73 protein-coding genes and 5 pseudogenes (1 of these 78 running past the window's edge) are annotated in these 82,810 nt (G+C 59.6%); 43 read left to right on the forward strand and 35 right to left on the reverse strand.

The annotated features are described in order from the left end of the window. The 5 genes from LCM4573_RS15165 to LCM4573_RS15185 form a co-directional block, all read left to right on the forward strand. A protein-coding gene (locus LCM4573_RS15165; RefSeq protein WP_071007228.1) for a sugar ABC transporter ATP-binding protein crosses the window boundary here: on the forward strand, positions 1-359 show its final stretch. 1,156 nt of this gene lie to the left of the window's left edge; the window shows 359 of its 1,515 coding nt (coding positions 1,157-1,515); its start codon lies off the left edge, out of view; the stop codon is at positions 357-359. Beyond that, on the forward strand, positions 356-1,318 hold the full coding sequence (locus LCM4573_RS15170) for an ABC transporter permease (protein ID WP_071007229.1): 963 nt from the start codon (positions 356-358) through the stop codon (positions 1,316-1,318). Before LCM4573_RS15165 ends, LCM4573_RS15170 begins: the two co-directional genes overlap by 4 nt. A gap of 10 nt (positions 1,319-1,328) precedes the next feature. Beyond that, positions 1,329-2,264 carry a sugar kinase gene (locus LCM4573_RS15175; RefSeq protein ID WP_071007230.1) on the forward strand — a complete coding sequence of 312 codons (936 nt, stop codon included), beginning with the start codon at positions 1,329-1,331 and terminating at the stop codon, positions 2,262-2,264. A gap of 15 nt (positions 2,265-2,279) precedes the next feature. Beyond that, a complete protein-coding gene (locus LCM4573_RS15180) occupies positions 2,280-3,563 on the forward strand; it encodes a D-tagatose-bisphosphate aldolase, class II, non-catalytic subunit (RefSeq protein WP_071007231.1) in 1,284 nt (427 codons plus the stop codon). A 107-nt stretch (positions 3,564-3,670) separates the two neighbouring features. Then, positions 3,671-4,687 carry a LacI family DNA-binding transcriptional regulator gene (locus tag LCM4573_RS15185; RefSeq protein WP_071007232.1) on the forward strand — a complete coding sequence of 339 codons (1,017 nt, stop codon included), beginning with the start codon at positions 3,671-3,673 and terminating at the stop codon, positions 4,685-4,687. A 119-nt stretch (positions 4,688-4,806) separates the two neighbouring features. Here LCM4573_RS15185 and LCM4573_RS15190 read toward each other — a convergent pair whose 3' ends face one another. The 3 genes from LCM4573_RS15190 to LCM4573_RS15200 are packed head-to-tail and all read right to left on the reverse strand — an operon-like array spanning position 4,807 to position 6,950. Then, on the reverse strand, positions 4,807-5,682 hold the full coding sequence (locus LCM4573_RS15190) for an amidohydrolase family protein (protein ID WP_071007233.1): 876 nt from the start codon (positions 5,680-5,682) through the stop codon (positions 4,807-4,809). Continuing rightward, positions 5,679-6,146 (reverse strand): MarR family winged helix-turn-helix transcriptional regulator, encoded by a 468-nt coding sequence (locus tag LCM4573_RS15195; protein WP_071007234.1) that lies wholly within the window; start codon positions 6,144-6,146, stop codon positions 5,679-5,681. Before LCM4573_RS15195 ends, LCM4573_RS15190 begins: the two co-directional genes overlap by 4 nt. Before the next feature lie 9 nt (positions 6,147-6,155). Then, the gene (locus LCM4573_RS15200; protein ID WP_071007235.1) at positions 6,156-6,950 is read right to left on the reverse strand and encodes a crotonase/enoyl-CoA hydratase family protein; all 795 of its coding nucleotides are present in this window, start codon (positions 6,948-6,950) and stop codon (positions 6,156-6,158) included. Between the two features lie 146 nt (positions 6,951-7,096). Here LCM4573_RS15200 and LCM4573_RS15205 point away from each other — a divergent pair, with 146 nt between their 5' ends. The 6 genes from LCM4573_RS15205 to LCM4573_RS15230 all read left to right on the forward strand — a co-directional run bounded on the left by LCM4573_RS15205 (position 7,097) and on the right by LCM4573_RS15230 (position 14,527). Further along, entirely contained in the window at positions 7,097-8,953 is a 1,857-nt protein-coding gene (locus tag LCM4573_RS15205) for a feruloyl-CoA synthase (RefSeq protein WP_071007236.1), read from the forward strand. Beyond that, the gene (locus LCM4573_RS15210) at positions 8,950-9,711 is read left to right on the forward strand and encodes an SDR family NAD(P)-dependent oxidoreductase (RefSeq protein WP_071007237.1); all 762 of its coding nucleotides are present in this window, start codon (positions 8,950-8,952) and stop codon (positions 9,709-9,711) included. Before LCM4573_RS15205 ends, LCM4573_RS15210 begins: the two co-directional genes overlap by 4 nt. Before the next feature lie 62 nt (positions 9,712-9,773). Then, on the forward strand, positions 9,774-10,916 hold the full coding sequence (locus LCM4573_RS15215; protein ID WP_071007238.1) for an ABC transporter substrate-binding protein: 1,143 nt from the start codon (positions 9,774-9,776) through the stop codon (positions 10,914-10,916). Between the two features lie 81 nt (positions 10,917-10,997). Further along, on the forward strand, positions 10,998-12,032 hold the full coding sequence (locus tag LCM4573_RS15220) for a branched-chain amino acid ABC transporter permease (protein WP_071007239.1): 1,035 nt from the start codon (positions 10,998-11,000) through the stop codon (positions 12,030-12,032). Between the two features lie 3 nt (positions 12,033-12,035). Next, positions 12,036-13,814 carry an ABC transporter permease subunit gene (locus LCM4573_RS15225; RefSeq protein ID WP_071007240.1) on the forward strand — a complete coding sequence of 593 codons (1,779 nt, stop codon included), beginning with the start codon at positions 12,036-12,038 and terminating at the stop codon, positions 13,812-13,814. Next, complete coding sequence (locus LCM4573_RS15230; protein WP_071007241.1) at positions 13,811-14,527, forward strand: ABC transporter ATP-binding protein; 717 nt, start codon at positions 13,811-13,813, stop codon at positions 14,525-14,527. Before LCM4573_RS15225 ends, LCM4573_RS15230 begins: the two co-directional genes overlap by 4 nt. Positions 14,528-14,629: 102 nt before the next feature. On the opposite strand, the pseudogene LCM4573_RS28930 reads toward LCM4573_RS15230, so the two are convergent. Beyond that, positions 14,630-16,971, reverse strand: a pseudogene (locus tag LCM4573_RS28930) (EAL domain-containing protein). A 156-nt stretch (positions 16,972-17,127) separates the two neighbouring features. Continuing rightward, positions 17,128-17,745 (reverse strand): TetR/AcrR family transcriptional regulator, encoded by a 618-nt coding sequence (locus LCM4573_RS15240; protein ID WP_071007242.1) that lies wholly within the window; start codon positions 17,743-17,745, stop codon positions 17,128-17,130. Positions 17,746-17,842: 97 nt separating this feature from the next. On the opposite strand from LCM4573_RS15240, the gene LCM4573_RS15245 reads away from it, so the two are divergent. From LCM4573_RS15245 to LCM4573_RS15260, 4 genes are all read left to right on the forward strand, one after another. Then, complete coding sequence (locus LCM4573_RS15245; protein ID WP_071007243.1) at positions 17,843-18,919, forward strand: efflux RND transporter periplasmic adaptor subunit; 1,077 nt, start codon at positions 17,843-17,845, stop codon at positions 18,917-18,919. Between the two features lie 14 nt (positions 18,920-18,933). Further along, positions 18,934-20,001 carry an efflux RND transporter periplasmic adaptor subunit gene (locus LCM4573_RS15250; RefSeq protein WP_407071738.1) on the forward strand — a complete coding sequence of 356 codons (1,068 nt, stop codon included), beginning with the start codon at positions 18,934-18,936 and terminating at the stop codon, positions 19,999-20,001. Beyond that, complete coding sequence (locus LCM4573_RS15255) at positions 19,998-23,069, forward strand: efflux RND transporter permease subunit (protein ID WP_071007245.1); 3,072 nt, start codon at positions 19,998-20,000, stop codon at positions 23,067-23,069. Before LCM4573_RS15250 ends, LCM4573_RS15255 begins: the two co-directional genes overlap by 4 nt. A 159-nt stretch (positions 23,070-23,228) precedes the next feature. Then, on the forward strand, positions 23,229-24,308 hold the full coding sequence (locus LCM4573_RS15260) for an alpha/beta hydrolase (RefSeq protein ID WP_407071739.1): 1,080 nt from the start codon (positions 23,229-23,231) through the stop codon (positions 24,306-24,308). On the opposite strand, the gene LCM4573_RS15265 is transcribed toward LCM4573_RS15260, so the two are convergent. Genes LCM4573_RS15265 through LCM4573_RS15300 form a run of 8 tightly spaced genes read right to left on the reverse strand, consistent with a single transcriptional unit; the run spans position 24,305 to position 33,356 of the window. After that, entirely contained in the window at positions 24,305-25,192 is an 888-nt protein-coding gene (locus LCM4573_RS15265) for a ribokinase (RefSeq protein WP_244505325.1), read from the reverse strand. The genes LCM4573_RS15260 and LCM4573_RS15265 overlap by 4 nt on opposite strands. Before the next feature lie 11 nt (positions 25,193-25,203). Continuing rightward, a complete protein-coding gene (locus tag LCM4573_RS15270; protein ID WP_071007247.1) occupies positions 25,204-27,009 on the reverse strand; it encodes an ABC transporter ATP-binding protein in 1,806 nt (601 codons plus the stop codon). A 4-nt stretch (positions 27,010-27,013) separates the two neighbouring features. After that, positions 27,014-27,952: an ABC transporter permease gene (locus tag LCM4573_RS15275; protein WP_071007248.1), complete on the reverse strand. Its 939-nt coding sequence runs from the start codon at positions 27,950-27,952 to the stop codon at positions 27,014-27,016. Beyond that, positions 27,952-28,926, reverse strand: coding sequence for an ABC transporter permease (locus LCM4573_RS15280; protein ID WP_071007249.1), 975 nt, complete (start codon positions 28,924-28,926; stop codon positions 27,952-27,954). The genes LCM4573_RS15275 and LCM4573_RS15280 overlap by 1 nt, the downstream gene beginning before the upstream one ends. A gap of 5 nt (positions 28,927-28,931) precedes the next feature. Then, positions 28,932-29,909 carry a nucleoside hydrolase gene (locus tag LCM4573_RS15285; RefSeq protein WP_071007250.1) on the reverse strand — a complete coding sequence of 326 codons (978 nt, stop codon included), beginning with the start codon at positions 29,907-29,909 and terminating at the stop codon, positions 28,932-28,934. Further along, the gene (locus LCM4573_RS15290) at positions 29,906-30,865 is read right to left on the reverse strand and encodes a nucleoside hydrolase (RefSeq protein ID WP_071007251.1); all 960 of its coding nucleotides are present in this window, start codon (positions 30,863-30,865) and stop codon (positions 29,906-29,908) included. The genes LCM4573_RS15285 and LCM4573_RS15290 overlap by 4 nt, the downstream gene beginning before the upstream one ends. A 39-nt stretch (positions 30,866-30,904) precedes the next feature. Beyond that, on the reverse strand, positions 30,905-31,786 hold the full coding sequence (locus LCM4573_RS15295) for a dihydrodipicolinate synthase family protein (protein WP_071007252.1): 882 nt from the start codon (positions 31,784-31,786) through the stop codon (positions 30,905-30,907). 19 nt (positions 31,787-31,805) lie between these two features. Further along, positions 31,806-33,356 (reverse strand): ABC transporter substrate-binding protein, encoded by a 1,551-nt coding sequence (locus tag LCM4573_RS15300; protein WP_071007253.1) that lies wholly within the window; start codon positions 33,354-33,356, stop codon positions 31,806-31,808. Positions 33,357-33,487: 131 nt separating this feature from the next. Between LCM4573_RS15300 and LCM4573_RS15305 the strand changes: the two genes are divergently transcribed. Further along, positions 33,488-34,375 carry a LysR substrate-binding domain-containing protein gene (locus tag LCM4573_RS15305; RefSeq protein ID WP_083347458.1) on the forward strand — a complete coding sequence of 296 codons (888 nt, stop codon included), beginning with the start codon at positions 33,488-33,490 and terminating at the stop codon, positions 34,373-34,375. 18 nt (positions 34,376-34,393) lie between these two features. Here the strand turns inward: LCM4573_RS15305 and LCM4573_RS15310 are convergent, their stop codons facing one another. Then, positions 34,394-34,573, reverse strand: a complete 180-nt coding sequence (locus LCM4573_RS15310) for a hypothetical protein (RefSeq protein WP_071007255.1) — start codon at positions 34,571-34,573, stop codon at positions 34,394-34,396. A gap of 204 nt (positions 34,574-34,777) precedes the next feature. Here LCM4573_RS15310 and LCM4573_RS15315 point away from each other — a divergent pair, with 204 nt between their 5' ends. Next, a complete protein-coding gene (locus LCM4573_RS15315; RefSeq protein WP_244505326.1) occupies positions 34,778-35,278 on the forward strand; it encodes a thermonuclease family protein in 501 nt (166 codons plus the stop codon). A gap of 118 nt (positions 35,279-35,396) precedes the next feature. On the opposite strand, the gene LCM4573_RS27305 is transcribed toward LCM4573_RS15315, so the two are convergent. Further along, positions 35,397-35,705: a DUF982 domain-containing protein gene (locus LCM4573_RS27305; RefSeq protein ID WP_083347459.1), complete on the reverse strand. Its 309-nt coding sequence runs from the start codon at positions 35,703-35,705 to the stop codon at positions 35,397-35,399. A gap of 511 nt (positions 35,706-36,216) precedes the next feature. Between LCM4573_RS27305 and LCM4573_RS15325 the strand changes: the two genes are divergently transcribed. Together LCM4573_RS15325 and LCM4573_RS28610 are read left to right on the forward strand one after the other, a co-directional pair. Continuing rightward, complete coding sequence (locus tag LCM4573_RS15325; protein ID WP_071007257.1) at positions 36,217-36,456, forward strand: hypothetical protein; 240 nt, start codon at positions 36,217-36,219, stop codon at positions 36,454-36,456. Positions 36,457-37,040: 584 nt separating this feature from the next. Further along, the gene (locus tag LCM4573_RS28610; protein ID WP_083347461.1) at positions 37,041-37,340 is read left to right on the forward strand and encodes a GCG_CRPN prefix-to-repeats domain-containing protein; all 300 of its coding nucleotides are present in this window, start codon (positions 37,041-37,043) and stop codon (positions 37,338-37,340) included. A 343-nt stretch (positions 37,341-37,683) separates the two neighbouring features. Here LCM4573_RS28610 and LCM4573_RS15330 read toward each other — a convergent pair whose 3' ends face one another. From LCM4573_RS15330 to LCM4573_RS15375, 10 genes are all read right to left on the reverse strand, one after another. After that, positions 37,684-38,994 carry an HlyD family type I secretion periplasmic adaptor subunit gene (locus LCM4573_RS15330; protein WP_071007300.1) on the reverse strand — a complete coding sequence of 437 codons (1,311 nt, stop codon included), beginning with the start codon at positions 38,992-38,994 and terminating at the stop codon, positions 37,684-37,686. Continuing rightward, complete coding sequence (locus LCM4573_RS15335) at positions 38,981-40,819, reverse strand: type I secretion system permease/ATPase (protein ID WP_071007258.1); 1,839 nt, start codon at positions 40,817-40,819, stop codon at positions 38,981-38,983. The genes LCM4573_RS15330 and LCM4573_RS15335 overlap by 14 nt, the downstream gene beginning before the upstream one ends. Before the next feature lie 13 nt (positions 40,820-40,832). Next, positions 40,833-41,615: a hemolysin gene (locus tag LCM4573_RS15340; RefSeq protein ID WP_071007259.1), complete on the reverse strand. Its 783-nt coding sequence runs from the start codon at positions 41,613-41,615 to the stop codon at positions 40,833-40,835. Positions 41,616-41,705: 90 nt separating this feature from the next. Then, on the reverse strand, positions 41,706-44,435 hold the full coding sequence (locus LCM4573_RS15345) for a TonB-dependent hemoglobin/transferrin/lactoferrin family receptor (RefSeq protein ID WP_157895511.1): 2,730 nt from the start codon (positions 44,433-44,435) through the stop codon (positions 41,706-41,708). Positions 44,436-44,559: 124 nt separating this feature from the next. Further along, positions 44,560-45,576, reverse strand: a complete 1,017-nt coding sequence (locus LCM4573_RS15350; protein ID WP_071007301.1) for a FecR family protein — start codon at positions 45,574-45,576, stop codon at positions 44,560-44,562. Positions 45,577-45,654: 78 nt separating this feature from the next. Beyond that, positions 45,655-46,167 carry an RNA polymerase sigma factor gene (locus tag LCM4573_RS15355; protein WP_071007261.1) on the reverse strand — a complete coding sequence of 171 codons (513 nt, stop codon included), beginning with the start codon at positions 46,165-46,167 and terminating at the stop codon, positions 45,655-45,657. A gap of 148 nt (positions 46,168-46,315) precedes the next feature. Next, positions 46,316-47,794 carry a glycerol kinase gene (locus tag LCM4573_RS15360; protein ID WP_244505327.1) on the reverse strand — a complete coding sequence of 493 codons (1,479 nt, stop codon included), beginning with the start codon at positions 47,792-47,794 and terminating at the stop codon, positions 46,316-46,318. Then, positions 47,791-48,753 carry a transketolase family protein gene (locus tag LCM4573_RS15365; RefSeq protein WP_071007262.1) on the reverse strand — a complete coding sequence of 321 codons (963 nt, stop codon included), beginning with the start codon at positions 48,751-48,753 and terminating at the stop codon, positions 47,791-47,793. Before LCM4573_RS15365 ends, LCM4573_RS15360 begins: the two co-directional genes overlap by 4 nt. Beyond that, complete coding sequence (locus LCM4573_RS15370) at positions 48,753-49,574, reverse strand: transketolase (RefSeq protein WP_071007263.1); 822 nt, start codon at positions 49,572-49,574, stop codon at positions 48,753-48,755. Before LCM4573_RS15370 ends, LCM4573_RS15365 begins: the two co-directional genes overlap by 1 nt. 47 nt (positions 49,575-49,621) lie before the next feature. Further along, on the reverse strand, positions 49,622-50,602 hold the full coding sequence (locus tag LCM4573_RS15375; protein ID WP_071007264.1) for a sugar phosphate isomerase/epimerase: 981 nt from the start codon (positions 50,600-50,602) through the stop codon (positions 49,622-49,624). A 431-nt stretch (positions 50,603-51,033) separates the two neighbouring features. Between LCM4573_RS15375 and LCM4573_RS15380 the strand changes: the two genes are divergently transcribed. The 10 genes from LCM4573_RS15380 to LCM4573_RS15425 all read left to right on the forward strand — a co-directional run bounded on the left by LCM4573_RS15380 (position 51,034) and on the right by LCM4573_RS15425 (position 62,347). Then, positions 51,034-51,975 (forward strand): D-ribose ABC transporter substrate-binding protein, encoded by a 942-nt coding sequence (locus LCM4573_RS15380; protein ID WP_071007265.1) that lies wholly within the window; start codon positions 51,034-51,036, stop codon positions 51,973-51,975. A gap of 67 nt (positions 51,976-52,042) precedes the next feature. Further along, positions 52,043-52,666: a DUF2291 family protein gene (locus LCM4573_RS15385; protein ID WP_083347464.1), complete on the forward strand. Its 624-nt coding sequence runs from the start codon at positions 52,043-52,045 to the stop codon at positions 52,664-52,666. Then, positions 52,663-54,192, forward strand: coding sequence for a sugar ABC transporter ATP-binding protein (locus LCM4573_RS15390; protein ID WP_071007266.1), 1,530 nt, complete (start codon positions 52,663-52,665; stop codon positions 54,190-54,192). The genes LCM4573_RS15385 and LCM4573_RS15390 overlap by 4 nt, the downstream gene beginning before the upstream one ends. Positions 54,193-54,197: 5 nt before the next feature. Further along, entirely contained in the window at positions 54,198-55,265 is a 1,068-nt protein-coding gene (locus LCM4573_RS15395; protein WP_407071740.1) for an ABC transporter permease, read from the forward strand. Positions 55,266-55,361: 96 nt separating this feature from the next. Beyond that, positions 55,362-56,171 (forward strand): DeoR/GlpR family DNA-binding transcription regulator, encoded by an 810-nt coding sequence (locus LCM4573_RS15400; protein ID WP_083347465.1) that lies wholly within the window; start codon positions 55,362-55,364, stop codon positions 56,169-56,171. Between the two features lie 434 nt (positions 56,172-56,605). Beyond that, positions 56,606-57,844 (forward strand): ABC transporter substrate-binding protein, encoded by a 1,239-nt coding sequence (locus tag LCM4573_RS15405; protein WP_071007268.1) that lies wholly within the window; start codon positions 56,606-56,608, stop codon positions 57,842-57,844. Positions 57,845-57,933: 89 nt separating this feature from the next. Then, positions 57,934-58,833, forward strand: a complete 900-nt coding sequence (locus tag LCM4573_RS15410) for a carbohydrate ABC transporter permease (protein ID WP_071007269.1) — start codon at positions 57,934-57,936, stop codon at positions 58,831-58,833. After that, complete coding sequence (locus LCM4573_RS15415; protein WP_071007270.1) at positions 58,830-59,705, forward strand: carbohydrate ABC transporter permease; 876 nt, start codon at positions 58,830-58,832, stop codon at positions 59,703-59,705. The genes LCM4573_RS15410 and LCM4573_RS15415 overlap by 4 nt, the downstream gene beginning before the upstream one ends. A gap of 27 nt (positions 59,706-59,732) precedes the next feature. Beyond that, positions 59,733-61,250, forward strand: coding sequence for a DUF5060 domain-containing protein (locus LCM4573_RS15420; RefSeq protein ID WP_071007271.1), 1,518 nt, complete (start codon positions 59,733-59,735; stop codon positions 61,248-61,250). A gap of 11 nt (positions 61,251-61,261) precedes the next feature. Next, a complete protein-coding gene (locus LCM4573_RS15425; protein WP_071007272.1) occupies positions 61,262-62,347 on the forward strand; it encodes an ABC transporter ATP-binding protein in 1,086 nt (361 codons plus the stop codon). 24 nt (positions 62,348-62,371) lie between these two features. On the opposite strand, the gene LCM4573_RS15430 is transcribed toward LCM4573_RS15425, so the two are convergent. Further along, positions 62,372-63,394 carry a substrate-binding domain-containing protein gene (locus tag LCM4573_RS15430; RefSeq protein WP_071007273.1) on the reverse strand — a complete coding sequence of 341 codons (1,023 nt, stop codon included), beginning with the start codon at positions 63,392-63,394 and terminating at the stop codon, positions 62,372-62,374. Between the two features lie 375 nt (positions 63,395-63,769). On the opposite strand from LCM4573_RS15430, the gene LCM4573_RS15435 reads away from it, so the two are divergent. From LCM4573_RS15435 to LCM4573_RS15465, 7 genes and pseudogenes are all read left to right on the forward strand, one after another. After that, a complete protein-coding gene (locus LCM4573_RS15435) occupies positions 63,770-65,035 on the forward strand; it encodes an ABC transporter substrate-binding protein (protein WP_071007274.1) in 1,266 nt (421 codons plus the stop codon). 96 nt (positions 65,036-65,131) lie between these two features. Continuing rightward, positions 65,132-66,118 (forward strand): carbohydrate ABC transporter permease, encoded by a 987-nt coding sequence (locus LCM4573_RS15440; protein WP_071007275.1) that lies wholly within the window; start codon positions 65,132-65,134, stop codon positions 66,116-66,118. Then, on the forward strand, positions 66,118-66,948 hold the full coding sequence (locus tag LCM4573_RS15445; protein WP_071007276.1) for a carbohydrate ABC transporter permease: 831 nt from the start codon (positions 66,118-66,120) through the stop codon (positions 66,946-66,948). Before LCM4573_RS15440 ends, LCM4573_RS15445 begins: the two co-directional genes overlap by 1 nt. A gap of 10 nt (positions 66,949-66,958) precedes the next feature. Continuing rightward, positions 66,959-67,987, forward strand: a complete 1,029-nt coding sequence (locus LCM4573_RS15450; protein ID WP_071007277.1) for an ABC transporter ATP-binding protein — start codon at positions 66,959-66,961, stop codon at positions 67,985-67,987. 128 nt (positions 67,988-68,115) lie between these two features. Next, positions 68,116-68,901 (forward strand): ThuA domain-containing protein, encoded by a 786-nt coding sequence (locus LCM4573_RS15455; protein ID WP_071007278.1) that lies wholly within the window; start codon positions 68,116-68,118, stop codon positions 68,899-68,901. Between the two features lie 9 nt (positions 68,902-68,910). Continuing rightward, a pseudogene (locus LCM4573_RS15460) lies at positions 68,911-69,951 on the forward strand (Gfo/Idh/MocA family protein); the annotation flags it as partial. A 262-nt stretch (positions 69,952-70,213) separates the two neighbouring features. Then, the gene (locus LCM4573_RS15465) at positions 70,214-70,681 is read left to right on the forward strand and encodes a group III truncated hemoglobin (RefSeq protein ID WP_071007279.1); all 468 of its coding nucleotides are present in this window, start codon (positions 70,214-70,216) and stop codon (positions 70,679-70,681) included. Here LCM4573_RS15465 and recX read toward each other — a convergent pair. Then, on the reverse strand, positions 70,668-71,222 hold the full coding sequence (gene recX / locus LCM4573_RS15470) for a recombination regulator RecX (protein WP_071007280.1): 555 nt from the start codon (positions 71,220-71,222) through the stop codon (positions 70,668-70,670). The genes LCM4573_RS15465 and recX overlap by 14 nt on opposite strands. 171 nt (positions 71,223-71,393) lie before the next feature. Between recX and LCM4573_RS15475 the strand changes: the two genes are divergently transcribed. Continuing rightward, on the forward strand, positions 71,394-71,840 hold the full coding sequence (locus LCM4573_RS15475) for a cyclopropane-fatty-acyl-phospholipid synthase family protein (RefSeq protein WP_071007281.1): 447 nt from the start codon (positions 71,394-71,396) through the stop codon (positions 71,838-71,840). Between the two features lie 86 nt (positions 71,841-71,926). On the opposite strand, the gene LCM4573_RS15480 is transcribed toward LCM4573_RS15475, so the two are convergent. After that, positions 71,927-72,421: a heme-binding protein gene (locus LCM4573_RS15480; RefSeq protein WP_071007282.1), complete on the reverse strand. Its 495-nt coding sequence runs from the start codon at positions 72,419-72,421 to the stop codon at positions 71,927-71,929. A gap of 187 nt (positions 72,422-72,608) precedes the next feature. Between LCM4573_RS15480 and LCM4573_RS15485 the strand changes: the two genes are divergently transcribed. From LCM4573_RS15485 to LCM4573_RS15500, 4 genes and pseudogenes are all read left to right on the forward strand, one after another. Continuing rightward, positions 72,609-73,466 carry a LysR family transcriptional regulator gene (locus LCM4573_RS15485; protein WP_071007283.1) on the forward strand — a complete coding sequence of 286 codons (858 nt, stop codon included), beginning with the start codon at positions 72,609-72,611 and terminating at the stop codon, positions 73,464-73,466. A 235-nt stretch (positions 73,467-73,701) separates the two neighbouring features. After that, positions 73,702-74,296: pseudogene (locus tag LCM4573_RS15490) on the forward strand (ankyrin repeat domain-containing protein). Positions 74,297-74,306: 10 nt separating this feature from the next. Further along, on the forward strand, positions 74,307-74,780 hold the full coding sequence (locus LCM4573_RS15495) for a nucleoside deaminase (protein ID WP_071007284.1): 474 nt from the start codon (positions 74,307-74,309) through the stop codon (positions 74,778-74,780). A 4-nt stretch (positions 74,781-74,784) separates the two neighbouring features. After that, a complete protein-coding gene (locus LCM4573_RS15500; protein WP_071007285.1) occupies positions 74,785-76,014 on the forward strand; it encodes a cyanate transporter in 1,230 nt (409 codons plus the stop codon). A 96-nt stretch (positions 76,015-76,110) separates the two neighbouring features. Here the strand turns inward: LCM4573_RS15500 and LCM4573_RS15505 are convergent, their stop codons facing one another. Both LCM4573_RS15505 and LCM4573_RS15510 read right to left on the reverse strand, forming a co-directional pair. Continuing rightward, positions 76,111-76,806 carry an RES family NAD+ phosphorylase gene (locus tag LCM4573_RS15505; RefSeq protein ID WP_071007286.1) on the reverse strand — a complete coding sequence of 232 codons (696 nt, stop codon included), beginning with the start codon at positions 76,804-76,806 and terminating at the stop codon, positions 76,111-76,113. After that, on the reverse strand, positions 76,800-77,288 hold the full coding sequence (locus tag LCM4573_RS15510; protein ID WP_407071736.1) for an antitoxin Xre/MbcA/ParS toxin-binding domain-containing protein: 489 nt from the start codon (positions 77,286-77,288) through the stop codon (positions 76,800-76,802). The genes LCM4573_RS15505 and LCM4573_RS15510 overlap by 7 nt, the downstream gene beginning before the upstream one ends. Before the next feature lie 263 nt (positions 77,289-77,551). Here LCM4573_RS15510 and LCM4573_RS15515 point away from each other — a divergent pair, with 263 nt between their 5' ends. Both LCM4573_RS15515 and LCM4573_RS15520 read left to right on the forward strand, forming a co-directional pair. Beyond that, positions 77,552-77,818: a type II toxin-antitoxin system Phd/YefM family antitoxin gene (locus LCM4573_RS15515; protein WP_071007287.1), complete on the forward strand. Its 267-nt coding sequence runs from the start codon at positions 77,552-77,554 to the stop codon at positions 77,816-77,818. Further along, positions 77,815-78,237, forward strand: a complete 423-nt coding sequence (locus LCM4573_RS15520; RefSeq protein ID WP_071007288.1) for a type II toxin-antitoxin system VapC family toxin — start codon at positions 77,815-77,817, stop codon at positions 78,235-78,237. The genes LCM4573_RS15515 and LCM4573_RS15520 overlap by 4 nt, the downstream gene beginning before the upstream one ends. Before the next feature lie 591 nt (positions 78,238-78,828). Here LCM4573_RS15520 and LCM4573_RS15525 read toward each other — a convergent pair. From LCM4573_RS15525 to LCM4573_RS28100, 5 genes and pseudogenes are all read right to left on the reverse strand, one after another. Then, complete coding sequence (locus tag LCM4573_RS15525) at positions 78,829-79,686, reverse strand: AraC family transcriptional regulator (RefSeq protein WP_071007289.1); 858 nt, start codon at positions 79,684-79,686, stop codon at positions 78,829-78,831. 319 nt (positions 79,687-80,005) lie between these two features. Next, positions 80,006-81,007 carry a GGDEF domain-containing protein gene (locus LCM4573_RS15530; RefSeq protein WP_244505328.1) on the reverse strand — a complete coding sequence of 334 codons (1,002 nt, stop codon included), beginning with the start codon at positions 81,005-81,007 and terminating at the stop codon, positions 80,006-80,008. Between the two features lie 486 nt (positions 81,008-81,493). Next, positions 81,494-81,794: pseudogene (locus LCM4573_RS15535) on the reverse strand (type II toxin-antitoxin system RelE/ParE family toxin). Further along, a pseudogene (locus LCM4573_RS15540) lies at positions 81,791-82,059 on the reverse strand (CopG family ribbon-helix-helix protein). Before LCM4573_RS15540 ends, LCM4573_RS15535 begins: the two co-directional pseudogenes overlap by 4 nt. A gap of 571 nt (positions 82,060-82,630) precedes the next feature. Next, positions 82,631-82,810: hypothetical protein (locus LCM4573_RS28100; protein ID WP_157895512.1), on the reverse strand; the 180-nt coding region annotated here is incomplete at its 5' end.

Genomic DNA, 82,810 nt, shown 5'->3' on the forward strand with positions numbered 1-82,810 from the left:
AAGTTTCCAGGCTCGCCATCAAGACTGGCTCGCTCGACACGCCGGCCGGCGCGCTTTCCGGCGGCAACCAGCAGAAGATCGTGCTCGCCAAGTGGCTGCTCACCCGGCCCAAGGTGCTGATTCTCGACGAGCCCACACGCGGCGTCGACGTCGGCGCCAAGTTCGAAATCTACAAGATCATCCGCCAGCTGGCAGCGGAGGGAACGGCCATCCTCCTCGTCTCGTCGGAACTGCCCGAAGTGCTCGGAATGAGCGACCGCGTCGCGGTCATGCACGAAGGCAGGCTTTCCGGCATCGCCGCTGGCGGCGACCTTAATCCCGAAAAGATCATGGCCCTCGCGACAGGTTTGACAGCATGAACCCGAACACGGCATCCAACGCAATGCTGCTGAAGATCTTCAAGCAGTATGGCGGCATCTTCCTTTCCCTCATCATCCTCTGCGTGATCTTCTCGGTCATGAACCCGCGCTTCATGTCGCTCGCGAACTTCATGAACGTGCTGCAGCAGGTCGCCGTCATCGCGATCGCGGCCTTCGGCATGACATGGGTGATCCTGCTCGGCGAGATCGACCTGTCGATCGGCTCGATCATCGCTGTTGCCGGCATGGTCGGGGCGCAATGCTTCGCCTTCGGCATGGGTTTCGCGCCGGCGCTTGTCCTGACACTCTTTGCCGGCGCCGTCATGGGTCTCATCAATGGGGTGCTGACTGCCAAACTGCTTTTGCCTTCGTTCATCGTCACGGTCGCGACCATGGGGATCTATCGCGGCCTGGTCAGCCTGCCGACGAACGGCGCGCCGGCAATGATCATGGACGAGACCTGGACGGCGATCGGCACCGAAAGCTTTCTCGGCCTGCCGATCATCATCTGGATCGTCCTCGTCCTCTTCGTCGCGAACCAGATCCTGCTCGGCAAGACGACCTTCGGACGGCGCGCCTATCTCACCGGCGGCAACCGGGAAGCAGCACTTTATTCCGGCATCAAGGTGGACCGGTTGAAGATCACCATCTTCATGATTTCCGGCCTGATGGCGGCCGTCAGTGGAGTCCTGCTCTCCTCCCGCCTCTACTCGGCGCAAACCAATGCCGGCATGAGCTACGAGCTCGATGCGATCGCCGCTGCCGTGCTCGGAGGCACCAGCCTTGCCGGCGGCGTCGGCACCATGGTGGGCACGCTCATCGGCGCACTGATCATCGGCGTGATGAACAACGGCATGAACATGCTGTCGGTCCCCTATTTCTACCAGTTGATCGTCAAGGGCCTCGTGATCCTCGTCGCCGTCTGGCTGGACGTTCGCGCGAAACGCGCAAAGCAGTAGGCGACAGGCAATGAGCAAGAAGATACTGACCATCGGCGAAATCCTCGTCGAGATCATCGCCACCGAGCGCGGCAACGGCTTCCGTTCCCCCGTACCCCTGATCGGTCCCTTCCCTTCCGGCGCCCCGGCCATCTTCATCGACCAGGTCGGCAAGCTCGGGCATCCTTGCGCGATCATCTCGGCGGTCGGAAATGACGATTTCGGGCACGTCAACGTCGACCGATTGAAGGCCGACGGCGTGGACATTTCCGGCATCGCCGTCGATCCGGACGGCACGACCGGCAGCGCCTTCGTCCGCTACCGGGATGATGGTAGCCGCGCCTTCGTCTTCAACATCCGCCACAGCGCCTGTGGCAGGATAGAAGTCACCGATGCTGCAGCACGGCTGATCGATGAAGCCGGCCACCTGCACGTGATGGGCACTGCCCTTTATGCACCGAGTGTCATCGAGACCGTGCTCTCGGCGCTCCGCTCCATCAAGAAGAAGGGAGGGACGGTTTCCTTCGATCCCAATCTCCGCCCCGAGATCCTCAACAGCCCCGGCATGCGTGAGGCACTGCAGACGGTGATCGCCGAAACGGACGTCTTCCTGCCGAGCGGTGAGGAACTCTTTCTCTTCACCGAGGCGAAGACCGAGGATGCCGCGATCAAGGAGCTCCTCGGCAGGGGCATCAAGGCGATCGTGCTGAAGCAGGGTGCTGCGGGTGCGACCTATCACGATGTGGAAACGACCCTGCGGCTTGCGAGCATTCCAGTCGAAGAGGTGGACCCCACCGGGGCGGGCGACTGCTTCGGTGCCACCTTCGTCACCTTCTGGCTCGAGGGTGCGGGGCCGGAAGAGGCGCTTCGCCATGCGAACGCCGCCGGCGCGCTCGCCGTCACCAAAACCGGACCGATGGAGGGCGCATCCACGCGCGCCGAACTCAAGGCATTCCTTCAAGCTTAAGAGAACCAAACCATTATGCAGCAGAACCATCTCCTCGACATCGCGACCTGGCGCAACCGCTCCGCCGGTTTCAGGGGCATACCGTCCATATGCTCGGCGCATCCCTTCGTCATCGAGGCCGCAATGGTGCGTGCGGCAAAGTCAGGTTCACCGCTTCTCATCGAGGCGACCTGCAATCAGGTGAACCAGGACGGCGGCTATACCGGAATGACGCCAGCGGATTTCCATCGTTTCGTAAGCGAGACCGCGGCAAGGGCCGGGTTCGCCATGGACAAGGTGATCCTCGGCGGAGATCATCTGGGTCCCAACCCCTGGAAGTCTCTGCCTGCTGCCGAGGCCATGGACAAGGCGGAGGTCATGATCCGCGCCTATGCAAAGGCGGGCTTCACCAAACTGCACCTAGATACCAGCATGGGCTGCGCGGGCGAGCCGGTGGCGCTTCCCGATGAGATCACCGCCGAACGCGCTGCCCGGCTTGCCGCCGCGGCCGAAGACGAGATCAGGAATACGAATGCCACGAGGCCAGTCTACATCGTCGGAACCGAGGTGCCGATCCCCGGCGGCGCGATGGAGGAACTGGACATCCTGGAAGTGACCAAGCCCGAGGCCGCCATCAAGACAGTCGAGGTTCATGCCGAAGCCTTCGAAAAAGCCGGGGCAGGATCGGCCTTCGATCGCGTCGTCGGCGCCGTCGTCCAGCCCGGGGTCGAGTTCGGCAATCACAATGTCATCGCCTATGATCCTGAAAAGTCGAAGTCGCTCAGTGCCAGCCTGGAAAGCCTGCCGAACCTTGTCTTCGAAGCCCATTCCACCGATTACCAGACCCGAGCGGCCCTGAAGGCGCTCGTGGCCGACGGCTTCGCCATCCTCAAGGTCGGACCGGGCCTGACCTTCGCCCTCCGCGAGGCGCTCTACGGCCTCGACCAGATCGCCGCCTTCCTGATGCCGGAAAGCCGCCGAGCCACGCTGTTGGCGGTCACAGAAGCGGTCATGGTCGAGAACCCCGGCAACTGGAACAAATACTATCATGGAAGTCCCGCCGAACAGCACTTGCAGCGGCATTACTCCTATAGCGACCGTATCCGCTATTATTGGCCGGAGGCTCGGATCTCCGAAGCCGTCTCGGCCTTGCTGTCGGTCCTTGGCGAAATTCCCATCCCGGAAACGATGATCAGCCAGCATCTCGGCGCCCTTTATCCCGGCGTTCGCGCCGGAAACATCGTGCCGACGGCCAAGGGACTCATCCTCGGCGCGATCGACCTCGTCCTCGAGGATTATTTCGAGGCGTGCCGAGCCTGATCGACCCGATCCGCCGGCTCGCGTTGCGTCTTGACAGGTGCGGGCTTTCCAACGGAATTGAGGTTCAAGTTTTGGGGGAACGCGATTTGGAAAAGCCAATCAGGACGATGGAAGACTTCGCCGAATTCGTCGGTCTGTCTCGACCGACAATCTCGAAGTATTTCAACGACCCGAAATCGGTCCGTGGCAAGACGCGCGACCTGATCGAAGCCGCCGTCAAGCAATCCGGCTTTCGACCCAATATCTTCGCCGTCAATCTCAACCGCCGGCGCACCAACATCCTCGGCATCATCATTCCGAATTCCACCGACCCTTTCTACATGGCGCTCACGCGCCGCATAGAATTGATCGCCAATGAGGCCGGCTTCCTGGCCTTCGTTTTGTCTTCGGATGGCAAGCCCGAGATGGAGGACCGCGCCATCGAGACGTTCAAATCCATGAACGTCGCCGGCGCGATCATCGCTCCGCTCGGCATCGATTCCCACAAGGAGCGACTGGCCGCGCTCGGAGAAAGCATCCCGCTCGTCTATGTGGACTCGCCGCTGGACGAAACCTCCTATTTCGTCGGCACGGATAACAGGCAGAGCTTCCGTTTGATTGTCGATTACCTGTGTCGTTCAGGCGAGCGGCCCTGTTATTTCGGGATGCCGGCGGTCAACATGAACGCCCGTACGCGCGAGCAGGCCTATCTGGACTCCATGTCGCTGCTCAAGCTGGAACCGGTCGTCATCGGCGTCGAGGAGCAGAGGTCGTGGGATTTCGAACGATTCGGCTTTGAACAGACGCAACGGGTCCTGAAAAACGGCGGTTTCCCGACCCGAACCGTGCTTTGCGCCAATGATCGTGTCGCCTTCGGCGTCATCTCGGCCGCTTATCAGGCCGGCCTCAAGGTGGGACACGGAAACGACTGCGACCTTCGTGTCGCCGGCCACGACGACCATCCCCTTGCCCGCTATGCCTGTCCGCCGATCACCACCGTGGGTCAGAACTACAACGAAATCGGACGGCTGGCCATCGAGCTGCTGCTCCATAAGCTCGGCGAGATCGACGATCTTCCCCAGAAGGAGCCCGTCACGGGACGGATTCTCCTCAAGGCGGAACTTCAGCTCAGGCAGTCGGCCTGAAAGAAAACGCATCGCGCGGAATGGTGTGGCTATGTGCTTGCACCCACCGCCAGCGGGTTATGGGCACAAGGCCGACTGTCATCGGTCTTGCCAGGGAACACCTTTGCTGCGACGCTTGTCTAAAGCTTCAGCAGCGCGCGCGCATTCTCTTTGAGAATCAGCGGGCGGACCTCGTCGCGGATATCGATCTTCTCGAAATCCGCGAGCCAACGATCCGGGGTGATGGCCGGCCAGTCCGAGCCAAACAGCATCTTCGTCCTCAGAATCGTGTTGGCATACTGGACAAGGATCGGCGGAAAGTATTTCGGCGACCAGCCGGACATATCGATATAGACATTGGGCTTGTGAGTGGCGACGGAGAGCGCCTCCTCCTGCCACGGGAAGGACGGATGAGCCAGGATGATGGGCATGTCGGGAAAATCGACCGCCACATCATCTAGGTGGAGGGGATTGGAAAACTTGAGCCGCATGCCCATGCCGCCCCGCAGCCCTGCGCCCACCCCCGTCTGCCCGGTATGGAAGAGCGAGATCGCGCCTTCCTCCGCAATGGCTTCATAAAGCGGATAGGCCATTCGGTCATTCGGATAAAATCCCTGCATGGTGGGGTGGAATTTGAAGCCCTTGACGCCGAACTCTCTCATTAGGCGCCGAGCCTCGCGCGCACCTACCCTGCCCTTGGCGGGATCGATCGAGGCGAAAGGGATCATGATGTCGCTGTTTTCGGCTGCGATCCTCGCCACCTCCTCGTTCTCGTAGCGACGAAACCCGGTTTCCCGTTCGGCATCCACGGGGAAGATGACGCAGCCGATCTTGCGTTCGCGGTAATAGAATGCCGTCTCCTCGACCGTCGGCAGCATGCCTTTGTGGCCCGCTGGATTCTTGAAATATTTCGCCATGCCGGCCTGGAATTCGTCATAGCCGTCATCGCGTGGCCCGCAGCAGGGCTCCTCGGCATGGGTATGGATGTCGATCGCCACCAGTTCGTCGAGTTTCATAGGCCGCTCGCCTTCATGCCGATGAATTTCTTCAAGAGCGCGATGAGCCGCTCGCGCTCACCTGCCGAAAGATTTGCACCAAGCGATTGCTCATAGGCGAAGAACCACTGCGAGGCCGTTTCGACCGCCACCCGTCCCTTCGTCGTCAAGGACAGTTCCACGGCACGGCGATCCTCGTCAGGAATCCGCCGGGACACCAGCCCCTGCTCCTCCAGCGCGCGGATGAGCTTGGTCATGTGCGCGCGCTTGATCAACAGCCGCTGGCCAAGCAGACTCTGCCGAATGCCTGGATTGCAGGAGATGACCCAGAGGACGGAAAACTCCCCAGGCTTGATGCGATGATCCCCGACCTGATCGAAAAACTGTTCGTAGACTTTGAGCTGTGCCATGCGAAGCAGGAAACCCGGAGCATCCTCCAGCCCGCCGAGAGCCACTTCGTCCTTGGTGCGGACAATCATATCCATGGATAGTCCTCAAACTGAGCCCGGCGCCCTGACCCGCGCCACGCGCTTTTCAAGGAAAGCCCGCAAACGCTCCTCCGCCTCCGGGCTGGTCGCCGTGAAGGCGGCGATGAAGGATTCGACGAACAGGCCATCCTCCTTGGCCATGTCCTGGATGCGCGGCAGCGCATTGATGACCGCGTAGTTAGAAATCTCGGCATTGCTTGCCGCCGCTTCCGCAAGGCTATGTGCCTTTTTCCGCGCCTCACCTGGTTCCACGATATATTGCGCGAGGTTCCATCGCTCCGCCTCATCGGCGGACACAACCCTCCCCGTCAACATCATGTCTGTCATGCGGGCGACGCCGGTCAGGCGCGCCACGCGAACCGACCCGCCGCCACCGATGAAAATGCCGCGCTGGCCTTCCGGAAGTGCAAAGAAAGCAGATCGATCGGCAACCCGGATATGAACCGACGCGGCAAGTTCCAGCCCGCCGCCGATGACCGCGCCGTGCAATGCCGATATCCAAGGAATGGCGCCATGTTCAATAGCGGAAAAAACCGCATGCCAGCGGCGGGAGCCGCGTACGCCCTCCATTGGCGACTTTTTCACATGCTCGGCAAGGTCGAGCCCGGCACAGAAGTGATCGCCATGACCGAAGATCACGGCGGCCTTCGCCTCGCGTTCCGCCCGCGCGGCGGCTTCAGCGATCATTTCCACGAAACGGTCGTTGATCGCATTGCGCTTTCCCGGGCGGTTGAGGCCGATATGCGCGATGTCGCCCCTCAATTCATAGGTGACGAAGCTTTCCGCGCCGTCTGCCGTCATGCCCGATGATCTCCCGTTGCGCCAGGCGCTGTTCTTCGCCTGTAACTTGATTGTTTACAGGGAGATTGTTTCCTTGTAAACAAATTTCGGGAGGAGCTGTCGCGGCTCAAAGTTCGGATTCTCGCGATTGACGTCTGGGAGGAGTCATGACGGGGAAGGCTGTACGAGACGTCGAATTGTGGGCGCCGGTTCTCGAATGGGAGACCCGCCGGGACGGCACCGTACTCGTATGGCGCAAGGATTTGCTCAGACCTTATCCTGCCAAGCTCAACGAGCGTCTTGTCCATTGGGCCTCCGTGGCTCCCGATCGACCCTGGATGGCGGAGCGCGTTGAGGGGGGAGAATGGCGCAAAGTCACCTATGGCGAGGCCCTGGATCGGATACGACGGATCGGACAATCCCTTCTCGACTTCGGCCTTTCGCTTGAAAGCCCTCTGGCCATCCTTTCCGACAATTCCATCGAACACGCATTGATGGCACTCGCTGCCCAGCATGTCGGTATTCCTTCGGCAGCGCTTTCGCCCGCCTACTGCACGCTCTCCACAAGCTTCGAAAAGCTCAAGGATGTCGCCCGGCAAATTACCCCCGGCCTCGTCTTCGCCGATGATGGACTGGCTTTCGCCGAAGCGGTTGATGCGGCCTTCGGCCCTGACATTCCGTTCGTGTCGGTACGCAATCCCGTTCCTCACCGTCGCAACACCGTGCGGTTCGAGAGCCTCCTCGAGGCGGGTGCAGGTCCGTCTGTCGATGCGGCTTTCGACGCCGTTGGTCCCGATACGATCGCAAAATTCCTCTTCACCTCCGGTACAACCGGGTCGCCGAAGGCAGTGATCCAGACCCAGCGGATGCTTTGCTCCAATCAAGAGATGGTCGCCGACTGCTATTCGTACCTGCGCAAAGAACCGCCGGTGATCGTCGATTGGGCACCCTGGAACCATACCGCGAGCGGCAATAAGGTTTTCAATCTCGTCATCTACAACGGCGGTACATTCTATATCGACAAGGGCAAGCCAACACCGGCAATGATCGGTGAAACCCTCGCCAATCTCAAGGAGGTCTCGCCGACCTGGTATTTCAACGTGCCAGCCGGCTACGAGATGCTCGTGCGGGCGATGCGGGGCGATGAAGCGCTCCGCCGCAGCTTCTTCCGTGACCTGAAGATGCTGATGTATGCCGGTGCCGGCATGGCACAGCATACCTGGGACGCGCTGAGTGCACTCGCCGAGTCGACACTCGGCCATCGCGTGCCGCTTGGGACGGGCCTCGGTTCGACGGAAACCTCCCCCTTTGCGATCTTCTGCACCGATCCGCAACAGAGCCCTGGCAATGTGGGGGTCCCAGCCCAGGGTGTCACGATGAAGCTCGTGCCTATTGACGACAAGTATGAGCTGCGGCTGAAAGGCCCCAATGTAACGCCCGGCTACTGGCGCAATCCAAAGCTGACCGCCGAGGCATTCGACGAGGAGGGCTTCTATCGGATCGGCGATGCCGTGAAGTTCGCAACGCCGGGCGATCCGCGCAAAGGGTTCTATTTTGACGGCCGGACGGCAGAGAACTTTAAGCTGAACACCGGCACATGGGTCGCCGTCGGAGTTGTGCGGGCGCAGCTCGTCAACCAATTCGGCGGGCTAATCCGCGATGTGGTCATCACGGGCGAGAACCGAGCGGAACTGGGCGCCCTGGCAGTCCCCTTCATGCCGGCCCTGCGCGAACTCGTTCCGCCGGACGCCGATCTGAACGACGATGCGGTGCTTGCCCATCCAAGCGTACGAGCAGAGCTTGCAGCAAGACTTGCAGACCATCAACAAAAGGCGAGCGGTTCGGCGACCCGCGTGATGCGCTTGCTGCTGATGACGGAGCCGCCCCGCTTCGAAAAAGGCGAGATCACCGACAAGGGCTCTCTGAACCAGCGTCAAGTGCTCGCCCATCGAAGCGGATTGGTCGAGGCGCTCTATTCGGATACGCCCGAGGTCATTCACGCCAGCAAGGAGCTCGCAGCATGAGGATCGAAGGATCAAGTGCATTGGTGACCGGCGGTGGGTCCGGCCTTGGTGAGGCGACCGCACGCATGCTCGCAAAGTGCGGGGCAATCGTGCATGTCTTCGACCGTAATGGCGAGGCGGCCGAAAAAGTAGCGCGTGCCATCGGCGGCGTGGCGCTTGCCGGAGACGTCACCAGTGAGGCGGATGCTGAAGAAGCGCTCGATCGGGCGGCTTCCGCCGGCGACGGACTGCGCATACTCGTCAACTGCGCAGGCGTGGCAACCGCAGGTCGCGTGCTCGGTCGTGGAGGACCGCTGCCGCTTGCCGATTTCGAAAAGGTGATCCGGATCAATCTCATCGGCACGTTCAACATGATGCGGCTTGCCGTTGCCCGCATGTCCGATGCGCCAGAACGGGAGGACAAGGCACGCGGCGCAATCGTCAATACCGCATCGATCGCCGCCTTCGAAGGTCAGGTCGGTCAGGCGGCTTACGCAGCTTCGAAGGGCGGCATCGTTTCACTGGCCCTGCCTGTCGCCCGGGAGACTGCGCGCTTCGGGATTCGGGTGAACACCGTAGCACCCGGCATTTTCATGACGCCACTGCTCCACACATTGCCGCAGGAAACGCAGGAGAGCCTTGCCGCCTCCGTTCCCTATCCCGCACGGCTCGGTGATCCCGCCGAATTCGCAGATGCGGTGCGCTTCCTCGTCGAGAATCAGTACGCGAATGGCGAGGTCATCCGGCTCGATGGCGCCATTCGCATGCAGCCACGGTGAACGACACATGAAATTGGATCGGTAATGGGAGGTTGGCCTTTGAGGCCTAAGGGAGGAAGAACATGACGAACCACATCGTTAACTGGACGGCGGCAACGCTTGCCTTCACGCTTTTTACGAACCCGGCGTCGGCCGATATGACCATCGGGGTCACGGTGTCGTCAACCGGCCCGGGTGCGGCGCTCGGCATTCCTCTGAAGAATTCGGTCGAGCTCTGGCCCGCGGAGATAGCGGGCGAGAAGTTGAAGGTGATTGTGCTTGACGACGCCGGAGACCCCTCGACCGCCACCACCAATGCCCGGCGGTTCGTCAGCGACGACAAGGTGGATGTGATTGTTGGATCGGCGCTTACACCTGCATCCATCGCAGTCGCGGGTGTCGCGRCAGAGACCAGCACCCCGCATTTTTCGGCCTCACCCGTTCCACCGAACATTTCCAAGGGAAAATGGACCTTCATACTGCCGCAGGATGCAAGCCTTGTCGCCAGGACGCTTTTCGCGAAAATGAAGGCTGATGGAGCGAAGACTTTCGGCTATATYGGCTTTTCCGACTCCTATGGCGATCTCTGGGTCAACCAGTACAAGGCGATCGGCGCTGAATACGGTCTCGAAATGGTCGCCGACGAGCGCTACGCGCGCCCCGATACTTCCGTCTCCGGACAGGTACTCAAGATCGTGGCCGCGCAGCCCGACGCCGTTCTTATCGGCGCTTCCGGAACGGGCGCCGCGCTGCCGCAACTCGGGCTTCGCGAGCGGGGCTTCACGGGCACCATCTACCAGACCCACGGCGCGGTGACCTTCGATTTCCTCAGGATCGCCGGCGCATCCGCCGACAACACCGTATTCGCTTCCGGACCAGTTATGGTCGCCGAGGCGCAGGCCGATACCGCCGAGACCAAGAAGGACGGCATGGACTATGTGACGGCATACGAAGCCAAGTTTGGGGCGGGCACCCGCACGCAGTTCGGGGCTCACATTCATGACGCCATGGCGATCCTGAAGAGGGCAGTGCCGGTGGCACTGGAAAAAGCCAAACCCGGCACATCGGAATTCCGCGATGCGCTTCGCGAGGCGATCGAAACCGGCGGCCCCTTCCCCGCCAGCCAGGGTGTCTTCGAGTACACGGCGGAAGACCATCTCGGCCTTGACGAGCGCGCCGTGGTGCTGCTGACGGCAAAAGACGGGAAGTTCGAGCTAATCGAGTAGGGCCACCAAAGCAAAGCGCCTGCGAACCGGATCTTCTAGACCGGGAACTGATTGAAGCTCCAGCCAGCCGGGGGACTACCATTGGACGCAACGATCGCGACCTTCCTAATCCAGGACGGCCTTACCAGTGGTGCAATCTATGCGCTTCTCGGGCTCGCACTGGTCCTCGTCTTTTCGGTGACCCGCGTCATCTTCATTCCCCAGGGCGAATTCGTGGCCTATGGGGCCTTAACCCTGGCGGTCCTCGACGGCGGACGCATGCCGGCAACGGCCTCGCTTCTCGTCTGTTTCGGCCTATTCAGCTTTCTTGTCGATCTCTGGGCGATGCGGCGCGAAATGACCGGTGCAAGGGCGCTGCGTAGCGCCATGATCGATCTCGTCCTGCCGGCGGCAATCTATATCGCGGCACTGTTGCTCATCCCTCTCGGGCTACCCTCCCTCGCCAAGGCCTTGTTGACCATCGTCATCATCGCCCCGATGGGACTTTACGTCTATCGCGTGGCCTATCGGCCGCTTGCGGATGCTTCCGTACTGGTATTGCTGATCGCCTCTGTCGGCGTTCATCTTGCCATGATGGGGCTCGGCCTAGCGTTCTTCGGTGCCGAGGGACTTCGCGCCCGTCCGCTCTCCACCGGCAATTATGCGCTTGGCCCCCTACTCGTGACGGCCCAGAGCCTATGGATCTACGCTGCCACAATAGCCATCATCGTCGGGCTCTATCTCTTCTTCGAGAAGACATTGCCGGGCAAGGCTCTTCGGGCAACGGCCGTCAACCGGTTAGGCGCTCGGCTTATCGGGGTGCCGACACAGTTCACCGGCGTGACGGCTTTCGTCCTGGCAGCGACCATCGGCGCGGTTTCGGGCGTACTGATCGGGCCGATCACCACGATCTACTACGACACCGGTTTTCTGATCGGACTGAAAGGGTTCGTCGCCGCGATCATAGGCGGCCTTTCAAGCTTCCCCATAACCGCAATCGCAGCGATCGGTGTCGGAATCATCGAATCCTTCACTTCCTTTTTTTTCAGCAGCTACAAGGAGATCATCGTGTTTGGGCTCATCATCCCCGTATTGATCTGGCTGTCGCTCGGCGTAGGCCAGCACGAGGAAGAGTAAGCGATGACGGATAATCTGAGAAAGGCGTTTCCCGGTTTACTTGCAATCCTCTTCCTCGCAGTGGTGCCTCTGCTGTCGGTGCCACCCTTCTGGATCACACTCCTCAACAATATCGGGCTTGCTTCGCTGGTGGCAATCGGGCTGGTACTGCTGACGGGTGTGGGTGGTCTGACATCGTTCGGGCAGGCTGCCTTTTGCGGCTTCGGAGCCTATACAACAGCAGTGCTGACCACGGCCTACGGATTTTCGCCATGGATAACCCTGCCGCTGTCGCTCCTCATCGGCGCCCTTCTCGCCCTGCCGCTCGGCCTAATCACGGTTCGACTCTCCGGCCACTTCCTGCCCCTCGGCACGATCGCCTGGGGGCTCGCCCTTTATTATCTCTTCGGCCAGATCGAACTGATCGGCCGTTTTGACGGGATATCAGGAATTCCTCCGCTTGAATTCGCCGGCTACCGCTTCCTCAGCGGCAAGTCGATCTATTACGTTATCTGGTTCTTCGTCATCGCGACTGCGCTCGGCGCTCGCAACCTGCTCGATTCACGCATCGGCCGCGGCATCCGAGCGCTACGTGGCGGTGGGCAGGCAGCAGAAGCTTTTGGCGTCGACATTGTGCGCGCTAAGCTCACCGTCTTCGTCCTGGCGGGCATCGTTGCTGCGCTCTCCGGCTGGCTTTACGCCCATATGCAGCGCTCGGTGAATCCGACCCCTTTCGGCCTCAACATGGGCATCGAGTACCTGTTGATGGCAGTTGTGGGCGGGGCAGGACAGATTTGGGGCGCGATCTTCGGTGCGGGCATCGTCCTGCTTCTCAAGGAAATTCTCCAGCGCTATCTGCCTGAACTGATCGGCTCAGCAGCGAATTTCGAGATGATTGTCTTCGGTGTTCTACTCGTCGCCATCCTGCAAATTTCTCGGGACGGACTTTGGCCACTTGTCCGGAAACTCTCACCAGAGCGGCCTGACCGGCAGATTGCCGCCCCCGCCGGATCGCTGCCGCGCCGCGCCATGCCCGCCGACGGCACCTCGCTGCTGAGGATTGACCAGGCCCGCAAGGAATTCGGGGGGCTCGTCGCCGTCAGCAACGTCAGTTTTGAGGTCAAGTCAGGCCAGATTGTCGGGCTGATCGGGCCGAACGGCGCTGGCAAGAGCACGACCTTCAACCTGATCACCGGAATGCTGCCGCTGACGAGCGGCAGCATCTTTTACGCCGGTGAAAAGCTTTCCGGCATGAGCCCTCGCCGCATCGCAAGGCACGGCATCGCCCGTACGTTCCAACATGCGAAGATTCTGCCCACCATGTCGGTTCTGGAGAACGTGGCGCTCGGCGCCCATCTGCGAGGCAACGCTGGCGTCTTCAGGAGCTTCCTCCACCTCGAAAGGCAGGAGGAGGCAACCCTTCTCCGCGAAGCGGCACATCAACTCGAGCGCGTCGGGCTCGCAGCCCATCTGCATCGCCCGGCGGGCGATTTGGCGCTCGGCCAGATCCGCATCCTCGAGATTGCCCGTGCGCTCTGCCTTGATCCAACCGTCCTCCTGCTCGATGAGCCGGCCGCAGGCCTTCGCCATGCTGAAAAGCAAGAGCTTTGCCTCCTTCTGAAGAAGTTGAAGCAGGAAGGCGTCAGCGTGCTTCTCGTGGAGCACGACATGGGCTTTGTAATGGGCTTGGTAGACCATCTGGTTGTGCTCGACTTCGGTACTCTTATCGCGGAAGGCAGGCCCGCGGAGGTGAGGCAGAACCCGGCCGTTATCGCTGCCTATCTGGGTGGGGTGGCTGCATGAGCGCCGATCTTCTCGAATTGAGAAATATCCGTGTTGCTTATGGCAGAGCACAGGTTCTTCGTGGCATCTCGCTCACCATGGCCGCGGGCAGCATAGTGACCGTAATCGGTGCCAACGGCGCGGGCAAGACGACACTTCTCAACGCCATCATGGGCGTAATCCCGGTCAGCGGAACCATTCTCTACGACGGTATGCCCATGCCAGCCTCGATCGAGGCACGTGTGGCGGCCGGCCTCAGCCTCGTTCCCGAAAGACGCGAACTGTTTGCGACGATGTCGGTCGAGGACAATATCGAGCTCGGCGGCTTTCTACGCCCTGCAGCGGAACGCCTGGTCACTCGCCAGATGCTCTACGAACGCTTTCCCAGACTTGCCGAGAGGCGCAAGCAGCTCGCCGGCACGCTCTCAGGCGGTGAACGTCAGATGCTGGCCCTTGCCCGCGCCTTGATGAGCCGGCCGCGGCTGCTGCTACTCGACGAGCCGAGCCTGGGCCTTGCGCCGCGGATCGTTATCGATATTCTCGAAATCGTCTCCGAGCTTCGGAAAACAGGTGTCTCGATTCTATTGGTCGAGCAGAACGCACGCGCCGCTCTTGAGATCGCCGATCACGGCTATCTGGTCGAGCTGGGAGAAATTCGCCGCTCCGGGCCTGCTTCCCAGCTTTCGCATGACCCCGCGCTGATGGAGAGCTACCTCGGTCTGATGCCCCAATGATGCACAACGAAGACATGCTCTCCTGTTGATTCTCTTCAATCCGCAGCCCGTCCGACAGGCGCCAACACGCCTGCCGGAGCCTGCTTGGGCTGAGTCCAAAACTCACGCTGCCTGCTCTGGTGGAGACTCTCTGCCGGCATCGGCGGCCGGCCCCAGGCCGGGACGGCCGAAGAAGAAACCCTGTGCATGGCGGCAGCCTTCCTCGACGACCATGCGGCGCTGCATGTCAGTCTCGACGCCTTCCGCGACGACGGGCAGAGACAGGCTGCGCCCGATACCGACTATGGCGCGGATAATGGAGCGCGCCGCTTCGTCATCTTCCATCGATTGAATAAAGCTGCGATCGATCTTGATCTTGTCGAAGGGAAAACTCTGCAGATTGCTAAGCGAGGAATAACCGGTGCCGAAGTCGTCCATGACGACCCGCACACCCCTGCGCTTCAACGCATGAAGGATCCGAATTGTCTCCTTCCGGTCCCTCATCAAGGCGGTTTCGGTGATTTCGAGCTCGAGCCGCTCGGCTTTGAATCCAGATTCTGAGAGCGCAGAAATAACGATATCCTCCAGTGTCGCCACCTGGAACTGCACCGCCGATATGTTGACCGCGAGGCTCAAGGGTTCGGGCCATGTCACCGCTTCGCGACAGGCCTGGCGAAGGACCCATTCGCCGATCGACAGGATTGCGCCCGTCTCCTCGGCGACTGGGATGAACTCGTCCGGGGGGACCTCCCCGCGTTCAGGATGATGCCAGCGCAGCAGCGCCTCATAGCCAGATGGCCGTCCGTCCAAGGTCGAAACAAGGGGTTGATAGACGAGGCTCAGTTGGCCCCGAGTGATTGCGTGACGAAGATCGTATTCCAACTGCCGGCGCTGCCTCGCTTCCATATCCATCTGCGCATCGAAGAAGGTGGCAACGCCACGGCCTGCCGTCTTCGCTCGATAAAGCGCGATATCGGCTGCGTTGCGCAGACTGTCCCCATCCGTCCCGTCTTGCGGAAACATGGCCACGCCGATGCTCACCCCGACGGCTGCCGGATCAAGCGCCGGGTTCATTTCTTCGCGAAAGGTTTCCAGGATGCGGTGCGCCAGGGCCTGYGCCGCAGCGGGTTGAGGTGAGCCAACCTGCAATATCACGAATTCGTCACCGCCGATCCGGCCCACCGTATCGATCCCGCGGACACAACGGTTGAGGATCTGCGCCACGGACTTGAGTACGCGATCCCCTTCCGCATGGCCGAAGATATCGTTGACCGCCTTGAAGCGATCCAAATCCAGGGCCAGCAAGGCCACCGGTTCTGCGGTTCGCTTCGCCAGCCTCAAGGCATGATCCAGGCGTTCCTGCAGCAAAGTGCGATGGGCAGGCCTGTCAGACCATCATATCGCGCGAGATGCTCGATCTGGCGCTGAGCAATTTTCATTTCCGTGAGGTCGCGCACCGCCAGCATCYGACACGGGCGTCCACGATACTCGATCTCGTGGATGGCGACCTCGAAGGTTCGCTCGGTATCGCCATTTCGGGGAGCGGATTCGATTGGTTTCACGCGAGCCTCGATGATCGGCTTCCCGTCCGCCGCCGCTAATAGTGTCTCCGGATCCTGGCCAATCATCTCGCCGGCTGCCCGTCCTACCATCTTTGAGAAACGTTCATTTGCTTCCACAACACTGYCGTCACGGACGATGAGGATGCCTTCGAGCGTTGCGCCGGCAAAACCCTTAAGATCTGTCAGATATCGATCTATCAGCGTGGAAATCCCGATCAGCACCACGAGCGCCATCGTGGAGGCAACGATCGCACCTATCAGCCATTCACGCCCTCCGCCGGTGACGACGGATGGGAGCGTTGGATCAAAAGACAGGGTCGTTGCCGACATGGCGGTGAAATGCAGGACGCAGACGGCGGCAACCGCAGCCGCCGAGGCCACCAGGATGCGTTTTCTGCCCGACAGTCGAGAAAACAAGTAAAACGCGGCCGAGAACAGGGCCGCTGTGGCAACTATGCTGATCGCGATAGTTCCCCACTCATAGTCTATATGTGCCTGAGCCTGGACCGCGGTCATACCCGTGAAATGCATGACGCCCACGCTCGCGGCGGCGACAAAGCCTGCCGCGGCAATGCATGGAATGGAAAAGCGGTGTGCAATTCCCAATGCTTCCCAGAAGCCCAAAATGACGATCCCAGCGGACAAGACGGTTGGCAGGAGCGCGAAGCTGATCGAGAGGCCCCCGTCATAGGCGAGCATCGCAACAAAATGTGTGGCCCAGACGCCGAGGCCGCCCGCCAATCCGCTCATACCCAGCCACCAGGCGCGGCGCTCGGCGCTGCATTCCTGCGCACGTTCCAGTGCCAGAAAGAAGGCGAGACTTCCCATGATGCAGATCGCCGCTGCCAACCCGACGACACGGTGATCATGCTGCGTCCAAACACATTCGATAACTCGGAACACCAGCGCCTCCGTTCGCAGCGGAGCTCATCATGGGCACCCTTGAGTTGCAAAAAGGTAAACTGGAAATAAACATGCCGGCCGATTGCCAGAAACCTTTTTACTCACATACAACAGACCGCATATCGGCAAGAGCAACGCCCTAACAGAAGTAGATCGTCACCTCGTCAGCCCCTCCAGCACCAGTTTCAGGTGCTCATCGCGAAAGGCGTTTCGATCCATTGGCTGACGGTCATCGAACATCAGCCGGATTGTCGCCATTGCCAACATGGGTGCCACCGTGACATCGGCGAATACCGCCGACCTTTGACGAAACTCCTTCGAGACCACCCCCTCGTCCAAGATAGACTGGATCTTCGCAGTGATGGGGTCGATGAACTCCTGGTRCTGCCGATCTATCAGATCGGGAAATCTCGCCCCTTCCGAGATGACGAACCGCAGAAGCTCGCGGGTCTTCCGATCTTCGACGATCTGGTCGTAGAGAAGCTCGAGGAACTGTTGCAGCCTTTCGGCTGGTGTTCCCGTTAATTCATCGGCCCTCTTCAGCACATCCTTGAATGGCGCCGCAATGTGTCGGATCAGCCCTTCGAAAAGCTTCTCCTTGGTTTCGAAGTAAAAATACACCGTGCCCTTGGTGACGCCGACCCTATCGGCGACATCCTCCACCTTGGTCGCCGCATATCCGTTCCTTACGAACTCCTCGAAGGCCGCCTCAAGGATCTGCAGCGGCCGTAATGCTTTCTGCTGCGCGCGGGTCAACCTTTTTGTGTTGGCCATCGTTTTCTCCGGCTCAGGATCGACGATCCTGACATTCTATTGACTAACAGGTCAGTCAATTATATAGATGTCACGAGGGACAGCAAGAGGTCACCCAATGAAAGCCATCCTTGTCGCAGCAGGGCTCGCTGGCGCCGCGATACTTTCTTCGTGCAGCGATCAGCAGGAGACCGCCGAACCGACACCCAGGAAGGTGAGTGTCGTCGTGGCAACAAAACAGCCTCTCACCGACGGCGGGGTCCTCACCGGTGAAGTCCGCGCCCGGGTACAGAGCGACCTTTCCTTTCGGGTAAGCGGCAAGATCATAGAGCGGCTGGTGGATGTCGGAACATCCGTCAAGGCGGGGCAACTCCTCGCCCGCATCGACGCCGAGGAGCAGAAAGCCGACCTCGAAGTTGCAACGGCTAATCTCGAGGCTGCCGAGGCGCAACAGATTCAGGCGCAGCTCGCATTCGATCGCCAGCGGAACCTGTTTCAGACGCAGGTTACCACCCGCGCCGCGCTCGATCAGGCCCAGGAAGCCCTGCTGACAGCGCAAGGCAGCRCCAAATCTGCCCAGGCTCAATTGGAAACCGCCCGCGATGCGCTTTCCTATACTGAACTGCGCGCCGATGCCGACGGCGTGATCACGGCGCGCAATGCGGAGGTAGGCCAGGTCGCTCAAGCAGCGCAGGTCATATTCACGCTTGCGCATGACGGCCCCCGCGACGCCGTTTTCGACGTGGTCGAGACGCTCTTTCTGGGGCGCAAGATAGAGCCTTCCGTGACAGTCAGCCTGCTGTCGGATCCGTCCACGAAAGTCGAAGCCGGAGTGCGCGAAATCTCGCCTACGATCGACCCCTCTACTGGAACGGTCCGGGTGAAGCTTAGCTTGAACGGCAACGCCTCCATGCCCCTCGGGGCCCCGATTGYCGGCTCCTTCCGATATGAACCACACAGCATGATCCAGCTTCCCTGGTCCGCGATTACCTCGAAGGGTGGAAAGCCTGCAGTTTGGGTGGTGGATGCCGCAACCTCGAAAATTTCGATGCATGCGGTCGAAATCGGCGAATATGAGACGGGGAGCTTTACCGTCAGAGATGGTGTTTCTCCGGGAGACATCGTCGTCTCGGAGGGCACCAAGTTCCTGAGACCGAACGAAATCGTTTCTTACCAAAAGGGGGCCGCAAATTGAGCACCCGCATCCAAATGGTCGCCATCTTGCTCGCAGCGACGGTCCTTGCATCATGCCAGAAGCAGGAGGAAACGGCGCAGGAAGCCCCCCGCCCCGTACTTTCCATTGTCGCCCAGCAGACACCTGCCGCCTCGCTTCGTCTGACTGGCACGATCGAGCCCAAGATTGAAACCGAATTGGGATTCCGAGCGCTGGGACGAGTCATTGCTCGGAATGTTGGCGTGGGAGATCTCGTGAAGAAGGGGGACATCGTTGCAGCGATCGATCCGCTGGCGCTCGAGCTTGCCGTTCGCAGCGCCCAGTCCGACCTGGCCAATGCACAGGCTCAGCTCCGCAACGCGACAACCACGGAACAACGGCAGCGGACCCTCGCACAAGCCCGCTCCGGCACGGAAGCCGCACTCGAAGAGGCCGAACAGGGCCGAAGAAGCGCCCTCGCCAATCTTGCGAAGGCGCAGGCCAACCTGAACAAGGCCGAAGAGCAGTTGGGCTACGCTCAACTGCATGCGGAATTCGACGGTGTGGTCACCGCGACCTCGGCAGAAGTTGGCCAGGTCGTATCTGCCGGCCAGGTCATCGTAACAATTGCGCGGCCGGATGAGCGCGATGCCGTCGTCGATGTTCCCCAGGGAGCCGCAGAACGATTGAAGACCGGAGCACCATTCGAGATAACCCTGCAGCTTGATCCGGCTATTCGCGCAAGCGGCGTCGTACGGGAGATCGCACCTGAGGCCGAGACGACGACGCGCACGCGCAGAACCAAGATCAGCCTTACCGATCCTCCGACGGCGTTCCGCTTGGGCTCTGTCATCACCGCCACCGCAACAATCTCGGCCGAACCCCAGATTCTCCTCCCGGCTTCCGCGATATTGGAAGAGGAAGGCTCCACGAGCGTATGGATCGTCGATGCGCACGCAAGCAAGGTAATGCTTCGAGCGGTGAGGATCGACGGAGAGGTCGTCGCTGGCGGTACGGTTCGCGTCACGGAAGGCGTCGCTCCGGGAGATCGCATCGTCGTCGCCGGCGTCCATAAATTGAAGGATAGACAGACCATCAGGATCGATCAGGAGATCAACCAGTGAAGAAATTCAACCTCTCCGACTGGGCCCTCGATCACCGTTCGCTGGTCTGGTACTTCATGATCGTCTTTATTCTCGCGGGCCTGTTCTCGTACCTCAATCTGGGCCGCGAGGAAGATCCCAATTTCACCATCAAGACGATGGTTATCAACGCCCAATGGCCGGGAGCCTCCGCGGAGGAAGTGACGAGGCAGGTCACAGACCGTATCGAGAAGAAGCTCGAGGAACTGGAATCCATCGATTATACGCGAAGCCAGACCGTCGCCGGGCAAACGACCATCTTCCTCGAACTGCTGCCGACGACAAAGGCGAAGGACGTCGAGCCCACCTGGGCTCGCGTTCGCAACATGATCGCCGACATCAAGGGCGAATTCCCCAGCGGCGTCGTCGGTCCCTTCTTCAACGACCGCTTCGGCGATGTCTTCGGAAATATCTACGCCTTCACCAGCGACGGCCTTACGCAAAGGCAGCTTCGTGATCTCATCGAGGACGCCCGCGCCAAGGTATTGACCGTAGACAATGTGGGGAAGGTGGATGTGATCGGCGCACAGGACGAGGCCATCTATCTCGAATTCTCCACGCGTCAGATCGCGGCGCTCGGGATCGACCGTCAATCGGTCATCGAAACCCTGCAAGCTCAGAACGCGGTAACACAATCAGGCTTCGTCAATGCGGGACCGGAACGCATCGCTTTGCGCGTCGGCGGGCAATTTACCTCCGAGGAAAGCCTGAGGGCGATTAATCTGCGAGTTAACGACCGCTTCTTCCCGCTGACAGACATCGCCACGATCACGCGGGGTTACGTGGACCCGCCGTCATCCCTTTTCCGGTTCAACGGCCAGCCGGCGATCGGACTTGCCATCGGAATGAAGGCGGGTGCCAACTTGCTTGAATTCGGCGAAGCGCTGGATGCGCAGATGCAGCGGATCGTTGCCGATCTTCCCATCGGCGTTGACGTGCACCGCGTATCGGACCAGCCCGCCGTGGTCGATGAGGCGGTTTCCGGATTTACGCATGCGCTGTTCGAGGCGATTGCCATCGTCCTCATTATCAGCTTCATCAGTCTCGGGCTTCGCGCAGGCATGGTGGTGGCGATCTCCATCCCGCTCGTACTCGCCATTACTTTCGTTTACATGGAATATTCCGGCATTTCGCTGCAACGGATTTCGCTCGGCGCTCTTATCATCGCCCTTGGCCTGCTCGTTGACGACGCCATGATCGCGGTGGAGATGATGGTTGCTCGTCTCGAAATGGGCGACGATTTGAGAAAGGCGGCGACCTATGTCTATACATCGACCGCCTTTCCGATGCTGACCGGCACATTGGTGACGGTCGCAGGCTTCATTCCTGTCGGCCTCAACAACAGTGCGGCAGGTGAATTCACCTTCACGCTTTTCGTCGTCATCGCCGTTTCCCTGATCGTATCCTGGATCGTCGCGGTCTTGTTCACGCCGCTTCTCGGCGTGGCGATCCTGCCGAAAACCATGAAATCACACCACGAGAAGAAAGGGCGCTTCGCTTCCGCATTCTCCTCGCTCCTGAAAACCGCCATGCGCTGGCGTTGGGCGACGATCGTTCTGACCATCGTGGTTTTCGCAGCCTCGGTCGGCGGCCTCGGCCTCGTCCAGCAACAATTCTTCCCCGCCTCCGACCGCGTGGAACTGATCGTCGACTGGAACCTTCCGCAGAACGGCTCGATCGCCGAGACCGACCGGCAGATGGCCCAGTTCGAGAAGGAGATGCTGGCGGGCAATCAGAACATCGACCACTGGACAACTTACGTGGGACAAGGCGCGCCTCGCTTCATCCTGTCCTTCGATGTTCAAACACCGGACGTTACCTTCGGCCAGACGGTCATCGTCACCAAGGGCCTGGAGGTTCGCGACAAGGTAAGAGCCGAACTGCAGGATTATCTCACCAAGGCGTTTCCCGGAACCGATGCTTTCGTAAAGCTGCTGGACATCGGCCCCCCGGTTGGAAAGCCTGTTCAGTATCGCATCAGCGGTCCGGATATCCAAAAGGTCCGCGAACTCTCCCAACAGTTTGCAGGAATTGTCGGCGGCCACCCGCTTCTCTCGAATATGGTCTTCGACTGGAACGAGCCGTCAAGGGTCGTCAAGATCGACGTGCTGCAGGACAAGGCGCGCCAGCTTGGCGTATCATCGGAAGATATCGCTACCGTCCTCAACAGCGTGGTCGAAGGCGCATCGGCGACGCAGGTGCGCGACAATATCTACCTGATCGATGTGATCGGTCGGGCAGCAGCCTCGGAACGCGGGTCGATAGAGACCTTACAGAACCTGCAATTGCCAGGATCAAACGGCAAGTCCGTGCCGCTCTCGGCGATCGCCAACTTCCGTTATGAACTGGAGCAACCAACCATCTGGCGGCGTGACCGCATTCCGACAATCACCGTCAAGGCAGCCGTGGTCGGTCCTACCCAGCCTGCAACGATTGTCGAACAGCTTCGGCCGCAGGTGGAAGCGTTCGAGAAAGGACTTCCCGTCGGCTACAATGTAGAAATCGGCGGCTCTGTGGAATCGAGCGCGGATGCGCAAGGACCAATCGTTGCGGTCGCTCCGCTGATGCTGTTTACAATGGCGACGATCCTGATGATCCAGCTGCAGAGTTTCAGCCGATTATTCCTGGTGTTCGCGGTTGCTCCGACGGCGCTGATCGGCGTCGTATGCGCACTGCTCCTCAGCAACGCGCCGATGGGCTTCGTCGCGATTCTCGGAGTCTTGGCGCTGATCGGCATTCTCATCCGCAACTCCGTTATCCTGGTCGTTCAGATCGAGCATCTTCGAAGCGAAGGCGTTCCCCCTTGGCGGGCCGTCATTGAGGCGACCGAGCATCGCATGCGCCCGATCATGTTGACGGCGGCGGCAGCCACGCTCGCGCTGATCCCGATTTCCAGGGAAGTGTTCTGGGGGCCCATGGCTTACGCGATGATGGGCGGTATCGTGGTGGGCACGGCTCTGACACTCCTCTTCCTGCCCGCGCTCTACGTCGCGTGGTTCAGAATACCGAAGGAAGACGAGGCCGAGGCGAAACAGCCGCTAGAGGCATGAGCAAGACTGGAGGATCGTCACTTGACGATCCTCCAGTCGCCGCGCTCAATATCGTGAAGCAACCATCTGTTTGGCTCTCATGAAGTGACTGAATTTATGGCTAAGCAATATTTCAAGAAGCCTTGGAAAATCCAACCTCACCTCGTGATTGCTATTGCCATGATGTTCCTGGCGGGTTGCGCGACAAGACCTTCATCGAGCGTCCTCAGCCCGGTTCATCTCGATAAAGCCGCCTCGGAGCAGGTGACCATTTTGACCGCAACCAATAGAAATCGGGAGGCTACCGCCGGCGGTTACGGAAGCACCTGGGCAGATAACCTGACATATGAGCAATATGAATTCTCGGTGCCTCCTGACAGGAAAGGCACCACAATCACCTACCCGTCAGCAAAACCGAATCCGGAGCGACAATTCCTGGTGATAGGGCGCAAACAGCTTCATAAGGACGCATTCGTGCAGACAGCGGCGCGCTCGGCACGATTCGACGGCTCGATCGGGATATTCGTCCATGGCTATAACTACAGCTATCAGGAGGCCCTGTTCAGAACGGCGCAGATAGCTGCGGACGCCAATTTTCCAGGGACGCCTATCCTGTTTTCCTGGCCTTCGGCCGCCGCAGTCGCCGGATACGTGGCTGATCGCGACGCGACCTTATATTCGCGCAGCGAACTGGCAGACCTGGTGAGATCGCTCGCCGCYTCCAAAAGCCCGAAACGCATCATCCTCTTCGGACATAGCATGGGCGGATTCCTGGTCATGGAAGCAGCACGCCAGCTCAAGCTCCAACACCGTGACGATATCCTCCAAAAGCTGGTCGTCATCCTGGCCGCTCCCGACATCGATGTGGATGTCTTCCGATCGCAGCTGAAGGATATCGGCAAGATGACGACCCCGATCACTCTCCTCGTCTCGAAGGATGACCGCGCGCTTACAGCCTCAAGTCTGATCGCCGGCGAGCGAGCTCGCGTTGGGCGTCTGGATATCGACGACCCCGTTATAGAGGAGGCCGCTTTGAAAGAGAGGCTCCGGGTAATCGACATCACGTCCGTTCAGGGATCTGATGGGCTGGGGCACGATCGTTATGCGTCGCTCGCCAAATTCGGCGCGCAGCTTGCCACCTTCGAAAACAGCACGCGGTCCGGCGCCGGCGACGTCGGTGCCTTCGTGTTCGACACGGCTGGCGCGGTGGTCACAAGTCCGTTCCGCATCGCGGGAAGTGTGATCCACTCACCACGCTAGCGGCCCGGGGCGAAGCCATCCGTCTCGGCTCGGGTTGGAATGCTCGATTGACTGCCTGCGCGCGAGCAGGCGATGCCCGCAGCGATAACCGCACGCTGCATTGCTTCCTTCAGAGGTCTCCCTCGATCGAGGCATGAGGCGAGGACGCCGACGAAACAGTCTCCCGCCGCGGTCGTATCCCTGACATCGACCTTCGTGGCGGGGACCCGGATGCACTCCCCCTTGAAGACGGCTTCTGCACCGTCTTCGCCGAGGGTTCGCAGCACGCCCGTGTTCAACCTGCGTGCGATTCCTTCTGCCGAAGGCTCGCATTCCAACCAGCCAGCCAGGGCAGCAGCCTCATCGTCGTTGACGACGATGAGATTGCAAAGGGAAAGCAGGCCGGCCTCGAGTTTGGTGGCCGGAGCAAGGTTCAGGATCGACACTTTTCCCGCATCCCGCACGCGGCGGATGAGTCTTTCCGTCTCGCCAATATCGTTCTCCAATTGCATGAGCACGATATTGGCTCGATGCAGCAGATCGTCGTCGACCGCCCCGGCAGAGGCTGCGAGATTGGCGCCAGCCGCGACGGCGATGAGATTGCGGCCTTGCGCATCGATGAAAATCGACGCGCAGCCGGTCGGCTCCGAAACGCGGCTCACGCGTCTGACATCTGCCACTGTCGCAAGATTCGCGATTGCGATCTCCGCCAGCGGGTCACCACCAATCGCGCCAACGAATACCACCTCAGCTCCGTCGCGCGCCGCCGCCAGCGCCTGGTTTGCCCCTTTGCCACCGGCTTCTGTGCGCAAGCCCTTCGCCAGAAGCGTCTGGCCGGGCTGCGGCATGGCTTCAAGCGAAAAGATGAGATCGGCATTGAGCGAACCGAAGGTGACGATCACCACGCGATCTCCTGCTATGCAACCTGGACGAAGTGACCGTCTCCGGCTTCCCGGTACAGGCGCTTCGGAGGCGCATAGTCGGCTGCACGGAACGAGCTCTTGATCTCTTCGTTTGAAATTCGGCGTTTCTGCYGGCGCGAGGGGTCGGCGATCGGCACCGCCGCCATCAAGCGCTTGGTATATTCGTGTTGCGGATTTTCGAAGACGGCCCGCCTGGGCCCAATCTCGACGATTTCTCCGAGATACATCACCGCGACCCGGTGACTGATCCGCTCGACGACGGCCATGTCATGGGAGATGAACAGATATCCAAGCCCATATTTCTCCTGCAGGTCGAGCATGAGGTTGATGACCTGCGCCTTGACCGAAACATCGAGCGCGGAAACGGACTCATCGGCGATGATCAGCTTCGGTTCGAGCGCCAGGGCCCTGGCGATGCAGACGCGCTGGCGCTGGCCCCCCGAGAACTCGTGCGGGAACCGACTCGCCATCGATGCGGAGAGGCCGACCCTTTCGAGCAGTTCTCCGACGCGCTCCTTCGCTTCAGAAGCGCTTGCGAGCCCGTGAGCAATGATAGGTTCGGCGATCGCCTCACCGATACGGATGCGCGGATTGAGGCTTTCGAACGGGTCCTGGAAGATCATCTGCGCCTCACGGCGTATGTCGGCCAGTTCGGATTTGCCGGCGCCGAGCACATTCTTCCCGTCGATGCGGATTTCACCAGCTGTCGGATCAGTCAGACGAATGATCGAACGACCGGTGGTGGATTTGCCGCAACCGGATTCGCCGACAAGCGACAAGGTCTCACCTTGCCGCAGTTCGAGCGACACGCCTTCCACGGCATGAATGCGACCCACCGTCTTGCGCAGGAAGCCTTTCTTGACGTTGAAGCGCGTTACCAAGTTATCGACCTGGAGGATCGGACCGGCGCTCAGTTTCACCGTGTCCTCGGTCTGCCTCACCGGCCGGATTTCACCTGTCGCCATGTCGACCTGCGGAAAGCGAAGCGGCCGATCCGTACCCGTCATAGATCCGAGCTGCGGCACCGCCGACAGAAGCGCACGCGTATAGGGATGCTTTGCGGCTTTGAAAATGTCGCGGGTCGTGCCGCTTTCTACCGCCTCTCCCCGATACATCACCACGGTCCGATCGGAGATTTCGGCGACCACCCCCATATCGTGGGTGATGAAGAGGACGGACATGCCCTCTTCCTCTTGCAGTGTCTTGATCAGCTCCAGAATCTGCGCCTGGATGGTGACGTCCAGCGCCGTCGTCGGTTCGTCGGCGATCAGGAGCTTCGGGTCGCAGGCAAGCGCGATCGCGATCACCACACGCTGACGCATGCCCCCGGAGAAGCTCATCGGATATTCATTGAGACGCGACTTCGCCGACGGAATGCGGACCTTCTCCAGAAGTCTGACAGCTTCGGCTTCCGCCTGCGCGTTCGTCATGCTGCGGTGCTGGACAAGGACCTCGGTGATCTGCTGACMGATCTTGAGGACCGGATTGAGGCTCGTCATCGGCTCCTGGAAGATCATGCCGATACGGTTGCCGCGGATGGACTGCATCTGCTCCAGCGGCAGGTCGAGAAGGTTTTTTCCTTCGAACTCGATCCTGCCGGTGACCCGGGAATTGGCCGGAGAGAGCAGCCGCATGATCGACATCGCCGTCACGCTCTTGCCCGATCCGGATTCCCCGACGACAGCGACTGTTTCCTTTTCGCCGATGTCGAAACTGACGTCGCGCACGACATTCTGCCATTCACCGTTCACGCGGAACGACGTAGTGAGGTTAGATATGGAAAGTGTCGGTTTGATCATGGGCTCAGCCCTCCCGCCGAGGATTGAGGATGTCACGCAGGGCATCGCCGATCAGGTTGATCGCGACGATGAGCAGCAACAACRCAAGGCCGGGGAAGAAGCTGATCCAGTAATCCCCCGAGAGAAGATATTCGAAGCCGTTTGAGATCAGCAGGCCGAGTGATGGTTCCGTCACCGGCAGACCGATGCCGAGGAAGGAGAGCGTCGCTTCTAGCATGATCGCATAGGCGACACGCATGGTGGCGACGACGATCAGCGGCGGCAAGCAATTCGGCAGAATGTGCCGGAACAGGATGCGCCTGTCGGGAAGCGCCATGGAGCGGGCCGCATCCACATAGGCGCGCTTGCGCTCGACAAGCGCGGAACCACGGATGGTGCGGGCATAATAGGCCCATTGGGTAACGATGAGCGCAAGGATGATCTTGTCAACGCCTTGACCAAGAATGGCGAGGAAGATCAACGCGATCAGGATCGCCGGAAAGCTGAGCTGGATGTCCACGATGCGCATCAGCACGGAATCGACGCGGCCGCCCGCATAGGCGCTGATCAGGCCGATCGATGCGCCGATGATCAGCGCGATCGCCGCGCTCGATATGCCGACGAGAATGCTCGTGCGAAGCCCATAGAGGATGGCGCTGAGAAGATCGCGACCCTGGTCATCGGTGCCGATCACATAGACCAGCCCGTTCATGCTTTCCGAACCGGGTGGCAGGCGCCCATCGAGGATGTCGAGCTGCGACAGGTCATAGGGGTTCTGGGGCGCGATAGCCGGCGCCAGAATTGCCGCGACGACGAAGATCAGCACCAGAACGATGCCAAGAAGCGCCAGCTTGTCGTGCAGCAAGGCCGAGATCGTCTGGCGGAAGGGCGAGCGGGATACGGTCGGCTTGCCGAGGTTGTTGCCGACATGGACCGAGGTGCTCGTGCTTGTCTCCTGGTTCATCACGAATTCCCCTCAAGACGAACGCGCGGATCGACGATCGAGTACAGAATGTCGACGAGCAGGTTGATGACGCTGAACATCACGACGGTGATCATCAGGTAGGCCAGGATGACCGGACGATCGAGAACGCCGATGGCGTCGATGATCAGCTTGCCCATCCCGGGCCAGGCGAAGATCGTTTCGGTGACGACTGCGAAGGCAATTAGTGACCCGAGCTCGAGGCCGATCACGGTAATTAGCGGGATCAACGTGTTCTTGAGAACGTGGACCAGGACGATGCGGCGCTCCGGCAGCCCCTTGGCCCTGGCGAAACGCACGAAATCAAGCTGCATCGTCTCCATGACGCCGGCACGGGTGAGGCGGATGACGAGCGAGATCTTGAACAGCGCCAGATTGAATGCCGGCAGCAGAAGATGGGAAAGGCCATCCAGCGTGAGGAGGCTCACCGGAACACCGAAGATGGGCACGGTATCGCCGCGGCCGGAGGCCGGCAGCCAGCCGAAATGCACGCTGAACAGCATGATCATCACCAGGCCGATCCAGAAAGTCGGCAGGCTGAAGCCGAGGATAGAGAAGGTCATGATCGATTTCGAGATCAATCCCTTCGGCTTCAGTCCGGCATAAACGCCGAGTGGAATGCCCGCGACCAGGGCCATGACCAGCGCCACGAAGGCAAGTTCCAGCGTCGCCGGCATGCGGTTGAGGATCAGGGTCAGCGCCGGCTGATTGAAGACGAAGGAATTTCCGAGATCGCCGGAAAGCGCCCGCGTCAGGAAAAGCCAGTATTGCTCCCAGACCGGTTTATCGAGACCGAAGGACTGGATAACCTGGAGGCGCTCGGCCGGTGTTGCCGTCGGGCTCAAGAGGACGTCGACCGGATTGCCGACCAGATAGAGGCCGACGAAAACCAGAACCGACATCACGAACAGGGTCAGTATGGTCTGTATCGACCGGCTTAGCAGGTAACCGCTCATAGGTATCAGCCTCCCAGCGATTTGGCGTCGGGCAGGATGACGCGCCCATAGCGCGATATCCGCTCGATCAGCAGGTTGATAAACCCTTCTTCGTCGATATGGGTGACGATGGTCGCCTTGGCGGCAAGGTTCATCTTTTGGTGGAAATCGGCGTAGGTATAGCCTTTCGTGAAGCCCGTGACCTGTACGCCGACGGCAGCCTCCCGGCTCTTGAAAAGATCGGGTCGGATAAGCCACGCGATCGTGGTGGCATCATGAATGGGTCCGCCCGGCCGTCCGAAGCGATTGACATCACTACGATCGAATGTAGTGAAAAGTTTGAAGAGCGCAGCGCCAGCCGGCCCGCCCTGATCGGCAAAACGCTCGAAATGCGCTTGCGTGAACAGCGCCTGGAATGTCATGTCGAGCGGCATGACCACGATCGGCACGCCGGATCGATAAACGATCTCGCCGGCATGCGGGTCCGCATAGATGTTGAACTCGGCCCATGGTGTACGGTGCCCGAGCGCCGTAAATGCCCCGCTCATTGACACGATCCGGCGGATGCCGCGCGCGACATCAGGATGCTGGATCAAGGCGAGCGCAATATTGGTGAGCGGGCCGATCGCGCAGATCGTCACCGGCTCTCCGCCTGCGGCCGCTTCGCGCGTCGTGCGGACGATGAAATCGACTGCGTGCTCGCCGACCGGCATGATATTGCCCTCGGAAACGAGWTCATCGCCGAACGGACCGATACGCGCATATTTGCCGAAGACCTGGTCCCTCACCAACGGACCCGACGCGCCCGCATAGACAGGAACGTCGCCACGGCCGGACAGGCCGACGACCTTGCAGGCGTTYGCAAGCCCATCCTCCAAGGCAACATTACCGGCGACGACCGAAAGGCCAAGCACATCGATCTCCGGCGAAGCAAGCGCCATCAGGATGGCAGCGGCATCGTCGACTCCAGGATCCGTATCGATGATGACCTTGTGAAGGCTCATGCCACGGCCTTCTCGGCATAACGCGAAAGCCGGTCGAGGAAGAACTCGATCACTCCATCTGCATCCACCCGGGTGACGATCTCCGCATTCGGCTCGAGGCCGCTCTTGCCGTACCAGTCGGCAATCGTCTGCCCCATGCACAACTCGCTTTCATGCTCCACGAACACGCGGGCGGACTGCGTCTCGAAGAGACCGGGAGCGAGGAGGTAGGCGATCACGAGCGGATCGTGCAACGGGCCACCGCGCGATCCGTAACGGCGGACATCGTTGCGATCCCAGAAGGCCATCAGTTCGGCCAGGGTTTCGGAAATGCGTCCGCTGACCTCGGAAAACTGTGCGACATGCTCGGGCTTGAGCATGACCTGATGCGTGGCATCGAGCGCCAGCGCCACGATTTTCACGTCGCTGGAAAAGACGACATGCGCGGCATGTGGATCGGCGAGAACATTGAATTCCGCGGTCATCGTGCGATTGCCGGGTTCACGATAGGCCCCACCCATCATAACGATGCGCTCGATGCCTTCAGCGATCTGCGGCTTCATCCGCAAGGCGACCGCCAGATTGGTCATCGGGCCGAGACAGCAGATCGTGATGCGCCTTTGCAATGCGGCTGCGGCAGTCAGCGTATCGATGAGGAAGTTGACGGCGGACTTGTGCTCGACCGTTTTCACCGGCTCTGGCAGCGTGGTGCTGCCGAGCCCGTTCTTGCCATGAAACTGACCATAAATGGGTTCCCGGAACATCGGCCGGAAGCAACCGACATAAACCGGGATATCGGTTCGGTCGCCAAGTTCGCAGACCTGGAGAGCGTTTCGGACGGTCCGTTCGAGCGGCTGGTTGCCGCAGACAGGGGTGATACCGAGAATTTCGAGTTCAGGCGAGACGAACRCTGTCAGAAGCGCGATCGTGTCGTCGATACCGGGATCGCAGTCGATGATGATCGGAATTGCAGTCATTCTATGGTTGCCTGATGTATCGATCGAAAAATTGAAAATTCAAAGTGCGCCGACATCGCGCAGCACGGTGCTGATTTCCACGCGGGCGGCTTCGCCAAGCGGCGACTGCGGCGCGATCGGCGCACCGACCGGAAAGCCTTGCAGTTGAAGCGCGGTCTTGATGCATCCTGCGATCGAATATTTCGCGAAGATTTCGTTGATGCGCCAAAGAGGTCGCTGTAACTCCATGGCCTTAACCCAATCTCCCGCCTTCGCGGCCTCGTAGAGGGCGATGCTCTGGCGCGGCACGATGCAGGCCGGGCCGGCCATCCAGCCGATCCCTCCGATCATCATCACGCAGGCCGGAATATGAGCGGAGGCGGCAAACACCTCCATCCGACCACGCGTCCGCTCGATGATGGAAAGCAGACGACCGGTATTGGTGGAGGCGTCCTTGATGTAACGGATGTTCTCCACGTGGCTCAGACGTTCGATGATCGGCAATGTCAGGTCCGAACGCTGGAACTGCGGATTGGTGTAGAGAACGACCGGGCGCCCCTTCGCGGCCTTGGCGATCGCGGTGAAATAGCCTTCGACACCCTCATCGCTAATCGGGAAATAGGCCTCAAGGATCGCCAGAATGCCGTCTGCACCTGCCTCGACCATATACTCCGTCTGTGCGACGGCATCGCTCGTCGACGTCGACGCCACGCCGGCGACGACGGGAACCCGGCCACGATTGGCCGAGATCACCGTGTCGACGACATGACGCCGCTGCTCTTGGGAGAGATAGGCAAATTCACCGGTGCTGCCGAGCGGCGCCAGACCATGGACGCCTGTTTGAACGAGGTGATCCACCAAATCCGTCAGCACGCCTTTCATGACCGCGCCGGACTGATCGATCGGCGAAACGAGGTAGGGAAATACGCCGCTGAAAGACATGGTGGACGTCCTCCCGGGATCAGTTCGGCTTCACATAGTAGGGAAGCGTGTAACCGTCCGAACGGCCCTCGTAGGAAAGGCCATTTTTGACTGCCCAGGTATTGGCTAGGTAGAAGACCGGAATGACGCCGAGATCGGTCATGGCGATTTCGGTCGCCTTCTTCAGCAGCTCCTCGCGCTTGGCATCGTCCAGCGTGCGGCGGGCTTCGCCCAAGGCCTTGTCGAACTCAGGATTGGAGTAGCGACCGCGATTGCCCTGCCCCGCCTTCTCGCCATAGGTCTCGAGGATCGGGCCAAGCACGCCGGAAGCTTCGCCGGTTTCGACGGCGGCACCGCCCATAATGAAGCTGAATTCCAGATTGGAAGCGCGGGTGAAATAGACGCTGCCCGGTAGCGTCGCCACCTCCGTCTTGATGCCGATGCGGCTGAAGAATTGGCCGATCGCCTGCGCCACCTTGGAATCGTTCGGATAGCGATCGTTGGAGGCATGGAAGGTCAGCGAGAAGCCGTCTGGATAACCCGCATCGGCGAGCAGTTGCTTGGCCTTGTTCGGATCGTAGTGATCGACCTTGATCGCCTGATCGTAGCCGAAATAACCTTCCGGAACGACCTGGCCGGCCGGTACGCCCTGCCCGTCCATGATACGATCGACAAGCGCCTCGCGGTTGATCGAAAGCGAAAGCGCACGACGGACTTCTGGCTTCAAAAGCGGATTTTTGCCGTCCGGCCCCTTGGCGAAAGGCGATTCCTCGCGGTCCTGATCCATGTGCAGATACATGATGCGGTTGCCCGCGACATTGACGACCTTCAGCTTGTCGGATGCCTGAAGCCTGCGGGTATCGGCGGTCGGAATGCTCTCGATCATATCGACATCGCCGGCGAGCATGGCCGCCACGCGGGCGCTGCTGTTCTTGAAAACCCGGAAAGTGACCTTGTCCCAAGCGGGCTTCTCGCCCCAATAGCTGTCATTGCGCTCGACGACGACGTTATCGTCCGGCGTCCAGGAGGCGAACTTGAACGGGCCAGTGCCGATGACGCCCTTGCCGGAATTCATCTCTTCCGTCGTCGTCTTTTCCATCTCTGCCGGCAGGATGGCGATGCGGCTGAGATTGTTGAGGAGCAGCGGCGTGGGACCATCGGTCTTGATGCGGACCGTCAGCGGATCCACGGCCGTCACTTCGGTGATCGCCTTCACATAGGCGGCAAACGAACTCGGGCTGTTTGTCGATGCCAGCGGGATGCGTTTGATGCTGGCGACGACGTCTTCCGCCGCGAAATCGCTGCCGTCATGGAATTTGACGTTCGGGCGCAGCTTGAATTCCCAGGTCGTATCGTCGACGGTCTGCCAGGAAACGGCAAGCGCCGGCTGGATCTGCTGCTTGGCATCCTGATTGACGAGGCCGTCGAAGATATTGCGCGCCATCGCGCTATTGGGACCCACCACGTAGAATTGCGGGTCCATGGATGTCGTGGACGCGGCAAGACCGACCGTCAGATCATCTGCATGAGTTGCAAGTGGTGCTGCGAAGACGGACGCGGCCAAAGCGGCGGAAAGGGCAAAGAGTTTCATAAACAGGGCTCCTCCATGTTTTGAGATCCGCGCTCTCCTCGCGGTTGATGGTCGAATAACCCTTTCGCTCAGGAAAGAAAAATTGCATTTAGTACTCTCCTCATGCCTGAATGTTATGGAGGAAGCTGAAAGTGCGCTTGAAACCACGCCAGGTGGAGGCGTTTCGAAGCGTGATGGTGACGGGCGGGATTACCGCGGCAGCCGACGCCATGAACGTCACGCAGCCTGCGGTCAGCCGGCTGATCCGCGATCTCGAGGATGCCGTTCAGATCATCCTCTTCGAAAGGCAGGGCACGCGGCTCGTGCCCACAGCGGAAGCAGTCCAGCTTTTTCGCGAGGTCGAGCGCCTCTATCTCGGTCTCGATCAAATAGCCCAGGCGGCCGACGACATCCGAAAGCACAAGAATATCGTTCTGCGCATTGCGAGCGTGACGTCGCTCGTGAGGCCCTATCTTCATCAGGCCATCATCGACGTCGTCGGAGGCCGGCTGGACCTGCCGCTGGTCATCGATGTCGAAAACAGCCGCTATATCTGGGACATGGTCGAGAAGAACCGCTACGACCTCGGCTTCGTGTTCAGTTCGCCGCGAATGGCCGACAAGAATGCGGTACTGCTGCACAGTTCCCACGCGGTGGCGGCCATGGCCCCCGGCCATCGCTTGGCGTCGCGAAGTGTCATCTCGCCCGCCGACCTGCAGGATGAACGCGTCCTCATCCCCGGCCGCAATTCACCACTGAGGCTGACGCTCGACCGCGCCTTTTCCCACGAAGACCACCCGCCGGCCTCTACGATGGAAACCTCGATGCTGAATTGCTGCTACTTCGCCGCTTCCGGAATGGGAGTGGGGATCGTCGACCAGACGAGCATTCGGGCCGCGGGAGCAGAGGTCGTGACAATCCCCTTTCAGCCACGCATCGAGGTATCTTACTTCGCCATTCGCCCGTCCGGGGGTCAGCGCATCTCCGTCCTGGACGACATCGTCAGCCGGATGGCCGAACTGATGAGGCAGCTCAATTGAGCCCGTGCCCTCCATGTATCAGTTTGCAACTGTCACAATGGGCAGCGTTGCAAGGTGCTTGTCGATGGCTTCCGTCACCGTTCTATTCATCGGTAAGTGGCCTTTTTCCTTGCTCCATCGCTCCATGAACAAGGCCACTGTTTCCTCTGCTGTGCCTATGACGAGCTTGCGCGGCAACGCCGCCTTCGCCGCCTGCAAGAAACCGCCGCCGCAATCTGTGCTGCACACCTCAATGGTTTCGACTGTACAGGACTAAAAGCTGAGCCGCCCCATGATCATCAGGATAGCCCAGCGTCGATCGCCTTTATGAATCAAAGTCCGAGCCCCTTCCCCTCATGGGGATCATTCAGATACTCAATGGGTGCGCAACGCCCGGCGATTAACGACAGTGAGATGCAAGTAGTGAGCGACAACATCATTAAGTTCCAAAAACCCAAACCACCGGAGCAATCGAGGCAAGTGCCATCGTGGCTCAAGCGCTTGCTCGTTGTTCTTGCAATCATGGCAGCCTTTGCAGCGGCCTATATTTACTTCGCTCTCACCGGCACTCCAGCGCAGGCAGCGGGTTTCCAAAGGTGTGGCGCGGTCAAGCGGGACTGCGTCGTTGATGGGGACACCCTCTACGTCGGAGCAGACAAGGTCCGGGTCGCTGACATCGACACTCCAGAGGTGTCGCAACCACAGTGCGCCGAAGAGAAGGCATTAGGTGACAGGGCTACCGCCCGCTTCGTAGAACTGGTGAATGGTGGACCTTTCGAGATGCAAACCTGGGAAGGGCGCGACGAGGATCAGTACGGCCGTAAGCTGCGCGTTCTCATACGTGATGGAAGAAGCTTAGGTGATGTCCTGGTCGAGGAAGGTCTGGCTCGCACCTGGTCGGGCCGCCGCGAGCCTTGGTGTTAACCAAAAATCGCCAGCGTGAAGTGGTGCCCGCTCCGCGCCAACGCTTCCGGGTTATTCACACCGAAGCACAAGCAGTTCCTTTCAGCCCTCCCCGTCGACTTCGAAGAAGGCGCTAAAATTACGCTGACGCTTGGCGGGTCGGTATGGCTGGTGTGGGATAAAAACTCATTGCTCCGGTCATAATCATCGGCATGCCGGCTTCCAAGCACGCCGCGATGAAGGCTTCTCGCGCCATTTCGGCGGGAACCTTCCGATGCAATGCGGCACCACATCTTCTGACGGCGCGGTTATAGCGTTCGCCGCGACGGAGTGGCCATTCATTTTCAAGGAAATCGAGGGCATCGTGAACGCCGAGAAAAGTGCGTTCTATGCCGCACTGCAGGCGAATTTTGACGGGAATTCTCCAAGGAATATCCGGAGTGTTCATGTCTTCCTCCTTTATCGGACAACCGGATGAAACCAAGCGTTAACGGATATCGGAATCGCTCCACGGACATTCAAGATGTCGCGATGAAGACGCCAATCCAAATAGAAGCTTTGAGCGTGATGAACTTTCCGTTCGGCTTTCCACTAGCGCCGTGACATCCGAGTCTGCACTCTCGGGATCATGATCTTCCAACAATTCGTCCCGACGGGCCGACCATGTAAAGCTGGTGGCTGTCGTCCGGCTAATTGGGCTTCCTTTTTAGTCTCACCCAAGCGAACGAAAACACATGCTGCCACCGTCTTTTCTCCAGCCGCATAGCGTGAACTCCAAGAAGGAGCTCGTTACTCGCCTGCTCCGGGTTTCATCTTGTGATGCTTTGAGACCGTACCGATAGTAGTCGACGGGGACTGCGCGATGACGCTTAATCATAAATATCAGCCTTTTGGCCGTATTAACGGCGCAGCTTAGTCGTGGCAAATTCCTTCGTCTCATAGGCTCAGGAGGTCATGGAATGAAAACTGGACGCGATGAGCAGTTGATGGGAGCAATCAACGCAGAAGCTGATCGTTGTTTACCGGACGGCGTCGGCGAGATGGACATCCGCAGGATCGCCATGTGCCTGCACGAGCGCTATCCTCACAGAATGGCGCAAGAAATTGAGAGCCGATTGCGACTCGTGATGTGGTCGCGCGGTCTATTCTCAACATTGCAGCCAGACCGCCACAATCTCGTCACCGCCGCCAAGGGATGAACCGAAAGCGGCCGTGGCGTCGGCGGAATTGGCGCTAGACAGGCAACCGAGGAACAAACCCACGCTATCGAGGTTTGTTGGTCATCCGCAACCGGAGGCCATCCCATGCGATTTCCGCTCATTGCGACAGCCGCCGCAGTAGCTCTATCCGCTGGCGTATCTCTTGCTCAAACTCCCAATGCCCCGCCGGGCCCCGCGCCGCAAACAGAGGACGACCGCCCCCCGCCTGCTCCATCACCACCAGATGCTCCCGAGATGACTGGGAGCGACTGGCGAATGCACCCACCGCGACGAGAACGGGGAGCGCGCTTTCGGATCGAGAATGGCCGCACCTCGATCGATCTGCGTTGCGCCGAAGGCGAGACGACGAAAGAATGCGCAGACTCGCTTCTGCAAGTACTCGACAGACTGCAAGGCTCTCCGTCGGACGATAGGAACCGGCGAGATGACGACAGAGAGCGTCCACGCGATTGGTGAGCGGGCCCTGCGGCTTCCGATTGAAATCTTTCACAAAGCTGAACGAGGACTTCAGCCGCCATTCAGCGACACGGGCGCCAAATGTCTTCATTAGAGGAGGCATTGACATGCGAAAAATCATCATTGCTGCGACCTTGCTGGTCGGCTCTCTGTTAGGTACCGGCGCGAATGCCCTGCCGCTCGGCGGAATAAACGCACCAACGGCGTCTCCTGTCGTGAAGGTCGATTGGGCATGCGGTAGAGGATGGCACCTGAATCGTTGGGGCGAGTGCCGGCCGAACCGTTGGCGCCCGCCACCGCGGCGTCATTACGGATGGGACCGCCCACGTGGATGGCATTACGATCGTCCTCACCGCCACCATCGGCACGAGCATGGTTGGCGAGAACGCCGGTGGCGCGATTGGTGACTGGCAACATTGCCGTTCCCGCTGTCCTCAGGGGTGACTCCCGGGACACTCGCCTTGCAGAAAGGCAAAGCCTGTGAGCGACCGGAACGGGAACGCCTTCGAAACTTCGATGCAGAACTGCTGCTATCTCGCAGTTTCGGGAATGGAGTAGGGATTGTCGATCGGACCACTTCCGGGCTGCCGGAGCGGAAATCGTGACAATCCCTTTCCAGCCGAGCACCGATCTATCCAGCTTCGCCATTCGCCCGTCCAGCGGGCAACGCGTTTCCGTCCTAAACGACATCGTCAGCCGGACGACGGAGCCGATGAGGCAGCTCGACTGAGCCAAACGGCTTGCCAGTGTTCACTCCTCGCGGAATGCGCGCCTGATTTGATCCRAAAGCGGTTTTGCGAGATAGGAGAGAGCCGTGCGCTCGCCGGTTTGAATGAAGGCCTCTGCCGGCATGCCAGGAACCAGTACCAGACCATCAAGCCGCAGCAGCTCGTCAGCCGAAACTGAGAGCCGCACAAGATAATATGAAAAACCCGTTCGGGGGTCCTCCGTCAGGTCGGCTGCAATGCGCGTCACGGTGCCATTCAGCTCGGGCGTCGTACGCTGATTGAAGGCCGACATCCTGACGATCGCTCTTTGGCCGACATTGATCTGATCGATATCCTGGGGAAGGATGCGAGCCTCAAGCGCCAGCTTGTCGCTCTCGGGAACAATGGACATGATCACATCCGCCGGCGAAATCACGCCGCCGATCGTGTGAACCGTCAGCTCATGCACGGTCCCATCCTGGGGAGCCGGGATATCGATGCGCTTCAACTGATCCTCGGCGGCAACCTTCCGCTCGACAAACTCGCCGATCTGTCCCTGAACTTCCCGCAGTTCCCGGCCGACTTCCGTCTTGAGATCCTGGTCTATCTGAGCGATCTGAAGCTTCGTCTCCGATATGCGGCCGGCGGCCTGCGCCTGAAAAGCGATCTTTTCGCCCCGCTCGCCACCGAATGTCGCCGCCTGCGTTTCCAACCCGTTCAGTCGCTGAACCGAGACGACGCCCTTCTCATGAAGCGCACGAAGCGAAGCGATCTCCGCCTCAAGCACCTTGAGCCCGCGGTCGTAGGCAAGCTCCTGTGCCCTAAGGCCTGCGATTTCGTGCTCGAACTGCGTGATCCGTTCGAGCAGTTGCGACTTGTTTCCTTCCCTGGACTTCCTGCGGAACTCGAACAGCCTCTCCTCGCTTTGCAGGACCAGATCGACATCGCCGTTACCCCGGCGTCCCAGAAGCGAAGCCGGAAAGCGGATTTCCGCATGATCATCGCGTTCGGCCTCCAGCCGGGCAAGCCGGGCATTGAGTTCGTCCAGACGCTTGGTGACGATGGCAAGGCTTGCGCGGGTCTGAGTGGCATCGAGGCGCATCAGAACCTCTCCGGCAGCAACCCGTTGCCCCTCGCGAACGAGAATCTCGCCGACAACCCCGCCTGTCGGGTGCTGTATTCGCTTGACGTAGGAGTCGACCACGAAATGACCCGAAGCCATGACGGCACCCGCCAGACTGGTTGTCGAAGCCCAGGCGCCCGCACCAAAAATCAACGCGAAACCGATCACCACTCCCACGAAAAGGTGCTGGTGGATCGACCGTGAGACGGGGTCCGTTTTATTGTTTGGCATCGCGCCCATCCTCGCTCGTTGCCGATATGGTCTCCGGCGAAGTCGCCACTACGCGAAAAGGGGCGATCGTGCGGCCGCTTGCCAGAAAGGAGCGGTTCTCCCCTGCAGCATCCGCTCCGCGCGGTTGCACTTTCAGAACGCGTGAAAGAACCTCGTCCCTGGGGCCAAACGCCGCCATTCGCCCATTGTCGATCATCAGGACGAGATCGACCGAACCCAACGCACTTGGGCGATGCGCCACGACGATTGCGATGCCGTTGCGTGCCCTGATAGCCGCAATAGCTTTCACGACCGCAGCTTCTCCTTCGGCATCGAGATTGGCATTGGGTTCGTCCAGGACGACGAGAAAAGGATTGCCGTAAAGTGCCCTGGCCAGACCGATGCGCTGTCGCTGCCCGGCGGAAAGCATCGACCCGGCTTCGCCGATTTCGGTCTCATAACCCTTTTCGAAACGCAGGATCAGTTCATGAGCTTCCGCTGCCCTCGCGGCATCAACGATGGCTTGCGGATCTGCGTTCGGGTCGAAGCGCGAGATGTTCTCGCCGATGGTTCCTTCGAACAGCTCCACCCCTTGCGGTAGATATCCGATGTGTTTTCCGAGTGCGTCGCGGTCCCATTGGTCGAGGCTTGCCCCATCGAGCCGCACTTTGCCGCCAACGGGGGACCAGGCGCCCACGATTACCCGGCTGAGCGTCGACTTGCCGGAACCGCTTGGTCCGATAACGCCGACCGCACTTCCTGCCGGCACGGCAAAGCTCACTCCCGCGATGGTCGGTATCTTCGCCAACCCGGGCGGAACGATCGTCAGGTTCTCGATCGTCAGTTTTTCAGTCGGGGCGGGAAGCGTCATGACGACCGGCGCCTCCGGCATCATCGAAAGCAGGCCGCTCAACCGATCCCAGCTCTGACGCGCCATGAGGAATGGCTTCCAGCTGCCGATCGCCAGATCCACGGGCGCCAGCGCGCGGCCCATCATGATCGAACTCGCAATCATGACGCCTGCCGTCACCTGCTGCTCGATGACGAGCCATGCCCCCACACCGAGCATGGCGGATTGGAGGATGAGACGCAGCGATCGGGAAACCGCTCCAAACTGACCCGCCACATCGCCTGCCCTTCGATTGGAGGCGAGATATGCCGCATTCACATGCCGCCACCGCGTCGAAAGGCGTTCCTGAAGGCCAAGCGCGCGGACGACTTCCGCGTTTCGGCGGCCTGCCTCCATGGCGGCACTTCTCACCATCCCCTGCCTTGTCGCCTCGCGGATCGGCGTGCGGGAAAGAAAATCGGTCAGGGCTGTCATTACGATCAGCGTGACGGCGCCGGCCGAGGCCGTCACGCCGATCCAGAAATGGAAGGCGAAGCAGATGGCGAGATAAAGCGGCATCCAGGGAAGATCGAAAAAGGCGGTGGGTCCCTGCCCGGAAAGGAAGCCGCGTACATTGTCCAGGTCCCGCAGCGGCTGAAGCCCGTCGCCGGGCATTTTCGTCTCGAGGGGCAGGCGGAGGACTGCCTCGTGGATGCGGCCCGAAAGCTGGTGGTCGAAGCTCTCTCCGACCCTCAGCAGGATGCGTGAGCGAATGACGTCGAGGCCCGCCTGCACGAGGTAGAGAATGAGAGCCAGGACAGCCAGGCCGACAAGGGTGGGAATGCTTCGGCTCGCGAGCACGCGGTCATAGACCTGCAGCATGAACAAGGGCGAGGTCAATGCCAGAAGGTTTACAACGCCGCTGATCAACGCTACGCCCGTGATTGCCGCTCTGGCCGTCGGGACGACCGCCGCAGCCTTCAGCTGCGGCGACGCCTTCTTTGGTGTGGTGACCAAGAATTTCGTTCCCTTAGAAGACGAAATTGCCGGAGGTCAGAGCGGACCTGTTCACGCCTTCCAGCGTGATCGTTCCGAGCCCTCCAAAGTCGATAACGGTATCGGCGCCAACCTGCGAAGAAGCCGCGAGGACTTCCGCGTAAGTGTCGAAGGCCGTGCTGGCGAGGCCGGAAAGATCGATGAAATCACCATTGGCGCCGGCAACGAAGCCGGAAACGGTGTCATTGCCGATCGAGGAGGCAAGCGAACCGGCAATATCCCGATCGAAGACGAACGTATCCCTGCCGGCGCCGCCATTGAGATCGTCGTTACCGTCGAAGCTGTAGAGCCTGTCTGCACCAAGCGTGCCGTTCTGTACCGTCCCTACCTGACCGAAGTAGTCATAGAGGCCCGGCTGTGCGGTGCCGCTCGGCGCCGTGACGCCGGTGAAGCTGCCGCCATGCGAGAGCGAATAGATCGCACCGTTGAGCGCCGCGTTCGGGGCATCGCCGATCTGTACGGTGAGGCCGGCGGTCGCAAGGCTGAAACCGGTTGCGGCCGAGCCGTTGAGATCCGTGCCGAACTGCAGGTTGTTCACCGTTCCGGTGAAGCCGCCCGGCGGTACATAGGCAAAATTGCCGTTCATGATGACGCCGCTATTGGTCGTACCGCTCACGTTTCCGGCTGCCCACTGCGTCGCAGCCGCGAAGTTGGGGCTGAATTCGCCATTGCCGTTATATCCGAAATTGGCCGTCCAGCTATTGAAATAGCCGACCAGATCGCGATTGGCCGGTGTCAGATTTATGGTCGCAACCATGTTCATCTCCTTGGTTTCACTCTTTGTCCGCTGACCTCAGCGAACCTCGGCTCCGCAGCCTGTCACCGCGGAAATCGTGTATGCGTGCCCTCAGAACCGCATCTTCAGGGAGGCGGTAAACGTGCGGCCGGGCGCGGGATAGGATTGAATGCCGAGCGACGGCACGTATCGCTCGTCCGTCAGATTGGCGACGCCGAAGCGGAGCTTGGCCTGCGGGGTTACGTCAAAGGATCCATAGAGGTCGTAAGTCGTGTAGGCCGCATTGGTGTAGCCGCTAAGCTGACCAAAGCCGGTCTCGGTTTCGCTTACGTGATTGACGCGCGCGCCAAGCACGAGCCGTTCATCGAACAGGCGTATGCCGGCGTCTATAGTGAACTTTTCCCGAGGCGGCAGATAGAGAATGCTTGGACGGGGCGTATTGCCGAGGCTGGAATCCGGACCATCCAGCGCGTAAGTATCGGCCCAGTCCGTGTCGATATAGGTGTAGGAACCGCCTAGATAGACGGAGCCGAGGTCGTAGCTTGCCTCGATCTCCACGCCGCTCATCTTGGTCGTGCCGTCGAGATTGACACTGCTCGTATAATATCGTTCCGCCGGCTCAAAATACCGGTAACCCATCGAGATGTAGTCCTCGATGTTCCTGTGGAAGTAGACCGCTTTCATGCGAAACGCGTCGTCCACCCTGAAAACGCCATCCTGCGAGATGTTGACGCCGAACTCCCAGGTTTCGCCCTTTTCAGGCTTCAGGTTCGGATTGGGCGTATTCTCGAAGGGCAGGCCGGGATGCCCACCAGAGACCAGCGCCTCGAAGACAGCCGGAGGGCGATAGCTGCGAGAATAGCTGACGAAGGGTTGGAGCCATTCAACCGGCTTCACCGCAATGGTGGCGGAGGGCAACCAGGCGCCACCGGATTGGTCTACATCCACGGGAAAGGCATCGTAGACCGTTTCGGAGCTGCCAACGTCTTGCCACTGCTCACAGGTCGGGGTGTAAAAGTCGAACCCGGAACCGGGATTTGGCACGGCGCCATCCAGGATGATAGAACCATCCGCGCTGGCCCAGAGCCCGTTCGGATCAGGCGTTCCGTCCCCTTCGATATCCTGCCACTGCACGCAGTTTCGCGAGGACGTCACGACGGTTCTTTGATTGTGGACCACCGTGGAGCCCCACAGCCGATAGTGGTCGTAACGCAATCCACCCGACAGGGTGAGCCAATCATCGTGCTGCAACGTCGCACTGGCAAAGCCGCTGAGCATCCAGCGCTTGCCCGGCGGATTTGCGCCGCGCAAGCCCCAGCTCGGGTCGTAACCTGGATAGGATGCAAGCGGGCTCAGGCTTTCCGTGCTGCCAATGTCCTGATAGCCCTCGACACCGTAGTGGAGGGACAAATCACCGACGGGGACGGTAAAGCGGCTCGTGTTTTCGAGACTGCCTCCAAAGCTTTTCATCCGATAGGAGTAGTCGTCCGTGATGCTGGTGCCGTAATCCCGTTTTTCGTCGTTCACGGTGTCGTTGTACCAAAGCCGCAGTCTCGCATCGACCAGCTCCGATTCGGGATCGTAATCCCAGGTCGCCGTGAACGTGTCGTTGAAATAGTCCTGCTCGTTGGTTCGCAGCCCCCCGACCGTGCCACCATAGCCGCCGGTGGCTCCCGTAGCCTTGTAATGCATCCAGGAGCCCTGAAAGGTCAGGTCGTCGGTGATCTCCCACTCGGCCTTGAGAAGCGTGTTGAGTATCTCGCGGCGTGAAAACAGCACATCGTCGTCGATCACCGTCAATCCCGGCAGCAACGACGCGATTTCGCCATTGCTGCCGATCCTGTAGTCGCCGATGTTGCGGATGGCGACGCCGCCAAGCAAGGAGAACGTGTCCGACAGGCGAACCGCGCCAATAACCGAGCCGACGAAATTGTATGCGTTCGTGCCGGTACCCGCATCGATCTCCCCGCCGATTTGCCTGCCGGGTTCCAGAATATCGTCGACGCCGACCGATCGAAAATCGACTAAGCCTCCGAGCGAACCCGCCCCACCGACGCCCCTGACCGCACCCTTTTCCACTTCGATGGCGCGGATGAAGGCCGTATCAACGAAAGTCTGCTGATATCCCCCATGACCGGATCGCTGGAAATTCTGCCGGGCCCCATCGATGCTGGTCGTGATCCGGCTCATGTCCTGGAGACCGCGTATGTTGACGGCGATACCCGGCTTTTGTCCTTCCGCGCGGTTGGTGATAACGCCGGCAACATTATCGAGCGCGTCGGAGGCGCTGCGCGTCGCGGGATTGTTCTCGATCGCCTCTCTGGAAACGACACTGACGCTGGCCGCTTCGTCGTACACCCAATCCGGCGTGCCTTGATAACCCGGACCTCCATTGGCATTGCGGCCTGACTTGCCCCTGACAACGATCGTCGGCAAGGTGGTTGCCGCTTCGTCCGAGCCCGTCGAGGACGAGGTCAGAATTGCCTGATCGACGTCGCCGATCCGGTAGGAGACGCTCGTTCCCGCGAACATTCGTTCCAAGGCGGCTTCCGGACGATAGCTGCCTTTGACGGGGTTTGTCCTGATATCGGAGCCGACGCCGGCCGGCAGGGTTATCTGAACACCGGACTGCCGGTTGAAGGCGCTGATGGCGCTCAATATCGGCAACGAAGGAATATCGAAACGCCTCGTGCTTTGATCGCCCTGTGTTTGGGGTGATCCTGTGTCACCCTGTTGCGCATGGCCGATCCCCGCAGCCAGCAGTATCGTCAGCGCGGTCGTACCCCATGAAAACGCCCCGGTGCGAACCCCTCGCACCAAACTCAATGCCCCACCAGTCATTCGTCCTGCAATCTCCAAAGGCGCCCCCATTAGGCGCTTCCAGAAACTAGACAAACTGGCGAAGGATTTTTTCCGGTGTTTTTCTCAGAAACTTAAAAAAGATGATTCCGACCATGGGAAGCGATCAGAGCCGCGTGATAATCCGGACCGAAGAAGAAACCTCCCGGACCTTTCCTCCATGCGCGCTGACCAGCGCCTGGAGCGCTTTGTCGGGCTCCGACAGATCGTAAACGCCGGTCACGCGTGAAGCCGCGAGCCCCCTGTCAGGCATGAGGATCCATGCCGGATGGTAACGCTGTATCTCGGCTACGACTTCACCGACGGTGGAATTTGCCACCAACAGCCGCCCCGCGCGCCAGGCCCCGATGTCTTCAGTGGAGACCTGATCCACCGACATGTTCCCCGTTTGCCGATCGACGATCAGCAGATCACCCGCGGACAGTATCTTCGTCGCGGTGGTCTCTCCGGAATGGACGGAAGCGCGAATTGAACCGCGTGCCAGTCCGACATCCGTTTGCCCCTCTCCCAGTCGAACATCGAACGCGGTGCCCAGCACCTCTATCTTCACCTCGGACGCATCGACGACGAATGGACGGCCCGCATCCTGGGCCACGTCGAAAAAGGCTTCCCCCTCGAGCAAGGTGACCTTCCGATATCCTACAGAAAAATCAGTCCGTATTGCCGAAGCGGCCCCCAATTGGACCGTGCTGCCGTCCTCGAGAGTGACCGAGCGGGTCTCGGCCGTCGTCGTCAGATAATCGGCCCGCCATTCGATCGCCAGGCGGGGAACCACGAGGAAGGCCGCGAAACAGAGAAGAGCCGATGTTACTCCTCCAATGAACATCTTCCGGGAAAAGCCCTTGGTCGCTCTCTTTTTCGCAGACCGCGATGGCGAGCTGGCCCTCCCGGCTTCAGGGGAACRACGCACGCTGATCCGTTCATAGTGCAAGGGTGCCGCACCGAGGGCTTGCCACATGAGGCGGGTTTCTTCCCACACTCGCCGGTGGTCGGGCGAGCGATCCAGCCAGGCATTCAGACCGTCAAGATCCAGACAGTCCGGCGACTGAAGATCGATCAGCCATCTTGCCGCCTCTTCTCTGATGGCATCGGTGTCATTTTCATGCGGGACAGTCGGCTTCATGCATTCTTTGCCTCGGCGAACGGATTTCATTTGTAACCAATTAGACAAATAGCTCGCGCGTTTTTTCCACCTGTCCGGTCATGTAAGATGCCTGGTCAGCCGTTTGGTCAATTGGCTCATCGCGGATGTCAGGGTCCGATGCACCGACGTCACCGACAGGTCGAGATGATCGGCAATCTCTTGAAGAGTGTATCCATCGAACCGGTGCATTTCGACAATGATGCGCGTCTGGTGAGGGAATTCGCTCAGCGCCTGAGCGATGATCCTCACCTGATCGTTGAAAACAGCTTCCTGCTCCGGCGTGGGAACTTTGAGAGGCTGGATCCACTCAGGTGGATGTTCGGTGGCCTGAGCCAGCTCGTATCGCTGCCGCCGGCGCCTGTTAAGCGCGAGATTTCTGACGACCCGCCGAAGATAGGCGCTCGGCGTCTCGATGCCGTCGAGGTTTTCCGCCGAAAGCTTCGAAAACGCTTCCTGGACGATTTCTTCCGCTTCATCTCTCGAACCGACGAAGGATGCGGCATAGGAAATCAAGGAGGCGCGATGCGTGGCGTAGAGGCCGTTACGTCTGTCGTCCCTTTCCATGCCCATGAAATCAGATCGCCGTGTATTGCAACGAGTCAGCTCTATACGCTTCAGGTTGCGAATAGCACAGGAAAATATGATTTATACAATCATGTTTTTATTTACCCCATCCCAATGGGCTGCGGCGGCATCGCTTCCTTGGGCAGCAATAGCCTCAAGCTGCTGTCAGCAGCGCCAGTAACGATCGCCAGTTCTGAACAACTTCCAAACGCCACGCAGCCAAATCCTGACGAGGTTCAAACAGCTTCTGCCTCATGTTGAATACAGACGAAGGCTCTCCCAGACCGGTCAAGGCCATCGCCGCGGCGCCGAGGGCTCCCACCTCAGCCGCGCCGCTACGCGTGACAGCGCGATCGAGAACATCTGCCTGCAATTGCATGAGAAAGTCGTTCGCGGACGCACCGCCATCAGCCAACAGGCCATGCAGCTGTACGCCTATGTCTTTCTCCATCGCCAGGAACACATCGCTTACCTGCAGCGCTATGGCATCGAAGGTTGCACGAGCGATATGGGCGCGGGTCGTCGCCAGCGTCATGCCGGAGATTGTACCCGATATCCTGTCGTTCCAATGGGGAGCACCGAGCCCCGCCAAGGCAGGAACGAAGACGACACCAGCCGAATCTACCACTGTCTGCGCCAGATCGGAAAGAGCGCCGGCATCGGCAAGCCCAAGCATGTCGGCGGCGAAGGCGGCCGCCTGGGCCGATACGGTGATATTGCCTTCCAGCGCATAGGCGATCCCATTCTTGTCGCTCCAGGCGATCGTGCTGGAAAGCCCGCTATGCGAAAGCACTCGTCCCGATGTCAGGGTCATCAATGATGAGCCGGTGCCATAGGTGGCTTTGACYAGCCCCGGCGCGCGAACGCCGTGGCCATAAAGGGCAGCATGACTGTCGCCCATCATGGCAAGAATGGGGATCCCGCCCTTGAGCGCTGTAACCCCTTCCGCCACCTCCCCGAAGCGGCTGTCGGACGGTTTTACCTCCGGCAATATCGACATCGGCACTTCGAACAGGTCGCAAAGGCGCTCATCCCATTGAAGACTGCCCGTGTGAAAAAGCTGCGTACGCGAAGCGTTTGAGTGATCCGTGGCGAACTTTGATCCGCCGGTCAGCTTATAGAGGAGCCAAGTGTCGACCGTGCCGGCACGGAGCCGATGTTGCGCCACGAGCGGCGCCGCCTCAGGCACGTTTTGCAGAACCCAAGCCAGCTTGGAGGCCGGGAACAGGGCATTGATGGAGAGACCGGTCGCTTCCACTACGCGCGCGTTCGCGCCATTGGCGATCAGTGTTTCGCATGCCGGAGCGGTGCGCCGGCACTGCCAGAGAATTGCCGGGGCAATTGAATTTCCCGTTTCCGCGTCCCAGACAACAAGCGTCTCGCGCTGGTTGGCGATTGCAAGCCCTTCGATATCAAAGGTGCCGCTTCGGAGGAGATCGGCAATCGCGGTTTGAACACTGGTCCAGATATCTTCGGCGGACTGTTCGGCCCAGCCCGGACGAGGATAGTGGGACTTCAGAGGCGCCGAAGCCTTGGCAACCAAATTGCCGGTGGCATTGACCAGAATGGCCTTGGTATTGGTCGTGCCCTGGTCGATGGCAATGACATATCCTCCTCCCGAACCCTTCATCATCCGCGCTTGCGTCCGATCGCCTTGCGCGCCGTTCTAGCAATGCCGGCAGGGGTCAGACCGAAATGCTCAAACAGCCATTCCACCGATCCGGTCGGCACGAAGCCTGGAAAACCCATCCGCTCGACGGGAACCGGCAGGTTGGCCGCCRTATGTTCGGCAACAGCGCCGCCGAGGCCCCCATGGATACTGGCCTCCTCGACCGTCACGATCGCCCCCGTTTCATGCGCTGCGGCCAAGACGGCCGCTTCGTCGAGAGGAGAGATGGTGGCCATGTTCAGGACCCGCGCCGAGATGCCCTCCGCCTCGAGTTCAGCCGCCGCCGCGACCGCCAGATGAACCATGGTGCCGCAGGCTATGATGGTCACATCATCGCCTTCGCGAATGAATTCAGCCTTGCCGGGTCGGAATACACGCTCCCTCACCGCGATATCCGGAACGGGCATGCGGCTCAGGCGGATAAACACCGGTCCTTCGTAAGCCGCGGCCCATTTGACAGCCTCGACCGTTTCCCAGGAATCTGCAGGAACGACAACGGTGATGTTGCCCAGCGGTCGAAGCCAAGCGAAGTCCTCGATGGAGTGATGGGTCGGCCCCAGTTCGCCATAGGCGACGCCGGATGACTGGCCGATAAGCTTGACGTTGAATTTGGCATAGGCGATGTCCGCCTTCAGCTGTTCAAGCGCACGGCCCGTCAAGAAGCAGGAAGCGGCGGAAACGAAGGGGATTCGACCGCCATTGGCAAGGCCCGCCCCCACACCGACCATGTTCTGCTCGGCAATGCCGACATTGACCAGACGGTCCGGATACTTCTTTTGAAAGCCCCCAAGTTTCGATGAGCCAACGGAATCGTTGACGACGGCGACAATGCGCGGATCTTGCGCCGCAAGCTCTTCGAGTGTGCGCGCCCAGGCGTCACGGCAATCGTGTGTGCCTTCGTGTTTTACAGCGGGCGCGGCCATCACACCAGTTCCTTCATTGCCATTTCAAATTGCTCCGCATTCGGCACCCCATGGTGCCACGAAGCCTTGTTTTCCATGAATGACACGCCCTTTCCCTTGACGGTATCGGCGATCACGCAGAGCGGCTGCGACCGTCCGCCGGGCGGCGCCGAAAGCACGTCCAGCAACGCTTGCACGTCATGGCCATCGACGGTTCTCACTTCCCATCCGAAAGCGCGGAATTTGTCGTCCAGCGGATCGAGACCATTGGTCTCCTCCGTCCCCATCCCTTGTTGCAGCCGATTGCGATCGACGATCAACGTGAAATTACCGAGCTTGCGATGGCCGGCAGTCATTGCCGCTTCCCAGTTCGAGCCTTCCTGCAACTCGCCGTCCCCGGTCAGGACGAAGGTGCGGTAGTCGCTGTTGGTCAACTGTCCGGCAATCGCAATACCGATACCGACAGGCATGCCGTGGCCAAGCGGGCCGGTATTGGTCTCCACGCCCGGGAGATAGTTGCGGTTCGGATGGCCGTTCAGCTTCGAGTTCGGCTGCATATAGGTGGCCAGCCAGTCCTCCGGGTAATAACCGGCGGCGCAAAGGGCGGTATAGAGCGCACCGGTGGCGTGTCCCTTCGACATGATGAAGCGATCCCGCTCCGGCATATCCGGCTTCCTCGGGTCGTAGTGCATGACGCCGAAATAAAGTGTTGCGATGATGTCGATCGCCGAGAAATCCCCACCCGGATGCCCGAGCTGTGCATCGAACACCATGGTGAAGGCGCGGCGGCGCATCCACAAGGCCTTCTGCCTGATCGTGTCGACGATATCGTTCTTCAACATGGTTATAGGCCTTTCAATGCCGATCTGGCTCCCGCCGTTTCCCGCGTCTACATCGCCCCGAACAGGGCTTTTTGAGCGATCTTAAGCGCGCCGATGGCATCATGGCGGCTTTGCGCCTCCTTGAGCGCATCCACGTCCAGTGCATCGAGGCCTTTCGCTGCAGCCTTGAGGAAATCGATGGCGTGATTGGCGGTGGCAACGCTGTCCTCGCGGAAGGGGAACTGATCGAGTTGCCAAACGCCCTCCCACTTGTTCTTCCGAAGCACATGGAAAAACTCGAAGATCTCGATCGGATGCAAGCTGCCGGCGACGAGGTCGTCGTCCCATGAGCGATAGTTGTCGTTGACATCCATGCCGAACAGCCGGCCATAGTCGATCGCAAGCTGAGCACTGTCGGCAGCCGATTCACCACCCATGATGGCGTGGCCGAAGTCGAGCAGGATGCCGACATTGGGCAGCCCGATCTTCTCGATACCAAGAAGCGTCCGAGCGACAGAACCGAAGCTCATTCGCACCCGCGGCTCGCGCGGCTTGTATTCGATGACAAATTTGAGGTCGGGGTTTTCACTCGCGAGCTGACCGACTCCATCCAAAGAATGCTTCCAAAGCATGCCGTAGTCGACCTGGAAGGGATAATCCCAGCCGTCCTGCCCCGGCCACAGCTTGACGTAGTCTGCGCCGAAATAGCGAACCTGATCGCAGGCTTCAGTCACCAGCTCGTGGGTGCGACGACGGATGCCCGCATCGGGGTTCGTGAAGGAGCCCTTGACGAATTCACGCGTGTAGATTTCCGGCGTGATGCCGATGACGCCGAGCTTGTTGCGGTCCAACGCCTCCTTGATCTGGGCATTGGAGAAGTCGCCGCCGAAAAACGGATAGTTGATGTCGACCACCGAGAGGTCCCTGACCTGGCCGGCGAGGTCTATGGCCTCTATGACGCTCCGCGGTGCGCCATAACCGTCAGTGGCGTAGCGGTCGAGGTAGGTGGCAAAGTGCCAGATTCCGGCGCCGAAACGTGGGGTGGTCATGAGGTTCCTCCATTTGACTCATTGTTGAAAAGGACAAGACACCGGAGGCAGGAGCAGAGAACTGCAATGACCCAATCGAGCTCGGTCAAGCTTCCTCCGTGCGCTGCCGCGGCAAGCTCAATCAGTCGCCACGAACCGACTCGTCTCGTCTCCTTCTGAAGGCCGCACTTCGAAAGGGCCTCTTTTGAATATTTTTGATCGTTTTCGTTTGCTGCGTTTCATTGCATGTATCATGATTGCATTCAAGAGATTTTTGCCCTCGTGAGCAATTCCACACGCCCCCATGCATGCACTCCTGACAATGTTCCCGGTTCCCCGCGCTCTAGACGCCGCAAAAATTGATGCAAACTAAATGAATATTGACATGAAACGAAAGCAATCGATAGAATACGAAAACCACTGGAGGGTGGGTTCGTTAAAGGGAGGTCCACATGCTCATTACCAAACGTCTACTTATATCCGCAGTAGCTCTCGGCATGCTTGGACTTGCGTCCGGCACCGCGCTTGCCGCCGACACCATCGCCATCATCACGCCCAGCCACGACAATCCGTTCTTCAAAGCCGAGGCTGATGGCGCCGCCGCAAAGGCCAAGGAACTTGGCTACGAGACGATGGTCATGGTCCACGATGATGATGCCAACAAACAGAATGAGCTGTTCGACTCGGCGATCGCCGCGGGCGTCAAGGCCATCATTTTGGACAATGCCGGCGCGGACGCTTCCGTCGCAGCCGTCCAGAAGGCAAAGGACAAGGGCATTCCCTCCTTTTTGATCGACCGCGAAATCACGGCGACCGGCGTTGCGGTGTCGCAGATCGTCTCGAACAATTATCAAGGAGCGCAGCTCGGCGCGGAAGAATTCGTCAAGCTGATGGGCGAAAGCGGAAATTACGCGGAACTGGTCGGCAAGGAGTCCGACACCAATGCTGGTATCCGCTCGCAGGGCTATCATGACGTGATCGATCAATATCCCGACATGAAGATGGTTGCGCAGCAGACGGCCAACTGGTCCCAGACCGAAGCCTATTCGGTGATGGAATCGATGCTGCAGGCCCATCCGGACATCAAGGGCGTCATCTCGGGGAACGACACAATGGCAATGGGTGCCTATGCGGCGCTCGAAGCAGCCGGCCGAAAGGACGTGATCGTGGTAGGCTTCGACGGATCCAACGATGTTCGCGACTCCATCAAGAATGGAGGCATAAAGGCGACCGTGCTTCAGCCGGCCTTCCAGCAAGCACAGCTTGCGGTGGAACAGGCCGACAAATTCATCAAGACCGGGTCGACGGGTCTCGAGGAGAAGCAGCTGATGGACTGCATTCTCATCAATGGCGAGAATGCGTCGAAGCTCGAGACGTTCGCACTGGCTGAGTAAGCGGCGAAGCGCCACCCGAACCACCAATGGTTCGGGTGGATTTCCAACGAGATAAAGTCGACACGCCATGAAGATGAGAACCCTGCTCGCTGCAAGCGTGCTCGCCTGCGCCTCCCTTACCGGCTGCAAGCTGGTGAAGACCGATCAAGGCGAAGACGGCGCGGCCGCCGATCCGATTACCGAACTCGTGGAGACGACATTCGAGGCAAAGCTCATCCCAGCACTCAAGGAAAAGACCGTTGAGCTGCCGGCCTTGCGGGAAGCGATCGCACGCGGCCTTGATGAAGCGGGCGAACAACACGGTGTACGTGTAGGAGGCGCAGGCGGCGGCTGGAACTTTCCTGTCAAGGGCACYGGCACCGTAGTGGATGAAAATCGCRCTTCCAAGGCTGCCGTAGCGGCTATCGACGTCGATGGCGACGGACAGGCGGATGCGACGCTGCAGCTCGGGCCGGTGGTAAAGGGAACCGCGCTGCGCGATACCACCAATCTCTACGATTTTTCGACTTTCCGCGACCAGATCGAGTATGCGAAGCTCGGCCGAGCCTTGAACGACAAGGCGGTTTCCAAGCTTCCTGGGTCCGATACCGCCCTGAAGGGCAAACGCGTGACCTTCCTCGGTGCCACGGTTATACGCTCTGGCAGCGAGAAGCCGGTCATCATGCCGGTATCCATCGAGGTTGCGCCATGAACGAGACCCATCCGGTTGGTTTGTCAATCCGCAACGGCTCGAAAATCTATCCTGGCACGCAGGCACTCAAAAGTGTCGATTTCGATCTGCGCATGGGTGCGGTGAACGTCCTGGTTGGCGAGAACGGCGCCGGCAAGTCGACGCTGATGAAGGTGATCGCCGGTGTCGAGCAGCTCAATGGCGGCACGATCATGCTCGATGGTGAGCCAGTGGTTTTCGCAGACAAGAACGATGCTGCACGGCATGGCGTCGGCATCGTCTTTCAGGAGCTTAACCTCTTTCCCAACATGACCGTGACCGAGAATATCTTCGTCGGTCACGAGAAGACGTTCGCACGGGTGCACATCGACAAGAGCGCTCAAACCGCAGCCGCCCGTGCACTGATGAAGCGCCTTGAGCAGGATATCGATCCGGATACACCGCTCGGGAATCTGCGAATAGGACAACAGCAGATCGTCGAAATCGCCAAGGCCCTCGCGGAAAATGCGCGCATCCTCATTCTCGATGAACCGACCTCCGCGCTGTCGGCAGCCGAGGTTGAAGTCCTGTTCCGGGTGATCGAAGACCTGAAGCGACAGGGCGTCGGGATCGTTTATATTTCGCACCGCCTGGAGGAGCTGATCCGCATCGGTGACTATATCACGGTGCTGCGTGACGGAGTGATTACAGGTTCGCGGTCGATGAAGGGCGTCGACATCCCCTGGATCGTCACCAACATGATCGGCGGTGCCTCCAAGGACTTCCCGAAAACGGTTCAACACGAACTGGGCGACGAGGTTTTCCGGGTCGAGGAAATCTGCCTACCCCGTGCCGCCGGCGGTTACGCGGTCGATCATGTATCGCTCTCCGTCCGCAACGGGGAGATCGTCGGCCTCTATGGGTTGATGGGCGCAGGCCGATCAGAGCTCCTTGAATGCGTCATGGCCCAGCATCCCAATTCCTCCGGGCGGCTCTTCATTGGAGGCCAAGCGGTCCGCGAGAAAAGCGTGTCGGGCCGCATTCGCAAAGGCCTTGCCCTCATTCCCGAGGACCGCAAACGAGACGGCCTGGTCCAGATCATGACAATCCGGGAGAACCTGACGCTCTCGTCACTTGGCGACTTCACACGCATCTTGCACCTCAGTCTGCGGGCAGAAGCTCTCAAGGCCGCCGAATCCGTAAAACAGATGGCGATTAAGATCGCCAGCCTTGAGCATCCGGTCTCCAGTCTTTCGGGTGGCAATCAACAGAAGGTCGTGATCGGGAAGGCATTGATGACGAAACCACGCATCCTACTGATGGACGAGCCCTCACGTGGCATAGATATCGGAGCGAAGGCAGAAATCTTTCGTACCATGCGCCGTCTGGCAGCAAGCGGTCTTGGGATCCTCTTCGTAACTTCGGATCTAGACGAGGTTCTGGCCCTCTCCGACCGCATTCTGGTGATGGCCAATGGCAGGCTGACCGGAGAGTTTCCAGCCGGCGCCAATGCGTCCGACGTCGTGTCCGCGGCAACGCCCAATCTCAACAGGGTTGCAATTCAATGAGCAGCATCAACACGGTGAGCAGCGACAAAACGATACCCGGCGGATCAAAGACGTCCGTACTTCTGCTGCTTTTGCATATGCGTACATTCGTTGCGTTGATCCTGGTTTTCGGGTTCTTTGCCGTTTACGCGCCGAACTTCCTGACAGGCGCCAACATGCTGATCATCTCCAAGCATGTCGCGCTGAATGCCCTGCTCGCGATTGGAATGACCTTCGTCATCATCGCCGGCGGCATCGATCTTTCGGTCGGTTCCATCGTCGGCCTCTGCGCCATGGTGGCGGGCTATCTCGTGCTATACGGCATCGACCTTGGCTTCATCGGCATCGGATACAGCATCCAGTTCAACACGATCGAGATATGCTTCCTCGTTCTGGTGGTCGGCGTCTTCATCGGACTGATCAATGGCCTGTTGATCACGAAGCTCAATGTCGCTCCCTTCATCGCAACACTCGGCACGCTCTATGTTGCGCGCGGCGCCGCACTTCTCTTTTCGAACGGTCGTACATTTCCGAACCTGGCAGGCAATCCGGAATATGGCTCCGATACGTTTCGGCTCATCGGCTCCGGCAGTTTCCTCGGTTTTCCTCTATCCGTCTGGATCATGGCGATCGTGGCTCTTCTTGCTGCCTATCTCGCGACGCGCACGCCACTTGGTCGTCACATCTATGCCGTTGGGGGTAATGAACGGGGTGCCGCCCTTTCCGGCGTCAACGTCGATCGGACAAAGCTGTTCGTCTATATGTTCTCGGGGCTCTGTGCAGCGCTGGTCGGATTGATCATCTCTTCGCAGTTGCAGGCGAGCCATCCGGCATCCGGYGAAACCTTCGAGCTGAACGCAATCGCCGCAGCCGTGCTCGGAGGCACGTCGATGTCGGGTGGTCGTGGACGCATCGCGGGCACGATCGTCGGCGCCTTCGTGATCGGGATCCTCGCCGATGGCCTCATCATGATGGGCGTCTCCTCATTCTGGCAGACGGTGATCAAGGGCGTCGTCATTATAGCCGCCGTTGTCGTCGACCAAATTCAGCAGAAGCTTCAGGCACGCGTTGTCCTGCAGCAGCAGGTCAATTGAGGATTTGAAGCTTCACACGGTTGCTGTAAGGATATTATGGAAGGGGAACCGAAGATTTTCGAGTAATTGCGATTCTTTCAGTTCAGGCAGGTCCCTATGGAAGCGAAATACGAGCAGGCTACCCCAGATTCCATGGTCGGACTCCTGTCCGAGCCCAGACGCCGCCGTATTCTCGAATGGCTCCAGGAGGAAGGCTCCGCCCGTGTCCGGGAGTTGGCGAGCGCCTTCCGAGTATCAGAAGCGACAATCCGGCAGGATTTGGAAAGGCTCGAGAACGACGGGTTCATTACGCGCGAGCACGGGGGCGCCTATCTCAATACCGCCCCGCCCCAAGCCGGAAGCATGACGCTCCACCACCAGGAGAACATGGACAAGAAGCGCCGGATCGGGGCTCTTGCGGCAAGCCTTGTAAAGGATGGCGAGACGCTGATCCTCGATGCCGGAACAACGACAACCGAAATCGCCACGCGGCTGACCAATCGTCGCGATCTCACGGTGATCACCAACGCCCTGAACATCGCGATCATACTGGGATCCGTGCCAACGATGGCAGTGCATATGCCAGGCGGCCAATTCAAATCACCGACGCTTTCGCTTTCCGGTGACAAGTCAGTCGAGTACTTCCGCAACATCTTTGCCGGCAAGCTGTTTTTGGCGACCGCCGGTGTCGCTCTCGATGCCGGGCTGACCTATCCGAGCTTTGCCGACCTTCAGCTCAAGGAAGCGATGATCAAGGCTGCTGCACACGTCTATCTCGTCGCCGACTCCACGAAGATCAACCGGTCGTCGTTCACGCGCCTCGGATCGCTCGACGTCATCAATTCGTTCATCACGGACGATGGCATCGCCGACCGCGATGCAAAGGAATTCGAAAAACGCGGCATAGAAATTCTGATAGCAAGGTAGCGCGCATATCGCTCCGAACCGAACGATTCTCGAGGGCTTGCACCCTTTCTGAGAGCCGCAATCCACGCAGATGCCGAATTCCGCTGTGCTGAACAACACGGCGTTGGCGCCATCGCCGGCGCGCATGAGCCAAGCTGACGGCGTTCCTTAGAGATCAATCCGGTGATTGCTGCTCGGATGGCTGATCCGATTGCTCGTTGGGGCCGAATGCCCTTGCCGCAGCTGGCGATGGCATTTTGCAGCTCTACGGTGAGCTGTCTGATCCATCATCCCCGGAATTATCGATATCGAAGCGAAATGATGTTCGGCGAAATGCAAGGCAAACGCCGCCATTTGGAGCCACAAACAAAATCATTCGAAAGAATTTGACATCAAACAAAAATAACTGAATAGTCTCTGGTGAAGGCTTGTACGATCTACGGGAGGAGATCCACATGAAGACTTTGAAGAGGCTATTTGCTGCATCGGCGCTCGCCATCGCCGCCGCGGGAACGGCGCAGGCTGAAGATCTGACGGTCTGGATCATCAGCTATTCGGCCGAATCTCAGGTGAAAGCGCTCCAAACCGCTGCAGAGCGCTTCGAAAAATCCCATCCCGACGTGAACGTGGAAATCGTTCAACGCGGCGTCGACGAACACAAGACCGCGTTGCGGGTCGCTGCCGGATCCGACAAGGGACCCGATGTCTACATGAGCTGGGCCGGGCTTGGTCTTGGCGGTGAGTACGTCAAGGCTGGCCTGAGCAGGGATCTGACGCCCTATTATTCGCAATATGGCTGGGACAGCCGTCTGACCGCCCCCTCTCTCGCGTTTGCCAGCAGCTACGGATCCGGCAAGCATGGCGTGCCCTTCCGCTTCTCAGGCGAGGGGCTCTATTATAACAAAGCCCTGTTCGAGCAGGCCGGCATCACGGAAGAGCCCAAGAGCTACGAGGAACTCGTCGAGGCCGCTAAGAAGCTGAAGGAAGCGGGTATTCCTGCTTTTACCTTCGGGGGCTCCGTCAACTGGCACCTGATGCGTTTGATGGACGAACTCCTGGAGACGACGTGCGGCGCCGAGGTCCACGACCAATTGAAGTCGCTGCAAGCAGACTGGAACAAGACGGAGTGCGCGACCAAGGCGTTCGCCGAGATGCAGAGTTGGGGGCAGAACTACATCCTGTCACCGTTCATGGGTGTCGATCAGAAGCAATCCTTCACCCTGTTCCTGGCGAAGCGTGCGGCGATGATGCTCGAGGGCGACTGGCTGGTCTCCCAGATCAAGGAAGGCGGCAACCTAGACGATTATGGCGTCTTCCCGTTCCCGAACGGAACGGAACGCCTCTATGGTTTCGCCGAGTATTTCTACATCTCATCCAAGACCAGCAAGCCTGATCTGGCGGCGGAATTCATTGACTCGTTCACCTCCACCGAGTTCCAGACCGAAATCGCGGGCGTCTTCGGAGCTCTTTCCGTGAACAAGGAGGTCAAGCTCAAGGACGACGCATCCGCCATGCACAAGGAATGGACGGAAATCTTCGCGCAGGCGAAGGGCACCTTCGTGAACGGTGATCAGGCCTTTCCCCTGGATGTCACGACGGAATATTTCCGCGTCATCAACGATGTCGCCGCCGGCAGGCTCGAGCCGCAAGCTGCGGCCGGCGCAATGCAGACCTTCATCGGCAACCGCAAATAAGCTGGCGACGACCTGATGTCTCCGCGACCGACAGGCGTCGCGGAGACCGCGACCGCGCACGGGATCGAGATTGAACAAGCGGAACTCTCATGCTGAAATCGAAAGCCATGCAGTCCCCACGGACTCAAGCCCTCATGCTGATCGGTCCTGCCTTCGCCGTCTATGCGACGTTCGCGATCTGGCCGATGATCGAGGTCGTCATCCTGAGCTTTCAGCATTGGAACGGTCTCGACCCCCAGCGGGAGTGGGTCGGTCTTGAGAACTATCGCTACATCCTGACCAGCGACACGGTCTTTTGGGTTGCGCTACGCAACACGATAAACTGGACGATCCTGGCAGTCATCTTTCCACCCATGATCGGCCTCCTGCTCGCGCTCGGATTGAACGAGCAGCTTTTCGGCCGCGTCCCGATGCGCGCGATCTACTATCTTCCAGTCATCATTGCCCCGATTGCGGTCGCAACGATGTGGCGGTGGATGTACGATCCTTTTTTCGGGCTCTTCAATCAGGTCCTGACAAGTCTGAGCCTGCAGGCCTGGATCAAGGACTGGCTTGGCGACCGCGAGATCGCTCTCTACTCCATGTTCGTCGCCTATACATGGCAATATGTCGGCTTTTCCATGGTGCTCTTCCTGGCTGGCCTGCAGGGCGTCGACCGCTCGCTTGTGGAAGCAGCCCGTATCGATGGCGCCAACCGGTGGCAGGTCTTCCGCCATGTAACGCTGCCGGCGCTACGCGTTACGCTGGCGATCGTCCTCGTCCTGTCGACCATCTCGTCGCTGAAGGCGTTCGATATCGTTTACGGGATGACCGGTGGCGGACCGGCACAATCAACCCAGATGCTCGCGCTCTGGGCATTCATGCAATCGATGCAGATCTTCGATTTCGGCCGGGGTTCCGCCATCTCGGTCATTCTCCTCCTGGTCACCCTGACGATCGTCGTTCCCTATCTGCGCTGGTCGCAACGCGATGAAGGAGCCGCCGAATGACGGTCATGACAACGCATCTTGAAAGTGAGACGGCAGAGATAAAGCGCCGACGGGATCCCTTCCTCATCATTCTCTGGCTGGTGCTGGTCGTCTTTGCCCTGCTCTGGGTTGCCCCGATTGTGCTCATCGCCTTCACGGCGCTGAAATCCAATGCAGAGATCATGGCCACCAATGCCTTCACGCCGCCCGAGACGGTGGCCTGGAGCAATTTTTCCGGTGCTTGGGAGCGCGGCAATTTCGCCACGACATTCCAAAACAGCGTCATCATCACCGTCATCAAGGTACCGCTCGGACTGATGTTCTCGGCAATGGCCGCTTATGCTTTGGCGAGGATCAAACTGCGGTTCGGCAAGCTGCTCCTGCTTTTCTTTCTTTTCGGCGCCATGATCCCGTTTCAAGTCATGCTGGCACCGATCTTTACGCTGGTGAACGGTTTCGGGCTCATCGACACTTATCCGGGAGTGATCCTGCCCTACCTGGCGTTCGGGGTCCCCTATCAGGTCTTCATTCTGCACGGCTTCTTCAAGGCGGTCCCGAAGGAATTGTCGGAAGCGGCTCTCATCGATGGAGCCTCGCATCTGACCGTTTTCCGCAGGATCTTCCTGCCTATCTCACTGCCGGTCCTGGCGGCTCTGCTCATCCTGGATTTTGTCTCCACCTGGAATGAGTTCGCCATGGCATTGGTCCTGCTTCAGGATCGCAACATGTGGACCCTGCCGCTGGGGCTCATGTCCTTCCAGGGACAGTTTTCGACCGACTATGGTCAGTTGAACGCAGCGATCGCCATGACCGTATTCCCCGCCGTCGTCGTCTACATGATCTTTCAGAGGTACTTCGTCAGCGGCCTGACATCGGGCGCCGTCAAGGGCTGAACATCATAACATATCGAGGAGTGAACTATGGCTGAGCAACGAAGCCGCTGGGACGTTTTCGAATTTTCAGCAACTGGCCCTTCCAGTGGCAACCCTTATCTCGACGTCTCGTTCGGTGCGACATTCTCGCTCGACAACCGTGAGATAAAGGTGCCCGGCTTCTATGACGGAGACGGTGTCTACAAGGTGCGCTTCTGCCCTGACACGGAGGGGGACTGGCGGTTCGTGACCACATCCAGCGCCGATGAGCTTTCCGGACTTGAGGGGACACTGTCGGTCGGACCAGCCAGGAACGGGGTCCATGGCCCCGTCAGGGTCCGCAACCAATTCCATTTCGCCTATGCCGACGGCAAGCCCTACCTTCCTTTCGGAACGACCTGCTACGCTTGGACCCATCAGACGATGGAGCTACAGGAGCAGACGCTTGAGACCCTGAAGACCGCACCGTTCAACAAGATCCGCATGGGAGTTTTTCCCAAGGACTACATCTACAACACCAACGAACCGCTGCACGACATCTACGAGAAGCGTGCCGACGGCAGCCATGACATGGATCGGCCGAACTTCGAGAGCTTCCGGCACTTCGAGACGCAGATCGGGCGCCTGATGGAAATGGGCATCGAAGCGGACATCATCCTCTTCCATCCCTACGACCGATGGGGCTATTGCACCATGACGGAGGAGCAGGACTTCCGTTATCTTCGCTATATCGTCGCCCGCATCGCCGCCTATCGAAACGTCTGGTGGTCGCTCGCGAACGAATATGATTTCCTACTCGACACCAAGCCAATGGAGCGCTGGGACAGGTTCTTCCAGATCATCGAGGAAGGCGATCCCCTTCGCCATCCCAAGTCGATCCACAACGGTGACGTGGACAAGAACTACGACCACCGCAAACCATGGGTCGACCACGTCTGCATTCAGAACTGGGATGTCAAGAAAACCCTCGATTGGCGCCAGGCATACGGCAAGCCGGTCGTCAATGACGAACCGGAATATGAGGGCAACATTCCCAAGGAGTGGGGCAATATCCACGCCCATGAACTGGTCAACCGGTATTGGCTGACGCTTTGCCGCGGCGGCTACATTGGCCATGGTGAAACCTTCATGCACGAGGATGACGAACTCTGGTGGGCGAAAGGCGGCACGCTGCGCGGGGATGCGCCACCTCGGATCGCATTCCTGCGCCGGTTGCTCGAAGCGGATGCCGTCAACGGATTGACCCCGATGCTAGAGCGGGGGACGCCGTTCAAGCGCGTTTCCGCCGTCCGCGACGGTGATGTTCGGTATATCTATTTTTCCGAGCATCAGCCGGTGGAATGGGCGCTGGGCCTGCCCGAGGAAGATGGCGAATGGGAGATTGATCTGATCGACGTGTGGAATATGACGATCACACCGCTGGACAAGGCGGYGCTCCCGAAAGTCCATCCGCAGCGCATTACCGGAGGATCGCACATCACCAACCAGTTCTCGGCGGCGTTTGGATTGAAATTGYCGGGCAAGCCGTATCTTGCGGTGCGCGTGCGTCCCCGCAAGAGCCATTGAGGAGTTGCAGCATGGCACCGGTTCAGGTCTCCAATCTGCGTAAGAGCTTCGGCGCGCTGGACGTGATCCAGGGCGTATCCATCGACATCACGGATGGGGAATTTCTCATCCTGGTCGGCCCCTCCGGCTGCGGAAAGTCCACACTTCTGCGAATGATAGCGGGGCTTGAGGACATCTCCGACGGACGGATCAGTATCGGAAACCGTATCGTCAACGCGCTCTCCCCGAAGGATCGCAACATTGCAATGGTGTTTCAGAACTATGCGCTCTATCCGCAGATGACTGTTGCGCAGAATATGGGCTTCTCGCTGGAGATTTCTGGCGCGAAGAAGGCCGAGATACAGAAGAAGGTGGCCGAGGCGGCGGAAGTTCTCGGTTTGACGCCGCTCCTGCAACGAAAGCCCTCGCAACTGTCCGGCGGCCAGAGACAGCGTGTCGCCATGGGGCGCGCCATTGTTCGCGATCCTGACGTTTTTCTCTTCGATGAGCCGCTTTCGAACCTGGACGCCAAACTGCGCGTGCAGATGCGTGCGGAAATCAAAGCGCTACACCAGAGGCTGGGCTCGACGATTATCTATGTCACCCACGACCAGATCGAGGCCATGACAATGGCCGACCGGATCGTGGTCCTGCGCGGAGGGCGCGTCGAGCAGATCGGCACGCCGCTCGAACTTTACGATCGTCCTGCCAACATGTTCGTGGCGGGATTTCTCGGCTCGCCGTCGATGAATTTCCTCAGGGGCGTTATAGAAGGGCAATCGCTGCGCCTGCAGGGCGGCGAACGGCTGGCGCTTTCGGCCGTTCCAAGCGGACACACGGGCGAAGTCATTATCGGCATTCGTCCGCAGAACGTGATCGTCAATGCTGAAGAAGGCACAGCGGCGGTTGTCAAGGTCATCGAACCGACCGGCGCCGAGACGCATGTCCTCGCCGAGATCGGAGGCATCGAAATCACCTGCGTCGTCAATGATCGCGTCGACTTCGAGCCAGGGCAGCAAATTCCTATTTCGATTGCATCGCCGAACCTTCACTACTTCGATGCGGCGAGCGAAAGGCGTCTCACGGGCGAAACTGTCAGCCGAGCCAAATTGGCTTAGTCAAAAAGATCGACAAGGCGGTTCTCATGCCTCGACGGGCGCGGGCGCGGTGGATTCCCGCAGAATGAGCTCCACGGGCCAGAGCTCATGAATCTCGTCTGCCGGCCGCCCGGCAAGCATCTGCAGGACCAGCTCGGCCGACCTTGCGCCGGCGGCCCGCATGGACGACCGGGTAGCGGAAAGTGAAGGCACCATGTTCTCCGCCGTCAGATAGGGGAAGACATCGTCATGGGCGATGACGGAAACATCGCGCCCGATGACAAGGTCGAGGGAGCGGGCGGCGCGATAAATGCCGAGCGCCGTCATCATCGAACCGGCAACGAAGGCGGTTGGGCGCGGGGACTGTTCCAAGAAAGCCCGCGCAAAGCGAAACCCGACCTCGTCGGTGAAGTCGCCATGAACGACGAGGCGAGGATCGAACGGGATGCCGCGTTCCGCCAACGCCTCGCGATACCCTTTGTCGCGATGAAGCGAGAAGGTCAGTCCCGGGCGACCATTGATCATGGCAATCCGTCGATGACCGAGATCGAGCAGTTGGGACGTCGCACGCCGAATGGCACCCTCATTGTCGATGTCGAGCCAGGCATAGGGCACGCTCGTCTCCGAGCGCCCGTGAACGAGAAAAGGCATCTCAAGCCCGTGAAGCATTGTAATGCGTTCGTCGTCGGGCATGGGTGAACTGACAATGATGGCATCGACCCGCCTGCTGGTGGCGAGCCTGTTGCAGAGTGTGATCACATCGTCCGAACCGGCGTCCGAGAGCGGACTGACAAGGATGTCCACGCCGTCCTCGCCAAGGCGCTCGGCCATTCCGGTCATGAACTCGGCGAAATGAAATTCGCTGCTGCGCCCCATCACCATGCCGATCGCACCTGCGCGTCCCGTCACGAGCCGCACGGCATTGATGTTCGGGCGGTAGCCAAGACGAACGGCTTCCTCGGCGACCCGTTTTCGGGTCGCTTCGCTGACCTCGGGATAGCCGCTCAGCGCTCGACTGACGGTGGTCGGCGACAGCCCTAATTGTTTGGCGAATTCCTTTAATTTCATGAGACCGACGTCATTACCCCCGAATGGTTGGGCTGGAGAATATATCCGCATTCGCCGATCATGACAGGCCTGCCTTCAAAAAGATCCCCGTGCGCGCCGACCGTTTTTAAATTTTGCCAAATCGTTTTCAAATTTCTACTCATGTCGGCACGACCTGCCGTGATCGACTATTGAACAACACCGTCGAGATGTCACACGATCTTTCCGATATCTGGCTGAAATCATACATCTTTATTGAGAAATTCACAACCAATCCTGAAGCAGTCACCGGGCGCCTTGACAAGTTTTTTTGTTTCTGACAGCTTTTTATAGCCAAACCGTTTTCAATTTCGCATCGGAAGGCGAAAACCTGCAGCCTGGGAGGAGCCAGAAACCATGAAGCCATTTTGGGGAGCCTTGATCCTTTGCGCCGCCGCCACCGGCAGCGTCGATCTTGCAACCGCCGCCGAACYTTCCATGGCGGCCAATTCGACGGGCAAGAATTTGAGCTTCCTGCGCGAGCAGATCGACAAGTTCGAGAAAGAGACCGGCCACAAGGTCAACCTCGTAACCATGCCGTCGTCGAGCAGCGAACAGTTCAGCCAGTACCGGCTGTGGCTTGCAGCAGGCAACTCGGATGTCGACGTCTATCAGACCGACATCGTCTGGGCGCCACAGCTCGCCGATCAGTTCGTCGACCTTGCCGAGGCCGCAAAAGATGTCGTCGGCGATTTCTTTCCGTCGATCATCGCGTCGCAGACGGTAAACGGTCGCCTGGTCGCGCTCCCGCTCTATACCGATGCACCCGCCCTCTACTACCGGACCGATCTTCTGGAAAAATATGGCAAGGCRCCTCCCAAGACCTGGGATGAAATGGAAGCGGTCGCCAGGGAAATCCAGGAAAAAGAGCGCGCGGCCGGGCAGCCCGACCTGTGGGGTTATGTATTCCAGGGCAATGCCTATGAGGGCCTGACCTGCAACGCGCTCGAATGGATCAAGTCCTCCGGCGGCGGCCAGATCATCGAGACCGACGGCACGATTTCGATCAACAACGAAAAGGCGGCGGAAGCCGTCGATCGAGTGAAGGCATGGATCGGCACGATCGCCCCGAAGGGCGTGCTCGCCTATCAGGAGGAAGAGGCCCGCGGCGTGTGGCAGACGGGCAATGCGGTCTTCATGCGCAATTGGCCTTACGCCTATGCGCTCGGCAATGGTGCCGACAGCGCCGTGAAAGGTAAATTCGCGGTGACGCCGCTTCCTGCTGCTTCCGATGATGAACAACCCTCCTCCACGCTCGGGGGCTGGAACCTCGCGGTCTCCAAGTATTCGGCGGACCAGGAGGCGGCGATCGCGCTGGTGAAATTTCTATCGTCCTCCGAAGTGCAGAAGGCGCGCGCCGTACAGCTTTCGAATCTGCCGACGCTCGCAGCACTCTACGACGATCCGGAAGTCGCCGCCGCGCAGCCTTTCATGCCGAGCTGGAAGCCCATCTTCGAAAGCGCAGTGCCGCGCCCGTCGGCCATCGCCAAGGTGAAATACAACGAGGTCTCGTCGAAATTCTGGAGCGCGGTCCACAACACGCTTTCCGGAAACGGGACGGCCGCCGAAAACCTCGAACTGCTCGAACTCGAACTGACGGAACTCAAGGGAGATGCCTGGTAATTCCCGCCAGCCACAGATGGCAGCCCCAGGCGGCTGCCATCTCCCCTTGGTCGAAGGTTCCGGCGCAGACCGGACCGCAACCAGAGAGATGACGTCATGACGGATATTTCGCTTGCGGAATTGCCGGCAACATCGACGAGCCAGATCAGGATCGGCTCGCAATTGCAGGCGCAGCGCATTCGCTCGGCATGGGTGTTCCTTGCCCCGACATTCCTGGTGCTTGCCCTCGTCGCGGGCTGGCCGCTCGTAAGGACCATCTATTTCAGCTTCACCAACGCGTCTCTGACCAATCTCGCCGGGGCGGAATTCGTCGGCTTCAAGAACTATCTTTCCTGGGTCACTTTGAAGAGCGGGCGCACCGTCTACAATGGCCTGCTCGCCGATGCCGCCTGGTGGAACGCGGTCTGGAACACGCTGAARTTCACCGTGGTTTCGGTCGGCATCGAAACCGTTCTCGGACTTGTCGTCGCCCTTGTGCTCAACGCGCAGTTCGCGGGGCGCGGACTTGTGCGGGCGGCCATCCTCATCCCTTGGGCGATCCCGACCATCGTGTCGGCCAAGATGTGGGCCTGGATGCTGAACGATCAATTCGGCATCCTGAACGATATCCTGCTCCGCCTTGGCCTGATCAGCCAAAAGATCGCCTGGACCGCCAGCCCTGATACCGCGATGGTCGCCGTGCTGATCGTCGACGTCTGGAAGACGACGCCTTTCATGGCTCTCCTGATCCTTGCGGGCCTGCAGATGGTGCCTGGGGATATTTACGAGGCGGCCAGGATCGACGGCGTTCACCCGGTCAAGGTCTTCTGGCGGCTGACGCTGCCGCTCATTCGTCCGGCTCTGATGGTCGCGGTGATATTCCGCATGCTCGATGCATTGCGCATCTTCGACCTGATCTATGTGCTGACGCCCAACAACGCCCAGACCAAGACGATGTCCGTGCTTGCGCGCGAGAACCTCTTCGATTTCGACAAGTTCGCCTATGGGGCGGCGGCTTCCACCATGCTGTTCCTCATCATAGCGGCAATCACCATCCTCTACATGTGGTTCGGCCGGGTCAATTTCGACGGAGGGGAACGCTGATGGCTCTCGCTCTTGCCAAACGAACGGCCCTTTACGGTCTCGTCGCTTCCATCATCATCATCGCGGTTTTCCCTTTCTACTATGCAATCCTGACGAGCCTGAAATCCGGCACCGCCCTTTTCAGAGTCGACTATTGGCCGACCTCGTTCTCATTGGCGAACTATGCGGAGGTCCTGTCGAGAGGAAGCTTCCTCAAGAACCTCGGTAATTCGCTGCTGGTGGCGACCTTGGTTGTCGGCATTTCGCTTCTGCTTGCGGTCACCGCCTCCTTCGCCCTGGCGCGGGTGCGCTTTCGCGGCCGCTCGCYGCTGCTGCTCACCATCCTGTCGGTTTCCATGTTCCCGCAGATCGCGGTACTGGCCGGCCTTTTCGAGCTCATCCGCGCGGTCGGCATCTTCAACACGCCCCTTGCATTGATCTTTTCCTACATGATCTTCACGCTACCCTTCACGGTATGGGTGCTGACCACTTTCATGCGGGACCTCCCGATCGAGATCGAGGAGGCGGCGATCGTCGACGGCGCATCGTCCTGGGTCATCATCACGCGGGTCTTCATGCCGCTCATGTGGCCGGCGCTGGTGACCACGGGCCTGCTTGCCTTCATCGCGGCCTGGAACGAGTTCCTGTTCGCATTGACCTTCACGTCATCGGATACGCAGCGCACGGTGCCGGTCGCCATCGCGCTACTGTCCGGCGGCAGYCAGTTCGAAATTCCCTGGGGCAACATCATGGYGGCATCCGTCATCGTCACCGTGCCCCTCGTGATCCTCGTCCTGATCTTTCAGCGGCGGATCATTTCCGGCCTCACCGCCGGCGGCGTCAAAGGATAGGAGGAGGCAAATGGCGACGATACAACTGCGCGATATTCGCAAGACATTCGGAGCGCTCGAGGTCATCAAGGGTATCAGCATGGACATTCGCGCTGGCGAGTTCATGGTGTTCGTGGGACCGTCCGGCTGCGGAAAATCGACTTTGCTGCGGCTGATCTCGGGATTGGAGGAGATCTCTTCCGGAACRCTCGCGTTCGACGGTCAGGTGGTCAATGCGCTCACTCCGGCCAAGCGTGGCATCGCCATGGTCTTCCAGTCCTATGCACTTTATCCTCATATGACGGTATACGAGAACATGGCCTTCGGCATGCAATTGGCCGGCAAGAACAAGCAGCAATGCCGGCAGCGGATCGAGGCGGCTGCGGAAATGCTGCAGCTCACCCCTTATCTGCAGCGCCTGCCGCGTCAGCTTTCCGGCGGCCAGCGTCAGCGCGTGGCGATCGGACGGGCGATCGTGCGCGATCCGAAGGTCTTCCTCTTCGATGAACCCTTGTCCAATCTCGATGCGGCCCTGCGTGTCGCGACGCGACTGGAAATCGCCAAGCTTCACCGCAGCATGCACAATACGACCATGATCTACGTGACGCATGACCAGGTGGAGGCCATGACGCTGGCGGACCGGATCTGCGTGCTGCGCGATGGCCGGGTCGAGCAGATCGGCACACCGCTCGAGCTCTACGAAAAGCCGAATTCGGTTTTCGTCGCGGGTTTCATCGGCTCACCGAAAATGAACTTCCTGAACGGAGGATTGGCCGAACCATACAAGGCACACACGATAGGCATCCGTGCCGAGCACATCGAAATCGTCGAACAGAACGGGYAATGGAGCGGTACGGTCATCCATTCCGAAATTCTTGGGGCCGACAGCTATCTCTATGTCGAAATAGGAGCTTCCGAGCCCCTGGTGGTCAGGAAGGGCGGCGTTGCCGATTACCAGCCCGGCCAATCGCTTCAGCTGAAGCCTCTCGAAGAATGCATCCATCGCTTCGATGCGRCAGGCCAGGCCATGAACCCGGTCGAACTGCGAGGCGCGGCATGACGCAAGGACAAGCATGGCGCCTGCCCCTGCCGGCCTCCCCTCTCTTCTAAAGCAGCACACGTAAAGACCTTTTGAATATCAGGATACCCGCGTTCTCCTCCCAAGCCGCGGGAAGATAAGGAGCCAATATGTCTATCCGAACAATCGTATGGGGTGAGAACATCCACGAGCGCACCAACCAGGTGGTCGCGGAAGTGTACCCGGACGGCATGCACAGCACGATCGCCGAGGCGCTGAACCAGGATCCGGCGATCAAGGCAACCACCGCCACGCTGCAGGAGCCGGAGCATGGGCTTTCCGTCGAGCGCCTTGCCGAGACCGACGTGCTGCTCTGGTGGGGGCACAAGGACCACGGTGGGGTTTCCGACGAAGTCGTCGAGCGAGTGGCCAAGCGCGTATGGGAGGGCATGGGTCTCATCGTCCTGCATTCGGGCCATTTCTCCAAGATCTTCAAGCGGCTGATGGGGACGCCCTGCGCGCTCAAATGGCGCGAAGCGGGAGAGCGCGAGCGTATCTGGGTGATCAATCCCAGGCATCCGATCGCGGCCGGCCTTCCAGACCATTTCGAGCTGGAAAACGAAGAGATGTACGGCGAGCAGTTCTCCGTTCCGGAACCGCTGGAAACAGTCTTCATCTCCTGGTTCGAGGGTGGCGAGGTGTTCCGCTCCGGCCTGACCTACAGGCGGGGAGCCGGCAACATCTTCTATTTCCGCCCCGGCCACGAAACATACCCGACCTATCACAATGAGACGGTCCAGCAGGTGCTGCGCAACGCCGTGAAATGGGCCCATAACCCGCTCGGCACCTATGCAGCCATTCACGACGCACCGAACGTGCCAGTCGAAAAGGCACTGGAACCCATCGTCGAGCGTGGGCCACGGCTGCATCAGGCCGGCGAAGCCGGATACAGGTGAGGCGGACCCATGCGACTTCTCATTCTGGGAACCGGCGRCATGGCCAATACCCATGCCATGCATTTTTCGGAAATCTCCGGCGTCGAACTCGTAGCGGCGGTGGACGTGGACGAGGTGCGCGTGCGCGCCTTCGCGCTCCGTCACAATATTCCGCTCACCTTCACCTCGCTGGAGGACGCCATCGCCTGGGGCGAATTCGACGCGGCCGCCAACGTTACTCCGGACAATATCCATCATCCGACCACATTGGCGCTGCTTGCCGCGGGCAAGCACGTGTTTTGCGAAAAGCCCCTGGCGGAAAACTATGCCAAGGCCGCGGAAATGGCCGACGCGGCGGAGAAATCCGGCCTTATCGCGATGGTCAACCTGACCTATCGCAACGTAGCGCCGCTTCAAAAAGCTCGCGCGATGGTGCTCGCCGGCGAGATCGGCAAGATCCGGCACCTGGAGGCTTCCTATCTCCAGAGCTGGCTCGTCTCTAAGGCTTGGGGAGACTGGGCCACGGAGTCGAAATGGCTATGGCGGCTATCGACGAAACACGGCTCGAACGGCGTGCTTGGCGATGTAGGCATCCATATCCTCGACTTTGCGGCCTACGCGGCGGCAAGCGATCTGGAGCGTGTTTCCGCGCGGTTGAAGACCTTCGACAAGGCTCCCGGGAACCGCATCGGCGAATACGATCTCGACGCCAATGACAGCTTCGTCATGATGGCCGAGTTCGCCAATGGCGCAATGGGCGTCATCCATGCCAGCCGCTGGGCGACCGGGCATCTGAACGAACTGAGGTTACGCATGCATGGAGACAAGGGCGCAATCGAGGTGATCCACACGCCGAACGGTTCGACGCTGCGTGCCTGCTCCGGAGCCGATGTCGAGAACGCCGTCTGGCGGGACATCGATGCCGGCACGGTTCCCACCAACTACCAGCGCTTTGCCGAGGCGGTGCGAACCGGAGTGCCGGGCGATCCAGATTTCCGCCATGCGGCCGATCTGCAGATCGTCCTCGATCATGCGATKACGACCGGCGGCGAACTCCCGCAGCTTGCCATCCGCCGCGCGATTGCCGCCGCGCCCCCCTCTGAAGCGATCGTCATTCCGCAACTGGCGATCGTCGAAGCACTCGCCGCCGACAAGGATATCATTGCGGTGGACCTCGCAAACGTAACCGCATCGAAGTGATGTAAAGCAGATTGAGGCTGGCAGACCGCAAGAAGACTCCTGCCAGCCTCAAACACCCCCGTAATTGCTCGATGCGGCCTTGGGCCCGACGTCCGCGAAGACTATATGATAGCGGCAGAGCACGGGGTGTGAAATGAGCAATGAACTGCAGGGTCGCGCCGCCCATGTCGCGGGGATCCGCGAACGCGCGGAAGCGGAGATGACAGCGATCGGTATCGATGAAGCCTTCATCGGCTTGCTGGTCGAAACGTTTTATGGCCGCGTATTGTCGCATCCGGAACTGGGGCCCGTCTTTGACGCAAGGCTTTCGGGCCGCTGGCCCGAGCATATGGAGAAGATGAAGAGCTTCTGGTCCGCCGTGGCTTTCCGCAGCGGCGCCTATGGCGGCAAACCGGTTCAGGCCCATTTCGGCGTTGCCAACATGACGCCCGAGCTCTTTCCGAAATGGCTTGAGCTCTTTTCCGCGACCCTCGACGACATCGCCCCGAATAAAGAAGCGAAAGCCTGGTTCATGGCGACAGCGGAGCGTATCGCCAGAAGCCTGACACTTTCGCTTTTCTACAATCCGGCGCTCGATGATCCGGCCCTTAAACGCTCCTGACCGCGGCCAGCGCCTCTTCGGCATCCTCGATCGACATCTCGAAGACCTTCCGGCCGATCTCGAAGGCGAACCCCGCCCTGGCAAAGGCAGAAAGCTCCTTTGCCTTGCGTTTCTCATCCAGATCGTTCTTGCGAAACGGCCCAAGCGCACGCTTGCGGGCAAGGACAACCGCAGCATAAAAGTCGTCCGCCTCCGAAATGGCGGCTGCGATCGTGGTCCTTGCGATACCTTTCTGCGACAGCTTTTGCGCGATGGCGCGCTTCGACTTGCCGCCGCGCATGCCGCTTCGGGTGCTCATCTCGGCATAGCTGTTATCGTCCAACGCCTTAATCTCATAAGCGAATTGCACGRCAAAATCGGCCAATGCCGTGACCTGGGCTTGGCTGATCGGGTCGAATTTTTGCCGCGCTTTGCGCGCGATGGCGTCGAACAGCTGCTTTTCCGTGTGCATTCGCCGCTCGAGGCGGTAAATTGCCGAATTGCGTGCCCATGAGAACATGCGCTGCGTCGGCGTATCGGACTGCTGCGTCTCGTCATCCAAGTCCAAGCTAGCTCCCAAACGGCTGGATCCTCGGTCGGTGGTCAAGCTGTCGGTTCTTTTGACGACAACGCGGTCTTGGGTCAACGAGCCGGTCAATTCGTCCAGTGTTCGTTCCACGGAATAAGGGGAGGAAGTGATCCTCGCCAAAGGCTAATTCCAGGGAGAAGTGCGATGCCAAGGGAACTATCGGCGCGGCTGCTCGAGATTGTGAACGCACTGCCTTTGCGGCCAGGATTGCGCGTGCTGGAGATCGGATGCGGACCGGGGGCTGCGGCGCGAGAAATCGCGCGTCGGATGGATGGYGGACATGTCCTCGCTATCGACCGTTCGGCCAAGGCCATCGCCCAGGCGAGGGACCTGTCACGAGCAGAGATCGCGGCTGGAACACTAAGTCTTCGTCATGTGGCCGTTGAGGATTTTGGGTTGCAGCCGGGTGAAGCCTTCTATGACATTGCCATCGCCGTGCGTGTTGGCGCTTTGGATGGGCGCCACCCCGAGGTCGGGCGGCGCGCGAGGGCCCGTATTGCGGCAGCATTGAACCCGCAGGGACGCCTGTTCATCGATGGAGGCAACCCGCTCCGGGAGATTGATCTGGGCGATCGAGCGACGGGCGCCTGAAGTCCGCCGTGCAGGAATGCCGCTGCACGCCACCCCCGGTCTGGAGGCGGCTCGCTTGCCCGCGGGCCGCCTGATGGTGCAGGCAATTACTCGGCGGCGCCGATCGCCTTGAGCCCGGCGGCGGCACAGCCGGCATCGATCTCCCCCGAGGGAGCGCCACCCACGCCAATTCCGGCGACCAGGGCGTTGCCGATTTTGACCGGCAGGCCCCCCGCCTGGATAACCATGCGTGGATCCATGTCGCGCAACCCTTCATTGGCCGGCTTGGAGGCGATGAACTCGGCGAGGCCCGCCGTATCACGACCCAATGCGGCCGACGTGAAGGCCTTTCCGGTGGCGCTGGCCGTTGTGTGCGGGCCGGAGTTGTCGGCCTTCAACAGCACTTTGGTTGAGCCGTCGCGTGCTACGACGGCGACGCTGACATTGTGACCTTCAGCAACACATGCCTGAAGCGCCGCATCGGCAGCCTTTGTTGCGGTATCGAGCGGCAGATAGGATGTCGTCGGCAGGTCCTGAGCGATGACCGCCAGCGGAGCAAAAAGCGTTGCTGCCGTCGCCGAGAGCACGAGTTTGCGGATCATTATGGTCTCCTTTCCGTTGGAACGCGGTGGCTTGGTAGGGGCTCCGCGTCGGACACTCGTTCAGATAGAACCCGTCGGAGATATTAGGAAATTAAATATACTAATGCTTTACATTAAAATTCTGAAACTAGACGTCTCATGAGACCCTTCCATCACAGCCTCTCATGCCAACGCCGCGAGGAAAAAAATGCTCGATCCACGCCTCCTTCGTTCTTTCGTAACGATTGCCGACACGGGAAGTTTTACCCAGGCGTCCGAGCGCCTGAACATGACGCAATCCACGATCAGCCAGCAGCTTGCTCGACTTGAGGAGGCCGTCGGGCATGTGCTCATAGATCGCGTCGCGCGCCCCGCGCGGCCAACGGCAGCGGGTGAGCGCCTGCTTGGCTATGCCCGACGGATTCTCTCCCTGACGCAGGAGGCCGAGACGGCCCTCGGCGATCCGGCTGGTACGACATCCATCCGCATCGGCCTTCCGGAAGATATCGTCAGCACTGCGATGGCGGCCGCTTTCGGGGAGTTCGCTGAGCGCCATCGCGAGATCCGTCTCGACGTCACCGCAGGACTGAGCCRTGACCTCACCAGGCGCTATCGTGGCGGCGAGTTCGACATTGTCATCGTCAAGGAACCGGCGGCCAGTTCCGACTATCGGTCGACCTTTCCCGAAGCAATGGCCTGGTTCGAAAGCGCCGATCCTCCTGCTGAATGGCCGGACCCCGTCCCGCTCGTGGCCTTCCCGCCCGGCGGCCTTTACCGTGAAGCCATGTTCGAGCGCATCGAGCGCGAGCGCCGCCGCTGGTACGTGGCCTTTTCCGGCAGCAGCCTTCACAATGTGCTTGTCGCCGTGGAGACCGGGCTCGGCCTGTCGCTTCTGCCGATCAGCACGACGACGGGACGCCGCGTACGGCAGTATGCACCGTTTGGCATGGAACCCTCGATGGTAGTCTCGATTTACGCCTGGGAGACGACTGGGCCGGTTACCGAACTGGTCGAACATATGACCACGATCCTGGCAGGGCGGTTCAATATACCGGGCCAATCATGACCGCAGCCTCTTTTGGAATTCGGCCGCCGCCATCTATTTTCATAATGAAAACTATCTGAATATTTTATTTTTAAATACCTCGTTTCAGACCTATCTGGAGATCGCGCCCAAGGGGAGCAGACCCCGTTCACAGGCTGGCGCGCAAAAGGAGCGACAAATGTTTCGCCGTACGATCATTTTTGGCGCCGCTTTTCTGGCGCTGGCATCCGTTTCATTCACTGCATCAGGAGAAACCATGAGCGACACGCCCTTGCACGCCGCAGCAAAAAAGGGAGATGCCGCGGCGATAGAGGCGCTTCTGACCGAGGGCGTGAAGATCGACGCCCGCGATGCCAACGGTGCCACCGCGCTGYTCGTCGCGACGCATGAAAACAGGATCGCCGCCGCCAAGGCGCTGATCGAGGCTGGAGCGGATGTCAACGCCAAGGACAGGATCGAGGATAGCCCTTATCTCTATGCCGGCGCGCGCGGCCATCTCGAGATCTTGAAGATGACGCTTTCGCACGGGGCCGATCTGAAAAGCATCAACCGCTACGGCGGCACGGCACTTATTCCAGCATCGGAGCGTGGCCACGTGGAAACTGTTCGCACGCTGATCGAGGCGGGTGTCGATGTCGATCACGTCAACAAGCTCGGCTGGACAGCTCTTCTCGAGGCGATCATTCTGGGCGATGGCGGCGAGCGCCACCAGCAGATCGTCGCGCTGCTGATCGAAGCAAAAGCAAAATATCGATCTTGCTGATGGCGACGGCGTGACGCCGCTCGAGCACGCGCGCAGTCGCGGTTTCAAGGAGATCGAAAGCCTGCTCGTCGCCGCCGGCGCGCGATAAGGAAACGTTCATGAACCAAGAAACCCGCTTTCTATGCGAAGCCATCGAACTGGCACGCGCCAATGTCGCGAAAGGCGGCCGACCCTTCGGCGCAGTCGTCGTGAAGGACAGTCAGGTGATCGCCACCGGCGTGAACGAGATTCACAGCACCAATGATCCAACTGCGCATGCGGAATTGACCGCCCTGCGCGCCGCCAGCCAAAAGCTCGGCTCACCCGATCTTGAGGGCTGTGTGGTATATGCCAGCGGCCATCCGTGCCCAATGTGCATGGCGGCGATGCGACTGGCTGGCGTCGGAGAGGTTGCGTATGCCCACTCTAACGATGACGGCGCACCCTACGGCCTCTCGACGGCAGCAATCTATGCGGATCTCGCAAAACCCTTCGCCGAACAGTCAATGACAATCCGCTACGTGCCGGTCCGGCTCGAGCAGCATCCGGATCTCTACGCCGAGTGGAAGCGGATTCAGAACAAAAGAGCATAGAAATATGGACCACGAGGGGCATTCGCGGGCTACCAACGTCCTGCTGCTTGCCGTCGTAGCACTGGTCGGTCTCAATCTCAGGCCATTCATCACCGGTATTGGCCCGCTTGCCACACGCGTGAGCGAAGAAACCGGCCTTGGCCTGCAAGGCATGGCGCTGCTGACCCTCGTGCCGATGCTGTTAATGGGTGTGTTCGCCTTCGCCGGTCCCTCGCTACAAGCCAAACTCGGGGTACGGCGTTCAGTCATCGTCGCGCTCGCGGTACTTGCTTTCGGCTCGTTCCTGCGCCTTTTCGTTACCAGGGATTGGCAAATGGTGGGAACCGCAGCACTGCTGGGGCTTGGTGCGGCGATTGTACAGGCGGTCTTCCCTGGAATTGTCAAGCAGCAGTTTCCCCGGCATGCCGGCCTCGTCATGGGTCTCTATTCCGCGATGTTGATGGGTGGCGGAGCAATCGGCGCGCAGATGGCGCCGCTGATCGCCGGTCGTGTGGGGGACTGGCATGCCGGACTTGCGTGGATGGCGGCTCCTGCTTTGCTGGCCGCCAGCCTGGCCGCTTGCTGCCTGCCGCGCGATGAGGCGCGGCGGACCGGTGTCAATGCGGCGGCTATCTTCCTCAAACGTCCGCGGACATGGCTGCTGATGGCATGCTTTGGCCTCGTCAATGGCGGCTATTCGACGGCGGTGGCGTGGCTTGCGCCGGCGTACCAGGAGCTTGGCTGGACCAGTGCCGCCAGCGGCGGCCTGCTGGCGATCATGGCGGTTGCCCAGGCGCTCGCAGCGCTGCTGCTGCCGACGCTCGCCAGCCGATACATCGATCGCCGGCCGTGGCTGTGCCTGACGCTGGCGATGCAGGGAATGGGTTTTATCGCGCTGATGATCAAGCCGGAAGCCACACCGGTCTTGTGCGCGGTTCTCCTGGGTGCCGGCCTGGGTGGCTGCTTTTCGCTTTCGATGATCGTGGTGCTCGACCATCTGGCCGAGCCCGCCGAAGCGGGCGCGCTGTCGGCGCTCATGCAGGGCGGTGGTTTTCTCATCGCAGCGATACCGCCTTGGATCGTGGCAGTCCTGCACAATGCTACCGGCAATTTCCTGGCCGGTTGGCTGCTGCATCTCGCCTGCGTCGCCGTCGTGACGGTGCTGTATTGGTACGTTGATCCGCGAAGCTATGAGAAAGCGATATCCGGACGGATTTTGCGGAAGGAGGATCAAGCAAGCTCCTCCCCGCCGTAAACGGCACTAAACAGGTGAAACAATATCCTTGCTGACACCGCCCTGTTTCCGTGGCCGTGAAATCACTCGCGGCGAGCCGGCTTTGCTGTGATGGGCTTAGAGAGCGAAGATCGCGTTGGTACGGCAATTGCGGACCTTGTCGACCTGCTTTCCATCCCAGTGAAAATCGAAATGATCCGCCTGCACCGGGATATCCATAAGATCCGGCCAGAAGATCGCTACGCATTCGCCGCCGGGACAGCGCACGCTGCGATAGACGATGCCGTTGGCGCCGCCGGCTCTCAGGTTCCGCCCCAAGGCTTGTGACGACCTGTAGGAATCCGGATCATGATACTGGCCATGCGGCCGTGCATCATGCAGGTCTAGATCGAGCCGATTGATCAGCATACGGAATTGCGAGGTCCACCCCGGCTCCTCACGACTGTTTGCCATTGCCCTTCCATGGTGATGAGCTACCTCCCGAATGGCCACTTCTTCCCGATCGCCGGCGCTGTAGACCCCATAGGTCCCATCGGTGAAACGCCCTGGGCGGTCAGTGCTGATGTGGACAAATGGAGCCATCAGATAGCTGGCGCCCGGTCCGCTGACACGCCGGTCCACCGGCACCAGATCGAGCCTGCCGATATGATCCCATATGCGCGGATTGGTCTTCGATTCAGCCGAAACCAGTGCCTCCCAGTCCTGCGGTTCGGCGATATCCTCGAAAAGGTCAACGGGCGGATGGATGGAGCGAATGATCCGGTAGGCCTTGGGCCATCGGACGCGCACGACCGAGAGGCGATCGTTCACCAGCCACCACGCTCCGCGTCAAGATAGGCTCGCACGCGGGCGAGCGAGAAGATGTCCCCGTGCGCCATAACCTCGACCGGGGTGCGGCCGCCAAAAGCCTGGTTCGACTTTTTCACCCAAGCGTAACCTCGCTCCGGGTCTGAAAAGAGGTAGCGGAGCCCTTTGTGGATACCAAGGAGCAACGAAAGACGCGTGGCGAGATCACGATCGATGCGTCCGAGTTCTCCGGCTTTCCACCGCGCATAGGTGCGAGCGGCGAGTCCTCCTAGGATTTCGCGGGCATCTGCATCGGATACCTGCCATTTCTCGAAAAGCCTAATAACCGCGCGCCCCATCGCCTCCGCCTCGCGGGCGGTGATCTGCGGGATCTCTGGAACGGCCTCCGTGCGCGGGATTTCCTGCAGCATGGCAAATCTCCTTTCGGCATAAATAGGAGAAATTTTGCCATATGGCAAGATTTTCCAGACATCGCCGCTATAGAGCACGTTCCGAAGCACTCCGAGGCGCAGCGGCTGAACCCGAAGCTCAGCGAATGCCGTCGCCTCTCCGACAATCAGGAGCAAACATATTATGACCCTTGCTCCATCATACCACGTCGACAGCAGGAGCGCGCGAGGTCACAAAGCGGCCTTTATCCTCCCACGAAACCAGAGGGGCTTAAATTTGTCTCTTATCATTGAGCGACTTGTCACCCGGCCACTTTAAGGCTACGATAGTCATAATAGTCATTCTGGTCAGGAGACGCCGAATGCAGCCTTCCACACATAGCGATGAAAGTTGGACCGTGGCCAGCGCGAAAGCGAAACTGTCCGAGGTCATTGAACGCGCGCAGTCAGCGCCGCAGACGATCACTCGAAACGGGAAACCAAGCGTCGTCGTCGTCTCTGCCGAAGAATGGCAGAAGAAGACCGTACGCAAGGGCTCACTTGCAGAGTTTCTGATGGAATCACCCCTACGCGGCGCAGACCTGGACCTGGAACGTCAACGCGATGAACCCGGTGATCTGCCGCTGTGAGACTTCTGCTCGACACCAATGTTTTGTCGGAGGTCACAAAACCGCGCCCTGAAGTTCGTGTTCTGAAATGGCTGGACGAGCTCGACGAGGATCGGACCTTCATCAGTGTCGTATCAATCGCTGAGATCCGACGTGGCGTTGCGCTGATGGACAACGGGCGCAAACGCGACGTGCTGGCTGAATGGCTCGCCCAGGATCTGCCACAACGTTTCGAGCGCCGCCTCATCCCCGTAGACGAACCGGTTGCTCTGGCTTGGGGTGACCTGATGGCGTTGGCCAAACGAAGCGGTCGCGGGTTAGCGTCGATGGACGGCCTAATCGCGGCCACGGCGATAGCTCACGATTTCATTCTCGCTACGCGTAATACCAAGGATTTCGAGGGATTTGGTATCGAGACCCTCGATCCTTGGGTCGCGTGAGTTGGTTGATGGACTTGGTCGTCCGCAGCCAAGCTACATCCTAGCCGCCGAAACACCGCCTCACCTGTCGTCGATCGACGTCTCCGCCTTGGAAATTCTCATGGCTGAAGCGTAAGGGAATGGGGTTCATCATCCGCTGGCTCGGGACTTTGCCGGGGCCAGTTTCGAGGATCGGCAAGTCTTACTATGCGCTGCTGGCAGTCTGGGCAAAGTTCAAATGCCTCACTCAGACGCGATGTCTCACCGATCGATGTAATCTCGACGCGCAGGACACGCCATTCATCGATCTTGCGCGTCGTAAACTGTACGTCGCATCCTGCACATGTCCAGGTTGGCTTTGCCATACCTGTTCCTCTCCTCTGGGTTCCCAATCTATATTGCACGAAAGGGTGCCGAGCGCGAGCTACCCCTTTTGGGGGATAGCTGAAACAAAGGGCGTTCGAATGGCTATTTGAAGGCCTTTGCTCCAGCTAAGTAGAAGCTTCGCCGGGAATGCCAAGGGAGGAGAGCATTCGACACGGAGTGCCGCCCGTCAGGAGCCGTGAGATCAACGGGCTGAGATTTGGGGCAATGTGAGACTTGGGCCAGCCTCTAGCGCAACTGGCTGGGGGTTTTACGCCTATAGGTCTTCATCATGTTCGTGAGATGGCTTTGGCTGGAAAAGCCGCTGAGAAACGCCACCTCCGCCACCGGCATCGTCGTTTCAGAGAGCATTTTTTCCGCAAAATCAAGCCGGCGTTCCAGGACATAGCGATAAGGCGGGCAGCCAAAGGTCTTGGAGAAAGCCTGCGTGAAGTGCCCCACCGAAAGGCCGCAAATCGCTGCGAGCTCCGACGTGGTCAGCTTTCGGCTGAAATGCTCGTGCAAATAATCCCTGATCCTGGCGGCAGCAGCAGCCGAAAGGCCGCCCTTGCCCGGCCTCTCGGGCTTTCCGGCATTCGAATAGTTGCGAAGCACGTGGATACCCAAGACGGTTATAAGGGAATCGAGATAGAGTTCGTTCGAATGATCGGGCCGGTTCAGTTCCGCCTTTATCATCTTGGCGAACTGCAAAGCCGTGTTGTCGGCGGTATAGGGTACCGCTCTTAAATTAACTTCAGGACGATCGAACTCCTGACCGGCGAGTTCGAGCATGCTTTCAGGCGAGATCACAACGACAACGCCGTCAGTCGTGGATGACCAACTGGCCTTCCCCTCTACACCGAACGGTCGAACGGCGATCATGCCAGGTGTGACATTGAAGGTTCGGTAAGGCTCGGATTCGAATGCGAAGCTAAATTTGGGCGAGCTGTCCAACATGATCGCGACGCTGTGCCCGGTCGAGGTGAATTCATGGGATCCAGGGGGCTGGCGCCAATGGGCTGCACCACCGCGAAACGCYATCTTCCGCGGCCCGACTTCATCGGGCACATGTCCTAGCAGACCAGCCTCCGCAAAATCCCTGTACATTTCAATGAGTAACCCGCCCCACAACAAACCGCCCCCAAGCGGCGTGCAAACGTTAACAACGCTCGGTAGCTAAAACCATTGCTAGATTTCGCATGTGTGTACCTTGAGGTTATCGCATGGCAAATATCCCACAGGTTTCCAACAGATCTGTAACGGATCGGGATGTTGCCACCGCAACCCGCATTTATGCGTTTTCGCTTGCTCAAAGATAGCGCATGGCGGCGCGATGTGGCTCCGCTCACGTGTGAGCGAGCCTTTGACATCAGCCAGAATGGGAAAGCGAACCCTCCACACTCTGATTGGAGAGTTTCGCAAAATCCTAGACGCTGGCGACGACTTCTCTGTACAGGCGGACGCGGTCACGTCCGGCCCGCTTTGCTTCATATAAGGCTTCGTCTGCTCGAGCGATCAGATCCGACAGGGCTTCTCCCCGACGAGCCTCCGCTATTCCAATACTCACCGTCACCCGCCAATCCCTCGGCAAATCTTTGAACGAGGTCAGCCTCACTTTGGTGCGCAGCCGTTCAGCGATGGTTCGCGCACCCATGGCATCGCAATTTGGAAGAAGTAGCAGGAATTCTTCGCCTCCCAATCGACCACAGACGTCGACGTGCCTTGCTGTTGTAAGCAACGATCTGCTGAAGGTCGTGAGAACAGTATCGCCGGCGGGATGACCGAATGAGTCGTTGACCTTCTTGAAATGATCAATATCGATCACGATCAGACTAACCGGCCATGTTCGAGAAACATGCAAGTGCTCGCCCGCGATCTCGTCGAAGCCCCGCCGGTTCAGCAATCCGGTGAGTGGATCCAGGGACCGTTCGCGGCGCAGATCCTCGATCGTATCGCTTGCAGCCACTTGGAGAAGAGCCAGAGCGAGAGCCGCCCCCAGGACTGCGAGCGAGAATTGCAGTGCCAGCCAAAAGGGCGAGGACGCGAACTCATTCGCCGCCGGTGCGGCCACACCAACTGTCAAAATGGTCCTGGGGAAGAAATGAAGCGAGAAGGATAGTAAGATCCAGAACAGAATGCGTTCGGCGGTTCGACCAAGGCGAAGGCTGCGCAAACGCCAGGAAGTTGCAAGGCAAATCAGCCCGAAACCGAAATTCAGCAGGTAGATGCGAGTAATGAGTTGGCGGTCGACATAGAAGAAATAGGCGATTCCGCCCACGATGAGGAAGATGCCGGCAGCATATTCCGACCAGCTCAACTGTTTCCCGGATCGCCTTAGCAAGCCGTCGCACAGAACCAAGACGCTCAATGTGTAAAGCAATGCGGACACGATGGCGTTTGGGCCTACTACCTCGGGAATCGCCAGCATCTGCGATAGACTTCCGAGACAAAACAGGACGGCTGCGAAGGCGAAAAACAGAAGGTGGCGGCGCCGGCGATCTCCGGCCCAAAGCCAGAGGAATGTGGCTGCGAAAAGAAGGAGAATGGCAGGCCCGATCAGGACAAGGGGATTTGATGGAACGCGCATCCGACCAGCTTCGGGTTAATGGAAGTTTGCCTGTCTGGATATCCGCGACGTTCCGATGAAACAAGCAGGTCAGCCATATTGGCCGTATAGTCAGCCGGAAAAAAACGAGCCTCAAGGGCATGAGCCCCACTAAGCTAGATCCCTGGACAAGCTCCAACCTGATTACGGTATGAGCTTCGCACGCGCGTTGCGCCCAAACGCTCTCCGAACCGCCCTCCGGCGACGCCTCACCAGCTGCAGAGATCCGCAATTCTTCGGCGTAAGCCTCTGACCGGCCGGCTCTCCCCATATAAGTGGGTAGGCCGGCCTTGTTAAACCGTCTCTAAACTAGTTCGGCCACTCCTTGGTGGGCCAGTTCCGAGGCATAATGGATCACGCGCAAGATGACGACACTCTCACGGGCCGCGATCGGCCGCAGCTCATAGAAAATGATATAAGGCAGGAGCGTGACCGACTTCTCATAGGCGCCCGTCACCCGAGCCGGCCGACCGGTCGCGATCTCGCCAAGTGTGTCGCGGAGTCGATCCGCGACCCGTCGCGCCGCTGCTGGATTATCCTGAGCGATAAACCTGATCTGCTCCCGAATGTCGTCCAGTGCTTCGCGCGCCCAGGTGACCGGTCGCCTTATTCTTTGTCCGCTCGATTCGCTTCCGCTGCATCGATCACGGCATAGAGTTCCGCCATGGCTCGTCATCCCGCACCAGCCGGCCAGCCGCCGCGTCTGCCTGGCCGCGCTTAATGCCGTCGATGATTTCAAGCTCTCGCTCCACGTAAGCCGCGACCGCCTCGCCTGCGAGAAACGATTTGCTGCGTCGGGTGTCGGTCGCGATCCGATCAAGCTTTTGCTTTATCTCGGGGCTCACCCGAATTGTCATGGTGATGCTGGCCGCCATTGTCGGGGCTCCTGTGTTAAATTGTGTACAGCTTAATACATTTTGCGGTAGGGACAAAAGTTGTTACCGCGGACACGCGGCTCCATGGCAGGCTAAACGCGACGGACGTATGGGCGTACGTTCTCCAATCTTGAGACATTGGTCTGCTTGAAACCAGTCCGAGCAGATACGTCTTCGTGCAGCGCGCCGACATGAAGTTGTCGACGTTGCGCGATTATGTCGTGTCTCTCGGTGGCACCTTGAAAATCGTCGCGGACGTTGCGGGTAAGAAGGTCGATCTTTCCAGCATCGCAGAGCGGTCGCGATAGAGGATCCTAGTTTTGAGCCTGAAGTCGCGTCGCAGCCGCAGTTGGCAGGAGGGGCAGAGTTGCAGCATTCTGATCTGGTATAGCTGCTGCTGTTGGTTGGGATCACCGCATTTCACCCAGCGATGGGAATCGATCTTGCGAAGCTCATGCTCGCGGCCGCAACCGTCGCATGTCCACATGTTTTCGCTCGGCATGAAGGTATTACCCAAGTAGCGCGGGAACGGACATGCTCCCCGGGCCGCGGTGGGGAGCATGTTTCAAGGTCAAAATTTCCCGACGAGATTGAGGAAGACGCCTTGGTCGTCGAGGGTGAGGTCTCTGAGGTCGTCGGAGAAGCGGCCGAAGTTATAGCCGACCCCCACCTTGAAGTTGTTTCCGACATGACGGTAGATGGCGGCGAGCGCGCCATAATCGGTGGTGTCGGCCTCCGGCATGTGCATGAC

It is taken from the genome of Rhizobium sp. LCM 4573, assembly GCF_001854865.1.
Classification (GTDB): domain Bacteria; phylum Pseudomonadota; class Alphaproteobacteria; order Rhizobiales; family Rhizobiaceae; genus Neorhizobium.

Coding starts and splice junctions, on each gene's coding strand:
- LCM4573_RS15170 (WP_071007229.1), top strand. CDS start 356: ATGAACCCGAACACGGCATCCAACGCAATGCTGCTGAAGATCTTCAAG.
- LCM4573_RS15175 (WP_071007230.1), top strand. CDS start 1,329: ATGAGCAAGAAGATACTGACCATCGGCGAAATCCTCGTCGAGATCATC.
- LCM4573_RS15180 (WP_071007231.1), top strand. CDS start 2,280: ATGCAGCAGAACCATCTCCTCGACATCGCGACCTGGCGCAACCGCTCC.
- LCM4573_RS15185 (WP_071007232.1), top strand. CDS start 3,671: ATGGAAGACTTCGCCGAATTCGTCGGTCTGTCTCGACCGACAATCTCG.
- LCM4573_RS15190 (WP_071007233.1), bottom strand. CDS start 5,682: ATGAAACTCGACGAACTGGTGGCGATCGACATCCATACCCATGCCGAG.
- LCM4573_RS15195 (WP_071007234.1), bottom strand. CDS start 6,146: ATGGATATGATTGTCCGCACCAAGGACGAAGTGGCTCTCGGCGGGCTG.
- LCM4573_RS15200 (WP_071007235.1), bottom strand. CDS start 6,950: ATGACGGCAGACGGCGCGGAAAGCTTCGTCACCTATGAATTGAGGGGC.
- LCM4573_RS15205 (WP_071007236.1), top strand. CDS start 7,097: ATGACGGGGAAGGCTGTACGAGACGTCGAATTGTGGGCGCCGGTTCTC.
- LCM4573_RS15210 (WP_071007237.1), top strand. CDS start 8,950: ATGAGGATCGAAGGATCAAGTGCATTGGTGACCGGCGGTGGGTCCGGC.
- LCM4573_RS15225 (WP_071007240.1), top strand. CDS start 12,036: ATGACGGATAATCTGAGAAAGGCGTTTCCCGGTTTACTTGCAATCCTC.
- LCM4573_RS15230 (WP_071007241.1), top strand. CDS start 13,811: ATGAGCGCCGATCTTCTCGAATTGAGAAATATCCGTGTTGCTTATGGC.
- LCM4573_RS15250 (WP_407071738.1), top strand. CDS start 18,934: ATGGTCGCCATCTTGCTCGCAGCGACGGTCCTTGCATCATGCCAGAAG.
- LCM4573_RS15280 (WP_071007249.1), bottom strand. CDS start 28,926: ATGAGCGGTTACCTGCTAAGCCGGTCGATACAGACCATACTGACCCTG.
- LCM4573_RS15295 (WP_071007252.1), bottom strand. CDS start 31,786: ATGTCTTTCAGCGGCGTATTTCCCTACCTCGTTTCGCCGATCGATCAG.
- LCM4573_RS15300 (WP_071007253.1), bottom strand. CDS start 33,356: ATGAAACTCTTTGCCCTTTCCGCCGCTTTGGCCGCGTCCGTCTTCGCA.
- LCM4573_RS27305 (WP_083347459.1), bottom strand. CDS start 35,705: ATGAACACTCCGGATATTCCTTGGAGAATTCCCGTCAAAATTCGCCTG.
- LCM4573_RS15325 (WP_071007257.1), top strand. CDS start 36,217: ATGAAAACTGGACGCGATGAGCAGTTGATGGGAGCAATCAACGCAGAA.
- LCM4573_RS28610 (WP_083347461.1), top strand. CDS start 37,041: ATGCGAAAAATCATCATTGCTGCGACCTTGCTGGTCGGCTCTCTGTTA.
- LCM4573_RS15340 (WP_071007259.1), bottom strand. CDS start 41,615: ATGGTTGCGACCATAAATCTGACACCGGCCAATCGCGATCTGGTCGGC.
- LCM4573_RS15345 (WP_157895511.1), bottom strand. CDS start 44,435: ATGACTGGTGGGGCATTGAGTTTGGTGCGAGGGGTTCGCACCGGGGCG.
- LCM4573_RS15355 (WP_071007261.1), bottom strand. CDS start 46,167: ATGGGCATGGAAAGGGACGACAGACGTAACGGCCTCTACGCCACGCAT.
- LCM4573_RS15370 (WP_071007263.1), bottom strand. CDS start 49,574: ATGTTGAAGAACGATATCGTCGACACGATCAGGCAGAAGGCCTTGTGG.
- LCM4573_RS15375 (WP_071007264.1), bottom strand. CDS start 50,602: ATGACCACCCCACGTTTCGGCGCCGGAATCTGGCACTTTGCCACCTAC.
- LCM4573_RS15380 (WP_071007265.1), top strand. CDS start 51,034: ATGCTCATTACCAAACGTCTACTTATATCCGCAGTAGCTCTCGGCATG.
- LCM4573_RS15390 (WP_071007266.1), top strand. CDS start 52,663: ATGAACGAGACCCATCCGGTTGGTTTGTCAATCCGCAACGGCTCGAAA.
- LCM4573_RS15400 (WP_083347465.1), top strand. CDS start 55,362: ATGGAAGCGAAATACGAGCAGGCTACCCCAGATTCCATGGTCGGACTC.
- LCM4573_RS15405 (WP_071007268.1), top strand. CDS start 56,606: ATGAAGACTTTGAAGAGGCTATTTGCTGCATCGGCGCTCGCCATCGCC.
- LCM4573_RS15410 (WP_071007269.1), top strand. CDS start 57,934: ATGCTGAAATCGAAAGCCATGCAGTCCCCACGGACTCAAGCCCTCATG.
- LCM4573_RS15415 (WP_071007270.1), top strand. CDS start 58,830: ATGACGGTCATGACAACGCATCTTGAAAGTGAGACGGCAGAGATAAAG.
- LCM4573_RS15425 (WP_071007272.1), top strand. CDS start 61,262: ATGGCACCGGTTCAGGTCTCCAATCTGCGTAAGAGCTTCGGCGCGCTG.
- LCM4573_RS15430 (WP_071007273.1), bottom strand. CDS start 63,394: ATGAAATTAAAGGAATTCGCCAAACAATTAGGGCTGTCGCCGACCACC.
- LCM4573_RS15455 (WP_071007278.1), top strand. CDS start 68,116: ATGTCTATCCGAACAATCGTATGGGGTGAGAACATCCACGAGCGCACC.
- LCM4573_RS15465 (WP_071007279.1), top strand. CDS start 70,214: ATGAGCAATGAACTGCAGGGTCGCGCCGCCCATGTCGCGGGGATCCGC.
- LCM4573_RS15480 (WP_071007282.1), bottom strand. CDS start 72,421: ATGATCCGCAAACTCGTGCTCTCGGCGACGGCAGCAACGCTTTTTGCT.
- LCM4573_RS15495 (WP_071007284.1), top strand. CDS start 74,307: ATGAACCAAGAAACCCGCTTTCTATGCGAAGCCATCGAACTGGCACGC.
- LCM4573_RS15500 (WP_071007285.1), top strand. CDS start 74,785: ATGGACCACGAGGGGCATTCGCGGGCTACCAACGTCCTGCTGCTTGCC.
- LCM4573_RS15515 (WP_071007287.1), top strand. CDS start 77,552: ATGCAGCCTTCCACACATAGCGATGAAAGTTGGACCGTGGCCAGCGCG.
- LCM4573_RS15530 (WP_244505328.1), bottom strand. CDS start 81,007: ATGCTGGCGATTCCCGAGGTAGTAGGCCCAAACGCCATCGTGTCCGCA.